At 63.3% G+C, this 110,853-nt stretch carries 114 protein-coding genes, 2 tRNA genes and 1 pseudogene (2 of these 117 cut by a window edge); 69 read left to right on the top strand and 48 right to left on the bottom strand.

Annotated elements, in window-relative coordinates; translation table 11 throughout:
• Positions 1–36, bottom strand: the 5' portion of a protein-coding gene (locus WNZ15_RS14140) for a lipopolysaccharide biosynthesis protein (protein WP_342893625.1). Its footprint begins 1,389 nt before the window's first position; only the first 36 of its 1,425 coding nucleotides appear in the window; it begins with the start codon at positions 34–36; its stop codon lies off the left edge, out of view.
• Between the two features lie 442 nt (positions 37–478).
• The gene (locus WNZ15_RS14135; RefSeq protein WP_342893624.1) at positions 479–880 is read right to left on the bottom strand and encodes a YchJ family metal-binding protein; all 402 of its coding nucleotides are present in this window, start codon (positions 878–880) and stop codon (positions 479–481) included.
• 139 nt (positions 881–1,019) lie between these two features.
• Between WNZ15_RS14135 and WNZ15_RS14130 the strand changes: the two genes are divergently transcribed.
• Positions 1,020–1,991, top strand: a complete 972-nt coding sequence (locus WNZ15_RS14130; RefSeq protein WP_342893623.1) for an endonuclease/exonuclease/phosphatase family protein — start codon at positions 1,020–1,022, stop codon at positions 1,989–1,991.
• Positions 1,992–1,997: 6 nt separating this feature from the next.
• On the opposite strand, the gene WNZ15_RS14125 is transcribed toward WNZ15_RS14130, so the two are convergent.
• Positions 1,998–2,357 carry a c-type cytochrome gene (locus WNZ15_RS14125; protein WP_342893622.1) on the bottom strand — a complete coding sequence of 120 codons (360 nt, stop codon included), beginning with the start codon at positions 2,355–2,357 and terminating at the stop codon, positions 1,998–2,000.
• 213 nt (positions 2,358–2,570) lie between these two features.
• On the opposite strand from WNZ15_RS14125, the gene ggt reads away from it, so the two are divergent.
• Entirely contained in the window at positions 2,571–4,316 is a 1,746-nt protein-coding gene (ggt, locus tag WNZ15_RS14120; protein WP_342893621.1) for a gamma-glutamyltransferase, read from the top strand.
• A gap of 314 nt (positions 4,317–4,630) precedes the next feature.
• Here ggt and WNZ15_RS14115 read toward each other — a convergent pair whose 3' ends face one another.
• The 3 genes and pseudogenes from WNZ15_RS14115 to gntA form a co-directional block, all read right to left on the bottom strand.
• On the bottom strand, positions 4,631–4,939 hold the full coding sequence (locus tag WNZ15_RS14115) for a hypothetical protein (RefSeq protein WP_342893620.1): 309 nt from the start codon (positions 4,937–4,939) through the stop codon (positions 4,631–4,633).
• Position 4,940: 1 nt separating this feature from the next.
• Complete coding sequence (locus tag WNZ15_RS14110; RefSeq protein WP_342893619.1) at positions 4,941–5,042, bottom strand: YqcI/YcgG family protein; 102 nt, start codon at positions 5,040–5,042, stop codon at positions 4,941–4,943.
• Positions 5,043–5,119: 77 nt separating this feature from the next.
• A pseudogene (gene gntA / locus WNZ15_RS14105) lies at positions 5,120–5,605 on the bottom strand (guanitoxin biosynthesis heme-dependent pre-guanitoxin N-hydroxylase GntA); the annotation flags it as partial.
• Between the two features lie 258 nt (positions 5,606–5,863).
• Between gntA and WNZ15_RS14100 the strand changes: the two are divergent.
• Complete coding sequence (locus tag WNZ15_RS14100; RefSeq protein WP_342893618.1) at positions 5,864–6,649, top strand: ThuA domain-containing protein; 786 nt, start codon at positions 5,864–5,866, stop codon at positions 6,647–6,649.
• A 29-nt stretch (positions 6,650–6,678) separates the two neighbouring features.
• The gene (locus tag WNZ15_RS14095; RefSeq protein WP_342893617.1) at positions 6,679–7,746 is read left to right on the top strand and encodes a Gfo/Idh/MocA family oxidoreductase; all 1,068 of its coding nucleotides are present in this window, start codon (positions 6,679–6,681) and stop codon (positions 7,744–7,746) included.
• Between the two features lie 243 nt (positions 7,747–7,989).
• On the opposite strand, the gene WNZ15_RS14090 is transcribed toward WNZ15_RS14095, so the two are convergent.
• On the bottom strand, positions 7,990–8,727 hold the full coding sequence (locus tag WNZ15_RS14090; RefSeq protein WP_342893616.1) for an SDR family oxidoreductase: 738 nt from the start codon (positions 8,725–8,727) through the stop codon (positions 7,990–7,992).
• A 98-nt stretch (positions 8,728–8,825) separates the two neighbouring features.
• On the opposite strand from WNZ15_RS14090, the gene WNZ15_RS14085 reads away from it, so the two are divergent.
• A complete protein-coding gene (locus WNZ15_RS14085; RefSeq protein ID WP_342893821.1) occupies positions 8,826–9,719 on the top strand; it encodes a LysR family transcriptional regulator in 894 nt (297 codons plus the stop codon).
• 90 nt (positions 9,720–9,809) lie between these two features.
• Here WNZ15_RS14085 and WNZ15_RS14080 read toward each other — a convergent pair.
• A tRNA-Gly gene (locus WNZ15_RS14080) sits at positions 9,810–9,884 on the bottom strand.
• A gap of 241 nt (positions 9,885–10,125) precedes the next feature.
• Between WNZ15_RS14080 and WNZ15_RS14075 the strand changes: the two genes are divergently transcribed.
• The 4 genes from WNZ15_RS14075 to WNZ15_RS14060 all read left to right on the top strand — a co-directional run bounded on the left by WNZ15_RS14075 (position 10,126) and on the right by WNZ15_RS14060 (position 12,963).
• Positions 10,126–10,659 (top strand): prolyl-tRNA synthetase associated domain-containing protein, encoded by a 534-nt coding sequence (locus WNZ15_RS14075; protein ID WP_342893615.1) that lies wholly within the window; start codon positions 10,126–10,128, stop codon positions 10,657–10,659.
• Between the two features lie 126 nt (positions 10,660–10,785).
• The gene (gene trxA / locus WNZ15_RS14070) at positions 10,786–11,817 is read left to right on the top strand and encodes a thioredoxin (protein ID WP_342893614.1); all 1,032 of its coding nucleotides are present in this window, start codon (positions 10,786–10,788) and stop codon (positions 11,815–11,817) included.
• Between the two features lie 198 nt (positions 11,818–12,015).
• Positions 12,016–12,690 (top strand): LON peptidase substrate-binding domain-containing protein, encoded by a 675-nt coding sequence (locus WNZ15_RS14065; protein ID WP_342893613.1) that lies wholly within the window; start codon positions 12,016–12,018, stop codon positions 12,688–12,690.
• Between the two features lie 45 nt (positions 12,691–12,735).
• Positions 12,736–12,963 (top strand): Trm112 family protein, encoded by a 228-nt coding sequence (locus tag WNZ15_RS14060; RefSeq protein ID WP_342893612.1) that lies wholly within the window; start codon positions 12,736–12,738, stop codon positions 12,961–12,963.
• Between the two features lie 74 nt (positions 12,964–13,037).
• On the opposite strand, the gene WNZ15_RS14055 is transcribed toward WNZ15_RS14060, so the two are convergent.
• Positions 13,038–13,334, bottom strand: coding sequence for a YggT family protein (locus tag WNZ15_RS14055; RefSeq protein ID WP_342893611.1), 297 nt, complete (start codon positions 13,332–13,334; stop codon positions 13,038–13,040).
• Positions 13,335–13,570: 236 nt separating this feature from the next.
• On the opposite strand from WNZ15_RS14055, the gene WNZ15_RS14050 reads away from it, so the two are divergent.
• A complete protein-coding gene (locus WNZ15_RS14050; RefSeq protein ID WP_342893610.1) occupies positions 13,571–14,392 on the top strand; it encodes a MipA/OmpV family protein in 822 nt (273 codons plus the stop codon).
• A gap of 132 nt (positions 14,393–14,524) precedes the next feature.
• On the opposite strand, the gene WNZ15_RS14045 is transcribed toward WNZ15_RS14050, so the two are convergent.
• The 5 genes from WNZ15_RS14045 to WNZ15_RS14025 all read right to left on the bottom strand — a co-directional run bounded on the left by WNZ15_RS14045 (position 14,525) and on the right by WNZ15_RS14025 (position 19,650).
• Positions 14,525–15,355, bottom strand: a complete 831-nt coding sequence (locus WNZ15_RS14045; RefSeq protein WP_342893609.1) for a pentapeptide repeat-containing protein — start codon at positions 15,353–15,355, stop codon at positions 14,525–14,527.
• A 430-nt stretch (positions 15,356–15,785) separates the two neighbouring features.
• Positions 15,786–16,799, bottom strand: coding sequence for a patatin-like phospholipase family protein (locus WNZ15_RS14040; RefSeq protein ID WP_342893608.1), 1,014 nt, complete (start codon positions 16,797–16,799; stop codon positions 15,786–15,788).
• A gap of 58 nt (positions 16,800–16,857) precedes the next feature.
• Entirely contained in the window at positions 16,858–17,640 is a 783-nt protein-coding gene (locus WNZ15_RS14035) for a 3-hydroxybutyrate dehydrogenase (RefSeq protein WP_342893607.1), read from the bottom strand.
• 158 nt (positions 17,641–17,798) lie between these two features.
• Positions 17,799–18,686 carry a 4-hydroxy-3-methylbut-2-en-1-yl diphosphate synthase gene (locus WNZ15_RS14030; protein ID WP_342893606.1) on the bottom strand — a complete coding sequence of 296 codons (888 nt, stop codon included), beginning with the start codon at positions 18,684–18,686 and terminating at the stop codon, positions 17,799–17,801.
• 178 nt (positions 18,687–18,864) lie between these two features.
• On the bottom strand, positions 18,865–19,650 hold the full coding sequence (locus tag WNZ15_RS14025) for a hypothetical protein (protein WP_342893605.1): 786 nt from the start codon (positions 19,648–19,650) through the stop codon (positions 18,865–18,867).
• 233 nt (positions 19,651–19,883) lie between these two features.
• Here WNZ15_RS14025 and ispG point away from each other — a divergent pair, with 233 nt between their 5' ends.
• From ispG to queF, 7 genes are all read left to right on the top strand, one after another.
• Complete coding sequence (gene ispG / locus WNZ15_RS14020) at positions 19,884–21,143, top strand: flavodoxin-dependent (E)-4-hydroxy-3-methylbut-2-enyl-diphosphate synthase (protein ID WP_342893604.1); 1,260 nt, start codon at positions 19,884–19,886, stop codon at positions 21,141–21,143.
• Between the two features lie 20 nt (positions 21,144–21,163).
• Positions 21,164–22,063 carry a pyridoxal kinase gene (gene pdxY / locus WNZ15_RS14015; RefSeq protein WP_342893603.1) on the top strand — a complete coding sequence of 300 codons (900 nt, stop codon included), beginning with the start codon at positions 21,164–21,166 and terminating at the stop codon, positions 22,061–22,063.
• 2 nt (positions 22,064–22,065) lie between these two features.
• Complete coding sequence (locus WNZ15_RS14010; RefSeq protein ID WP_342893602.1) at positions 22,066–22,803, top strand: DUF429 domain-containing protein; 738 nt, start codon at positions 22,066–22,068, stop codon at positions 22,801–22,803.
• Between the two features lie 147 nt (positions 22,804–22,950).
• Positions 22,951–23,640, top strand: a complete 690-nt coding sequence (gene queC, locus WNZ15_RS14005) for a 7-cyano-7-deazaguanine synthase QueC (protein ID WP_342893601.1) — start codon at positions 22,951–22,953, stop codon at positions 23,638–23,640.
• On the top strand, positions 23,633–24,016 hold the full coding sequence (queD, locus tag WNZ15_RS14000) for a 6-carboxytetrahydropterin synthase QueD (protein WP_342893600.1): 384 nt from the start codon (positions 23,633–23,635) through the stop codon (positions 24,014–24,016). The genes queC and queD overlap by 8 nt, the downstream gene beginning before the upstream one ends.
• Complete coding sequence (gene queE, locus WNZ15_RS13995; RefSeq protein WP_342893599.1) at positions 24,013–24,741, top strand: 7-carboxy-7-deazaguanine synthase QueE; 729 nt, start codon at positions 24,013–24,015, stop codon at positions 24,739–24,741. Before queD ends, queE begins: the two co-directional genes overlap by 4 nt.
• Positions 24,742–24,843: 102 nt before the next feature.
• Positions 24,844–25,311, top strand: a complete 468-nt coding sequence (queF, locus tag WNZ15_RS13990) for a preQ(1) synthase (RefSeq protein ID WP_342893598.1) — start codon at positions 24,844–24,846, stop codon at positions 25,309–25,311.
• Positions 25,312–25,589: 278 nt separating this feature from the next.
• Here queF and WNZ15_RS13985 read toward each other — a convergent pair whose 3' ends face one another.
• Positions 25,590–26,186: a hypothetical protein gene (locus WNZ15_RS13985; RefSeq protein ID WP_342893597.1), complete on the bottom strand. Its 597-nt coding sequence runs from the start codon at positions 26,184–26,186 to the stop codon at positions 25,590–25,592.
• Positions 26,187–26,612: 426 nt separating this feature from the next.
• On the bottom strand, positions 26,613–29,288 hold the full coding sequence (gene acnA, locus WNZ15_RS13980; RefSeq protein WP_342893596.1) for an aconitate hydratase AcnA: 2,676 nt from the start codon (positions 29,286–29,288) through the stop codon (positions 26,613–26,615).
• Between the two features lie 619 nt (positions 29,289–29,907).
• Here acnA and WNZ15_RS13975 point away from each other — a divergent pair.
• The 17 genes from WNZ15_RS13975 (at position 29,908) to WNZ15_RS13895 (ending at position 46,896) form a co-directional block, all read left to right on the top strand.
• On the top strand, positions 29,908–32,700 hold the full coding sequence (locus WNZ15_RS13975) for a bifunctional aconitate hydratase 2/2-methylisocitrate dehydratase (protein ID WP_342893595.1): 2,793 nt from the start codon (positions 29,908–29,910) through the stop codon (positions 32,698–32,700).
• A gap of 158 nt (positions 32,701–32,858) precedes the next feature.
• The gene (locus tag WNZ15_RS13970) at positions 32,859–33,593 is read left to right on the top strand and encodes a DUF4129 domain-containing protein (RefSeq protein WP_342893594.1); all 735 of its coding nucleotides are present in this window, start codon (positions 32,859–32,861) and stop codon (positions 33,591–33,593) included.
• Positions 33,590–34,933, top strand: coding sequence for a hypothetical protein (locus WNZ15_RS13965; RefSeq protein WP_342893593.1), 1,344 nt, complete (start codon positions 33,590–33,592; stop codon positions 34,931–34,933). The genes WNZ15_RS13970 and WNZ15_RS13965 overlap by 4 nt, the downstream gene beginning before the upstream one ends.
• Complete coding sequence (locus tag WNZ15_RS13960; RefSeq protein WP_342893592.1) at positions 34,923–35,879, top strand: MoxR family ATPase; 957 nt, start codon at positions 34,923–34,925, stop codon at positions 35,877–35,879. The genes WNZ15_RS13965 and WNZ15_RS13960 overlap by 11 nt, the downstream gene beginning before the upstream one ends.
• Before the next feature lie 65 nt (positions 35,880–35,944).
• Complete coding sequence (locus WNZ15_RS13955) at positions 35,945–37,222, top strand: DUF58 domain-containing protein (protein WP_342893591.1); 1,278 nt, start codon at positions 35,945–35,947, stop codon at positions 37,220–37,222.
• Entirely contained in the window at positions 37,222–38,220 is a 999-nt protein-coding gene (locus WNZ15_RS13950) for a stage II sporulation protein M (protein WP_342893590.1), read from the top strand. Before WNZ15_RS13955 ends, WNZ15_RS13950 begins: the two co-directional genes overlap by 1 nt.
• Complete coding sequence (locus tag WNZ15_RS13945; protein ID WP_342893589.1) at positions 38,220–39,158, top strand: RDD family protein; 939 nt, start codon at positions 38,220–38,222, stop codon at positions 39,156–39,158. The genes WNZ15_RS13950 and WNZ15_RS13945 overlap by 1 nt, the downstream gene beginning before the upstream one ends.
• Positions 39,159–39,316: 158 nt before the next feature.
• Complete coding sequence (locus tag WNZ15_RS13940) at positions 39,317–40,099, top strand: hypothetical protein (protein WP_342893588.1); 783 nt, start codon at positions 39,317–39,319, stop codon at positions 40,097–40,099.
• A 168-nt stretch (positions 40,100–40,267) separates the two neighbouring features.
• On the top strand, positions 40,268–40,930 hold the full coding sequence (gene ccmA / locus WNZ15_RS13935) for a heme ABC exporter ATP-binding protein CcmA (RefSeq protein WP_342893820.1): 663 nt from the start codon (positions 40,268–40,270) through the stop codon (positions 40,928–40,930).
• A complete protein-coding gene (ccmB, locus tag WNZ15_RS13930) occupies positions 40,927–41,598 on the top strand; it encodes a heme exporter protein CcmB (protein WP_342893587.1) in 672 nt (223 codons plus the stop codon). The genes ccmA and ccmB overlap by 4 nt, the downstream gene beginning before the upstream one ends.
• 78 nt (positions 41,599–41,676) lie before the next feature.
• Positions 41,677–42,444, top strand: coding sequence for a heme ABC transporter permease (locus WNZ15_RS13925; RefSeq protein WP_342893586.1), 768 nt, complete (start codon positions 41,677–41,679; stop codon positions 42,442–42,444).
• A 4-nt stretch (positions 42,445–42,448) separates the two neighbouring features.
• On the top strand, positions 42,449–42,631 hold the full coding sequence (gene ccmD, locus WNZ15_RS13920; protein WP_342893585.1) for a heme exporter protein CcmD: 183 nt from the start codon (positions 42,449–42,451) through the stop codon (positions 42,629–42,631).
• A complete protein-coding gene (locus WNZ15_RS13915) occupies positions 42,628–43,251 on the top strand; it encodes a DsbE family thiol:disulfide interchange protein (RefSeq protein ID WP_342893584.1) in 624 nt (207 codons plus the stop codon). Before ccmD ends, WNZ15_RS13915 begins: the two co-directional genes overlap by 4 nt.
• Positions 43,252–43,396: 145 nt before the next feature.
• On the top strand, positions 43,397–44,170 hold the full coding sequence (locus WNZ15_RS13910; protein ID WP_342893583.1) for a DUF1223 domain-containing protein: 774 nt from the start codon (positions 43,397–43,399) through the stop codon (positions 44,168–44,170).
• A gap of 251 nt (positions 44,171–44,421) precedes the next feature.
• Positions 44,422–45,315 (top strand): cation diffusion facilitator family transporter, encoded by an 894-nt coding sequence (locus WNZ15_RS13905; protein ID WP_342893582.1) that lies wholly within the window; start codon positions 44,422–44,424, stop codon positions 45,313–45,315.
• Positions 45,316–45,362: 47 nt separating this feature from the next.
• Complete coding sequence (locus WNZ15_RS13900; protein ID WP_342893581.1) at positions 45,363–46,190, top strand: ABC transporter permease subunit; 828 nt, start codon at positions 45,363–45,365, stop codon at positions 46,188–46,190.
• A gap of 22 nt (positions 46,191–46,212) precedes the next feature.
• On the top strand, positions 46,213–46,896 hold the full coding sequence (locus tag WNZ15_RS13895; protein ID WP_342893580.1) for an HAD family hydrolase: 684 nt from the start codon (positions 46,213–46,215) through the stop codon (positions 46,894–46,896).
• An 87-nt stretch (positions 46,897–46,983) separates the two neighbouring features.
• On the opposite strand, the gene WNZ15_RS13890 is transcribed toward WNZ15_RS13895, so the two are convergent.
• The 5 genes from WNZ15_RS13890 to WNZ15_RS13870 form a co-directional block, all read right to left on the bottom strand.
• Positions 46,984–48,204, bottom strand: coding sequence for an ammonium transporter (locus WNZ15_RS13890; RefSeq protein WP_342893579.1), 1,221 nt, complete (start codon positions 48,202–48,204; stop codon positions 46,984–46,986).
• A gap of 310 nt (positions 48,205–48,514) precedes the next feature.
• Complete coding sequence (locus tag WNZ15_RS13885) at positions 48,515–49,852, bottom strand: ammonium transporter (RefSeq protein WP_342893578.1); 1,338 nt, start codon at positions 49,850–49,852, stop codon at positions 48,515–48,517.
• A 20-nt stretch (positions 49,853–49,872) separates the two neighbouring features.
• Positions 49,873–50,211: a P-II family nitrogen regulator gene (locus WNZ15_RS13880; RefSeq protein ID WP_342893577.1), complete on the bottom strand. Its 339-nt coding sequence runs from the start codon at positions 50,209–50,211 to the stop codon at positions 49,873–49,875.
• A 439-nt stretch (positions 50,212–50,650) separates the two neighbouring features.
• The gene (locus tag WNZ15_RS13875) at positions 50,651–51,202 is read right to left on the bottom strand and encodes a DUF924 family protein (RefSeq protein WP_342893576.1); all 552 of its coding nucleotides are present in this window, start codon (positions 51,200–51,202) and stop codon (positions 50,651–50,653) included.
• Positions 51,203–51,253: 51 nt separating this feature from the next.
• Positions 51,254–52,066 carry a transporter substrate-binding domain-containing protein gene (locus WNZ15_RS13870; protein ID WP_342893575.1) on the bottom strand — a complete coding sequence of 271 codons (813 nt, stop codon included), beginning with the start codon at positions 52,064–52,066 and terminating at the stop codon, positions 51,254–51,256.
• 265 nt (positions 52,067–52,331) lie between these two features.
• Between WNZ15_RS13870 and WNZ15_RS13865 the strand changes: the two genes are divergently transcribed.
• Entirely contained in the window at positions 52,332–52,562 is a 231-nt protein-coding gene (locus WNZ15_RS13865; RefSeq protein ID WP_342893574.1) for a sulfurtransferase TusA family protein, read from the top strand.
• A gap of 7 nt (positions 52,563–52,569) precedes the next feature.
• Here WNZ15_RS13865 and WNZ15_RS13860 read toward each other — a convergent pair whose 3' ends face one another.
• Complete coding sequence (locus tag WNZ15_RS13860) at positions 52,570–52,869, bottom strand: 4a-hydroxytetrahydrobiopterin dehydratase (protein WP_342893573.1); 300 nt, start codon at positions 52,867–52,869, stop codon at positions 52,570–52,572.
• A 162-nt stretch (positions 52,870–53,031) separates the two neighbouring features.
• Between WNZ15_RS13860 and WNZ15_RS13855 the strand changes: the two genes are divergently transcribed.
• Positions 53,032–53,292: a hypothetical protein gene (locus tag WNZ15_RS13855; protein ID WP_342893572.1), complete on the top strand. Its 261-nt coding sequence runs from the start codon at positions 53,032–53,034 to the stop codon at positions 53,290–53,292.
• Between the two features lie 12 nt (positions 53,293–53,304).
• Here WNZ15_RS13855 and WNZ15_RS13850 read toward each other — a convergent pair whose 3' ends face one another.
• Together WNZ15_RS13850 and WNZ15_RS13845 are read right to left on the bottom strand one after the other, a co-directional pair.
• Positions 53,305–54,162, bottom strand: a complete 858-nt coding sequence (locus WNZ15_RS13850; RefSeq protein ID WP_342893571.1) for a phosphatase PAP2 family protein — start codon at positions 54,160–54,162, stop codon at positions 53,305–53,307.
• A 74-nt stretch (positions 54,163–54,236) separates the two neighbouring features.
• Positions 54,237–55,442, bottom strand: coding sequence for an ATP-binding protein (locus WNZ15_RS13845; protein WP_342893570.1), 1,206 nt, complete (start codon positions 55,440–55,442; stop codon positions 54,237–54,239).
• 343 nt (positions 55,443–55,785) lie between these two features.
• Here WNZ15_RS13845 and WNZ15_RS13840 point away from each other — a divergent pair, with 343 nt between their 5' ends.
• Positions 55,786–56,760 (top strand): AEC family transporter, encoded by a 975-nt coding sequence (locus WNZ15_RS13840; RefSeq protein WP_342893569.1) that lies wholly within the window; start codon positions 55,786–55,788, stop codon positions 56,758–56,760.
• A 12-nt stretch (positions 56,761–56,772) separates the two neighbouring features.
• On the opposite strand, the gene gluQRS is transcribed toward WNZ15_RS13840, so the two are convergent.
• Complete coding sequence (gluQRS, locus tag WNZ15_RS13835; RefSeq protein ID WP_342893568.1) at positions 56,773–57,657, bottom strand: tRNA glutamyl-Q(34) synthetase GluQRS; 885 nt, start codon at positions 57,655–57,657, stop codon at positions 56,773–56,775.
• Positions 57,658–57,774: 117 nt separating this feature from the next.
• On the opposite strand from gluQRS, the gene WNZ15_RS13830 reads away from it, so the two are divergent.
• The gene (locus tag WNZ15_RS13830; protein ID WP_342893567.1) at positions 57,775–58,416 is read left to right on the top strand and encodes a DNA-3-methyladenine glycosylase 2 family protein; all 642 of its coding nucleotides are present in this window, start codon (positions 57,775–57,777) and stop codon (positions 58,414–58,416) included.
• A gap of 40 nt (positions 58,417–58,456) precedes the next feature.
• On the opposite strand, the gene WNZ15_RS13825 is transcribed toward WNZ15_RS13830, so the two are convergent.
• On the bottom strand, positions 58,457–59,230 hold the full coding sequence (locus tag WNZ15_RS13825) for an alpha/beta hydrolase (RefSeq protein ID WP_342893566.1): 774 nt from the start codon (positions 59,228–59,230) through the stop codon (positions 58,457–58,459).
• A gap of 85 nt (positions 59,231–59,315) precedes the next feature.
• On the opposite strand from WNZ15_RS13825, the gene WNZ15_RS13820 reads away from it, so the two are divergent.
• A complete protein-coding gene (locus tag WNZ15_RS13820; protein ID WP_342893565.1) occupies positions 59,316–60,500 on the top strand; it encodes a glycosyltransferase family 4 protein in 1,185 nt (394 codons plus the stop codon).
• A gap of 32 nt (positions 60,501–60,532) precedes the next feature.
• Here the strand turns inward: WNZ15_RS13820 and thpR are convergent, their stop codons facing one another.
• The 3 genes from thpR to WNZ15_RS13805 form a co-directional block, all read right to left on the bottom strand.
• Positions 60,533–61,069, bottom strand: a complete 537-nt coding sequence (gene thpR / locus WNZ15_RS13815; protein WP_342893564.1) for an RNA 2',3'-cyclic phosphodiesterase — start codon at positions 61,067–61,069, stop codon at positions 60,533–60,535.
• 174 nt (positions 61,070–61,243) lie between these two features.
• Complete coding sequence (locus WNZ15_RS13810) at positions 61,244–62,296, bottom strand: NADP(H)-dependent aldo-keto reductase (RefSeq protein WP_342893563.1); 1,053 nt, start codon at positions 62,294–62,296, stop codon at positions 61,244–61,246.
• A 42-nt stretch (positions 62,297–62,338) separates the two neighbouring features.
• On the bottom strand, positions 62,339–62,974 hold the full coding sequence (locus tag WNZ15_RS13805; protein ID WP_342893562.1) for an arylesterase: 636 nt from the start codon (positions 62,972–62,974) through the stop codon (positions 62,339–62,341).
• Between the two features lie 123 nt (positions 62,975–63,097).
• Here WNZ15_RS13805 and WNZ15_RS13800 point away from each other — a divergent pair, with 123 nt between their 5' ends.
• From WNZ15_RS13800 to WNZ15_RS13775, 6 genes are all read left to right on the top strand, one after another.
• The gene (locus WNZ15_RS13800) at positions 63,098–63,808 is read left to right on the top strand and encodes an ABC transporter ATP-binding protein (RefSeq protein WP_342893561.1); all 711 of its coding nucleotides are present in this window, start codon (positions 63,098–63,100) and stop codon (positions 63,806–63,808) included.
• Entirely contained in the window at positions 63,805–66,399 is a 2,595-nt protein-coding gene (locus tag WNZ15_RS13795) for an ABC transporter permease (protein ID WP_342893560.1), read from the top strand. Before WNZ15_RS13800 ends, WNZ15_RS13795 begins: the two co-directional genes overlap by 4 nt.
• Positions 66,400–66,582: 183 nt before the next feature.
• Positions 66,583–67,329: a hypothetical protein gene (locus tag WNZ15_RS13790; RefSeq protein ID WP_342893559.1), complete on the top strand. Its 747-nt coding sequence runs from the start codon at positions 66,583–66,585 to the stop codon at positions 67,327–67,329.
• A 169-nt stretch (positions 67,330–67,498) separates the two neighbouring features.
• Positions 67,499–68,281, top strand: a complete 783-nt coding sequence (locus tag WNZ15_RS13785; RefSeq protein ID WP_342893558.1) for a Bax inhibitor-1/YccA family protein — start codon at positions 67,499–67,501, stop codon at positions 68,279–68,281.
• Between the two features lie 156 nt (positions 68,282–68,437).
• Positions 68,438–70,474, top strand: coding sequence for a S8 family serine peptidase (locus WNZ15_RS13780; protein WP_342893557.1), 2,037 nt, complete (start codon positions 68,438–68,440; stop codon positions 70,472–70,474).
• Positions 70,475–70,583: 109 nt separating this feature from the next.
• A complete protein-coding gene (locus WNZ15_RS13775; RefSeq protein ID WP_342893556.1) occupies positions 70,584–71,237 on the top strand; it encodes a hypothetical protein in 654 nt (217 codons plus the stop codon).
• Between the two features lie 9 nt (positions 71,238–71,246).
• Here WNZ15_RS13775 and WNZ15_RS13770 read toward each other — a convergent pair whose 3' ends face one another.
• Positions 71,247–71,636, bottom strand: coding sequence for a DUF2794 domain-containing protein (locus WNZ15_RS13770; RefSeq protein ID WP_342893555.1), 390 nt, complete (start codon positions 71,634–71,636; stop codon positions 71,247–71,249).
• Positions 71,637–72,095: 459 nt separating this feature from the next.
• On the bottom strand, positions 72,096–73,496 hold the full coding sequence (locus WNZ15_RS13765) for a PLP-dependent aminotransferase family protein (protein WP_342893554.1): 1,401 nt from the start codon (positions 73,494–73,496) through the stop codon (positions 72,096–72,098).
• A 134-nt stretch (positions 73,497–73,630) separates the two neighbouring features.
• Between WNZ15_RS13765 and dctP the strand changes: the two genes are divergently transcribed.
• From dctP to WNZ15_RS13740, 5 genes are all read left to right on the top strand, one after another.
• Positions 73,631–74,659: a TRAP transporter substrate-binding protein DctP gene (gene dctP / locus WNZ15_RS13760; protein WP_342893553.1), complete on the top strand. Its 1,029-nt coding sequence runs from the start codon at positions 73,631–73,633 to the stop codon at positions 74,657–74,659.
• A 93-nt stretch (positions 74,660–74,752) separates the two neighbouring features.
• Positions 74,753–75,259 (top strand): TRAP transporter small permease subunit, encoded by a 507-nt coding sequence (locus tag WNZ15_RS13755; protein ID WP_342893552.1) that lies wholly within the window; start codon positions 74,753–74,755, stop codon positions 75,257–75,259.
• A complete protein-coding gene (locus WNZ15_RS13750; RefSeq protein WP_342893551.1) occupies positions 75,256–76,569 on the top strand; it encodes a TRAP transporter large permease subunit in 1,314 nt (437 codons plus the stop codon). The genes WNZ15_RS13755 and WNZ15_RS13750 overlap by 4 nt, the downstream gene beginning before the upstream one ends.
• A 15-nt stretch (positions 76,570–76,584) precedes the next feature.
• Positions 76,585–77,862: a hydroxymethylglutaryl-CoA reductase, degradative gene (locus WNZ15_RS13745; RefSeq protein ID WP_342893550.1), complete on the top strand. Its 1,278-nt coding sequence runs from the start codon at positions 76,585–76,587 to the stop codon at positions 77,860–77,862.
• 96 nt (positions 77,863–77,958) lie between these two features.
• The gene (locus tag WNZ15_RS13740; protein ID WP_342893549.1) at positions 77,959–78,495 is read left to right on the top strand and encodes a GNAT family N-acetyltransferase; all 537 of its coding nucleotides are present in this window, start codon (positions 77,959–77,961) and stop codon (positions 78,493–78,495) included.
• A 31-nt stretch (positions 78,496–78,526) separates the two neighbouring features.
• On the opposite strand, the gene WNZ15_RS13735 is transcribed toward WNZ15_RS13740, so the two are convergent.
• Positions 78,527–79,135, bottom strand: coding sequence for a hypothetical protein (locus WNZ15_RS13735; RefSeq protein ID WP_342893548.1), 609 nt, complete (start codon positions 79,133–79,135; stop codon positions 78,527–78,529).
• 134 nt (positions 79,136–79,269) lie between these two features.
• Here WNZ15_RS13735 and ppa point away from each other — a divergent pair, with 134 nt between their 5' ends.
• Positions 79,270–79,809: an inorganic diphosphatase gene (gene ppa, locus WNZ15_RS13730; RefSeq protein ID WP_342893547.1), complete on the top strand. Its 540-nt coding sequence runs from the start codon at positions 79,270–79,272 to the stop codon at positions 79,807–79,809.
• A gap of 76 nt (positions 79,810–79,885) precedes the next feature.
• On the opposite strand, the gene WNZ15_RS13725 is transcribed toward ppa, so the two are convergent.
• From WNZ15_RS13725 to WNZ15_RS13705, 5 genes are all read right to left on the bottom strand, one after another.
• Positions 79,886–80,320, bottom strand: a complete 435-nt coding sequence (locus WNZ15_RS13725; RefSeq protein ID WP_342893546.1) for a metallopeptidase family protein — start codon at positions 80,318–80,320, stop codon at positions 79,886–79,888.
• Positions 80,321–80,384: 64 nt separating this feature from the next.
• Positions 80,385–80,639, bottom strand: coding sequence for a hypothetical protein (locus WNZ15_RS13720; RefSeq protein ID WP_342893545.1), 255 nt, complete (start codon positions 80,637–80,639; stop codon positions 80,385–80,387).
• Positions 80,636–81,160, bottom strand: coding sequence for a disulfide bond formation protein B (locus WNZ15_RS13715; RefSeq protein WP_342893544.1), 525 nt, complete (start codon positions 81,158–81,160; stop codon positions 80,636–80,638). The genes WNZ15_RS13720 and WNZ15_RS13715 overlap by 4 nt, the downstream gene beginning before the upstream one ends.
• 14 nt (positions 81,161–81,174) lie before the next feature.
• Positions 81,175–81,753, bottom strand: coding sequence for a YqaA family protein (locus tag WNZ15_RS13710; protein ID WP_342893543.1), 579 nt, complete (start codon positions 81,751–81,753; stop codon positions 81,175–81,177).
• Positions 81,754–82,019: 266 nt separating this feature from the next.
• Positions 82,020–82,104 (bottom strand) — tRNA-Leu (locus tag WNZ15_RS13705).
• 322 nt (positions 82,105–82,426) lie between these two features.
• On the opposite strand from WNZ15_RS13705, the gene WNZ15_RS13700 reads away from it, so the two are divergent.
• A complete protein-coding gene (locus tag WNZ15_RS13700; protein WP_342893542.1) occupies positions 82,427–82,969 on the top strand; it encodes a cupin domain-containing protein in 543 nt (180 codons plus the stop codon).
• Positions 82,970–83,170: 201 nt separating this feature from the next.
• Positions 83,171–84,736 carry a CYTH and CHAD domain-containing protein gene (locus WNZ15_RS13695; protein ID WP_342893541.1) on the top strand — a complete coding sequence of 522 codons (1,566 nt, stop codon included), beginning with the start codon at positions 83,171–83,173 and terminating at the stop codon, positions 84,734–84,736.
• Between the two features lie 21 nt (positions 84,737–84,757).
• On the opposite strand, the gene WNZ15_RS13690 is transcribed toward WNZ15_RS13695, so the two are convergent.
• From WNZ15_RS13690 to WNZ15_RS13680, 3 genes are all read right to left on the bottom strand, one after another.
• Positions 84,758–84,970 (bottom strand): helix-turn-helix transcriptional regulator, encoded by a 213-nt coding sequence (locus tag WNZ15_RS13690; RefSeq protein WP_342893540.1) that lies wholly within the window; start codon positions 84,968–84,970, stop codon positions 84,758–84,760.
• Complete coding sequence (locus tag WNZ15_RS13685; protein WP_342893539.1) at positions 84,970–85,371, bottom strand: hypothetical protein; 402 nt, start codon at positions 85,369–85,371, stop codon at positions 84,970–84,972. Before WNZ15_RS13685 ends, WNZ15_RS13690 begins: the two co-directional genes overlap by 1 nt.
• A gap of 181 nt (positions 85,372–85,552) precedes the next feature.
• Complete coding sequence (locus WNZ15_RS13680; protein ID WP_342893538.1) at positions 85,553–88,171, bottom strand: autotransporter domain-containing protein; 2,619 nt, start codon at positions 88,169–88,171, stop codon at positions 85,553–85,555.
• 458 nt (positions 88,172–88,629) lie between these two features.
• Between WNZ15_RS13680 and WNZ15_RS13675 the strand changes: the two genes are divergently transcribed.
• Positions 88,630–89,058 (top strand): SgcJ/EcaC family oxidoreductase, encoded by a 429-nt coding sequence (locus WNZ15_RS13675; protein ID WP_342893537.1) that lies wholly within the window; start codon positions 88,630–88,632, stop codon positions 89,056–89,058.
• 45 nt (positions 89,059–89,103) lie between these two features.
• Here the strand turns inward: WNZ15_RS13675 and WNZ15_RS13670 are convergent, their stop codons facing one another.
• Positions 89,104–89,667 carry a carboxymuconolactone decarboxylase family protein gene (locus tag WNZ15_RS13670; RefSeq protein ID WP_342893536.1) on the bottom strand — a complete coding sequence of 188 codons (564 nt, stop codon included), beginning with the start codon at positions 89,665–89,667 and terminating at the stop codon, positions 89,104–89,106.
• A gap of 194 nt (positions 89,668–89,861) precedes the next feature.
• On the opposite strand from WNZ15_RS13670, the gene WNZ15_RS13665 reads away from it, so the two are divergent.
• Positions 89,862–90,473, top strand: a complete 612-nt coding sequence (locus WNZ15_RS13665; RefSeq protein ID WP_342893535.1) for a helix-turn-helix domain-containing protein — start codon at positions 89,862–89,864, stop codon at positions 90,471–90,473.
• Between the two features lie 160 nt (positions 90,474–90,633).
• On the opposite strand, the gene WNZ15_RS13660 is transcribed toward WNZ15_RS13665, so the two are convergent.
• Positions 90,634–91,101 (bottom strand): MarR family winged helix-turn-helix transcriptional regulator, encoded by a 468-nt coding sequence (locus tag WNZ15_RS13660; protein WP_342893534.1) that lies wholly within the window; start codon positions 91,099–91,101, stop codon positions 90,634–90,636.
• Positions 91,102–91,178: 77 nt separating this feature from the next.
• Between WNZ15_RS13660 and WNZ15_RS13655 the strand changes: the two genes are divergently transcribed.
• Genes WNZ15_RS13655 through WNZ15_RS13635 form a run of 5 tightly spaced genes read left to right on the top strand, consistent with a single transcriptional unit; the run spans position 91,179 to position 95,429 of the window.
• Positions 91,179–92,201: a YHYH protein gene (locus WNZ15_RS13655; RefSeq protein ID WP_342893533.1), complete on the top strand. Its 1,023-nt coding sequence runs from the start codon at positions 91,179–91,181 to the stop codon at positions 92,199–92,201.
• Between the two features lie 58 nt (positions 92,202–92,259).
• Entirely contained in the window at positions 92,260–92,796 is a 537-nt protein-coding gene (locus WNZ15_RS13650) for a cytochrome b (protein ID WP_342893532.1), read from the top strand.
• A 19-nt stretch (positions 92,797–92,815) separates the two neighbouring features.
• A complete protein-coding gene (locus WNZ15_RS13645; protein WP_342893531.1) occupies positions 92,816–93,031 on the top strand; it encodes a 4Fe-4S dicluster domain-containing protein in 216 nt (71 codons plus the stop codon).
• A gap of 2 nt (positions 93,032–93,033) precedes the next feature.
• Positions 93,034–93,711: a ferric reductase-like transmembrane domain-containing protein gene (locus WNZ15_RS13640; RefSeq protein ID WP_342893530.1), complete on the top strand. Its 678-nt coding sequence runs from the start codon at positions 93,034–93,036 to the stop codon at positions 93,709–93,711.
• Positions 93,708–95,429, top strand: coding sequence for an FAD-binding protein (locus tag WNZ15_RS13635; protein ID WP_342893529.1), 1,722 nt, complete (start codon positions 93,708–93,710; stop codon positions 95,427–95,429). The genes WNZ15_RS13640 and WNZ15_RS13635 overlap by 4 nt, the downstream gene beginning before the upstream one ends.
• 65 nt (positions 95,430–95,494) lie before the next feature.
• Here the strand turns inward: WNZ15_RS13635 and phnF are convergent, their stop codons facing one another.
• A complete protein-coding gene (gene phnF / locus WNZ15_RS13630) occupies positions 95,495–96,235 on the bottom strand; it encodes a phosphonate metabolism transcriptional regulator PhnF (RefSeq protein ID WP_342893528.1) in 741 nt (246 codons plus the stop codon).
• Between the two features lie 131 nt (positions 96,236–96,366).
• Here phnF and phnG point away from each other — a divergent pair, with 131 nt between their 5' ends.
• The 9 genes from phnG (at position 96,367) to phnN (ending at position 103,730) form a co-directional block, all read left to right on the top strand.
• Entirely contained in the window at positions 96,367–96,900 is a 534-nt protein-coding gene (gene phnG / locus WNZ15_RS13625) for a phosphonate C-P lyase system protein PhnG (RefSeq protein WP_342893527.1), read from the top strand.
• Positions 96,900–97,526, top strand: a complete 627-nt coding sequence (phnH, locus tag WNZ15_RS13620; RefSeq protein WP_342893526.1) for a phosphonate C-P lyase system protein PhnH — start codon at positions 96,900–96,902, stop codon at positions 97,524–97,526. Before phnG ends, phnH begins: the two co-directional genes overlap by 1 nt.
• 4 nt (positions 97,527–97,530) lie before the next feature.
• On the top strand, positions 97,531–98,652 hold the full coding sequence (locus tag WNZ15_RS13615) for a carbon-phosphorus lyase complex subunit PhnI (RefSeq protein ID WP_342893525.1): 1,122 nt from the start codon (positions 97,531–97,533) through the stop codon (positions 98,650–98,652).
• Positions 98,649–99,578 (top strand): alpha-D-ribose 1-methylphosphonate 5-phosphate C-P-lyase PhnJ, encoded by a 930-nt coding sequence (locus WNZ15_RS13610; protein WP_342893524.1) that lies wholly within the window; start codon positions 98,649–98,651, stop codon positions 99,576–99,578. The genes WNZ15_RS13615 and WNZ15_RS13610 overlap by 4 nt, the downstream gene beginning before the upstream one ends.
• Positions 99,575–100,363 (top strand): phosphonate C-P lyase system protein PhnK, encoded by a 789-nt coding sequence (gene phnK / locus WNZ15_RS13605; protein WP_342893523.1) that lies wholly within the window; start codon positions 99,575–99,577, stop codon positions 100,361–100,363. Before WNZ15_RS13610 ends, phnK begins: the two co-directional genes overlap by 4 nt.
• A gap of 12 nt (positions 100,364–100,375) precedes the next feature.
• Positions 100,376–101,080, top strand: coding sequence for a phosphonate C-P lyase system protein PhnL (gene phnL / locus WNZ15_RS13600; protein ID WP_342893522.1), 705 nt, complete (start codon positions 100,376–100,378; stop codon positions 101,078–101,080).
• 112 nt (positions 101,081–101,192) lie between these two features.
• Positions 101,193–101,957, top strand: coding sequence for a DUF1045 domain-containing protein (locus WNZ15_RS13595; protein WP_342893521.1), 765 nt, complete (start codon positions 101,193–101,195; stop codon positions 101,955–101,957).
• Positions 101,954–103,099, top strand: a complete 1,146-nt coding sequence (locus tag WNZ15_RS13590) for an alpha-D-ribose 1-methylphosphonate 5-triphosphate diphosphatase (RefSeq protein ID WP_342893520.1) — start codon at positions 101,954–101,956, stop codon at positions 103,097–103,099. Before WNZ15_RS13595 ends, WNZ15_RS13590 begins: the two co-directional genes overlap by 4 nt.
• Before the next feature lie 85 nt (positions 103,100–103,184).
• On the top strand, positions 103,185–103,730 hold the full coding sequence (gene phnN / locus WNZ15_RS13585; RefSeq protein WP_342893519.1) for a phosphonate metabolism protein/1,5-bisphosphokinase (PRPP-forming) PhnN: 546 nt from the start codon (positions 103,185–103,187) through the stop codon (positions 103,728–103,730).
• Positions 103,731–103,949: 219 nt separating this feature from the next.
• Here the strand turns inward: phnN and WNZ15_RS13580 are convergent, their stop codons facing one another.
• The 5 genes from WNZ15_RS13580 to WNZ15_RS13560 all read right to left on the bottom strand — a co-directional run.
• Positions 103,950–104,198, bottom strand: a complete 249-nt coding sequence (locus tag WNZ15_RS13580) for a DUF559 domain-containing protein (RefSeq protein ID WP_342893518.1) — start codon at positions 104,196–104,198, stop codon at positions 103,950–103,952.
• A 34-nt stretch (positions 104,199–104,232) separates the two neighbouring features.
• Entirely contained in the window at positions 104,233–107,133 is a 2,901-nt protein-coding gene (locus tag WNZ15_RS13575; protein ID WP_342893517.1) for an AsmA family protein, read from the bottom strand.
• A gap of 125 nt (positions 107,134–107,258) precedes the next feature.
• Entirely contained in the window at positions 107,259–108,416 is a 1,158-nt protein-coding gene (locus WNZ15_RS13570) for a DUF1513 domain-containing protein (RefSeq protein WP_342893516.1), read from the bottom strand.
• On the bottom strand, positions 108,397–109,470 hold the full coding sequence (locus tag WNZ15_RS13565) for an imelysin family protein (protein WP_342893515.1): 1,074 nt from the start codon (positions 109,468–109,470) through the stop codon (positions 108,397–108,399). Before WNZ15_RS13565 ends, WNZ15_RS13570 begins: the two co-directional genes overlap by 20 nt.
• On the bottom strand, positions 109,470–110,853 hold the 3' portion of the coding sequence (locus WNZ15_RS13560; protein ID WP_342893514.1) for a di-heme oxidoredictase family protein. It continues 146 nt past the right edge of the window; 1,384 of the gene's 1,530 nt are visible here — the last part of the coding sequence; its start codon lies off the right edge, out of view — the gene reads right to left on this strand; the stop codon is at positions 109,470–109,472. The genes WNZ15_RS13565 and WNZ15_RS13560 overlap by 1 nt, the downstream gene beginning before the upstream one ends.

Below are 110,853 nucleotides of genomic sequence, written 5' to 3'. Positions count from 1 at the left end.
AAAATGCTTCGTCCAGGAGATGGCGGTAAAACGCAAGAACCCATCCTTTTCGATTTTACCGTATTTATTACATGAGGCTCTTAATAATCCATGTTGATCAACCGCTTCGGCACACAGCAGAGTCACAGATGTGTGATGACCGGGTTCCCGGATGGACCTCTCCCCGGTCTCACGGCAGGGGATGGCCATCGGGCAAGATTGTGGGGGATAGCCGCTGCAACCAGGCCACAATCCCATCACGGCCCCACCGTTACCGTTGACTCATGATCTGCCGTCTGATTAATTGGAACAAATAGAGAACATGATCCTGATTCGGTCGCCCCGGACCGGACCCGGCTTTTCAGACAGCCGGTAATCAGGATGTTCCATTGCGGACGTCGAGGGTTGCCTCCCCTTCTGTCCGCAGTTTGGTCCGGTCCCTGCTCCGCCGCCAGCTGCAGGGACCGGACATTTTTTCACGCCGGACGCCTCACCCGTGTCATTCCGCCAGCGCTTCGAAGTAATACCAGCGCCCGGACTTCTTGCGGAACCGGCTCTTCTCCCGGTGGGTGCCCAGGCTGCCGCCCGAAAGAAAGCGCGCCTCGAACAGTACCGTTCCCTCGCGATCCTCCGGGCCACCCTTGGCGGTTTCCAGAACACGCAAGCCCGTCCAGTGGTTCTCCGCCGCCCACCGGGCGGTGCCCGCCGCGTCGAAACGCGCCTGGTGCTTCGGCCACAGGGTTTCTTTCAGATAGGGGATATTCTCCCGGACATAGGCCACGTAGCGCGAGCGCATCAGCGTCTCGGCCGTCTTCGGGATATCGGCTCCCGCAAGGAAAGGCCCGCAACAGGCCTCGAAACCCGCGCCACTGCCGCAGGGACATGAATCTGAGCCCGTCAAGTCCGCCTCCGGTCCGTTTGCCGCTGTTTAGCACCTGGTCCACCGCTTCGATAGACCCGTCTCCGGATCTTGCCCTGTTCCGGTCGCGGATCCCATGATCTATGGTTTTGCAGCACAGCCCTTCCACCGGACCCGACACGTGAAAATTGCGACCTTCAACATGGAATCCTTCGGGGCCGACCGACATGATCCGGCCGCGCTGCTGCCGCGTCTGGAGGCGCTCCGGCCGAAGATACTCGAGCTGGAGGCGGACATACTTTGCCTGCAGGAAGTCAACGCGCAAAAACCCGGGGGCGCCGCCTCCCGGCGCTTCCTGGCGCTCGACCTGTTGCTGGAGACCACGCCCTATCTCGGGTACCACCGCGCAACCAGCGCGCGCGCCTCGGGAAAAGGTCCGGGCGACCGGCACAATCTCGTCATCCTGTCCCGGTACCCGATCAGGCACTCGGAAAGCCTGTATCAGACGCACGCCCGGCCACCCCTTTGGCAGCCCATATCCGCCGATCCTCCTTATGAGGGGCCGCAATCAATTGAGTTCGACCGGCCGGTTCTCAGGACGGAAATCGACATCGGCACCGACAGACCGCTCCATCTCTTCGCTGTTCACCTGCGCGCGCCCATCGCCGCCATGATCCCTGGCGGCAAACAGCCGGACCGCAGCTGGAAGTCGATTTCCGCCTGGGCGGAGGGCTATCAGCTGGCCGTGCTCAAGCAGACGGCGCAGGCGTTGGAGATCCGCCTGGCGGTCGAGGCGCTTTTCGACGCGGACGAACAGGCACAGATCGTGCTGGCGGGAGATTTCAATGCCACCGGCGAGACCGGCACGCTGCGGCTGTTGCGGGCGGATCCGGAAGACACCGGTTCACCCGCTCTGGAGCCCCGCCGGCTGTTCCAGCTCGACGCGGCCCTGCCAGCCGAACGGCGCAAGACCGTGATCCACAAGGGCTGGGGACAGACGCTCGACCACATTTTCGCCAGCGCCGCCATGACCGCCAGAACGGTGAATGTCAGGGTGTTCAACTGCGATCTGCCGGACGAGGCACTCGATTCGGGCAACGACGACTATGCCGGCTCCTATCATGCGGCGATGCTGGCCGAATTCGCGTTCTGAACGGGATCAGGGTGCGAGCGATCCGATATAGGCCGACAGATTGGCGATTTCCGTGTTGCCGAGACTCATTCCCGGCATGCTGGGGTGCGGATCGGCAAGGAATGTCGCCAGTTTCTCCTCCGACCAGTCCGGGTTCCGTGCCATGTCATAAAAACTCGGCAGCGACGCGCTGGACGCCTTCGGCTGGTCGTCGGCGACCAGATGGCATGCTGCACACCACCTCAGTGCCAGTGTCTTGCCGGTGGCCGGGTCCCCGGCCAGAGCAGGTCCGCCCGCCACGAGAAAACAGGACAGCATGATGCCGGCCAGGGCGAGTTGTTGCCTCTGGCGGAAATGCCGGTTCAGGTCTGGAAATGCGAGGGTCATGGTATCTCCTTGCGACGATGGCTCCTGTGGGCGGCTCCGCCTTGCAACGAACAGATTGCAGCCTATCGGGCCACGAGACCTTGCGGTGGATCAAACACCGCCGCGCGGAATCAAAACCCGGGCGTGCAACTTCATTGCACTGCGCGCCGGGGACCGGCACACTCCAGGAACAGGCCATGATCTGGCCAGCACGACAGTCAGCCGGAGGGCAACATGAACCCCTTTTCGAAATCCACCCTTGTCGCCGTTTCATTCGGCATCGCCCTCCTTGGCGGATCGGCCGGGCCGCTCGCCGCGCAGGACGCGCCGATCTATTCCCTCAAGGACCGGTTCCAGCCCGTCACCGCGCAAAACGGCATGGTGTCCAGTCAGGAAGCCGTTGCCACCGGCATCGGGGTCGACATCCTCAGGAAGGGCGGCAATGCGGTCGACGCCGCGATCGCGACAGGTTTCGCCCTTGCGGTCACTCTGCCCCGCGCCGGCAATCTGGGCGGCGGCGGCTTCATGATGATCCACATGGCCGACGACGGCGGCACCAGGGCTCTCGACTACCGCGAAAAGGCGCCGGCCGCCGCCTACAGGGACATGTTCCTGGGCGAGGACGGCGAACCGGACAACGACAAGTCCCGCTTTTCCGGCCTTGCCGTCGGCGTTCCGGGCACCGTCGCGGGATTCGCGGCGGCCTTCGAAGAGCACGGCAGCGGCCAACTGACCTGGGCAGAGCTGGTCGCGCCGGCCATAGCGCTGGCCGAGACCGGCATCCAGGTGACACCGGATCTGTCCGCCTCGCTGACGGCGGCGGCACGGCGCCTGCTCAAGGACCCTGCGTCCCGAACCATCTTCTACAAGACCCCGGGCCTGCCTTATCTGCCGGGAGAGACGCTCAGACAGGAAGACCTGGCGGGAACGCTTCGCAAGATCGCCGAACAGGGCGCCGCCGGCTTTTACACCGGCGAGACCGCTCGCAAGATCACCGAAAAGGTTCAGCAGGCCGGCGGTGGCATGACCGTGGAGGATCTCGCGGCTTACCGGCCCGTCTGGCGCAAGCCGGTGACCGGCAGCTACCGGGGCCATGACATCGCCTCCATGCCGCCGCCCTCCTCGGGCGGCGTGCATATCGTCGAGATCCTCAACATCCTGGAGACGTTTCCCTTGCGCGAATTCGGCCCGAATTCCGCCGACGGCATTCATGTCATGGCCGAGGCGATGCGCCGTGCCTATGCGGACCGCGCGAAGTTTCTCGGCGACCCGGACTATGTCGAGGTGCCCGTTGCAGGGCTGACCGCGCGCGACTATGCCATCGCCCTGGCCGACACCATCCGGATGGACACGGCAACACCGTCCGAAGAGGTCGGTCCGGGTACGCCGTTGCCGTATGAAAGCAACGAGACCACCCATTTCTCCGTTGTCGACAAGGACGGCAACGCCGTTTCCAACACCTATACGCTCAACTTTTCCTACGGCGTCGGCCTGACGGCGGAAGGCACCGGCGTTCTGCTCAACAACGAACTGGATGATTTTTCGGCCAAGCCGGGTGTCCCCAACGCCTACGGCCTTGTCGGCGGCACCGCCAACGCGGTCGAGGGCGGCAAACGGCCCCTCTCCTCGATGAGCCCCACGCTCGTCTTCAGGGACGGCAACCTGCTGCTGGCGACCGGTTCGCCCGGCGGCAGCCGGATCATCACAACCACCTTGCAGATCATCCTGAACGTCATCGACCACGGCATGAACATCGCCGAGGCGACCGCGGCTCCGCGCATTCACAACCAGTGGCTGCCCGACGAGATCCGGATCGAGGAAGGACTGTCTCCCGACACCATCAGAATGCTGGAAGAGCGCGGGCACAAGGTGGCGATCAAGAACGCCATGGGATCGACCCAGTCGATCATGTCGGTGAACGGCATTCTCGCCGGCGCGTCCGACCCGCGCAGACCGGGCGCATTGACCGCCGGTTATTGACGCAAAGCGGCCGCATCCGGATGGACGCGGCCGCGGTGTTGGTGCGTGCCTCGACGGCTCAGCCGAGTTTGGCTTCCCGGTCCCAGAACCGCAGCGCGCGGCAGGTTTTGACGAAACAGCCGGCAACCGACCGGCATCTGGGAAAAAACTCTGCGGTTCGGATTTGGTTCCCGGTTCGCGAAGAGAACCCGGCGGCAAAACCGGGAATTCGGGGCGGAAAAAGCACCCTGGCGTTCACGCGGGGCGAGACCCGGGAACGCCCCTGCGCCGGGCAGTTCCGAACGCGGTCCTGATGAACACCGGGCACCGTCGCTTCAGACGCCCGCCACAGGAGTCTCGGCGCCGTCCGGATCAGAACTGCCGGTGTCCCCGGGCACGGCGAGACGCAATCTCGGCCACCATTGCGGCCGGTTCCGCCGGACCCAGTCCCCCATCTTCTCGCACAGGCGCACATTCATCATCCAGGCTTCGGTCGGGCTGTCGGCGGTGGCGTAGAACATGATCTTCTGCGTCGACTGGCCGTATTCCTCGACCGTGACGAGACGGAACTCGTCCGCCATGAGGTGCTTCTCCTCCTTCACGATGTCCTCGAAGACCTCGCGCGGTGGAATGCGATGATACATGTCAGGCGATTTCCTTCATCTCGAACGGGCACTTCCAGTCATTCCCGACCTGGCGGCCGCTGTACTGGCGCGCTTCAGAGCCATCGCCATAATCCGAAAGCATCGGATTGACGGCACGGCAAGCTCCGCGTCGCGCTCGCGAATGATGGTCTTCATCTTGTCGAAACGGCCATCTTCGCGCAGCTTCTCGAACTGCGCGTGCGAGTTGAACACAAGGGCCGGCTTGGAAAACCGGCGCGCAGGCCGCGACGCGTTCGGATGGAGACCAATGACGAAAAACGGTTCGCCGCCGACGCTGAGGGAAAAATGCGGCGAGGCGGGATCCGGGTCGACATCCGCGCTCCAGGCGGCCCCTGCGACCACATCCAGGTTGTGGAGACACTGCAGGCGGTTCCAGAGCATCTTTTCGAAGCCTTCCTCGGCAAGGTCGCCCGGCCCGCCGAAGATCACCACGAACGATCTGACCACGGGGCTGTCCATGTCCAGGCTTTCGCTGAACGCCCGCAAGGCCTGATGGATATCGACGTCCTTGACGGGGGTATCAATCATCCCCGCCTTGAACATCGTAAGAGCGTCCCGCGCCAGTGCCGACTTCGCACCCACACAGGGGAATTCCGCGCTCTTGATAAACTCCTGAAACGATCGGCAATCATCATCGTCCGACATGCTGTTCTCTCCTGCGCTCCTGTTGGCAGCTCAGGTGATAAACGCCGCGTCCCGCCTTCCGGTTCCTGCGATGGTGGCGGAGGGGCGCCATCTGCGCTCCGAAACACGCGATGAGAGCGTGTCTCTCCTCAGTGCCGGAGGATTGTTGGTTTGACAGGGAGAAACGCTGGTGCTAGCGCTAGCCAAAGCGCTTTGAAAAATCATCAAGCGCGCATCACATCATCTTTGGCCGATGCCATGAGAACGGGAGAAACCGCAATGCCGGTCAAAGCAGTCGTCTGGGGCGAGAATGTCCACGAACACCAAAGCAGCATCGTCGCGGCGACCTATCCCGACGGCATGCACACCTGCATCGCCGACGCGTTGAACTCCGATCCGCGGATCAGTGCCACCACCGCGACCCTTCAGGAGCCCGAGCACGGCCTGACGGAAGCAAGGCTCGCCGACACGGACGTGCTGTTGTGGTGGGGCCACGCCGCTCATGGCGAGGTGTCCGACACCGTGGTTGAGCGGGTCTGCGACGCGGTCTGGTCCGGCATGGGCATGATCTTTCTGCATTCGGCCCATTTTTCCAAGCCGTTCAAGCGTCTGATGGGAAGCCCGTGCAATCTCACGTGGCGCGAGGCGGGCGAGCGCGAACGGCTGTGGGTGACCAGCCGCAACCACCCGATCACACAGGGTCTGCCAGACAGTTTCGAACTGGACATGGAAGAAATGTACGGCGAACCCTTCGGTGTGCCGGAGCCGCTGGAAACCGTCTTCATCAGCTGGTTTCAGGGCGGAGAGGTTTTCCGTTCCGGCCTGACCTACAAACGCGGCGCCGGCAGCATCTTCTATTTCCGGCCGGGGCACGAGACCTATGCGACCTACCACGACAGCCATGTGCGCACGGTGCTGAAGAACAGTGTCAGATGGGCCTTCAACCCGATGGCACGGATTGCGGACCCCAATGCCGCTCCGAACGTTCCGGCCGCGGACGCGCCGGAAAAAATCGAGGACCGCGGACCGAAACTGCACGCGGACGGCGACGACGGCTTCCGCTGACACGCGCCGGCATTCAAAGGAATTGACCCGTGACCAATGCCCGAAAGCCGCTTCGGATCCTGATCCTGGGAACCGGCAACATGGCCCGCAGCCACGCGGCCGCGTTCAGCAAGATACCCGGGGTCGAGTTGGTCGCCGGCGTCGACCGGCGCGCCGATGTACTGGAGCGGTTCTGTGCCGGGCACGACATCCCGCTCCGCTTCGAATCACTGGAAGAGGCGCTCGCATGGGGCGGCTTCGATGCCGCCTCGAATGTCACGCCCGATGCGGCGCACCATGCGACCACGCTGGCGCTTCTGGAGGCGGGCAAACACGTCCTTTGTGAAAAACCTCTGGCGACCAACGCGGCGGATGCCGCGGAAATGGCCGATCTTGCCGCCCGCAAAAGCCTCGTCGGCATGGTCAACCTGAGCTACCGCGATGTCGCCGTGCTCCAGAAAGCGGCCGAACTGGTCGCGGCTGGCGCTCTTGGCGCCCTGCGCCATTTCGAGGCTTCTTATCTGCAGAGCTGGCTGACCCAGCCGGCCTGGGGCGACTGGCGATCCGAAAGCCAGTGGCTCTGGCGCCTGTCCACGGCCCACGGGTCCAAGGGTGTGCTCGGCGATGTCGGCATTCACATCCTGGATTTCGTCACCTTTGCCGCGGGCAGCCCCGTGAGCGAACTCTCCTGCCGTCTGAAGACGTTCGACAAGTCCGAGGACGGCCGGATCGGCGACTACACGCTCGACGTCAATGACAGCGCCACCCTGGCCGCCGAACTGGACAACGGTGCGCTCGGCACCATCAGTGCCACGCGCTTTGCCTCCGGCCACCTGAACGACCTGCGCCTCAGGCTCTATGGTGACAAGGGCGGGCTGGAGGTCCTTTTCGAAAAGCAGGTGGGAACCTTGCGCATCTGCCGGGGGCCCGATCTAGAAAGCGCCACCTGGACAGATGTCCCCGTCGACCGGGTGCCGACCGTCTATGAAAGGTTCGTGGCAGCCGTGCGCGACGGCGTGACGGCGGATCCCGACTTCGCGCACGGAGCAAGGCTGCAGGTCGCCCTCGACCTCGCCGAACGTTCTGATGCCGAAGGCGGCCGGTTTCTGAAGGTGTGATTTTGCGGCGGGTTTCGCAAGGAGCTGCAGCGGGACCGGAAGATCCCGCTGCAGAAGTTTAGGTACTTGAAGCGCTGCAGGGCACGGCCGGCCGCCATTTCAAAGACGCCCCTCCGCCCACTGCAGCGCCACCATAGGACACAGCACCCTGCCACTTTGTTCAGGTTGCCGGGCGCGTTTTCATCAATCTTTAGTCGAACTGCGCACACATGCCCCGCTGGCCGGCGTCGTTCCGCGGCCGGGTCAGACAACGCCGCCATTGGCGCGCAGGATCTGTCCGTTGATCCAGCGGCCGTCGGGACCGGTCAGGAACGCCACCGCCGCGGCGATGTCCTCCGGCGTACCCAGTCGGTTGAACGGATTCATCTGCCGGATTCTTTCGACCACCGCCTCGGGTTTGCCGGCCATGAACAGCCCGGTTTCGACAGGGCCGGGCGCGACACAATTGACGGTAATCCCGCGCGATCCCAGTTCCTTCGCCAGGACATGGGTCAAAGCTTCAACGGCGGCCTTGGTGGCGGCGTAGACGCCGTAGCCCGGCTGATAGAGCCCGACGACACTCGAGGACAGGCTGACGATCGCGCCATTGTCCGCGAGACGCGCGGAGGCCGCGCGCAGACCCCGGAACACCCCGCCGATATTCACCGCGCACTGGGCCTCGAAATCCGCATCGGATACGGAGCCGACCGGCCCGTTGTCCATGATGCCGGCATTGTTGACCAGAACATGCACCGGACCGAAGGACGCCTCGCCCGCATCGAACAGGTCCGTCAGGCAATGCGGATCCGCCACATCCCCCTTCACGGCGCATGCTTTGCCGCCGGCGCGTTCGATCGACGCGACCACCTCACCGGCGCTGGTCTCGTCGCGGGCATAATTCACCACGACCGCATGGCCATCCCGCGCGAGGCGAAGCGCGATCGCCGCGCCGATACCCTTGCTGCCACCGGTTACAATCGCTGTTCTGAATATCTGTGTCACACCGGATCTCCTTGTTGATGCCAGCCACGCTACCCGAGCACCTCTTCCGAATAATCAGCCTGTAACCGGAAACATAATTCGGCTATCACGAACAGATGATCGATCGTCTGGAAACAATGCGCCTGTTCGTGCGGGTCGTGGAACGCGGCAGCTTCACAAGAGCCGCCGCCGATCTGAACCTGCCGAGATCCACGGCGACCGAAGCCGTCAAGCGCCTGGAGAAAAACCTGGACACAAGACTGCTGGACCGGACCACGCGGCACGTCGCGCCCACTCCCGACGGGGACGGCTACTACCGGCGCTGCGTGGCCATTCTGGCCGATCTGGAGGAAGCGGAAGGCGCTCTGCGCGGGCATGAACCAACGGGTCTGCTCCGCGTCGACGCGCCGGGGAAGCTGACACGCACCTTCCTGCTGCCGCATCTGTCCGCGTTCCTGGACCGGCACCCGGGGATCACGCTGCAGCTTGGCCAGACCGAACGGCTGGTGGATCTGGTCCGGGAAGGGGTCGATTGTGTCATCCGCGCCGGGGAGCCTGACGACGGCGGAATGATCATGCGCAGGCTGGCGCGCATTCCGGAAATCACCTGCGCCAGCCCGGACTATCTTGCGCGTCACGGAACCCCTGCGACGGTCGCGGATCTCGGCGGTCATCACATGGTGGGCTTCCTGTCATCGCGCACCGGCACCGCCCTGCCGCTGGAATTTCAGGTCGGCGACCGCCTGCAAGACGTGCTGCTGCCCGCGCAGGTGACCGCCAACGATGCCGACACCGTTCACCATCTGGCCCGGGACGGCTTCGGACTGGTCCAGGCCCCAAGATACCGCTTTCGGCAAGACCTGGCGGCCGGGCGTCTTGTGGAAGTTCTTCCCGAGACCCCACCGCCGCCATTGGCGCTTGCCGCGTTCTATCCCCAGAACCGTCAGCTTTCGCCGCGTGTCAGGGTGTTTCTGGAGTGGGCCACCGGCATCTTCAAGGCTGCGGAGATGTGAAAACTCCGGCACCGGCACTTGCAGGAAAGTGATCAGATCGCACCGCAAAAAAACAAAAGCCGCGGAAAACCGCGGCTTTTGTTTGAAATCTGGAGCGGGCGATGGGATTCGAACCCACGACCCCAACCTTGGCAAGGTTGTGCTCTACCCCTGAGCTACGCCCGCATAGCGACCTTGTCCGCGGCGGCTCCGCCCCGGCTTTGGTGGCGCAGTATATGAACCATGCCGAGACGGATTGCAACACCGAACTTGAAGAAATTTTTTTAGCTGTCTCTCTGTGGACCTCGCACGCCGGATGCGGCGAAAAACCGCTTGTTTCCGCCGCTTTATCTCCGTGATTTGCCCTTGTCGCACGCCTGCAATTCGCGCTATTGAGCCCGGCAGAGGAAATTTTTCGGGAAAAACCATGCCGGCGGCACGCGACGACCTTTTGGCCTTTCTGAGCGAACACGGGATCAAGGTCACGACCGTCGACCACGACCCTGTGTTCACGGTCGCCGAATCCGGCGATCTCCATGACCGGATTCCGGGCGGGCACACCAAGAACCTGTTCCTGAAGGACAAGAAGGGGCGCCTGTTCCTGGTCGTCGCCCTGCATGACGCCGAGATCGACCTGAAGAAGATCCATCAGATCATCGGCGCGCAGGGGCGGGTGTCTTTCGGCAATGCGGATCTGCTGCTGGAGGTGCTCGGGGTCGAGCCCGGTTCGGTAACGCCGTTTTCGCTGATCAACGACCGGGAGGCTCACCGGGTCACGCCGGTCTTCGACTCGGCCATGATGGCGCATGCCAGGCTGAATTATCACCCCCTGAAAAACGACGCCACGACCACGATTTCAGCCGATGATCTGCTCACCTTCACCAGAGCCTGCGGCCACGAGGTTGAGGTTCTGGCCGTAAGTGAACAGGCAAAGGCATCTGCACCGTCGCAGCCGGGCTAAAGGCGGGTTGGACATTTGTAATTCCGGTGCGTTGGCGCCATGTTAGAAAACAACACGACCCGTTGAGGGTTTCAACTTTACAGGCCGCCGAGAGCACCAGGCGGCGGCAAAAATCGAGGCGGGCACATGAGCAACGGCAACTACAGCATCGGCGGCCAGGTCGGTGGCGGCTTCGGCACAAGCATGGGCGGAGGCTATGGCGGCCAGGGGACGGGCGGCCAGGGTGCAGGTGGTCAGGGTGCAGGCGGTCAGGGCGGCGGCGGCCAGGGTGGCGGCGGCTCTCCGGACGCGGCACTGGTTTTTGACGTCACCACACCAACCTTCATGAGCGATGTCATCGAGGCGTCGCGGCAGCAGACGGTTCTCGTCGATTTCTGGGCGCCCTGGTGCGGACCGTGCAAGCAGTTGACACCGATCATCGAGGCGATCGTCAAGGCCGCGGGCGGCGCCGTGAAACTTGCCAAGATGAATATCGAGGATCATCCAGAAGTCGCCGGCCAGATGGGCATTCAATCCATCCCCGCCGTGGTCGCCTTTAAGGATGGTCAGCCGGTCGACGCATTCATGGGCGCCCAGTCCGAGAGCGAGGTCCGGGCCTTCATCGAGAAAGTCGCCGGTCCGGCACCGGTCAGCCAGACGGACGCCCTGCTGGGGCAGGCCGAGGAGCAGCTTTCGGCCGGGGACTTCGGCCAGGCCGCCCAGCTCTATGGCGCCGTCATGCAGATGGAGCCGGACAACGTGACGGCGATCGCCGGCCTTGCCCAGTGTTACCTGGGGGCCGATGAGCCGGAGCGCGCGCGCCAGGCACTGGACCTCGTTCCGGAGGAAAAACGCTCCGAAGAGGCCTATACGGCGGCGAACGCGGCCGTCGACCTGGCCGAGCAGGCTGCCGCGCTCGGCGATCTGGCGGAATTCCAGGACCGGATCGCCAAGGACCCTCTTGACCTGCAGGCCCGGTTCGATCTCGCCCTCGGCCTCAACGGCAAGGGCGACAAGACCGGCGCCGTCGACCAACTCATCGAGATCGTCCGCCGCGACCGCGACTGGAACGAGGACGGTGCCCGCAAGCAGCTGCTTCAGTTCTTCGAGGCCTGGGGCTTCAAGGACCCGGCCAGCGCCTATGGCCGCCGCAAGCTTTCCGCCGTCCTGTTTTCTTGACGATCGGAAGCCGTGACACACATTAAGGGCGAGATGAACGCGGACCGGGTCACGGGCTCCCGAACGAGCCGGTGACGTGATGCGGTCGGTGGCGCGAGAGACCATCGGCCGCGCTCCGCAGCCTTGCCCCATGCATCGCATCGCGCAGCATGACGCCGGCAGGCATGCCGCGATAACGACAACAATGAAGGCGCTGAAATGCAGGCCGGAAATGCCATTTACGAGACCATCGCGGATCTGCCGCCAATCCTGTCCGTGTTCCCGTTGCCGGGGGCCCTTCTTCTTCCCAGAACCCAGTTGCCGCTGAACATTTTCGAGCAGCGCTACATCGACATGGTGGACGCGGCACTTGCCGGCAACCGGCTCATCGGCATGGTTCAACCCCTTTCCGGTCAGGCCGGCAACGACGACACGCCGGAACTGGCCAGTGTCGGCTGCGTCGGCCGGCTGACCAGCTTTCAGGAAACCGGAGACGGCCGCTACCTGATCACGTTGCAGGGCATCACAAGGTTCGGCGTCGGCGCCGAAGTCCGGCGCTTCTCGAATTTTCGACAGGTCGAATGCGACTTCGCGGCCTTCGCCCACGATCTGAAATGCGGCGAGGGTGAACACGACGTCGACCGCAACGGCCTGTTGAAGACCCTGCGGGACTATCTCGACGCCAACGATCTGGAAGCAGACTGGCAGAGTGTGTCGGAAGCCGAGACAGAGGTCCTTGTCAACGCCCTGTGCATGATGTGCCCTTACGGACCTGAGGAAAAGCAGGCCCTTCTGGAGGCGCGCGACCTGAAGACACGGGCCGAAACGCTGATCGCGATTACCGAGATGGATCTCGCCAGATCCCAGAATGACGGCGGCACGACCCTGCAGTGAAACCGCAATTTGGCCCTTGCCGCTTCAACCCGAAAGACCGAGCCGATGCCAGAAACGACGCCTGATCCGACACCCGAATCGACAATTGAGCCGGCCGAACGCCCGGTTGACCGGAAGCTCCTGGAACTTCTCGTCTGTCCCGTGACCAAGACGACGCTGGAATATGACGCGGACGCCAGGGAGCTGATTTCCCGCACCGCGAAGCTCGCCTACCCGATCCGCAACGGCATTCCGATCATGCTGCCGGACGAAGCAAGAGCGCTGGAAGACTAGGTCTTTTTCAGCCCGGGAACAGACCGGACCCCAGGGTCCGGTCTGTTCCAAGGCTTTCGCTCACATGAAGCGGCTCAAACGCCTTGGCTCAGGCGCGCGATGAAACTCTGCAGGAACCAGATGATCAGCAACAGGATCACCGGCGAGATGTCGACACCGCCCAGATCAGGCAGGAACCGGCGAATCGGACGCAGGGCCGGTTCGGTCAGGTTGTAGAGAACCCGCCCGATCGTGTTGATCACCTGATTGCTCGAATTGACGATGTTGAAGGCAAAGAGCCACGAGAAGATCGCGCTTGCGATGATCACGAGGGAATAGAGGTAGAGGGCCATGCCCACCACATCCAGAAACGAACCGACTAAAGCGTTCATGTGCCGTCCTACTACGTAGCTGCGAATTTCCCACTCATGTAGCTTCCCGGCAGCAACCCTGCAAGTCGGCAGCCGTTATAAGCCGAATTTCTTCGCCCACCGCCGTACCTGGGCCCTTCCCGGCCCGGTCCAGATGCTAAAATACAACAGTCCCGGAAAAGCTTGATTTCGTAGGGATTAAGTAAACTGGCTCGTGCTATCTTGCCGCCAATGGATCTCCTTCTGGATGGGTTTGCATGTTGAAGTTAATGACGCGCGCTGCGCTCGCACTTGCCCTGGGCAGCTTGTCCGGCACGGCTCTGGCCCCCGGCTCGGCTCTGGCCCAAAGCGGGGACCTGTCCAGCAAGGACGCCAACCGCCAGTTTGTTGTCGATCTGGGCATCGGCGCCATGGTCAAGCCCCGCTACGAGGCCTCCGACAGCTACCTGGTCTATCCGTTTCCGATCATTTCAATCGGCCGCTTTTACCTGCCCGGCCTGGGTCAGGTCATTGACGGTCGCCGCAAGAGCGGCGTGTTCTTCTATCCTGCCTTCAACTTTGTCGGTGAGCGCAAGGCCAGCGACAGCGCGGACCTGTCCGGCACCAGGACGGTCGACTGGGCGTTGGAACTCGGCCTCGGCGGCGGCTTCCGCACCGAACATTTCCGCGCCTTTGCCGAATTGCGCCAGGGCATCAATGGCCACACCGGCCAGGTCGGCCAGCTTGGCATCGACGGCATCGTCTATCCGGCGGAAAAATGGGAAGTCAGCTTCGGTCCGCGCGCGGACTTCGCGAGCGGCGACTACATGGACACCTATTTCGGCGTGACGGCCTCGGAAGCCGCCAACAGCGGCGGCCGGTTGACCCGCTACAATGCGAGCGGCGGGTTCAAGAGCGTCGGACTGTCCACCCGTGCCAGTTACGACTACAATGACGACATCCGGCTGCACATTCAGGGCGGATACGACCGGCTCATCGGCGATGCCGCCGACAGCCCGATTGCGGAAAACGGCAGCAAGGACCAGTTCAGTGTCGGTCTCGGCGTTTCCTATCGGTTCGCGTTCGACCTGTTCAACTGACCGGACACGTCCGCGGGGTCTTCAGGCGGACCCAGGCCCGGCGCCGGACACGGAAAAGCACCCGCCAGTTTCAAAAGGAGGCCCACGGCCTCCTTTTTTGATGTCGAGGCCAACGAACCAACCCTCCGGCTTTCAGTAGGTACACTCGATCAACTCGATGCCGCGCGGCAACTTGGTGGTCTCGTCGCCGCAGGCGCCCAGAATCCGGCTGGGATCGAGATTGTAGGCGCCGGTCAGATCCGCGCCGACCAGACGGGTCCGACGCAGCAGAGCCCCGTTGAAATCGACCTTTGTCAGGTTGGCACCGGTCAGATCGGAGCTGACCAGACGAACGCCCGACATGTCCGCGCCGGAAAAATCCGCGTTATGCGCCTTGATCCGGTCGAGCTTGGCCTGGCGCAGCCGCGCTCCCTGAAAGTTCGCTCCGCTCAGATCGACCCGCTCCAGATTGGCACTGTCCATCTTGGCGTTCTTGAAGGAGGTCTCCGTGGCCACCGAGCGCATCAGGAAGACATTGCGCAAATCAGCCCTGTCGAAGATCGCGCCGGTGACGATGCTGGCGTTCAGGTCCGCGTCCCGAAGGTCGGCGCTCAGGAAATTGGCTTTTGAAAGGTTGGCTTTTTCCAGGTCGACCGAACGCATGCTTGCATCGGTAAAATCGCTGCCGGAAAAATTCGCGCGCTCCGCTTCCGCCCGGCGGAAATCCGCCCCCTTGAAGTTGGCGTTCGTGAGGATCACTTCCTTCAGGTCGGTTTCACGCAGATTGGCGCGATGGAAATTGGCATCCTCCACCTTGAGAAACCGCAATTCCGCGAGACGCAGGTCACAGTCGGGGCAGCCGCCCTGCTGCTTGATCTCCGCTATCCGCACCGCGTCGCTGCCGGCTTGCGCCGCGCCCGCAGCGACGAGCATCACCATCGCTCCGAAACAGCCCGCCAGCACCCGGATCACACTGTCGCTCATCACTTGTCCTTTTGCCTGTCTTGCCAAGACATAGGTCGCCAAAACGGCAGTTTAAGGACCTGAACCTGACAGAAAACTGAAAAAGCACAAATGAAATGGAAAAAGAAGCGCCCCGGCCCGGGAATGAGGAGGGGGGATGAGGGAGGGAAGAAGCGGGCGGGGTCGCAAGTGCCCGCTTCTTCCATCCACTTCAGTCGCTGACGACGCACTACCTGACAATCAGCGTGCCGATAACACCGCAAAAGCCTTGCCAAACAGTTTTCAGGAGAACCACCGCCATATCTTGGCGCATGGCCGCACGCGCACACAAGATACTGATCGCGTTAAGACTTTCTTGCAGTGTCCTGCATTGCAATTTGCAAAGCCGCTTGCAAACACGGCTAACAAGACCTTAACGGAACCGGACCAACCAGGCCGTGTGCGCGTCTTGTCAGGTGATTTCGTCGCGGATCTGAAGAGTCGACCGGTTGCCGACGTCGTCATAGTGGCGGGCAAGCCAGTCCTTCGCGGTCTGGCGGCCGATATCCCGCAGGTTGGTGAGAAAGGCCCACTCCGCATTCAGTTTCGACGACGCCTGCAAGGGTTTCAGTTCGCCCGCGGAGATCCGGTGCATGTGCACCTTCATGTAGTCGTCGCCCGACAATTTGCCGTCCTCGATCAGGCGGGTCACGAATTCGATCGCGCGCAGTTCACGCAGCAGCGTGGAATTGAAGGTGATTTCATTGACCCGGTTGAGAATTTCCCGCGCGGTCTTGGGCACCTCCCGGCGCTCGATCGGATTGATCTGGATCAGCACCACATCCGGAGTGTCGGTCTCGTAAAACAGCGGGTAGAGCGGCGGATTGCCCATGTACCCGCCGTCCCAATAGGGTTCTCCGTCGATTTCGACCGCCTGGAACAGCTGCGGCAGACAGGCCGACGCCATGACCGCGTCCAGCGAGACCTCTTTCTCCCTGAACACGCGAATCTTGCCCGTGTAGACATTGGTCGCCGCGATGAAAAGCTTCACGCCTGAACAGCGATGCACCAGGTCGAAATCGACGAGCCCATCGAGTATATCCCGCAACGGGTTCACATTGAGCGGATTGAACTCGTAGGGCGACGCGAACCGGGACACGACGTCGAAAAACAGATAGCTCGGCGAATGGTCGAGGCTCCACTGACCCAGAATCATGTCGAGTGGCGTGCGCTGGATCGGACTAAGCTGCGCCTGCCGGCTGACCTCGCGCCAGAAGGCTTCAAGCTGCGCGCGCGCACCGTCTTCACCGCCCGCCTCCATGCCGCTGGCCAGGACAACCGCGTTCATGGCGCCCGCGGACGTGCCGGAAATGGCATCGATGGAAAACCGGCTGTCTTCCAGAAACCAGTCCAGAACGCCCCAGGTGAAGGCGCCGTGTGCGCCTCCGCCCTGAAGAGCAAGATTTATTTTCTTGGGTGCGGTCATGACGGGCCTCCCTGCATTTGATCTTGCGGCGTGTGATCTTCAGGCGGACCCCAGACGCTCAGTGCGCGGTCCAGCCACCGTCGATCGGCAGGATGGATCCGGTGATGGATGCCGCCGTGTCGGAGCACAGGAACACCGCATAACCGGCGACCTGCTCGATGGTAACGAACTGCTTGGTCGGCTGCGCCGCCAGCATGACATCGTTCTTGACCTGCTCCTCGGTCATGCCGCGCGCCTTCATCGTGTCGGGAATCTGGGCTTCCACCAGCGGTGTCCAGACATAGCCCGGACAGATGGCATTGACGGTGATGCCCTGCTGGGCGACTTCCAGCGCAACGGTCTTGGTCAATCCGGCGATGCCGTGTTTCGCGGCGACATAAGCGGACTTGAAGGGAGACGCGACCAGGGCATGAGCGGAAGCGGTGTTGATGATCCGGCCCCAGCCCTTTTTCTTCATGCCCGGCAGAGCCGCGCGGGTGCTGTGGAAAGCGGAGGTGAGATTGATCGCGATGATCGCGTCCCATTTTTCGACCGGAAATTCATCGACCGGAGAGACGAACTGGATGCCCGCGTTGTTCACTAGGATGTCGACCGCCCCGAATTCCTTTTCCGTATCCGCGATCATTCCCGCGATCTCATCCCCATGCAGCATGTTGGCGGGCGAATAGAGGCAACGCACACCGAAGTCGCTTTCGATCGCGGCCCGGGTCGCCTCGATTTCCGAAGCATCACCCAGACCGTTGATCACGACATTGGCGCCCTTCTCGGCAAAGGCGCGGGCACACCCCAGTCCTATGCCGGATGTCGACCCGGTCACGACGGCGGTTTTGTTGGCAAGCATTCACGGTCTCCCAAAAACGGAATTCTTCTCGGCTGCAACAATCGGCCAGTTGTCGCCGCACTGCAACATCGGAATGGCGAAAAGTGATCGGGGCAAGGGCCGGCAGGATCGCCACCAGGTGCCGTTACACTCGGAAAATCGCGGGGTGCGACGGCCGGTCAGCGCCGTTTCATGCGGTGGACACCGTCCAGGGCCTTGCGCGCTTTCGCCCGCGCCTCCGTCCGCCTTGAATCGACCTTGGCAAGGTCTTCACGTCTCAGGCCCAGCCGGTCCGCGTAGCGCTCGCGGACGAGCCCGTAAAAGGTCGCGTGCAGGCTGGCGAACACCCAGACCAGAATCAGCATCGTGCCCATCGGAAAAATCGCGGACCGGACCTGCGGCCAGATTGCACTGGCCGGCAGCAGCCCGTCGCCGACGCCGAGCGCCAGCGCCCACATGCCGACAAGAAACGCGGCAAGCAGGCTCATCACCAGCGCGGCGAAGGCCATTGCCCAGCCGAGGCCGGAGGTCGCGCGCCAGCTTTCCTTCAGCGTCAACGGATCGTCGACGGCCGCCGCCGGCAGCACGACAGAGAATTTCTGAACCACCATCAGGGCAATGAAGGGCGCCAGAACCAGCAGCAGCAGACCGACCCCCGCCGTGAGCGCCGCGATGATCCCGGCAATGATGAAAAGCGGGATCAGCGACACCATGCCGATCAGGCTGAGTACGATCTGATTGACGATCACCCGAACCGTTCGCCCGCCGAAGGCAACCGGAAAGTCACGCGCCCCGATCAGGATCCGGCGCACATAGGCAATGGCGATGGAAAAGCCGACCAGCAGGTTGGCAAGCCCGGCCAGCGCCCTGAGCGCGCCCTCATCGGCAGCGGCGACCGGCTCGGTCATGTAGGATACGGTCTTGAAGCCGCTTTCCGGCATCAGCGAGGTGCCGATGGCGAAATTCAGCGCGAGCAGCAGCAGGATATAAGCCCAGCCGGTCCGCAGCAGCGTACCGATATTGTGCTGCGCCAGTGAAAGCGACCGTTCCAGAACGGTGATGAACATGGCCTGCCCCGGTTTTCAGCTGTCAGTTTTCAGGTGTCGGTTTTCAGGTGCCGGCAGGATACCGATTTTGGGCAGGCATGCCAGCACGGCCTGCAATCGGACTGCGGCTGGCGGAGCGGGACTGTGGCTCGGCGTTTCCGGCGCGCGCAGCTACAGGCCGAAGCCCCGTTCGGGACTGTCACGACGGCGTTTCGCCGGGACGCTCGATGGCAATCCGGTAACCGGCCGTGATCACCGACAGGCCCAGCACGGTCACCAGGATCTGCAGGAGGACATGCAGGATCATGACCTGGATCTGGACAACCATCAGCGGCAACCCCGCCACCGCCAGCGACAACACGTATTCAATCGCCAGACCGGCGAGCGAAAACGGCAATGACAGCAGGATCACCGCCCAGAGCATGCGCCAGCCGAGGCCGGCACCCAACCGGTGCGCTTCCCTGAAATCGATCGGCCGTTCGACGGCCGCCGCCGGCAGAACCAGGTTCAGGCGCATCAGGTGGGGCAGAACCAGAAACAGGACAACCGGGACGATCAGAAGCATGGACAGGGTGTCCGGCAGAAAGACCCCCAGCACCATCAGGAGGAGGAGCACCGGCACCAGCGCGGCCGCGCCGATCAGGATCAGCAGGATCATGGTCCACAGAAAGCGCATCTCCAGCGCGCCGAACCGCGCGAAAATGGCAGAGGCCTGTTCACCCAGCAGCGCGAACCGGTGCCACGCCACCGCGATTGAGGTGGCAGCAAGAATGGCGACCACGAAATTGACCATGACCAGCAGCACGGTGACCGCCGAAGGCTCCTCCGCGTTCCCGGCACTTGCCGCGCCCGTGTCGCCGACACTCCCGAAAATGACCAGGGAAAGAAGCAATTGGACGGCAAACCAGGTGCCGCAGACCTTGAACACCATTTCCATATTCCGGAAGACGAGCGAAACCGAATCCGCCAGCAAACGCTTGAACATATTGTGCCCCCTGAAATTCCCGCAAAGGCCGACCCGGCGGCTGCGCTGCAACTACCTAGCCGCTTGCGGCCATCAGCGCAAACTTCGCCACGCACGGGGTGAAAAACAGCCCGGGCGCCGCAGCGCCATTGCCCTTTTTTGCCGCAGCGCATAATCATGCGCTGGAAATCCGGCCCCGGATCGCACATCTAGGGGGTGGTCTCCCAACGTCCCGAGTTCTTTTGGTGTCCGTCATGATCGATGATTTCGCAAAACCCCTGCCGCGCCGCGCATCCGTCGGTGTCATGGTCGGCAACGTGATGGTCGGCGGCGAAGCACCGGTCGTGGTTCAGTCCATGACCAACACGGACACGGCCGATGCGGACGCAACCGTCGCCCAGGTCGCTGCGCTGGCGCGCGCGGGTTCGGAAATCGTGCGCATCACCGTCGACCGGGCCGAAGCCGCAGCTCAGGTCGCCCGCATCAAGGAACGGCTGGAGCGCATTGGCGTGAACGTGCCGCTGGTCGGCGATTTCCACTATATCGGCCACAAGCTTCTGACCGACTATCCAGACTGCGCGGCAGCCCTCGACAAGTACCGCATCAATCCGGGAAATGTCGGCTTCAAGGCCAAGCGCGACACCCAGTTTTCGCAGATCATCGAAATTGCGATGAAACACGACAAACCGGTCAGGATCGGCGTCAACTGGGGCTCGCTCGACCAGGAACTGCTGACCAGGCTGATGGACGAAAACGCGGCAAGCGCCAAACCGGTTTCCGCGGCCGCCGTCATGCGGGAGGCCATCATCCAGTCCGGACTGCTGTCCGCGGAACGCGCGGAAAAGCTCGGCATGGGCCGGGACAAGATCATCCTGTCGGCCAAGGTCAGCCAGGTGCAGGACCTGATCGCCGTTTATGCCGATCTCGCCCGCCGCTGCGACTACGCGCTGCATCTGGGCCTGACGGAAGCCGGCATGGGCACCAAGGGCATCGTGTCCTCCGCCGCCTCCATGGGGATCCTGCTGCAGCAGGGCATCGGCGACACCATCCGCGTGTCGCTGACCCCGGAGCCGGGCGGCGACCGCACCCGCGAGGTCCAGGTCGCACAGGAACTCCTCCAGGTGATGGGCTTTCGCGCCTTCGTGCCGATTGTCGCGGCCTGCCCGGGCTGCGGCCGCACCACCTCCACCACCTTTCAGGAACTCGCCCAGGACATTCAGAACCACATCCGCGTGTCCATGCCCGCATGGCGCGAACAGTATCCGGGCGTGGAAAACCTGAATGTCGCGGTGATGGGCTGCATCGTCAACGGACCGGGCGAATCCAAACAGGCCGACATCGGCATCTCGCTGCCGGGCACCGGGGAAACCCCGTCGGCACCGGTCTTCGTCGACGGCGAGAAGGTCACGACCCTGCGCGGGCAGGATATCGCCGACGAGTTCAAGCAGATGGTTCTGAACTACATTGAAAATCGCTTCGGCGCGGCCAAACCCTCCTCTTCCGACGCCGCCTGATCCTTCGGAAAGTTACCAAGATGATGCAGCCGCCGGGTGTTCCCGAGCCACAGAAAAAGCCGATCCTCGTGATCACCTCCCAGGTGGTGCGCGGTGGCATCAGCGGCCGCGGCCTGACCTTCGCGCTGGAACGGCTCGGCCACGATGTCTGGTTTCTGCCGACCATCCTGCTGCCCTGGCATCCGGGTCAGGGCAAGGGCACCCGGATCGTTCCCCCGGCCCCTGATTTCCAGGCCATCACCGAAGATCTCGCCGCCTCGCCAAAGCTGGCCGGCATCGGCGCGGTCATGACCGGCTATCTTGGCGAGGCAGGACAGTCGAAGGCCATCGCTGCGCTGGTGGAGGCGGTCAAGGCCGCGAACCCCGGCGCTCCCTATCTCTGTGACCCGGTGATGGGCGACCACCTCGGTGACGACGGCTCCCTCTATGTGCCGGAAGCGACCGCCCAGGCGATCCGCGACGATCTGGTTCCCCTGGCCGACATCGTCACACCCAATGCCTTCGAACTCGGCTGGCTGACCGGCCGCGACGTCGGCAGCGAGACGCAGGCGCTGGCCGCCGCGCGAAGCCTGGGCAACGAACGTGTCCTGGTGACCTCATCCCCGGCGTTGCGCCGCAATGCCATTGCCAATGTTCTGGCCGGCCCGCGCGGTGCCGTTGCCGCCGAACATGCGGCGATTGCCAACCCGCCGCACGGAACAGGGGATCTGATAGCTGGCCTGTTCCTGACCAATCTGATGGCGGGCCTTGGCGACGAGGACGCGCTCAAGCGCGCTTCCGCGTCCGTCTTCGAACTGATCGCGCGCAGCGTCCGCAAGGGCGCGGACGAATTGCTCTTTGCCGAGGAACAGCAATCCGTGGTCAAGGCGATGGCGCTGGTCACGTCGCGCTGGGTGCTGGAATCCACGGCTCGGGCCTGACTATGCCTGACGGAGGGGACATCCTCGTTGCAGGTGTCGACGGCTGCAAGGCCGGCTGGGTCGCGGTGCTGCGCAACCTGAACGATCCGGCCGACCTCACGCTTCATCTTTTCCCGGACGTCGCCGGCCTGCTGGCTTTCGAGCCGCAAATCGACATCATCGCCGTGGACATGCCGATCGGTCTGCCCGAGCACATCGGCCCCACAGGCCGCGGTCCGGAGAAGGCCGCCCGCAAGCATCTTGGAATGCGGCAATCCTCCGTCTTCGCGGTGCCTTCGCGCGCCGCCGTCCACGAAGAAGACTATTTGCAGGCCTGCGCCACCGCGCTGAAGACCTCGGAACCGCCGAAAAAAGTCTCCAAACAGTGCTTTTATCTGTTCCCGAAGATCCGGGAGATCGACGCGCTGATGACACCGGAGCTTGAGGCCCGCGTGTTCGAGGTTCACCCGGAACTCGCCTTCTGGCGCCTCAACGGCGAACGGGAAATGAGCCTGCCCAAGAAGATCAAGAGCCGCGCCAACCCGGAAGGGCTGAACCAGCGCCGCGATCTGCTGGTGGCAAAAGGTCTTTCGAAAACATTCCTGGATCAGCCTCCGCCGCGCGGCTGCGGCCGCGACGATCTGCTCGACGCGGCGGCCAACAGCCTGATCGCGGAACGGATTTTCCGGGGCCAGGCCGAGGCGTTTCCGAACGGATATCAGCGCGACGAGCGCGGTCTCCGGATGGCCATCTGGGCTTGATTGAACAGGAATTCCTCACCCTCCCTTCCCTTTTCGCCAGAAGCTGCTAGAAGGCGCGCCGTTCCCTCGAAGGGAACCACCGGTCGCAGCCTACCCGGTGAAGAGCGTCGCAACGGGCGCTTGCAGCGAAAACAAGGGACCACATCGTTGAAAACACTTGTCATCTGTTCCGGCGGAATGGATTCCGTCACCCTTGCGCACAAGATTGCGCGCGAGCACACGCTCATCGGCCTGATCTCCTTCGACTATGGCCAGCGGCATAAAAAGGAACTGGCCTACGCCAGGGCCTGCGCCGACGAGCTTGGCACCGAACATATCCTGATCGACATGTCCGATATCGGCCGCCGGCTTTCCGGCTCGGCGCTGACCGATGAGCTGGATGTGCCGGACGGGCATTATGCCGAAGACACCATGAAGATCACCGTTGTGCCGAACCGCAACGCGATCATGCTGAGTATTGCCTTCGGCATCGCCAGCGCACGCGGCGCGGACGCGGTGGCAACCGCCGTTCATGGCGGCGACCATTTCATCTATCCCGACTGCCGCCCGGCCTTCACGGAAAGTTTCGAGGCAATGCAGCGCCATGCGCTGGAAGGCCTGGGCGAGATCAGGCTCTTCACGCCCTATGTGCACAGCTCCAAGGCGGCCATCGCGGCGGAAGGTCTGAAACTCGGCATCGACTACCGAAACACCTGGTCCTGCTACAAGGGCGGCGAGGTGCATTGCGGGCGCTGCGGCACCTGCGTGGAACGGCGCGAAGCCTTTCACCTGGCCGGCGGCATCGATCCGACGATCTATGCCGACACTGAATTCTGGAAGGCGGCCTGCCATGTTTAGGATCACAAAGGAATTCCACTTCTCCGCCAGTCACCAGTTGAAGGGGCTCGGCGAGGATCACCCCTGCGCGCGCCTGCATGGCCACAATTACGTGGTCGAGATCGAACTGATGGCGGAGCAGCTTGATGCCACAGGTTTCGTGCGCGATTACCGCGAGCTTTCCGAGTTCAAGCGCTTCATCGATGACACGCTCGACCACCGGCACCTCAACGACGTGCTCGGCGACGACTGCGTCACCGCCGAAACCATGGCGCGGTTCTTCTACAACTGGTGCCGCCAGCGCTGGCCGGAAACCTCCGCCGTCAGGGTGAAGGAAACCCCGAAGACCTGCGCCGAGTTCCGCCCCTTCGCAACTCCAGGAGTGCGTGCGGCATGACAAGCGACCAGATCCGCGTCAACGAGATATTCGGACCGACCATCCAGGGAGAGGGCGCCCTGATCGGTCAGCCGACGGTGTTCGTGCGCACCGGCGGCTGCGATTACCGCTGCAGCTGGTGCGACACGCCCCATGCCGTCGACAGCGCCTACCGGGATGAATGGTGCCCGATGACGCCGGCGGCGATCCTGATGCAGGTGGAACTCCTCTCCGGCGGCCATCCGCTGACGGTTTCCCTGTCCGGCGGCAACCCGGCCATTCAGCCGCTTGGGCCCCTGATCGAACTCGGCCGCAAGGAAGGCTATCGCTTCGCGCTGGAAACCCAGGGCAGCATCGCCAGGGACTGGTTCGCCTGGCTCGACTTCCTGACCCTCAGCCCCAAGCCGCCCTCAAGCGGCATGGTGACCGACTGGCAGAAGCTTGCCGAATGCGTCGAAGCAGCCGGGCCGGACACGCAAACGGTCCTGAAGGTCGTCATCTTCGATGAAGCCGATTATGTCTTCGCCCGCGACGTTGCCGGCCGGTATCCGGACCTGGGCCTCTACCTGCAGCCGGGCAACCACACGCCGCCCGCGGCCGAAGAACATGTCAGCGCCATCGACATGGCCGGCATCATGGACCGCATGCGCTGGCTGGTCGGCAAGGTTACTGCCGATCAGTGGTATACGGCAACCGTCCTGCCTCAGCTTCACACGCTGATCTGGGGCAACTTGCGGGGGGTCTGAAGGGCTTTCCACGCATGAGCATCGTGCCGCAATTTTCTCCTCATCCCGGGGAAGCGTAATCGCGCTGTCTCGAAGGATGAGGTCGTGACAAAAGAGAAATCCATGTCAGACAAAACCATCTATGAAAACCTGACCCAGCTTGGCACCGCCACCGCACTGCCCGACGGTCCGGACACGGCGGTGCTGGAAAAGGTGCCGAACCCGCAGGCCGGCACGCTTTACATGGTCCGTTTCGCCGCTCCGGAATTCACCTCGCTCTGCCCGATCACCGGCGCGCCGGATTTCGCCCATCTGGTGATCGACTATGTGCCGAAGGACTATCTGGTGGAGAGCAAGTCGCTGAAGCTGTTTTTGGGGTCTTTTCGCAATCATGGTGCCTTCCACGAGGACTGCACGGTCTCCATCGCAAGGCGTCTTGTGGACCTGCTTGAGCCCGAGTGGCTGAGGATCGGCGGCTATTGGTACCCGCGTGGCGGCATCCCGATAGACGTCTTCTATCAGACCGGCCCGGCCCCGGAAGGCGTCTGGATCCCCGAGCAGGGCGTCGCGCCGTATCGCGGCAGGGGGTGAGGGGCGGGACGGCAAAGCCGGCAAAAAGCGGACGATTTCGCTTTTTGAAAGTCGACCGCCCGGAACCATGGCGAAGGGCCGCAAGGAGACACAAGACACCCCTCCTCCCTACGGCCGCCCCCGACTTGATCGGGGACCCGGGTCACGGTGCTGCGGGTACGGTCCGCCGCCAACGCGCAGAGCCGTGCCGCCAGGGACATTCCCAAAGCCCTCCTGCTCTGGAAACGAATGGATCCCCGATCAAGTCGGGGAAGACCACTTCTTGAGAGACTCTCCCCTCACTCCGGTGCCGGCAGTGTCAGCCCGGGGGCCTTTTCGATGACCTGCGTGGTCGTCATTTCGAAACTCGGCGCCGTGGTGTCGTAGACCGCCTTGACGATGAAGCCATCCCCGCGCCGGACCCAGTAGGTGTAGCGGTTCTCCGTGACCATGCCCTGGCTGACGGTGATATCGGCCGCCACCACGTCCACGGTCTCGCCGCCCAGGTCCTCCTCGCCGCAAGCGGCGCTGCGAATGGTTTCGGCATTGGTCAGCTTGTCGGCACGCGCCTTGTCCGCATTCTGGCCGGTTTCCATCTCGCGCACCTTCTGCCAGGTCTTGCCCTCGTCCCCGGATTGATAAAGCACGTTGTTATAGCCGAGCACCCAGGGACCGGCCGGGGAAGTCGGCACGGTCATGTAGTGATCCTGGCTGACATGGAGGAATTCGTTGGTCGAGGGCGGCGCCCCCTTGAAGGCGGTCGTGGCAATCGTTTTGGTCGGCATGCCCTGGTCGAGCTGCAGGTAAAGTTCGGTGAACTTGTCCTGGCACGGATCCGCCAATGCGGCCTGGCCGGTTACGCCCAGAAAGAGCGTAGCTGCTAATATCTGTCTCATGAATCCTCCCGAACAAATGCACACTGAAAATCGCCGATCAGCATGGAACATCGTTTTCAGGGCGCTGACAATCCTTGCCCCGACTTCCGGACAGGACAGACGTCTTGACTTGTCAGCAAAACGGGCCTCGAAGGGTCACCAGCTTGATGACCAACTCTCGGATGGTCATTCCGGACAAGTGCAGCGACGCTGCGCGCTGATCCGGAACCCAGAACGTCAGCGCGAGCGAAGGCGAGCACCAGAGCAAGTCAAGCATTTGAAATTATTATTAAAGACGCACCTACGGCGCGAAGGACGCGCTGGTTTCCGGCTCTGGCCATGCAGCTGCGCTGCAGACCGGCCGGAATGACTCAGGTGAGTTTGTCAGCGGTCTGACGGGCCCCGAAGGGCCCGCTGTAATCTTCAGCTGTCTGATCCTCTGACCGATCAGCTCGTCACCAGGTTCCTGAGCACGTAGTGCAGAATGCCGCCGGCCTTGATGTATTCCAGCTCGTCCAGCGTATCGACACGGCAAAGGCACTCGATGGTCTTGGTTGTGCCGTCCTCGTAGGTGACTTCGACATCCATCATCTGGCGCGGCTTGATGTCGGCGATGCCCAGGATGGTCACCCGTTCCTTGCCGGTGATCCCGTGCGACTGCCAGCTCTCGCCGTCCTTGAATGTCAGCGGGATGACGCCCATGCCGACCAGGTTGGAACGGTGGATGCGTTCGAAGGACTGGGCAATGACAGCGCGCACACCGAGGAGATTGGTGCCCTTGGCGGCCCAGTCGCGGGAAGACCCGGTGCCGTATTCCTTGCCGGCGAAGACCACCAGCGGAACACCGGCTTCCTTGTATTCCATGCAGGCGTCGTAGATCCACTTCTGCTCGCCGTCCTTCATGGTGACGCCGCCCTCGACACCCGGAACCATCTGGTTCTTGATGCGGATGTTGGCGAAGGTGCCACGCATCATGACCTGGTGGTTGCCGCGGCGCGCGCCATAGGAGTTGAAGTCCTTCTGGGCGACCTGGTGTTCCGCCAGATAGGTGCCGGCGGGGCTGTCGGCCTTGATGTTGCCGGCCGGAGAAATGTGATCGGTGGTGATACTGTCCAGGAACAGGCCCATGACGGCGGCATTGTTGATGTCCTGAAGCGGCTTGGGCTCCATGGTCATGCCTTCGAAGTAAGGCGGGTTCTGGACATAGGTCGAGGCAGCCGGCCAGCCATAGGTCATGCCGCCTTCCACCTTGATTGCCTGCCAGTGCTCGTCGCCCTTGAAGACGTCGCCGTAACGCTCGCGGAACATCTCCTCGTTGATAGAGGACCGGATCAGGTCGGTGATCTCGGCCGTGGTCGGCCACAGGTCCTTCAGATAGACCGGATTGCCGTCCTGGTCGTTACCGAGGGAATCCTCGGTGATATTGACGTTCAGGTTGCCCGCGATCGCATAGGCGACGACCAGCGGCGGCGAGGCCAGGTAGTTGGCGCGCACATCCGGGTTCACCCGGCCCTCGAAGTTGCGGTTGCCGGACAGCACCGAGCAGGCGATCAGGTCGTTGTCGTTGATCGCCGCGGAAATCGCCGGATCCAGCGGACCGGAATTGCCGATGCAGGTGGTGCAGCCGTAACCCGCCAGCGTGAAGCCCAGCGCGTCCAGATCGTCCTGAACGCCCGCCTTTTTCAGATAGTCGGTCACCACCTGGGACCCCGGCGCCAGCGAGGTTTTCACCCATGGCTTGACCTTGAGACCCTTTTTCAGGGCGTTGCGGGCAACCAGGCCCGCGCCGATCAGCACAGACGGGTTGGACGTGTTGGTGCAGGAGGTGATCGCTGCGATGACCACATCGCCATTGCCCAGATCATAGTCCTTGCCATCGACGGCAACTCGCTTGGACAGCGCGTCCGCCTTCTTGAACTCCTCCGCCATGGTCGTGGCGAAGCCGGCCGCGGCGTCGGCAAGGTTGATGCGGTCCTGCGGGCGTTTCGGGCCGGAGATGGCCGGAACGACGGTGGAGATGTCGAGTTCCAGCGTGTCGGTGAACACCGGCTCCTCGCCGCCTGCACGGAACATGCCCTGTGCCCTGGAATATTCTTCCACGAGCGCAACGCGGTCCTCGTCGCGGCCGGTGGCATGCAGGTATTTCAGCGTGTCGGCATCGACCGGGAAGAAGCCGCAGGTGGCGCCGTATTCCGGCGCCATGTTCGCAATGGTCGCCGTGTCTTCCAGGCTGAGGTTGTCAAGGCCGGGACCATAGAATTCGACGAACTTGCCGACAACGCCCTTCTGGCGCAGCATCTCCACGACGCGCAGCACCAGGTCGGTCGCGGTGATGCCCTCGTTCAGCTTGCCGGTCAGCTTGAAGCCGATGACTTCCGGGATCAGCATGGAGATCGGCTGGCCGAGCATGGCGGCTTCCGCCTCGATGCCGCCGACGCCCCAGCCCAGCACCGCCAAGGCGTTGACCATGGTCGTGTGGCTGTCCGTGCCGACCAGCGTGTCCGGATAGGCGACGGTTTCGCCGTCCTCTTCCTTCGTCCAGACGGTCTGGGCGAGATATTCCAGGTTCACCTGGTGGCAGATACCGGTTCCCGGTGGAACGGCGCGGAAATTGTTGAAGGCGGACTGGCCCCAGCGCAGGAACTCGTAGCGTTCCTTGTTGCGCACGTATTCCAGTTCCACGTTTTTGCGGAAGGCGTCCTGGGTACCGAAATAGTCGATCATCACCGAGTGGTCGATGACGAGATCGACCGGCACCAGCGGATTGACCTTCTCCGGATCGCCGCCAAGCTTGACGGCGGCGTCGCGCATGGCGGCCAGATCGACAACCGCCGGGACACCGGTGAAATCCTGCATCAGCACACGGGCGGGGCGATAGGAGATCTCGTGAGAGGATTTGCGGGTCTTCAGCCATTCCGCGCAGGCGACGATGTCTTCCCGGGTGACCGTGCGTCCGTCTTCGAAGCGCAGCAGGTTCTCCAGAACGACCTTCAGCGAGAACGGCAGTCTGGACACGCCTTCCAGACCGTTCTTTTCGGCTTCCGGTATAGAGAAGTAGGTATAGGTCTTGCCGCCGGCGGTCAGCGTTTTCTTGCACTTGAAGCTATCGAGGGACTGGGTCACAACGCGCGATCTCCTAATGTGTCCGCAGGTCCGGGCCGCGTCCGATCCGGTGCCTGGCGTAATCTCTCATAACTCCGGACGCTCTTTGGAAACGCAGTGTCATCCGAAGCAGTTCCGCGGGGATACGATAGAGAGCCTCTCCCTCAGTCGCCGCCGCAAGTCGATGCGCCGCCCCTATAGCAATCTTTGCCCCCCTTCACCAGACATCACCTTGCCGCACCTCGTCCTTGAACCGGTTGGCCTACGGTGGTTTGAAAGGGGCCGTCAGGCTGTCGAGGCGACTGCGACCGCTGATGCCGCAATCGGATCAGGTCCTGCATTCAAAGCTCAGAAAATTATTGCATACCATTGTATACTCAATTAAGACCACGCTCAACCAGCTTGACAACCGGCTCGTCGGACCGACAGTGGCCGGCAGCCGGGCTTCAGCCGTTTCTGGTGGTTCGAGTTTGGCAGGCGGGACCCGGTTTCGACCGGTCTCCGGTTCAAAAGTCAAATTCAGGAATGCCACCAGTCATAAATAAATAACGAGTGGTTTTGGAGATTCAAACATTTGCAATCGGTGTCGCGTACAAAGATGCAAATGCTTGACTCAAACCATCAGGACGCCGGGATCACCATGAGCTTGTACACAGACTACCTGAATGAGATCGACACGCGCAAAGGCCAGGGCCTGCATCCCAAGCCCATCGAAGACGGCGCACTCGTCAAGGAGATCGTCAACCAGATCAAGGATCCGGGGCACGAACACAGGCAAGAATCCCTCAAGTTCTTCATCTACAATACCTTGCCCGGCACGACGAGCGCGGCCGGTGAAAAGGCGAAGTTCCTGAAAGAAATCATTCTCGGCACGTCGGTCGTTGGGGAAATCTCGAAATCCTTCGCCTTCGAGCTCCTGTCACACATGAAAGGCGGTCCCTCGGTCGAGGTTCTGCTCGATCTGGCCCTCGGCGACGACCAGTCCGTCGCCAGGGACGCAGCCGAAGTCCTCAAGACCCAGGTCTTCCTCTATGAGGCGGACACCGACCGGCTGAAGCTTGCCTTGGAGGCAGGCAACGAGATCGCCAGGGACATTCTCGAAAGCTACGCACAGGCGGAGTTCTTCACCAAACTTCCCGAACTCGACGAGGAAATCAAGGTCGTCACCTATATCGCCGGCGAAGGTGATATCTCCACCGACCTGCTGTCTCCCGGAAACCAGGCCCATTCGCGCTCCGACAGGGAGTTGCATGGCAAGTGCATGATTACCGAGGCGGCGCAAAAGGAAATCGAGGCGCTGAAACTGCAGCATCAGGACAAGCGCGTCATGCTGATCGCCGAGAAAGGCACCATGGGCGTGGGCTCCTCCCGGATGTCCGGTGTCAACAACGTCGCGCTGTGGACAGGCAAGCAGGCCAGCCCCTATGTGCCCTTTGTCAACTTTGCCCCGGTAGTTGCCGGCACGAATGGCATTTCCCCCATATTCCTGACGACCGTCGGCGTGACCGGCGGCATCGGCATCGACCTGAAGAACTGGGTCAAGAAACTGGGCGACGACGGCAAGCCGATCCTGAACAACGACGGCAACCCCGTTCTCGAGCAGAAATACTCTGTCGAGACAGGCACGGTCCTCACGATCAATACGAAGACCCGGAAGCTCTACAACGAAGCCGGCGATGAAGAGCTTGTCGATATCTCGTCGTCGCTGAACCCCCAAAAGGTCGAATTCATGAAGGCCGGGGGCTCCTATGCCATTGTCTTCGGCAAGAAGCTGCAGAGCTTCGCGGCCGAAACCCTCGGCATCGATTTGCCGCCGGTGTTCGCGCCGTCCAAGGAAGTGTCTCACGAAGGCCAGGGTCTGACCGCCGTCGAGAAGATCTTCAACGCGAATGCCGTCGGCGTGAGCAAGGGCACCGTCCTCCACGCGGGTTCGGATGTCCGGGTCAAGGTGAACATTGTCGGCTCCCAGGACACCACCGGTCTGATGACCTCGCAGGAACTGGAATCCATGGCCGCGACGGTGATTTCCCCCACCGTCGACGGCGCGTATCAGTCCGGCTGCCACACAGCCTCCGTCTGGGATCTGAAGGCGCAGGCCAACATCCCCAAGCTCATGAAATTCATGAACCGGTTCGGTCTGATCACGGCAAGAGATCCGAAGGATGTCTACCATCCGATGACGGATGTGATCCACAAGGTCCTGAACGACATCACGGTCGATGACTGGGCCATCATCATCGGCGGCGATTCTCACACCCGCATGTCCAAGGGTGTGGCTTTCGGAGCGGATTCCGGCACCGTTGCCCTGGCTCTGGCGACCGGGGAGGCCACGATGCCGATCCCGGAATCGGTGAAAGTGACCTTCAAGGGCTCCATGAAGGACTACATGGATTTCCGTGACGTGGTCCATGCGACCCAGTCCCAGATGCTCAAGCAGTTCGGCGACAACGTCTTCCAGGGGCGCATCATCGAGGTCCATATCGGCACCCTGCTCGCCGACCAGGCGTTCACCTTCACGGACTGGACGGCCGAAATGAAGGCCAAGGCATCCATCTGCATTTCCAACGACGACACCCTGATCGGCTCGCTCGAAATCGCCAAGAGCCGCATTCAGATCATGATCGACAAGGGAATGGACAACGACACCAAGGTTCTCCAGGGACTGATCGACATTGCCGACAAGCGGATCGGAGAAATCCGGTCCGGCGAAAAGCCGGCACTGACGCCGGACGACAACGCCAGCTACTTCGCCGAGGTTGTCGTGGATCTCGACCAGATCGACGAACCCATGATCGCCGATCCGGATGTGAACAACGCGGATATCTCCAAGAGATACACCCACGACACGATCCGGCCGGTATCCTACTACCGGGGCGAAAAGAAGGTTGACCTCGGATTTGTCGGGTCCTGCATGGTTCACAAGGGCGACATGAAGATCGTCGCCCAGATGCTGAAAAATCTCGAGAAGACCAACAGCAAGGTCGAGTTCAAGGCGCCGCTGGTGGTCGCAGCCCCGACCTACAACATCATCGACGAACTCAAGGAAGAAGGCGACTGGAGTATTCTCCAGAAGTATTCCGGGTTCGAGTTCGACGACACCGCACCGAAGAACACCGCCCGTACCGACTACGAAAACATCCTCTACCTCGAGCGCCCCGGCTGCAATCTGTGCATGGGCAACCAGGAAAAAGCCGCGAAGGGTGACACGGTTCTGGCGACGTCCACACGTCTGTTCAAGGGCCGCGTCGTTGAGGACTCCGCAGAGAAAAAGGGCGAATCCCTGCTCGCCTCGACGCCCGTCGTGGTGCTTTCCGCAGTCCTTGGCAGAACACCGAGCATCGAAGAGTACAAGGCTGCCGTGGAAGGGATCGATCTGACCAAGTTCGCTCCGCCGCTGCAAAAACCGGCCGCCGCCAGATCGGTTCATTTCTAGGAGAACGGACCCCTGCCAGCCGCCGCTCCCGGCCAGCCGTCAAAATCAGGCGGACGGCCCGGGGTGGCGGCTGTCTGTTGCGCCGGTTCGGACAAGCACGCTGGAGCGTGTCGTATCAAATGGTTCCATATTGATGCGACACACTCTAGAAAACTCTCATGCGCCGTTTTCTGGTAGGTCTCGCCCCGCTGATCCTGATTGCTTCCCTGGTTCCGGCCAGGGCGCAGGAAGCCGTGCGCACGCCAATTGAGATCGGTGCCTCGGGAGACGCCTATCTGAAGGCACTGCGGTTCCGCCGCATCGACACCGATGTGACCTATTTCGATCCGGCCGGCCCCGCGCCGGATCTGAAAACCCGGCAGCAGCCCGGCGCAGGCACCGGACAAACTTCGGACGATGGGTCCTTGAGTGTTCGCGAAGAAGCATCGGACACCGCCCGCTGGATCGTCGGCCTGGTCACCGCCGCGATCCTCGCGGCAATCGCCTATGGGGTGTATCGCTTCGGCGGCGGCATGACCGTTTCGCTCGGGCGGGAGGCGCGCAACGTGGTCAGGGATCGGCCGGGCCGCCGGACCGAGGCACCGGACTGGGCAGAGAAAACCGGCACGCTCGAGGACATCCTGCACATGAAGGACCGGCGGCAGGCGCTGGTGCTGCTGATGCGCAAGGTGCTGGCGGCGACCGTGGCCGCAAACGGCATCCTGATGCAACGCAGCTGGACCGCCCGCGACGCCCTGCGCCATCTGCCCCCGGGCCAGCGGTATCTGGACCAACTGCGCGACCTGGTCCTGGCAAGCGAACGCGTGCACTTCGGCGGACGCGACGTGACGGAACAGGAGTTCCGGGCCCATGTCGACCAGTGCCGGCCCCTTCTGGGGACGGGACCCGCATGAGCGAGACCGCAACCGGCCCCGACGCGCGCGGACCGCGCCTGGAAATGATCATCATCGGCCTGATCTGCCTGGTCGTGCTGTCAGCCGGCTGGTACGTGCTGTCTCAGCAGCAGCAATCCCTGCGCCGCTCCCCGGCCGGTTTTGACGGCCTGCAGGTGTGGCTGGCCGCCAATGGTGTCAGCGCCCAGAATTTCACCGGCGGCTGGCTGATGGACCAGACGGCGGTCGGCCTTCTGCTGATCCCGCTCCACGACACCAGGCTCGACGTGGCGCGGCCCCGGCCGGTGACGACGGAGGAACTGCTGCGGCAGCAGGACGAATACGACCTCCTCACCCCGGTCATTACGTCCAAGGCCCGAAGAGTGCCCGCCCTTGTGGTCCTGCCGAAATGGCGCAGCGGCATGCGCCTGACCGGCCTTGCCCATCCTGTCCTCAATGTCGAGACCGAACGGCTGGAAGACATTCTGGAAAAGCTGACCGGCGGCACCGACATCGCGGCTGTTTCCGCCGACAGCCCGTTCACCGATTTCAGCTACCGGTCGCCCGAAGGCGAAGATCTCACGGCCCGGATTTACGCCGCGCAGATGTTCACGAATGCCGATTGCAGGCCGGTCATCGGGCAAGGGGCGGCCATGCTTCTGGCCGATTGTCCCCTGGCCACCGATGCCGGCCCGGACAACCAGGCAGGCAGCCGGACGGAAAACCGCATTCTGGTGCTCGCCGATCCGGATCTCCTGAACAATCACGGTCTGCGTCTGGGCGACAATGCGCAGATTGCGCTTGATGTCCTGGGCTCAAGGGCGGGAGACCGCAACATCGTCATCGACTACAGCCGTGACATCTGGCTGCGGGATCCCGTCAGCGAGCCGGCGCGCGAACGGACCTGGGACGATCTCGCCCGCTTTTTCGGCCCGCCATTCGTGACACTATGGGCCGGCGCCGCTCTGGTTCTGGCACTGTTTCTGTGGCGCGCCGCCTTGCGCAACGGACCCGTCCGGCCCGAAGGGTCCGGCCCGGGCGCCGGCAAGATGCTCGCCGTCAGCGCCCGCGCCCGGCTCATGCGGCTGTCCGGCCAGGACGGCGCCCTGATCCGTGAATATGCCACGGCGCGCCTGGCCGCCACGGCCGCAAGCCTGTTCGGACCGGCTTACGCGCGCCACTATTCCGGCGAGGAAGCCTTTCTCGCCTATGCCGCCCGGCGGCATCCGGAAGAGACCCTCCGGCTGCGGGCCGTTCTGGCTGCCATCCGCGCGCTTCCCGCCCGGCTTCCGGCAGCCGAGGCCATTCACCAGATCGACCAATTGGAACAGGTTTTGGAGCAAATAAGCCATGACGCTTGACGCCCTGCGCGCACGCACGGACGCACTGAGGGCCGAAATCGGCCGGACGGTGCTTGGCCAGGAGGAGGTCGTCGATCTCATGCTGGTCGCCCTCTTCGCCCGTGGCCACGTGTTGCTGGAAGGCCCGCCGGGCACCGCCAAGACGCTGTTGGCGCGCAGTTTCGCGGCCGCGCTGGCACTCGACTTCGGCCGCATCCAGTTCACACCGGACCTGATGCCGGGAGACGTGCTCGGCACCTCGATCTTCGATTTCCGGACCAATGCCTTCGTTCTGACCAAGGGGCCCGTCTTCTCGCAGGTCCTTCTTGCCGACGAGATCAACCGTGCGCCCCCCAAGACCCAGGCCGCACTGCTGCAGGCCATGAGCGAGCGCAAGGTCAGCATCGACGGCGCCGATCATTCGCTTGGCAGCGATTTCCTCGTGATCGCAACCCAGAACCCGATCGAGCAACAGGGCACCTATCCCTTGCCCGAGGCCCAGCTTGACCGGTTCCTGTTCAAGCTGGTGATCGATTTTCCGCCCGAAGACATTGAGATGGCAATCCTCAGGCAGCATGCCGCGGAGCCGCTGGAAGCCGGGCTGGAAACGGAAAGCCTTTCCAAGGTGCTGGATGCCGCGGCCCTGGCGGACACCCGGGGCATCATCGACGACATCATCCTCAAGGACGACATTCTCGCCTATATCCTGCGGCTGATCCGGGCGACCCGGGAAAGCTCCGAAATCGCCTTTGGCGCCTCGACCCGCGCCGCCGACGCGCTGGCGGGCGCCGCGCGGGCAACCGCGGCGCTCAACGGCCGTGATTATGCCATCCCCGACGACGTCAAGCGGCTGTTCGTCCCCGCCCTGCGCCACCGCATCGTTCTCGGCCCGGCGGCGGAGATAGAGGGCCGCAGTCCGGAACAGGTTCTGGAAAACATTCTCAATCAGATCGAGGCGCCCCGCTGATCCGGCCATCCAAACGACTGCTCGTACTCGGGCCGGCCGCACTGGCCCTGTCGCTGGTCGCGGTCGTGGCCGGCGATGCGCTGCGCCAGCTCGGCTGGCTGCCGTGGATTGTCCTCGCGCTCCTTCTGGCCGTTGACCTTGTCCTATCCTTCCGGCGCCCCAATGCTCTGGATTTCGACGCCCCGGCGGAAATTTTCGTGGGCGAAACCGGCACCCTGCGCCTTGAGATCGAAGCAGCACCCCCTGGCCTCGGCGCCAGACTGGAGTGGCCGGAAGGACTGGACAACGGACCAGACAACGCGCCAGAAAACGGGCCAGGCAACGGGTCGGCGGGAGATGCGCCCATCGCCTTCGTGCCGGGTCCCGCCGGCACCGCCATTGCCACGGTCTCCTGCCGGGCCGTGCGCCGGGGCCTCTGGCGTTTCGAACACCTCTGGCTGTGCTGGCCCTCCCGGCTCGGGCTGCTGGAATTCGTGCCGCGTCTCGCTCTGGGCGCGGAAATCCGGGTCGTTCCGAATATCCGCCTGGTCCAGTCCGGGCAGATCACCACCACCGTGACGTCAACGCTCTATGGTGTGAAGGAAAACCGTGCCATCGGCGAGGGTTCGGAGTTCCAGCAACTGCGTGACTTCGTTGCGGGCATGGACATCAAGACAATCGACTGGAAACGGTCCGCCCGCAGACGCGCGCTGGTCGCCAAGGAACTGCGCGCGGAACGCAACCACCATGTGATCATCGCGCTCGACAACGGCTATCTGATGCGCGAGGAGATCGCCGGGCTGCCCAAGATCGACCATGCGGTCACCGCGGCACTTGCCACCGCATGGGCGGCATCGATCGGCGGCGATCTGGTCGGGCATTACTCCTATGACGTGCGCCCGCGCACCTTTTCCGCACCCGCGCCCGGCCGCACCGCCTTTTCCCGCCTGCGCAGCTGGACCGCGGAACTCTCCTATGTCAGCCGCGAGACCAACCACACGCTCGCGCTGACCGAACTGAACGCGCGCACGCCCAAACGTAGCCTGATCATCATCTTCACGGATTTTGTCGACACCACCTCCGCCGAACTCCTGATCGAGAACATCGGAATTTTGTCGAAGCGCCATCTCGTGATCTTCGTCGCCATCCGCGATCCGGACCTTGAAACGCTTGTCGAGGCTGCACCGGACGATCTTGACGGCGCGGCCGCGCTGGTCGCCGCCAACCAGTCGATCAACGAGCGCCGGCTCGTGTTCGAGCGGCTCGGCCGGATGGGCGTCACGATCGTCGACGCCAGGCCGAACGCGATCACGGCGCGCCTCATCTCGACCTATCTCGAGATCAAGGCACGGGAGCTGATCTGATGAACGGTGACGACCTCATCCGCTCGGCACGGTTTCGCAAGGAGCGCGAGGCGGACTGGCGGCGGCTGGAACATCTCGTCACGGCCGCGGAGACCAGAGGCCTGCAACACATGACTTTCGCGGAAACGCGGGATCTGGCGTCCCTCTACCGGCAGGCCACCACCTCGCTCGCCATCGCACGGGAAATCTCTCTCGACAAGGCGCTTCTGGGTTACCTGGAAGCCCTTACGGCCCGCGCCTACCTGTGTGTCTATGCCCCGCAGCAAAGGCTTGGCGGTGTCATCGCACGGTTCTTCACCAGGAGCGCGCCGCAGGCAATGCGCCGGAGCTGGCTCTACATCCTCCTGGGCTTCCTGTGCATGGGACTTGGAGCGTTGGCCGGATACCTGCTCTACTTCGAGAACAACGACTGGTTCTACGTTTTCATGCCCTCGGAAATGGCGGGGGGACGGGGCCCCGACGCGACCACCGATTCCCTGCGTTCGATTCTCTACGGTCACGAGACCGGAACGAGCGGTCTCGGGGCTTTCGCGACCTTTCTGTTTTCGCACAACACGAGGATCGCGATATTCGTGTTCGGCCTGGGTGTGTTCGCATGCGCGCCAGCTGCCCTTCTGACCTTCTACAACGGGCTCAGCCTTGGCGCTTTTGTCGCCCTGCACGTGGACCGGGGCCTTGGCCCGGACCTCGCCGGCTGGCTGTCCGTTCACGGCGTCACCGAGCTGTCGGCCATCTGCATCGCCTGTGGCGGCGGACTGCAACTCGGCACGGCATTGCTGTTTCCGGGCAACCGGACACGGGCGGATGCCTTGCGATACGCGGGCCGGGATGCCGTCAAGCTGGCGCTGGTCGCCGCGCTCATGCTTCTGGTCGCCGCGATCCTGGAGGGCTTCCCCCGCCAGCTCGTCGAGGAGACCGATGCGCGGCTCGCGATCGGCTGGGGGATCGGCGTGCTGTGGCTCTTGTGGTTTGTGCTGGCCGGACGGGAGCGCTCCTGATGCTGCGCCGCTGGAAGGAACGCCGCCGGGCCTTGCCGTCCCCGAACATTCTGATGCCGCCGGAAGGCGTTGCCCTGACCCTGCCCGTCGCGGGTCTGGGCGTGCGCTTCACCGCCCAGATCACCGACATCGTCATCACCACCGTCGCCGCGGTCTGCCTGCTGATCCTGCTCCTGGTTCTGGACATCTCGGATCCGCAGACCATGTTCGCCGTCGGCGCCCTGCTGTTCTTCCTGATCCGCGTGCCCTATTACATCTGCGCCGAGCTCGCCTGGAACGGCCAGACGCTCGGCAAGCGGCTGATGAAGATCAAGGTTGTTTCCCACGATGGTGGCCCGCTCACCGCGCACGCCCTGGTGCTGCGCAACCTGATGAAGGAAGCGGAAATCTTCCTGCCCGCGACCCTTCTGCTGACACTGGATGCGGCCACGCCACTGGAATCGGTCGCTGCACTGGCCTGGGTGTCGATAGCGTTGTGCGTTCCGCTGTTCAATCGGCACCGCCGCCGGTTGGGCGACATGATGGCAGGCACCCATGTGATTCACCTGCCCGTGCCGGTGCTCTTGAAGGATCTTGCCAGCGATGCACCGCTGCCGGCGGCCGGCAGGAAAAAGTTCGTTTTCCTGGCCCACCAGCTCGACCATTACGGCGCCTTCGAACTGCAGACACTTGAAACGCTGCTACGCAACCAGAGTGCACGGCCGGCATCCGGAGCCGCCGATGGAAAATCGGCGACCGTCGCCGTCATCGTCGAGAAGATCCGCAGGAAAATCGGCTACGCCGACCCGGTACCACCGCAGGACCGGCTGCGTTTCCTCAACGCCTTCTACAACGCCCAGCGCCAGCATCTCGAACAACGGCAACTGTTCGGCGACCGGCGCGAAAACAAGCATTATGCCCAGGACAAGGAGGAGAGCCCCGATCCCGCGGACCCGTGACCGGAGCAGAGGCCGCACGCAGGAAAAATCCTGCGCTTGAGGCTGTTGCCGGTTGGACATATGGTGAGAACACAAAAAATTCCGCCTCTGCGGACACTTGAAATTTGGAATTCAAATTCGCTTTTTGACTTTATTTTGAATGACATGGAGCATATCCAATGACAGACGCAACCACCCAACAACCCAAAGCCGCGCTCGGCGTCGGCTCGATCATCAGCGAAAGCTTTTCGATCCTCTTCGGAAATTTCATCAAGGTCGTCATCATCGGTTTTGTACCGACCCTGATCGGCTTGCTGATCTCCGGCGTCCTGTCCGGATTCGGCGTCGCCCTAGGGGTGGAAACACAGACATTCGACAGCCCGGGCGAGGGGATCGCCATGGTTGTGTCTTTCATAATCAACATGGTGGTCTATTCCGTCACCACCGCCCTTCTGGTTCAGCTCGCCTATGATGCGAAACTGGCGCGGCCAGTTCAGATCGGCCGATATGTCGGCCCGGCCTTGAGCGCCGTCGTCCCGCTCGCGGTCATTTCGATCGTCGTGACCATCCTGGTCGGTATCGGCATGATGCTGCTGATCGTTCCGGGCCTGTGGATCTATGCGGTGTTTTCGGTCATCGCTCCTGCAATCGTCATCGAGCGGGCGGGATTCGGTGGCATGGGCCGCAGCCGGGCGCTCACCAAGGAATACCGCTGGCCGATCCTCGGCGCCCTCATCCTGGCGCTGATCTGCGCCATGCTCATCAACATTGTCGCCATGTTCATCGTTGGCCTGATCGCGATCACCGGCACCGCCGGCATGGTCATTGCGGTGCTCCTGTTTGCCGCCATCTCGACCATCGGCGTCGGCTTCCTGAGCATCATCGTTGCCCTGATTTACGCCCGCCTGCGCGAGATCAAGGAAGGCGTCAGCGTCGACCAGATCGCCTCCGTCTTCGACTGACCGGCAACCGGAGCGCGGTGCCCTGCGGCCGCGCTCCGCTTCATCGTCCCCCTTTTCAAATGCCTCTCATATGCCTCGGGCACGTTTGAGCTTCGGGATTTTTCCTTGCTTCCGAACGGCCCGGCCCACTAACAAGACAGGAAATCCCACTCCGCCGGAGCAAATGCCCTGAAGCTGATAGCCGAAAACCTGACCATCGACCGCGGCGGACGCCGGGTGTTCCAGGATATCTCGTTTCACCTTGAGAGCGGCAGTGCCCTGGTCGTGACCGGCGCCAACGGCATCGGCAAGTCGTCCCTGCTGAGGACCCTGGCCGGTCTTGTACCCCTTGCAGGCGGAACCTTGCGGCTTGATGGCGGCGAAGAGGACAGGGCCACATTCGAGCACGCCCATTATTTCGGACACCAGAACGCGGTCAAGCCGTCCCTGTCGGTGCTCGAAAACCTCGAATTCTGGATGAGTTTCACCAACGCCGTCCAAACCCCGGATTACGAGGGCGCCGAGATCCTCCCCCGCCAGGCGCTCGACACCCTGGGCATCGCGCACACCTGCGATCTGCCCGCGGGCTTCCTGTCCGCCGGACAGACCCGCCGCCTTGCGATGGCGCGCCTGCTGGTCACCGCACGCCCGGTCTGGCTGATGGACGAACCGACCTCGGCGCTGGACACGGCCTCGGAGAAACAGCTTCTCGGCCTCATGAACGCGCATCTCGCCTCCGGAGGCATGATCATCACGGCAACCCATACAGATCTGGCCCTCACCTCGAAGCAGACACTGAACCTGCAGGCCTCGGACGCGGCCACGCAGACGATCGGGGATGCGTTTTCATGAGCTCCTGGGCACTGACTCTCTTCAAGCGCGACCTGCGCCTGTCCGTCCGCGTCGGCGGCAGCGCAATGGTCGGCGTGCTGTTCTTCCTGGCCGTCGTCACCGTCATTCCCTTCGGTGTCGGCCCGGATCTCAACCTCCTGTCGCGCATCGGCCCCGCGATCCTCTGGATCGGTGCCCTGTTAGCGACGCTGCTGGGGCTCGACCGACTGTTTCAGGCCGACCGGGACGATGGCACGCTGGATCTCATGCTGATGGCGGGCCGGCCGCTGGAGCTGGTCGTCCTGATCAAGTGCCTCGCCCATTGGGTTGCGACAGGGTTGCCGCTCGTCATCGCGGCACCGATGCTGGCGATCTTTCTCAATCTCGAACCGGCTGCGATGGGCGCCGTCACCGTGACGCTGCTGGCGGGCACACCGGCCCTCACGCTGATCGGCGCCATCGGCGCTTCGCTGACCGTATCCCTGCGCCGGGGCGGGCTTCTGCTGGCCGTGCTGGTGGTGCCGCTGGCGATCCCGGTGCTGATCTTCGGCGTCAGCGCAGCCGATGCCGCGATTCACGATCCGGTGCCGTTCCTGACACCCTTCCTGATCCTGTGCGCGCTCTCGCTGATCGCCGCCGTCATCGGGCCGGTCGCTTCGGCCGCCGCGCTCCGATTCGCGGCCGACTGACAAAATAGGCACCCGCCAAGCGGGCCTGCGGCAGTCTTGTCCATTGAAGCGGGCAACGCACTAGATTAGAACGGTTCCATGAGTATCTGGGACTATGCAAATCCGACGCGTTTCCTGAGACTGGTCCAGGTGGTCCTGCCATGGCTCACCGGCCTGTGCGTCATCGCGTTCGCCGCCGGTCTCTACATGAGCTTCTTCGTGGCCCCGGAAGACTATCAGCAGGGCGACACGGTGCGGATCATGTATATCCATGTGCCCGCCGCCTGGCTTGCCATGATGTGCTACTCCATCATGGCCCTGTCCTCGCTCGGCACGCTGGTCTGGAAACACCCGCTGGCGGACGTTTCGGCCAAATGCGCGGCCCCGATCGGCGCCGCCTTCACCTTCATGGCCCTGGTCACCGGTTCGCTCTGGGGCAAACCCATGTGGGGCACCTACTGGGTCTGGGACGCCCGGCTGACTTCCGTGCTCGTGCTGCTGATCATGTATCTCGGTCTGATGACCCTCTGGCGCACCATGGAAGATCCGATCCGGGCCGGCAAGGCCGCCGCGATCCTGACCCTTGTGGGGGCCCTGAACCTGCCGATCATCAAGTTCTCCGTGGACTGGTGGAACACGCTGCATCAGCCGGCCAGCGTCATGCGCGCCGGCGGGCCGACCATTCATCCCGACATCCTGTGGCCGCTGCTCGTCATGGCCATCGCCTTCACGCTGCTGTTTTTCGTGCTGCATCTCATGGCCATGCGCAACGAAATCCTGCGGCGCCGGGTGCGTTCCCTGCGCCTGCGCGCGGCCGGTGCGGCGCAGCCCGGAACGGTGGCGAACGCCACCCAGCCAGCGGAGTAAAGTCATGGATCTCGGACCCCATGCCGGCTTCATCCTCGCCTCCTACGGCCTGTGCCTTGCGACCGTGCTCGGCCTGATCGCCTGGGTGCGCATCGACAAGGTTCTTCAGGAGCGGGCCCTGAAGGACCTCGCGGCAAGGGGCATATCCCGCGCCCGTCCCCAAACCAAGGAACACACCGCATCATGACAGCTCCGCAGACCGGTGCCGGCTCGGATGGAGGCGAGGAGCCTCGCGCCGGGAGACGCGGTTTTCCGGTCCTCGTCCTGTTGCCGCTTGTCGTTTTCGCGGCCCTTGCGGGACTGTTCCTGTTTCAGCTCATGCTCGGCGGCAATCCTCAGGATATTCCGTCCGCGCTGATCGACAAACCCGCGCCCGATGTCGCCCTGCCGCCCGTCGAGGGCCTGACCGCCGATGGCTCCCAGGTTCCCGGTTTCTCCGGAGCCGATCTCGCCGGCAAGGTCTCGGTCGTCAACGTGTTCGCCTCCTGGTGCGTTCCCTGCCGGCAGGAGCATCCCCTGCTTGAGGATCTTGCCCGGGTCGGCGGCGTCCAGTTGATCGGCATCAACTACAAGGACAAGCCGGAAAACGCCCGGCGGTTTCTCGGCAGCCTGGGAAACCCCTATGACCGGATCGGCGCGGATGCGGCCGGACGGACAGCGATCGACTGGGGGGTCTACGGGGTCCCGGAAACCTTCATCGTCGATGCGAAAGGCATGATCCGTTTCAAATATATCGGCCCGCTCAATCCTGGATCCTATCGGGACACCTTCCTGCCGGAACTGAAAAAGGTGCTGGCTGAGAACTGAACCGGTGGCGGCCGGGACGTCTCCCTCATCCGCAATTCTCACATTCCCGCGATTTAGCCCTCCGGCACGGACGGTCACCGGCTCGTGACTCGCGATTGACTGATTGATTGCCTATTTTGAAAGCAATCGGAATAGGAAAAAGCCAATGGTGCGAATGTTGTCCCGGAAAGCCGCGCGTGCTTGCCGAACAGGGCTGGTCGTCTTTGCCGCAATAGCCGCGATCGCGACCCCCTGGGAGGAAGCGCGCGCGCAACCGGAAAAGGTCATCGAGCTGTTCACCAGCCAGGGCTGTTCGTCCTGTCCACCGGCCGACCGGCTCGCGGAGCGGCTTGTTTCAGAGGACAAGTCGGTCCTGACGGTCCTCATGCCCGTCGATTACTGGGACTATCTCGGCTGGAAGGACACACTTGCAAGTCCGGTCCATTCGCAGCGCCAGCGTGCCTATGCGGCCCGGCGCGGCGATCGCTCGGTCTACACCCCGCAAATGGTGATCAACGGCGACGAGCACGTGGTCGGCAGCCGGGAAAGCGACGTCCTTGCGGCACTGGCGCGTGCACAGCCCTTTACCGCCACGGTCGACCTGAATATTTCCGACATGGTGGTGCAGGCGACCGTCGACGGCACCCTGCCCGAAGGCAGAAAGATGGCGACCATCTATTTCCTGCGCATCTCGGAGGAAGCCATGGTCGATATCGGCCGCGGCGAGAACGCGGGTCGCAAGATCCGCTATGTCAACGTGGTGCAGAACCTGCAGCCGATCGGAATGTGGTCCGGCGGTGAGGAAACATTCCGCATGCCGAAATCGAAGCTGATGCTGAAAGGCGACGCCCGCTGCGCGATCCTCGTGCAGGTGGAAGATCAGGACGGACCCGGCGCCATCGTCGGCGCGGCCGTGATGGACTGGCGCGGCGGTTTCTGACTGGCGCCGGGTGTGTGACCGAAAGTCAATTCAACCGGGAAAAGAGCGATCCATCCCGTTGAACAGGTTGTCAGCCGCGAAAAAACTGCTACCCCTTGCCCCGCCAGGCCCGATACACGGACTGTCTGCCCCCCCGGGGTCAGGCGTGAACCGTCTTTCAGGGCCGGCGGTGTCCGCTGCTTTCCACACACCCGTCCGGAAGGCTGATCGACAAGGCTGATCGACAATTCCTGTCGACCCGGGGGACTGGCATGAACCTACGTCGAAGGCTTCAGATTGCATTCCTGAGCATTGTTGTCGGCCTCGTGGTGCTCGCACTGAAAACCGCTGCCTACCTGCTGACGGACTCGATCGCCCTTTACTCGGATGCGCTCGAAACCACGGTCAACATCGCGTCCGCGTTCGCCACGCTCGCCGCCGTCTGGTTCGCCGCGAAACCCGCGGACAGCAATCACCCTTACGGACATGACAAGGCCGAGTATTTCGCCGCGGTTCTGATCGGCGTCATGATCGTGCTCGCGGCCCTGACGATCTTCCGCGCGGCCTGGATCGGCTTCACCCAGGGCGACAGTCCTCACTTTTCTCCCATGGGCATCGGGTTGAACATCGTTGCGGCCATGATCAACGGCGCCTGGGCGAATTATCTGATCCACTACGGCAGATCCGCGCGATCTCCCGCGCTTGTCGCTGACGGCAAGCATCTCGTGACGGACGTCATCAGTTCGGTCGGCGTGCTGGCCGGCGTTGTTCTGGTGATGCTGACCGGCTGGAAGGTGCTGGATTCGGTGCTGGCGGTTCTGGTCGGCCTGACCGTCCTGTGGTCCGGCTGGGGCCTTGTGAAGGAATCGGTCGGCGGTCTCATGGACGAGGCCGCTTCCGGTGAAGTGCTCGACAAGATCCGACTGCTGATATCCGAACATGGCCAGGGGGCGCTCGAGGCCCATGATCTCAGAACCAGGACAGCCGGCAGATCCACCTTCATCGACTTTCATCTGGTGGTTCCCGGAGACATGGCCGTCGAAGCCGCCCACGACATCTGCGACCGCATCGAGGCGGCGATCGCGGAAGACGTGCCGGGTGCGCGCGTCACCATTCATGTCGAACCGGAACACAAGGCCAAGCATTCCGGCATTGTCGTGTTATGAAGGCCGCCGTCCGGACGATCAGCCACCGAATTCAGGATACCCCGCAGATGGCCTTGAGAACACGATGGCAGGCCCGTCTGATCGACCATGGCATTCTTGCCTGCGGCACGGTTTTCATGGTGCTGCCGCTCTATTCGCTGTTCGCCGCAACCACCCACGGCGCCGGTGAACGGCTGCGCCCGCGCCTGGACCTCGGCAGCGCCGCCCTTGACAACTACCAGGCTCTGCTGACAACCAGCGCCGGGTTCTCCGGCGACATCACGGTGGTGTCGATGGTGTGGAATTCCTTCCTGCTCGGGGCCGGCTTTGCCGGGTTGAAGGTCGCGCTGTCGCTCCTGACCGCCTTCGCCCTGATCTACTTCAGGGTCCGCTTCGCATCCCTGATCTTTTCACTGCTGCTGCTGACGTTGATGCTGCCGCTGGAAGCCCGGTTTCTGGCGACCTATGCCGTTGTCGCGGAACTGGATCTCGTGAACACGCGCACGGGCCTCATCCTGCCGCTTGCCGCCTCCGGTCTCGGCACCCTGTTTTTCCGCCAGTTTCTGCTGACCGTACCGGACGCGCTGCTGGAATCGGCCCGTCTGGACGGCGCGGGACCCTTGAAGTTCTTCAAGGACATCCTGCTGCCGCTCAGCCTGCCGACCGCGGCCGCGCTGTTCCTCGTCCTGTTCGTCAATGGCTGGAACCAGTACCTGTGGCCGGTCATGGTCACGTCGGATGAAAACACCTACACCCTGGTCAGGGGCATGCAGTATCTGGGCACCAGCAGCCTGCGGGGAGCGATGCTCGCGATCTTCGCGGTCCTGCCTCCGGCCCTGCTTGTCATCTTGTTTCAAAGACAGGTTGTTAAAGGACTGTATGACGGCTCGCACTAGAGTTCCATCAACGAGGGCACACATGACATTCGAGGCGATCCTGTTTGACTGCGACGGCGTTCTGGTCGATTCGGAAAAGATCTATGTCGATGTGGAGCGGGAATATCTGGCCCGTATCGGTCTCCACTACGAGCTGGACACCTACATGCAGCGGTTCCAGGGCCTCGGCAGCACGGATTACTGGGCCGCTCTCGACCGGGACCTCCAGGCTCTCGGCAAGGGCCCCCTGCCGGCGACCTTCAGCACGGAGCTGGACGCGGCCACCATGGAACGCATCAACCGGGAACTGTCCGAAATCGGCGGCATCAAGCAGCTGCTGGACGCCCACAAGGGGCCGCGTGCGGTCGCCTCGTCCTCCCGCCTGCACCGCCTGATCCACAAGCTCCGGCACACGGGTCTGTTTGCCTATTTCGATCCGCATATCTATTCCGGCGAACAGGTTGAAAACGGCAAGCCGGCACCGGACCTGTTCCTGTTCGCGGCAGCCAGACTCGGCGTGGCCCCCGCGCGAACACTGGTCATTGAAGACAGCGCCAATGGCGTCAAGGCGGGGCTGGCGGCAGGCATGTCGGTCTGGGGTTTCGTCGGCGGCGGCCACAGCCATGACGGTCATGCGGAGCAACTGAGCGCTGCCGGCGCCCATCGTGTTGTCGACAGCCATGACAACCTGGCGGCCCTGCTGCGCGACGGCAGCCCCGTGGCCTGAAGCGCGCACAACGCCTGGCCGGTTCCCGCCCCCCGGTCATGAGCCGGGACCGCCGCAACAACGGCCGTCCCGGCTCCGTCTGAAATCCTACCGACCCAGATCATGCTCCGGATTGGCGCTGATCTTGTGGATCGCCAGGTCCGCGCCCAGATGCTCCTCTTCCGGGGTCAGCCGCAGGCCCATGGTCGTCTTCAGGAGCCCGTAGACCGCGAAGCCCGCGGCGCTTGCGTAGAGAATGCCCAGCGCGGTGCCGATCAATTGCGACATCGGCGACACGCCACCAAGACCGCCGAAGGCTTCAAGGCCAAAGAAACCGGCCGCGATCCCGCCCCAGGCCCCGCAGATGCCGTGCAATGGCCAGACACCGAGCACATCGTCGATTTTCAGCCTGTTCTGACAGTAGCCGAAGCCGATAACGAACACCGCTCCGGCAACCCCGCCGACAACGAGACTGCCGACCGGATGCATGACGTCGGACCCGGCACACACGGCGACCAGACCCGCAAGCGCACCATTGTGAACGAAACCCGGATCGTTCCTGCCGACAAGAAGCGCAACCAGGATCCCGCCGGCCATGGCCATCAGCGAATTGATCGCGACAAGACCCGATGCGCCTTCCAGCGACCCGGCGGTCATCACGTTGAAGCCGAACCAGCCGACGCACAGCATCCACGACCCCATGGCAAGCCAGGGCAGCGAAGATGGCGGAATGCCGACCGGATTTCCGTTGCGGTCGTAGCGGCCGATGCGGGCGCCCAGAAGCAGGACGGCCGCAAGGGCGATCCAGCCGCCGACGGCATGGACCACCACCGAACCGGCGAAGTCGTGGAACGGTGCGCCGAAACTCGTTTCAAGCCAGCTCTGGAAACCGAAATTGCCGTTCCACATGAGACCTTCGAAAAGAGGATAGACAATGCCCACGAGCGCGACCGTCGCAAGGCACTGCGGCCAGAATTTCATCCGCTCGGCGATGCCGCCGGAGATAATTGCCGGAATGGCGGCGGCAAACGTGGTCAGAAAGAAGAACTTCACCAGCGTCAGGCCCTGAAGCTCGAACCCGTCCCCGCCGCCGGACAGGGCTGCCGCGTTGACGAGAAAGGTCGTGCCATAGGCAACGGCATAGCCGACAAAGAAATAGGTCACCGTCGACAGGGCGAAGTCGACAAGGATCTTCACCAGCGCGTTGACCTGATTTTTCTGCCGCACCGTGCCGACTTCGAGAAAAGCGAAGCCGCCATGCATGGCGAACACGAGTATAGCCCCGACGAGAACGAAAAAGACGTCCCCTCCAACTCCGGTATCATTCATTTCTGACCCCCCGATAGGCAAATTGCCATTTGCTTGTGCGTTTTGAACCGCTACCTATACAAACAGCATGCCAATCAGGCAGAAGATTAAAAAATACGCAGAAATCCGCCAATTATCTGGGCGGCGACAGAACCTCACTCGCACACAGCCCTCGGAAACCTGCCCACTCCGTGCTCATAAGTTTATTATTTAGGCAGAACTGACTTGCCCGCCCGGACATAAAAAAGAGCCCGGGGCGAACCCCGGGCTTTCCAAGTTTGCGGTCTGAGCCAATAGACCGCCTGGGAGATTTTTATCGCAGTGTCTCGTTTCAGAGACGCTGGGAACCGGTTCCGAATTCCGGGTAGGCTTCCACGCCGACCTCGACCTTGTCGAGACCGAGAGCTTCTTCCTCTTCCGAGACCCGGATACCCATGGTGACCTTCAGGATCATCCAGACGATGGCCGAGGCAACCAGCGTGAACACGCCATAGGCCACGATACCGACGATCTGGGTGCCCCAGGATGCATCGCTGTTGGACAGCGGCACGATCAGGGTGCCCCAGATACCTGCGAGCAGGTGAACCGGGATGGCGCCGACCACGTCGTCGATTTTCAGCTTGTCCAGAAGCGGCACGGTGAAGACCACGATCACACCACCGATGGCACCGATGAACACGGCCTGCCAGACACTCGGAGCCAGCGGCTCGGCGGTGATGGACACCAGACCGGCCAGGGCACCATTGAGGGCCATGGTCACGTCGACCTTCTTGTAGAGCACCTGGGTCAGGATCACCGCAGCGACAACACCGGCCGCAGCAGCCATGTTGGTGTTGGCGAAGATCCGCGAGATGTCGGAGACGTCACCGATGGTGCCCATGGCGAGCTGGGACGCACCGTTGAAGCCGAACCAGCCGAGCCACAGGATGAACGTACCGAGAGTTGCCAGCGGCATGGAGGAACCCGGGAACGGATGAACCGAACCGTCCGCGCCGTATTTGCCTTTACGCGCACCGAGGATGATGGCACCGGCAAGAGCGGCCCAGCCACCGACGGAGTGCACCAGCGTCGACCCGGCGAAGTCGGAGAAGCCCATTTCGGAGAGCCAGCCGGCACCCCACTGCCACGAACCGGCGATCGGATAGATGAAGCCGGTCAGAACGACCGTGAAGATCAGGAACGGCCACAGCTTGATGCGCTCGGCCAGCGTGCCGGAGACGATCGACGCCGTGGTTGCGCAGAACACCATCTGGAAGAACCAGTCGGAAGCCGTGGAATAGCCGGTGTCGAGGGCATCGCCGCCGACCGCGTCGAAGGAATACGGACCGAAGGAGCCCATATAGCCACCGTCAACGCCGGTATACATCAGGCTGTAACCGGTGATCCAGAACATCAGACCCGCGATGGAATACAGCGAGATGTTCTTCAGGCACTGCATCGACACGTTCTTGGAGCGGACAAGGCCGGCTTCCAGCATGGCAAAGCCGGCGGCCATCCACATGACCAGGAAGCCACCGATCAGGAACAGCAGCGTATTGAGAATATAGGCGACCTCGGGGGACACGGCCGGAACGACTACGGCGACCTCGGTGTCCTGGGCAAGCACCGGCAATGCCGAGAGACTCAGCAAGGCCAGCGACGTCGCGCCCTTAGCGACAAGTTTTTTCATGATACGTTTCCTTACCTAAATCAAAGAGCTTCGGCGTCGGTTTCGCCGGTACGGATGCGCACGACCTGATCGATCGAATAAACGAAGATCTTGCCGTCTCCGATCTGACCGGTCTTGGCGGCGCCCGAGATCACTTCGACGACCTTGTCGACGGAGGCGGCGTCCACGGCGACCTCAATCTTCAGCTTCGGCAGGAAGCTGACGGCGTATTCGGTGCCGCGATAGATTTCGGTATGCCCCTTCTGTCGGCCATAGCCCTTCACTTCTGTCACCGTCAGCCCCTGGATGCCGATGCCCGTCAGGGCATCACGCACTTCGTCGAGCTTGAACGGCTTGATGATGGCCATCACGATTTTCATTGCTCGTTCCATTCCCCTTGCTTGTGCCCCTTCCCGTCGAAGAAGCTCGGCCTACCACCCCGGAAATCGCGCCTGATTGCGTCCCCCTCTGGAAGGATCCCTTCAGGTCTTCGGCTTGACCACGCGTCGTGGCTCCGGGCCGGTTTCGCCCCTTTCCTATCAAGGACCGTGCCAACTCGATATTTCTTCTGGAGAAGTCGCGGAAACATGCGGATTCAAGGCCTGGATCTGACCGCATCCTGATCCAGGACACTCGGAAGCTGATGGCTTTTCAGGCAAAAATTCAGCTCAAAAAATAGTCATCAATCGCAGAGGTGATTAAAAAATATGCAAAACTTCAACAGCCGAATGGGGCGCTTAAAAATACGGCAATTGCGGAGAGCCATGCGCCGGAAAGCCCGGGAACCCGACGGCCAGGGACAGTCTCAGGAACCGGATGTCAGGCGGAGAAGCCGCCGCTTTCCAGAAAGGCGGCTTCCTCCGGCGTGGTCTGCCGACCGAGGACGGCGTTGCGGTGAGGAAAGCGGCCGAACCGGCGGATCACATCCATGTGGATCAGGGCATAGTGATAGAGGTTGGTGTCACCGAGCACACGGCACAGATCCACGGATCTTTCCTGATGCGCCATGTTTTCGGAATGCTCGAAGGGCAGGTAGAAAAATCCCCGGGCATCCTTCGGAAAGGCCCGGTCAAATCCCTGCGCCAGGGCGTCCTCGGCGGTCGCGACAGCCTTGCCGTCGGCCTTGAACGCCTCCGGCGTACCGCGGTAGACGTTGCGTGGCATCTGATCCAGCAGCAGCAGAAGCGCCAGCGCGCCATCCGCCGTCTTTGCCCAGTGGTCCAGGTCGCCGGCCCGGGCCGCCTCGATCGCCGGCAAAAACCGGTCCTTGCAGGCGGTGTCGAACGCACTGTCACTGGCGAACCACTTCTTCGCCCCCGCGTTCCACCAGAAATCGAGGACGTCCAGAGGGGAGCCTGTGTTTTTGTTCATCGAATCCTGGTCCTGTTCAGCAAAACGCAGCCGTAAATAAGACGGCTGCCGCTAGTTTTCCACTGTCCAGGCACCGCACGCAAGCGCCTGCCAGTTGCTCCGATGCGAAAGAATCTGGGCATCCAGAAACCCCTCGTCCTTCAAGACGGCCATTTCCGCTCTGAATGCATCAACCAGATCCGGGTCCGTCCCCTTGCTGAACACTGCCCAGAGGGGCTTGGCGAGTTCTTCGACAAAAATCACCGGTTTGAGCCGGCTGCCGTCATACCCCTGTTTGCAGGCGCTCGCCTCGGCCAGGAACCCGGTCAGCGGCAGGAGATCGATCCGGCCGAGATACAGCATCTCAATGCCCTGATGGTAGTCGGTGATCGGCACGATTTTGCCCGTGCCCTCAAAGCCGAGCTTTTTGAGATAGGCAAACAGGTTGCCGCCGTCCTGCACGCCCACCCTCACGTCCAGATCAAGCAGATCCTCGATCCGGTCGACCTTGATTTCAGGGCTGCTCTCAAGCTGGTACAAATACTGGCCATAGGGTGAGACTTCACCGAGCCAGAAAAACTTCTGCTCGCGCTCGGCCGTGCGCGACAGCGAGAACAACAGCACGTTCGGCACGGTTTCCGCCGTCAGCATCGCGCGCTTCCAGGGCAGGAACTCGAACGCCTCGATTCGAACGGGAACGGACCGGCTGACCTTCTCGGCCACTGCAAGCATATAGGCCGTGACATATCCGTCCGGCTTGCCCTGGTTGCTCCATTGAAGGGGGGCGAAATTCTGGGTGACGATTGTCACTTCGGCCGGCTCCGCCCTTGCCGGATGGCCAGGCCAAAGCAGGATGGAAAGCGCCAGCAAAATGAGTCCCTGCAATCCCGCCTTCATCTGCCCCCCCGGGTCATGCCCAGAAATGTTGACGACGCCCGTCTGGTGGAACGACCGGTGGCTGACATCGCCGGCTTCGGCGAACAGGCCTTGCGGCGCGTCCGGAACCCGTGCCTGAACTTTCCGCCCTGCGGATTGTCAAATCTAGTTAAAACAACCTAGTCGCGAACCCCTAATCATCTATGAACGCCTGTCGGTCCATGCCGGAAAGCACTATGATACCCCAACGACGTCATCCCATGGAGAAAGTTGATTGACCACGGCCACGACGCTGGACCTCAAAGGTCTGAAATGCCCGCTCCCTGTTCTCAAGACCCGCAAGGCCTTGACCCGGCTGAATCCGGGCGACCGACTCGAGGTACTCACCACCGACCCGATGGCCGAAATCGACATTCCCCATTTCTGCAGTGAAAACGGCCATACCCTGCTGGAAGCCGTGCGGGTCGATGACGGCCATCGCTTTCTGCTCGCCAAGGCCGCCTGACCCGGGATCAGATGAATCGTCCGGCAAGCCGGTCGATTTCTGAGGCCATTTCCAGATCGAGCCGGCTCAGTCCGCCGGCATCATGGGTCGACAGCGTGATGTCGACACTGCGGTAGACGTTCGACCATTCCGGATGATGGTTCATCTTTTCGGCCACCAGCGCCACCTGCGTCATGAAGGCGAACGCGTCCCGGAAGTCCCGGAACCGGAACGACCTCGATATGGCGTCCCGCCCCTCGCATGTGTGCCAGTCCGGCAAGCCGCACAGGCCCGCGGCCCGGTCTTCCGGTTTCAGTCGCTCCGCCATTTGATCCTCCCTGAGGCTGTCAGCCTACCTTATACCACCATATGTGACAGGAACCTGCCGACAACCGGACAACAGCACCCGGCTTGATCTCCGGCTTCATAAATCCGTCTCACAGCCTGCTGTATTGGTGGCTGTCCCGTGCAAACTCCCGTGGCATGAAACATGAAAGTTTTCTGGTGGTTCCTTGCTGCGGTCCTTATCGTGGCCGGACTGGCGACCGTGTGGTTGCCCATTCCAACCGGCGTTCCACTGCTGGCGCTGGGTCTGGTCGTCATCGTCGGCACGAGCCGCGGCGCGGCGCGCATGCTCCGCAGCCGCCGCCGCAAGACCCGGCAACTGAACCATGCGATCACCTGGGTGGAAGACAGGTCCCCGCTTCGTTTCGCCCGGATCCTGAAACGCACCCGTCCGCGCAAGAAATAGCCGCGCGCCTGTTCAGCTGGTCGAAAAAATACGGGCCACGGCCCGGAGCGACTGCCTGATTCTCGCCAGAAGCCGCCGGACCAGCCGCTGCGCACCGCGTCCGCGCTTGGTGAACCATTCATCGAGCTGGCGGTCTGTCGTCAGCGGCGGGTCCTTCACGAAGAGCAGGTGGTGAATTGCCAGAACAAGCAGCAGGGTCAGCCCCCAGGACAGCAGCGTGTCGGACAGAAAATGTCCGCCGAAGGCGACCCGATTGACGGACAGGACAAGTCCGAGAGGGATCAGGAACGCCAGAGCTGCCTTGCGCCAGGTCGCGGGCAGCAGCAAGGCCGTGGCAACCAGCCACATGGCCGCAGACCCCTCTCCGGAAACGAAAGAACAGTTGCTGTCGCAATGATCGGTCATTTTCCAGACCGGCTGAAACGGCAGGTCACCGCCGAATTCTTCCACGGATCGCGGCCTGGGGCGCCCCCAGTTGTCCTTCAGGACCGCGTTTACCAGAACGCCCGGCCCGAGAATCAGCGTGGACAGCAGAAAGACCGGCTGGCGCAAGGGCATCAGGGGCGGACGGCCCGGCACGAGCAGTTTAAGCAGCAGGATACCGACACAGGCAACGGCAATCACCCGCACGAGAAACGGCCCCAGGTGCCGGACTTCACGCAGGAACGGCACGTCCTGCGCCGCGAATCCGTCCGGACCGAAATAAAACAGGGCGCTCGCCTTCAGGTCGATGCCCGGAAAGATCAGAAAGATCAGCGAGACGACACAGACATACACGGCCACGACGATGATCGGGTGGCGGGCGCACCAGTCCAGGATCTTGCGGCTGGTGGTGTTCGCAGATGTCAGTCGGGCTCGGGTCGGCTTCATGGCGGCTGTTTAGCGCATCCGGCCGGTCCATCCAATCCTTTCCTGCGGAACGACAGCCGGCCGGCGCCGGTGCCTCAGGGCGTAGCGGGCGCGCGCGACGTCTGCTTCAGGCTGCGTGCCTGCTCCATTGCCTCATAAAGGGCCGCCGCTGACAGGGGTTTTGTCAACGTGTCCTGGAAACCGGCCTGTTTCAGGCTTTCGTCGCCGACGGATTCCAGCGCGGCGGTGACCGCGACAAGCGGCAACTCCTGCTCCGTCCGCAAGGCCCGGAGTTTTTCCGCGGTCTCAACGCCGCTCATGCCGGGCATGTGCAGATCCAGCAGCGCTGCGTCATAGGCCCCGTTGCGCACCATCTCGATCGCTTCCTCTCCGGACCGGGCAATGTCCGTGGTGATGCCGAAGGATTCAAGCAACGCGGACAGAAGCTTGCGGTTGGTCTCGTTGTCGTCGACCACAAGCGCGTGAAAGGGCAACAGGCCGTTACCCGCGTTCTGCCGCCCGCGAACCGCGCCGCCGGGTCCGCCCTCGGCCCCGTTGGCCGACATGTCCCCGCCCGGTATCGAGCCGGCGCCATCCGGCGCGACGGGGATCTCCACGTTGAAACGGCAGCCGCCGGTTTCGGCGCGCTCCAGGAAAATCCGGCCGTTCATGTCCTGCACCAGTTGCTCGGCGCCCCACAGCCCCAGCCCCGTCCCCGGCCCCGTCTCGCGGCCATGGCGGCCACGCACGAACGGCCTGAACAACCGCGCGCCCTCTTCCGGGTCGATACCCGGCCCGCTGTCGGAAACGGTCAGGCTGACCCGGGCCGGGCTCCTGGTCTCGGCGTCCGCGCCCTGTTCAAGCGCTGTCAGCGACACGCGAACACCGCCTTCCGCCGTGTACTTGACCGCGTTGTCCAAGAGGGTCGTCAGCACACGCCGCAGGGGCGCGGTCTTGTTGGTCCGGGTGTCCGCGGCACGCGCGTCGACCACGACATCAAGCGACAGTCCCTTGGCCGCCGCAGCGACCTGAAACAGGCTTGCAACCTCGGTGACGACATCCGCCACCCTGGTTTCCCGGCCCGTGACGGCCGTTCCCGGTCCCGCTTCCGCGACCAGGTCCCCGGTCATCCGCGTCAGCGCGTCGATGGAGCGGATCAGGATCGAGAGTTGCTCGGTCTGCGTGCTGTTGAGCGGGCCCGTGCCGATCAGTTCGGCGGTCAGCCGCATGGCCGCGAGCGGTGTTCTCAGGTCGTGGGCCAGCAACGCCAGTTTGACACTGTCTTCGTCCTGATCTGTCATTCGGCCCAGGCTCCTTCGCGCGGGTTGGACATCGACAGGGCTTGCCAGATGGATGTCAAAAAGCCAAGTTGACCAGCAATATCAAAGAGTGTTGATCATGATCCACCTGATGGCCCATGTTCGTCTGCCGGCGAGGCCTATCGCGTCGCGCCGCCTGGTTGACCGGGCGCGCGGAGCACCGAAGCCCGACGGTCGGATGAGTCATGATCGACGCTCTTGAGTTACAACGTGCTTACCCTGATGACTGGCCGCTGTCCATCCGGTTGCATTCAAGCTGACCTGAACCACCGGCCTCGTGTCCCGAACCTGCAATATGTGAATCAGCCAGAGGCCGAAGCTCGCCATGCTTGGACAAACCCTTTCCATTGTCGCCCCGGTCTTCATTCTGATCGGCATCGGCTATGCCCTGGCGCAATTTCGGGTTCTCAAACAAGATGCCAGCGAGGCCCTCGGACAATTTGTCTTTGTCGTCGCCATTCCGGTCCTGCTATTCCGCACGTTGATCGGTGCCGATCTCAGCTCGGGCGTGCCGCTGGCCCTGTGGGCGAGTTATTTCCTCGGGGTCGGAATTGCCTGGGTGCTTGGCGCCCTGATCATCCGCAAGGGCTTCGGCCGCGATGCCCGCGCCGGCGCGATCGGCGGCATCTCGGCGGCTTTCGCAAATGGCATCATGGTCGGGCTGCCGCTCATCTCTGCCGTCTACGGTGAAGCCGGACTGGTCCCCCTGCTTCTGATCATTTCGATCCATCTGGCGGTCATGACCATTCTGATGGCCGTTGCCATGGAACGCGCCGCCGCGATCGACAGCGGCACCACAAAACCGCCGCTCGGACAATTGCTCCTGGGCATCGCCAGGAAACTGGCCACCAATCCGCTCATCCTGGCCATTGTCATTTCATTCCTCTGGCGCCTGACCGGCCTCGAAATACCAGAAATCGGCATGGACGTTCTGAACCGCATCGCCGCGACGGCCCTGCCCCTGGCGCTGCTGTCCCTCGGCATGAGTCTGGTGCAATACGGCATGCGCGGCAACGTGATACCGGGCTTCCTGCTCGCCACGGTGAAGATCCTTGTGATGCCTGTCGTCGTGTTTGTCGCCGGGGCCTTCGTGTTCCAGCTGCCGCCGCTGTGGACCGCCGTCGCAACCCTGACGGCAAGCTGCCCGACCGGCGCCAACGCCTATATCTTCGCCAACCGCTATGGCACCGGCCATGCCATGTCGGCCAATGCGATCACCGTGACGACCCTGAGCGCCATCCTGACCACGAGCCTGTGGATCTGGTTCCTGGACATGTGGTTCGGGCCGGGTCTGAGCTGAACAGACCCCGGCTCAAAGACCGATGCGCCTGCGCAGCATCGCATGGGTCATGCCCGCCGCGCGCAGCGCCTTCAGGCTGGTATCCCCGTTCGACTTCGACAATTTGCGGCCGTCCGTGTCCAAGACGAGCCGGTGGTGCCTGTAGACCGGCTGCGGCAGGCCGAGAAGGTCCTGAAGCACCCGGTGAACGCTGGTGGCGTGATAAAGGTCCTGCCCGCGCAGCACATCGGTGACACCCTGGCGGGCGTCATCGACAACCACCGACAGGTGATAGCTGGTCGGTGTGTCCTTGCGCGCCAGCACCACGTCCCCCCAGGCCGCCGGGTCGGCTTCGACCGAGACCGGCGGTTCGAACAGGCCGCCGCCCTCAGCGCCCGCTTCCTGCCAGCTCGGCCGCGCGCCGATCCGCTCAAGCGCGCCCTTCATGTCGAGCCGCAGGGCGAACGGAGCGTCACTCACGGCCCTCTGGCGCAGTTCCGCATCGCACAGGACCGCCGCATCCCCCGGATAGAGCGGCGCGCCGTCCGGATCGCGCGGCCAGGCTTCGCCGGCCGCCTCCTGCTCCGACACGAACCCTTTGATCTCCGCGCGTGTCAGATAGGCTGGATAGACCAGGCCCGTATCCTGCAGGCGTTCCAGCGCCGCGCGATAGAACGCAAAACAGTCCGACTGGCGGACGACCGGCCGCTCCCATTGCAGCCCGAGCCAGGCCAGGTCCTCGAACATGTCCCGCTCCAGCTCCGGGGTGCACCGGGTCCGGTCGATATCCTCCACCCGCACGAGCAGTCTGCCGTTGAGCGCGACAGCCGCGCGGGCATTGAGCAAGGCCGACAGCGCATGGCCGAGATGCAGATGCCCGTTGGGAGAGGGCGCGAAGCGGAAAACGTTTTTTGACATGCTGCCGGGTTGACGCGGAAGGGTGGAACTTACAAGACCTTCCTATCACTCCGGCGCCTGCACGCAAGTGACCACCGCCGCGCTTTTGCATTCGCCTCGAACCCCGGGTCCGGCCAGATGAAACCGATCGTGACAGAAGACGACATCCGGGCTGGATTGGCGACGCTGATCTCGGCGGATACGCGCCTGGCCAGGATTGCCGATCTGGCCGGCCCGCTGCCCTTGCGACGCCGCGCCGCAAATTTCGAGGGTCTCGCCCAGATCGTCGCCGGACAGCAGGTCTCGGTCGCCAGCGCGTCCGCCATTTTCGGCCGGCTGCAGACACTGGTCACGCCCCTCACCGCCGAACAGTTGTTTGGCTTTTCCGATGAAGACCTCGCCGGTGCCGGACTGTCCCGGCCCAAGATCCGGACCCTGCGCGCGGTGTCCGCCGCCTGTCTCGACGGGCTGGATCTGGCCGGGCTGGCCGAAGCACCGGCGGACGAAGCGCATGCGCGCCTGTGCGCGATCAAGGGCATCGGCCGCTGGAGCGCGGATATCTTCCTGCTGTTCTGCGCCGGCCACCCGGACATCTTCCCGAGCGGCGACCTGGCCTTGCAGATCGCCGTCGGCGATGCCCTCGGACTTGCAGACAGGCCACCGGTGAAAGACCTCGATACCATCGCCGCCGACTGGGCCCCGCACCGGGCAATTGCCGCACGCTTGTTCTGGGCCTGGTACCGGGTCCTCAAACAGGGCCGCGAGACAATGCCGGTCTAGCGATTGATGAGAGCTTCGCTTCGGGCCGCGCGCCGGCTGGCTATGGTTCCACCATCTCGGCGACCGCTCTTAGCAGAAGATCGATATCCTGCGGCCGGGACAGGCGGTGGTCGCCGTCGGGCACCAAAGTAAAGCTGACATCGTCCTGCGGCAGCACCTCGACCAGACGCCGCGCATGGGCAGCCGGAACATCCGGGTCTCGCGCGCCCTGCAGGATCGTGACCGGGCAGCCCGGGTGCAACACCTTGCCCAGCAGGAGATGCCTGCGACCGTCCTCGATCAGCTTTCGGGTGATGACGTAAGGGTCTGCGTCATAGGCGGATGGCTGTGCCCAGCGCCCCTCCGTGAGGATGGTCCGGCGAATGTCGTCATCGAACCGCTGCTTCCACATCAGTTGTTCGGTGAAATCGACCGCCGGCGCGATCAGCACAAGACCCTTGATGCGTCCGGTTTCGACCCGGCCAAGCGCCAGCAGAATCGCAATCCAGCCGCCCATGGACGAACCGACCAGTATGGTGCCGCCGGAACAGCACCGGTCGAACACGGCCTCCGCCTCTTCCAGCCAGTCGGAAACGCAGGCGCTCTCGAAATCGCCTCCGGACAGGCCATGGCCGGAATAATCGAAGCGGACCAGTTCGCGGCCCTTTCGGGCCGCGAAACCCGCGAGTGCTTCGGCTTTTGTCCCGGACATGTCCGACTTGAAGCCGGACAACCACATCAGGCCGGGCGCCTGGCCTGAGGCCTTTCGCACCGCGATCCGGCGTGCCCCGGCTTTTTTTCCGACATTGATGAATTGCGGTTCGCCCGTCTCCATACTATGGCTCTCGTTCCGGTCGTCTGATCTGAACATGCCGTTTGACACAGACGCCACGTCTTGAAAAGTTTTCCGGAGGTCCGAATTGCGACAATTGCCCCCCGCGGCCACGATCCTGCAAGTGATCCCGGATCTGAATTCCGGCGGCGCGGAGCGGACATGCCTCGATGTCGCGCGCGCAGTGGTCGAGGCCGGCGGCACGGCTCTTGTCGTCAGTCAGGGCGGCCAACTGGTTCCGGAACTGACCGCTTCCGGCGCCGAGCACATCCTGCTTCCGGTCAAGTCGAAAAATCCGCTCACGATCTGGAAAAACGTGTCGCGGCTTGCCGATCTGGTGAAGGAGAGGAACATCAGCCTCCTCCACGCCAGAAGTCGGGCGCCCGCCTGGTCGGCCCTCTGGGCCGCACGAAAGACCGGAATTCCTTTCGTCACCACCTATCACGGCACCTACAATCAATCGAACGCGCTGAAGGCCAGGTACAATTCGGTGATGGCGCGCGGTGATGCGGTGATCGCCAATTCGCACTTCATTGCCCGGCTTGTGTCGGCCAGACACCCCTTCGCCGAAGGCCGAATCTCGGTGATCCAGCGCGGGTCCGACCTCAATGGTCTGGAGCCGGACAATGTCAGCGCGCTCCGCCAGCAGGCCTTGAAGGACCAGTGGGGGATCCCGGCGGGACACCCGATTATCCTGAACATGGCGCGGCTCACCTCCTGGAAGGGGCAGAGGGTGGTCATCGAGGCGATGGCGCGCTTGCCGGACACCGGCGGCGACGAGCCGATCGCGATCCTCGCCGGTGACCCGCAGGGACGCGAGAGTTATGTCGCCGAGCTCAAGAAACTGATTGCCGACAACGCGTTGCACGACCGGGTGCGGCTGGTCGGGCATTGCGCGGACGTTCCGGCGGCGCTTGCACTGGCGGATCTCGCGGTTGTCGCCTCGACAGAGCCGGAAGCGTTCGGGAGGGCCGCGGTCGAGGCCCAGGCCGCATCGGTTCCCGTCATCGTCTCGGATCTCGGCGCGGTGCCCGAAACCGTGCTGGCCCCGCCCGAGGTCGCCGAAGAAGAACGGACGGGCTGGCGTGTTCCGCCCGGCGATCCGGCCGCGCTTGCCGAGGCCATCGCGATGGCGCTGCGCCTGCAGCCGGAGAACCGGACACATCTGACCGACCGGGCACTGGCCCATGTCCGGCAGAATTTTTCCGTTGAAACCATGTGCGCGAAGACGCTGGACGTCTATGCCGGACTTCTCGAGCCGACGTCCGGCTGAGCCGGGCAGCGCCTTTTATCCTTCGGGCCCACTCAGGCCGCCAGCGGATAGGCCTCTTCCACCAGGTAGGGGCCGCCGCCCACGCTGGCTTTCGCGGAAAACAGCACGAAGCGTCCTGCAATGAAGGGAGGTGCCTGGAAGTTACCGCGCTCGCTCAGCCATTTGGCGACATCCTCGTTGGTCGAACTCTTGCAGCGCGCGACCGTGACATGGGGAATGTATTTGCGGCGCTCGGGCGGCAGATGCAGGCGCTGAAGGATCCGTTCCTGCTCGGCCTGCAACTCGGCAAGCTGCGCCGACGGCTCGACACGCGCCCAGACCGCATGCGGCTTGCCGTTGCCGAAGGAACCCAGCCCGTTCAGCCGGATCTCGATCGGGTCACGGCGGATCCGGTCCAGCGCCGCGACCACCTCGTCGGCGGTGCGGTCGTCGATGTCGCCGATGAAGCGCAGGGTGAGGTGATAGTTTTCCGGATCGATCCAGCGGGTGCCCCGGAGACCTCCCTTTAGCATCGAAAGCATAAGGGCCGTCTTTGACGGAATCTCAAGGCCTGTAAATAGGCGCGGCATGGGTGTTCCCTCCGCTGTAGCTGATGAAACCCATGAGGAATCAACTTCATGAAATTCGCAAGACAAAAAATTAAGTTTTTGGGATTCCTTCAGAAATTGCTCTCGCGGCCCGGCCGGTGCCGGCCCCGGACCTCCGGGTTCCGGCCTCGCTGGCAAGTGTGATTCTTCCCGGCTCTAGGGAGCCGGGTTACCGAACTCCTGATGCAGGGCATCAATCTTTTCCAGGACGTCGCTGCTCAGGGTCAGGTCGGCGGCGCCGATATCCGTCTCCAGCTGGTCGATCCGGGTCGCGCCCAGGATCACCGAGGTCACGAACGAACGCGACAGGGCGAAGGCAATGGACATTTGTGACGGATCGAGTCCCGCGTCCTTCGCCAGATCCAGATAGGCATCGACCGCCTCGATCGTGCGCGGATGTTCATAGCGCTGCAGACGGTCGAACAGGGTCTTGCGCGCGCCCGCCGGCAAGGCGCCGTTGCGGTATTTCCCGGTCAGATAGCCTTGTGCCAGCACCGAATAGGCCAGCAGGCCCACGTCCTCGCGCCGCGCGACTTCCGCAAGGCCGGTCTCGAAGGTCCTGTTGACGAGCGAATAGGCATTCTGGATCGAAGCCACGCGCGGCACGTCATGACCTTCGGATCCGGTGACGAAGCGCATGGTCCCCCAGGCGCTTTCGTTGGACACTCCGATGTGGCGCACCTTTCCCGCCTTGACCAGATCGGACAGGACTTCGAGCGTCGACTGAATGCTGTTTTCTTCCTCGGCGGGCGCCACATCCACCCAGCGCGTCGGGTTCGACCCGAAACCGGAAACGGTCCGGTCCGGCCAATGGATCTGGTAGAGGTCGATATAGTCCGTCTGCAGGTTCTTCAGACTGCGGTCGACCGCGAATTCGATCTGGGCACGGGTCAGCCGGCCTTTCTCGCCATTTTCCCGGAACCAGTCCATGTCCGTCCGGCCGACCGTCTTGGTCGCCATGATCACCTTGTGCCGGTTGCCGGTCTTCTTGAACCAGGATCCGATGATCCGCTCGGTGCGCCCCTGGGTCTCTTTTCTGGGCGGTATCGGATAGAGTTCGGCGGCATCGAAGAAATTGATGCCTTTTTCGAGCGCAAGATCCATCTGCGCATGACCCTCGGCTTCCGAATTCTGTTCACCGTAGGTCATGGTTCCGAGACAAAGAGCACTCACCTGCACATCCGTGCGGCCAAGACGGCGCTGTTCCATCAGGCAATCCTTCATATTTTGAATTGGGGCATCCCGGAAAATTCACTCTCGGGACGAACGTGACCTGTCCAAAAGCGCTTCCACTTTCGGCAGAATGTTTTCGACGATGACTTCGACCCCTTTTGCATTGGGGTGCATGCCGTCGGCGAGATTGAGGTCCGGATCGAGCGCGACCCCTTCCAGAAAGAAAGGATAGAGCAGGGCATCATGGGCCCTGGCCACCTCTGCATAGATCCCATCGAACCTCTGGGCATAGTCAGGACCGAGGTTGCGCGGCGCAATCATGCCGGCCAGAAGGACCTCGACACCGCGCGCGCGCAAAAGCCGGGTAATCTCGTCGATATTCGCCCGCGTGATCTCCGGCGAGATGCCCCTGAGCGCGTCATTGGCGCCCAGTTCCACAATGACCGCGTCGGTATCCGTCCCGACCGACCAGTCCAGCCGCGACAGTCCGCCCGAGGAGGTGTCGCCGGATACACTCGCGTTGACGACCTCCACCGCGTGCCCGCCTGCCTCCAGGGCTTTTTGAAGTTGTCCGGAGAACCCGTCTCCCGCGGGCAGCTGATACCCTGCGGCGAGACTGTCGCCAAGCACGACCAGCTTGAAATCTTCGGCGTGAGCCGCGCTTGCGAGCAAAACGACAATCGAAACGATGAGAGGGGCAAGAAACCGATTCACGCGAACTCTCTTTCAGGACTGGAAGACACGGGACATCAGGCCCATATGGTCGCGAGGAGTCCACTTGTCGAGGGCATGCAACCGTCAGGAAGACGATCGCACGTCCGTTGTAAAGGCCTGACAATGAAAAAATCGATCGCGATCGCCCTCGAAGATGTCCATCTGACCCTCGGCGACGGCGCCGGCCGGGTGCATATCCTGAAGGGGATCGATCTCGAGATCGAGCAGGGCACATCCGTCGGGCTTGTCGGCCCCTCCGGGTCCGGCAAATCGACCTTGCTGATGGTCATGGCTGGCCTGGAACGGGCCGACACGGGTTCCGTGACGGTCGCCGGAACCGGTCTTGGACCGCTTTCGGAGGACCAGCTGGCCCGGTTTCGCGGCCGCAATGTCGGTATCATCTTCCAGTCTTTTCACCTGGTTCCGAACATGACCGCCCTCGAGAATGTTGCCGTCCCGCTTGAACTTGCAGGCGATGGCGACGCCTTCGACAAGGCCAGGGCGGAACTGGAGGCGGTCGGGCTCGGCCACAGGCTCTCCCACTATCCCGCCCAGCTTTCGGGCGGCGAACAGCAGCGCGTCGCCGTGGCACGCGCGCTCGTCGTCGAACCGGAAATCCTGATCGCTGACGAGCCGACCGGCAACCTGGACGATTCGACCGGAGCGCAGATCGTGGACATGATGTTTGCCGCGCAGAAAGCGCGCGGCACCACGCTCGTTCTGGTGACCCACGATCCGAATCTCGCAGCCAAATGCGGACGCATGATCCGCGTCCGCTCCGGGGAAATCGAGGAAGCCGTCGCGACCGCCGCCCCCCATGAGGTCCAGGCATGAGCGGCTTTGTGCCGGGATCGGCCTCACGCGGCCACCAGACATTTCCTCTGGCCGCCAGATTTGCCTTGCGGGAGCTGCGCGGCGGCCTCAAGGGATTCTACATCTTCATTGCCTGTATCGCTCTCGGCGTGGCGGCCATTGCCGGCGTCACCTCCGTGTCGCGCGCCCTGACCGAGGGTATCTCGCGCGAAGGCCAGGCGATTCTCGGCGGCGACCTCGCCTTCCGCCTCATTCACAGGCAAGCCGCGCCCGATCAGCTCGCCTACCTGGAGGACCTCGGAGACATCTCCCGGGTGGCCACCATGCGGGCCATGGCGCGTCTGCCCGAGAATGCGGATCGCGAAGGCAATCAGGCGCTCGTCGAACTGAAAGCCGTTGATGCTGCCTATCCGCTTTATGGCGCCGTCGCATTGGCGGGCGGCCGCTCACTGGACGAAGCGCTGGCCCAGACCGACGGGATCTGGGGAGCGGTCGCCGACCCAGCGCTGCTGGCGCGGCTGGATCTTGCCGTCGGCGACACAGTGTCTCTGGGTCGTGGCACGGTCCGGATCACCGATGTGATCGCCAGCGAACCGGACAAGCTCGCGGGCGGCATGGAATTCGGCCCGCGTCTCATGGTCTCCGACGCGGCGCTGCCCGGCACCGATCTTGTGCAACCCGGAAGCCTCGTCCGCTGGCATTACCGGGTCCGCCTCAACCCGTCGCCCGGTCTGGAAGCGCTGGAGGGCATTGTCGAGGACGCCAGATCAGCCCGTCCGGACGCCGGCTGGCGGGTCCGCTCGCGCGCCAATGCCTCCCCGGGCCTTCAGCGCAGCATTGACCGTTTCGCCCAGTTTCTGACCCTGGTCGGCCTGACCGCGCTGGTCGTCGGCGGCGTCGGCGTCGCCAATGCCATCCGGGCCTATCTGGAAACCAAGCGCGAGGTCATCGCCAGCTTCAAATGCATGGGCGCCACCGGCGGTTTCGTCTTCAGGATCTATCTGGTGCAGATGATTGTCCTTGCGCTGATCGGCATTGCCGCCGGCCTCGTCATCGGAGCGTTGATCCCGTTTGCGGCGGCAGCCGCGCTGGACGGCGTGCTGCCGGTCGCCATGGCCGCGAATATCTACCCGACCGAACTGGGCCTGGGTCTGACCTACGGCCTTCTGACGGCCCTGGCCTTCGCGCTCTGGCCGCTCGGCCGGGCCCATGACGTGCCGCCAACAGCCCTGTTCCGGGACATCGTCACCGGAGGCGCGAAACTGCCGCGCAAGCGCTATCTGCTGGCAACCGCCGTGACAGTTGCCCTGCTCGCCGTGATCGCCGTGACCCTGGCCCACGACAAGCGCATGGCCGGGATCTATCTGGCCGCTGCCGCGGGCGCATTCGTGCTGCTGGTGCTGGTGGCCCGGGTCATCATGCATGTTGCCAGGCGCCTGCCGTCGATGCGCTCGACCGAACTCAGGCTGGCCATTGCCAACATTCACCGGCCCGGCGCATTGACGCCTTCCGTGGTGCTGTCGCTCGGCCTCGGGTTGACGCTGCTGGTGGCGCTTGCGCTGATCGACGGCAACCTGCGCCGGGAGCTCACCGCCACCATTGCCGACAAGGCGCCGAGTTTCTTCTTCGTCGACATCCAGAGCCAGGAGCGCGATGCTTTCGAGGCCCTTCTTGCCGCCGAAGCACCGAAGGCGAACCTGCAGAGCGTGCCGATGCTGCGTGGCCGGATCGTCAGCCTGAACGGAATCGCCTCCGAGGACTTCGTGCCGGCCCGCGACGGCTCCGGATGGGTCCTGCGCGGCGACCGCGGCATCACCTACGACGCCACCTTGCCGGAAAATTCCAAGCTGGTGGAGGGGGCCTGGTGGCCGGAGGACTATGACGGCGTGCCGCTGGTCTCCTTCGACGCGGAAGCGGCAACCGATCTCGGGCTGAAAATCGGCGACCAGGTCTCGGTCAATGTGCTCGGCCGCGACATCACCGCGGAAATCGCCAATCTGCGCGATGTGGAATGGCAATCGCTCGCGATCAATTTTGTCATGGTGTTCTCCCCGAACACCTTCGCGGGCGCCCCGCACGCCCATCTGATGACCCTTGGCTGGGAAGACGACGTGCCTGTCAAGCAGGAGCTCGCGCTCCTGAAGACCGTCTCAAACGCCTATCCTACAGTGACCGCCGTCAGGGTCAGGGACGCGATTTCCCAGGTCAACGACCTGGTCGCGCAGCTTGCCTGGGCAATCCGGGGGGCCAGCTCGATCACGCTGGTCGCCAGCGTGCTCGTGCTCGCCGGTGCCCTGGCCGCCGGTCACCGAAGCCGGATCTACGACGCGGTCATCCTGAAAACCCTGGGAGCGACCCGGGCACGCCTGATTATCGCCTATGCGCTGGAATACGCCATTCTGGGGCTGACCACGGCGGTCTTCGCCCTGTTCGCCGGCGGTCTCGCCGCCTGGTATGTGATCACCCGGATCATGGACGGCAGTTTCGTGCTGATGCCGCTGACGGCAGCGGGCGCGGCGCTGATCGCGCTGGTGCTGACCGTCGGCTTCGGCCTGATCGGCACCTGGCGCATTCTGGGTGAAAAACCGGCACCGGTGCTGCGAAACTTGTAAAAAAGCGTCAGCCAGCGACGAGTCCGGCCCGGCTGACGGAACCTTGCGGGAAAATGCAATCCGCTCGCGGCGGACTTAAGCCTGGCGCAACTTGCATGCGGTTTCATTCTTGGTTATCCGGTTATTGTCAGGGTAGGAAGTTCAAGGGGCCGCGCAATGTTTGAAATTTTTTACGGAAGCCGATTGAAAGTCATATTGAAAGCCGCCGTGCTCGCAGCAGTCGTGAGCGTGCCGGTTGCGACAACGGCAACTGCCGAAAGCCCGTTCCACACGGGTGTCTGGCAGCTTGACACTCCGGAAGGTTCGCGTGGCCTGGTGGTCAGCGACTGGCTGGTCTTCGAGGATGGCCTGCCCAAGCGCTGGCTTTATCGCCGTGCCGGCACCAATGATGCCAATCAGTTCGACTTCTTCACCCGCACCATCGGCGACAGCGGCTACACGCCGGTCGGCATAAGGGTCTATCGCACCGGCGAAAACTCGATGAAATACACACTTGCGCCAAAAGGCGGCGAGCCGGTCGAGGTCACCGCGGAACGCCTGTCCATCCCGAACTTCACCAATTCCTGCCTCTCCGTCGAGAAGAAGGGCAAGCGCTTCTTCGGCAATTGGGCCGGCACCTCCGGATCCAAGCTGAAGAAACTGAATGTCCGGAAGAACCGGATCACCATCGACGGCGAAGCCCGCAATACCACGATCGAGGAAGTGCGCGTCGGCCGCATGGGCATCATGGAGGACGGCAAACCTGTCGCTTTTCTGACCGATGCAGGCGGCGACTATGCGGTTCTGCAGTGGTTCAAGCCGGGTGTGACCGTCGAGCAGATGCGCGACAAGGACAAGGAAATCCTGGATTTCGCGTCCGAGGAGATCGTCCGCAATCCGGGCGGCACCTGCGACCGGCAGATCGCATCGCGCCTCAAGGCCATGAAATAATCGCCCATTTGCGATCATATTGGCATAAGATGCCGTCAAAAGCGGAAAGATAACGAATTTTTCAGAATTTCCGTCTTGAGCTTGCAACAGCAATTTCCCATATGTTGAGGGAGTTGTGCTGCCTGTGACAACACGGGCACACGTCGAATAAAAGGGGAATACCACGACCATGTCGACCTTTGACCGTCAATCCCAAGGCACTTATGCGGGTGCCGGCACACGCGCCGAGGCCGGCATCGATCAGGGCCTGCGCGCCTACATGCTGGGCGTCTACAACCATATGGCCATCGGCCTCGCGCTGACAGGCTTTCTTGCGCTGGCGACCTCGATGCTGGCCACCACAACCGATCCGAGCCTGGCCGTCGCCAGCCTGGGCAACGGCAAGATGCTGACCCAGCTTGGCGCGACGCTCTATGGCAGCCCGCTGAAATGGCTCGTCATGCTGGCACCGCTCGGCATGGTGATGTGGCTGTCCTTCCGGATCCAGTCCATGAGCGCGAGCTCGGCCCGGATCATGTTCCTGGTCTATTCGGCCGTCATGGGGATTTCCCTGTCGTCGATCTTCCTCGTCTACACGGGCGGATCGATCGCACGCGTCTTCTTCATCACGGCGGCGTCCTTCGGTGCCCTGAGCCTGTTCGGCTACACCACCAAGAAGGACCTGTCCGGCTGGGGCTCCTTCCTGTTCATGGGCCTGATCGGCATCGTCCTCGCCTCGATCGTGAACATCTTCATGGCATCGTCCGCCCTGCAGTTCGCGATCTCCGTGATCGGCGTTCTGGTGTTCGCCGGCCTGACGGCCTACGACACCCAGCAGATCAAGGAAATGTACTATGAAGGCGACAGCGCCGAGGTAGCCACCAAGAAGTCCGTGATGGGCGCCCTGCGGCTCTACCTCGACTTCATCAACATGTTCCTGATGCTGCTGCAGCTGTTCGGCAACCGCGAGTAATCCGGCAGTTCCGGACCATGCGAGACATTGGACATGCGAGACATTGGAAAGGCCCGGCATTCGCCGGGCCTTTTTTTGCCTGCCCGCAAAGGGCTGCTTTGACTGAAAGCACAATTTCCGGTTAGCATCGCGAATTGTCAATTTTACGGTCCCCCCATGCGCCATACCAAGTTCCGCCCGGCAGCCATCCTGCCAGCAATTGTCTGCCTTTTGCCCGGGTCCGGTCTCGCGGATGAATTTTCCAATCAGTATGGCCTCGGGCTGATCGGCGCCCAGGCGGCCTTCCAGGCCGGCTACACCGGCAAGAACGCAAGTGTCGGCATTGTCGATACCGGCATAACGCCGGACCATACCGATCTGTCTCCCAACCTGAGCGGTTATTCCCTGGACGGATACACCCAGGATCCCGTCACCGACGATCCGAACGGCCACGGCACCCACGTCTCCGGCATTATCGGTGCGGCCTCCAACGGCACCGGCATGATGGGTGTGGCTCCGGACGCGAAGCTGACCGCCCTCACCATCTTCGACGAGGACGGCAGCGCGGACGACGATGAGCTGGAGGTCGTCGTTCCTCGGGTTTACAGCTACGGCCTCGACAACGGCATCGAGTTCTTCAACAACTCCTGGGGAGGCGACGTCGTCGACCCGGAAGACGACGAGGACATTGCCGAGGGCCGTGCCTACATCCGCGAAAACATGCCGAACCAGCTGGGCGCCTTCCGGGATGCGGCCAACCGCGGCGCGGTCCTTGTCTGGGCCACGGGAAACGACGGGGACACCAATCCGGGCCTGGAAGCGCAACTGCCGCTCTATTTCTCCGAACTGACGTCAAGCTGGCTCGCCGTGACCGCAGTCGGCCGCGACGGCAAGATCACCGACTATGCGAACTGGTGCGGCGTGGCCGCGAACTGGTGCATGGCCGCGCCTGGCGGCGGTGACGACGAAGACGAAGACGGGATCTATTCCACAGCCACCGACGGCGGCTACGTCCGGTATTCCGGAACCTCCATGGCCGCGCCCCATGTCACCGGTGCCCTCGCCCTGGCCCGGGAGATGTACCCGAATGCCTCGGCGGCCGAACTCGCCGAACTTGTGCTGCAGACCTCAACCGATATCGGCGCCAGCGGAATAGACGGGGTCTATGGCTGGGGCCTCTTGAATGTCGGCAATCTTGTGGCCACGAAACAGGCCACGACAGCCGCTTTTCCGGCCCAGGCCGTCTGGGCCCGGATGGACATTCTCAACCAGCTCATCGCCGTGACCCGGCGCGGCCAGGATCTGGCGGGATCCGGTGCCGGCAACAGCGTCATGGTCTCCACACATGGCGGGAACAAGGGGCAGGCGTCCGGCAGGAGGATCGTCATTCAGCCGATCATGACCGCCAGCCGGCTTTCGGGAGACGGGTCCGGCAGCGACGCCGAGTCGTGGTCGGGAGGCGTCTTCGGCAGCATGGAACTGCTGCGAACCGACACCACGACGTTTGGGACCGGTCTCGGTTTCACCGGCTCCAGGATCAAGTCGGGCAGCGACCGCGCCGATGTCACGGGATATCACCTGACGGTTTTCGGCACTTACGACGACGACCGTTATTTCGCGGATGCGGCCGCCGGCTTCAGCGTGTTCCGCACCAATCAGACGCGCAAGGACATTTCAGGCACGGGCGGCACGGTCCTCGGTGGGTCCGGCCTTACCGCCAGCAGTGAAAGCACCGACCTCGGCGGCTGGCTGGCCATGCGCGCCGGGTCCAGCTTCGACACGCGCGCCGGAGCGCTCCGGCCCTATCTGCATGGCCGCGTCGTGCATCAATGGATGGGCGCCTACGACGAGAGCGGTGCCGGCGTGTTCGACCTCTCCGCCCCGGCCGGCAATTTCACCGAAACAACGATCGGCCCGGGGCTCAACATGCGCCCGCGTGCCGCCGACCTCGCCTTCGCCACGGTTCACGCCCAATTCGACATCGCCTATGCCCGCGCCATCGGTCCGGACCAGTACAGCCGCGAAGTCCGGCTGCTCGGCTCTGACCTGACGGGCACGACCGCCGAGATCGGCCGGAACATCGCCTTCGTCGGAGCCGGCATGGAGTTTGATTTCAAGGAGTCCGGGCTGAAGAGCTCGATCGGCTATTCCGGAGCCTTTCGCGAAAACGCCGACAGCCACCTGGTCAACCTCAAGCTGTCGTTGAAGTTCTGAGCGCGGCCGGCAACCCCTGGCGGTTCACACATTCCCCCGCTCGGCTTCGATCACGCCTTCGGGGGCGACAGACGGTCAGCCTCCTTGATTTGAAAGCGCTCCGGAGCCGATGAGCGACACGCAGAAACCAGTCCGGGACATTACCACCCTGACGGCGCGGGTCCAGGAAGGAGCCCGGCACCGGGACAGTGTCTTCGTTGCCGTCAGCGGCTTCGCGGGGGCAGGAAAAACCACCCTGTGCCGGTCGTTGATGCAGGCGCTTGCAGGCAAGGCGTGCCATTTCGAGTGCGACCGGTTTTCCAGCCTCGGCTTCAAGGACCGCGAAAGGCGCATCGCGGAGCAGACCGGCGACGGCGGCAGGGCAGGCACCGCGGAAAACCCTCAGCACTGGTACGACTGGAACGAGATTGAAAAAGCGCTGAGCGCGCTGCGCAGGGAAAGGCGTCTGGAATTCAACCGTGCCTGGAACCCCGATTCCGGAGAACTCGACGCCTGTTACACGCTGGACCTCGGGGACAGCCGGCCGGCCGTCGTTCTGTGCGACGGCATCTTCCTGTTGCATGAGGCCGTCAGAAGCTGGTTCGACGCAACGATTTTCGTCGACTGCCCGGAACCGCTCAGGCGCGCCCGCGGCCTGCGCCGCACGCAGGACCCGGACCGGCGAGACTACATGAACCGACTGGAGCGGATCCATTGCGAGCCCTACTTCCGGGAATTCTCGCCATCCGCCAACATCGTCTACAATCCGTCCGGCACCGCATGAAACCCAGCCCTAGGCGGGGACGACACGAAGGTGTTTCTTTTTCTCGAGCACCTTGAGAACCTGGCCGAGGTCGTGGCCCCGCTTCAGGATCACGCCGCCGGTGGCAACGACCGAATAGGCCCCCTGGCGCCGGGCCAGTTTCGGATCCTTCTCGATCCGGTAAAGCGGCATTTCGGAGGACCTGCGGAACACCGAGAAAACCGCCCGGTCCTTCAGAAGGTCGATCGCATAGTCGCGCCATTCGCCGTCGGCCACCATGAGGCCGTAGAGCCTCAGGATCGTATTGAGTTCACGCCGGTCGAAGGCGACCACAGGTTTGGAAGGGGGAGCCGGCTGGGCCTGCGGCATCGGGATGGATCCCGTGCCGCGCTTGAACGCGCTGTCATCGGCTTCGCTCATTCCGCCTCCATTCCGTTTGCGGTTTCGCAGCGGTGAGGGAATCGCGCCGGGCACGGCCTGTCACCTGGCTGTCATCTTGCGTTGCCTTGGGGTCGGATGGCAAGTCCGCAAAGCCGCGAAGGCCTCTTCAGGCCGCAATGCCGGTAATTTTACGAGGGAATTTCCGGAGGAAAACGTACAAAAACGACGTTACGGCACTTTGCCCAGAAAGAAAGAAGAAATTTCCTTGTTTTTGCCTCATTCCAGCCCTTGGCGAGCCATTTTGACCACCCATATTCAGATCATACCCTGATGGGTAGGACAAGCGGAAGCTGCGGAATGCATTAGCCCCCCAGCCCCCCGGAGTTTTCGCCGGTCCACCAGATTTAACTGAGTCAAACATCAGGGCAACTGAAGGGCCGGCGACAAGCCGGCCCTTTTCATTTGACGGCCTCCGTCAGGGCGCCCGCCCCGATCCCGTCATCTCGCCCTTTTCAGGAAATCGTCGAGAAATCCGAGGAACCTCGGGTCTGTGCCATAGGCCGCGTTGACCCGCATGGCCGCCCGCCGGCGGGTTTTGCGGTTCGGATAGAAAACCGAGCCCGGCGAAATGAAGATGCTCGCCCGGCTGGCTTCCGCGCACAATTCCTGTTCGTCGATCTCGCCGGGAAATTCGGCCCACAGATAAAATCCCGGTACGGAACTCTCCATCAGGGAAAGCCCCAGGGCTTCCAGACTGCCGAAAGCCGCCTTGTAGGCCTCCTCGACCCGCCCCCTGAGACGCCTGAGGTGACGCAGGTAATGCCCCGCCTGGATGAGATTGAAGACAAACCGTTCAACATGCTCGGACGAATTGACCTGCGTGATCATCTTGATGTCCGCCAGGCGCCGGATGATCTCCGGCGAGCCGGCCACATAGCCGCATCTCAGACTTGCCGACAACGTCTTTGAAAAGCTGCCCAGATAAAGAACCCGGCTCAACTCGTTGAGCGCGGCAAGCCGCGGCAGCGTCGACGGCAGGATGTCGGACAGGGCATCGTTTTCCACCAGCAGAATGCCCCAGCGTTCGGCCAGTTGCATCAGCCCGAACGACCGTGACGGCGACAGCGAACCCCCGGTCGGATTGTGGCCGTGCGACTGGGTGAAGAACATCTTCGGCCGATGGACCGCGAGTTTCGCCGCGAGATCGTCCAGGTCCGGGCCATCCCTGTCCCGCCGGATGCCGACGATATTGAGCTTCGCGAACGTGAGCTTGGAAAACAGCGGATAATAGCCCGGTTCGTCGACGAAGACCGTGTCTCCCGGCTCGGTCAGGTGACGGATGATCAGGTCCAGCCCGTGGTTGACGCCGTTGGTCAGAAGCAGGCCGTCCGGCTGCACCGGGATCGAGCGCTCGAGCAACTGTATCCTCAGACGGTCGCGCAACGGACCGAACCCCCAGAAACTGCCGTAACCGAACTGGATTTCTTCCGGATAGGGAACCTTGGCAACCGCAAAATGCCGCCTGAGTTCGGAGCCTTCCATCCAGAAGGGCGGGGGGCGGCCGTCCCCCGGGCGCACCTCGTAATGCTTTTCCAGTTGTTCACGCAGCAGGGAAATACCGTCGACGGCGGCGGCAACATGAGGTGCCGACGGGGCCGGTGTGTCCGGCCTGACCTGGGAGATGTAATAGCCCGATCCGGGCCGCGCTTCGAGCAGACCGCGCGCCACCAGCCGGTCGTAAGCCTCCGCCATGGTGTTTTTCGAGACGCCGTGTGCGCGGGCGCCGTGACGAACGGAGGGCAGCCGCTCAAAGGCCTTGTAGGCACCCGCCTCCAGCATCAGCGTCACCTTTTCCACAATCTCGTCGACGCGCGTGAGACGCCGTTTGCCGTCGCTCATAGGGTTGTCCCCCCGTTTTCACTGGGACAGTGACTTGAATTTTCCACCCAACCGTCCCTTGATTGTCCCACTACTTTTCATGACAGTTTGCGCCATTAGTCAAGAAAGCAAATGTCTGAACGGGAGGAAAAACAATGGCAGTAAACAGACGCGGGCTCCTTGCGGGTCTTGTCATGGGTGGGGTTGCACTGGCCGCACCGGTCGCGGCACAGGCTCAGGATGCCGTGGAATGGCGCATGCAGGCGCTTTGGGACGCGGGCACCACACCGTATGAATACGAAAAGAAATTCGTCGAGCGCGTCAGCGAACTGACGGACGGCAAATTCGACATCAAGCTGTTTTCCGCCGGACAGCTTGTCCCGGCCAACCAGGCTTTCGACGCCGTGCGCGCCGGTGCCTTCGAGATGATGAAGACCTTCGACGGCTACGAAGCCGGCAAGATCCCGGCCTTCGCCTTCACGTCTACGGTCCCCTTCGGCTTCCCCGATTCCGACCAGTATGAAGCCTGGTTCTATGAACTCGGCGGACTGGACCTCGCCCGCGAAGCCTATGCCAAGGCCGGTCTCTTCTACATCGCGCCGTCGGTCTATGGCGAAGAACCCATCCACTCCACGGTCAGGATGGAAACCATCGCGGACATGGCCGGCAAGAAAGGCCGTTTCGTCGGACTGGCCTCCGCCGTCATGGGAGACATGGACGTCGCCGTCACGCCCATGGCGACCGGTGAGGTCTACACGGCGCTTGAAAAAGGCCTGATCGATTTTGCCGACCGGGGCGATCTGACAGCCAACTACGAGGCCGGTCTGGCCGAGGTTGCCAAGTTCATCATCCTGCCCGGCGTGCACCAGCCGACCACCGCGACCAGCTATGTCGCCAATCAGGCAGCCTATGCGGCGCTTCCGGACGCCTACAAGGCGGCCCTCGCCGTTGCGGCACGGGAAGTGTCCGGCGCGCTGCGCCAGCACATCCTGGTCCAGAACGTCGAAGTTCTTGAGAAGTATCAGGACGAGGGCGTCGAGATCATCACCCTCGATCCGGCGGACGTGGCCGCCAATCGCCAGAAGGCCGTGGAAGCCTGGAAAAAGGCGACCAAGGACGACGACCTGGCAACCCGCGTCCTCAACAGCCAGGTTGACTTCATGACGTCTCTGGGTCTGCTCTAGGATCTCGTTCGATCTTCCTCCCGCCGGCTGGCGGCCGGTGCTTCGGCACCGGCCGCCAGCTGTGTGCCCCAGCCTTCCCGCGGTCACGATGTCATGAATTCGATCTGCTCCCTCGTCACCGGCCTCAACCGGGTCCTTTTCCTTGTGGCCGCCGCACTCATCTTCGCCGTGGTGCCGATGCTGCTCTTCGAGGTTGTCGCCCGCTATGCCTTTGACGCCCCGACGGTCTGGGCGATGGAGGCAAGCACGCTTGTCTTCGGCCCCCATTTCATGCTGGCCGGTCCGTACCTGCTGCATCTGAAGGGCCATGTGGCCGTCGACATATTCAGTGACAAGTTGCACGGACGAGCGAAAGCTGTCTCGGACGTGTTCACCTATCTTGTCGTCGCCGTATTTGCCGGTGTGTTCGCGGTGGTCAGCTGGCCGCTGGCGATCAATGCCTACGGCATGGGCGAAACCAGCTTTTCCGCCTGGAACCCGCCGATCTGGTGGCTGAAATTCATTGTGCCATTCGCCTTCGCGATGCTGTTCGCCCAGGCCGTCGTGGAAATCCTTCGCACGGTTTTTCCCGCTGAAAACACCATCGGAGCGGACGCATGAGCTCCGAATTCGTTCTTTTCATCATGTTCTCCGGCCTGATCGGCCTGCTGCTGACGGGCGTGCCGCTTGCCTTCACGCTCGGCGCGCTGGCCCTCGTCTTCACATTGCTGCTGTGGGGCCCGGCCGCCCTGACCGTGACCGTCCTCAATCTCTATTCCACCATGACGTCGGAATCACTGCTCGCGATCCCGCTCTACGTCATGATGGCAAGCACCCTGCAGAGATCCGGCGTCATCGAAAGTCTTTACCGGGCGATGGAACTGTGGTCGCGGCGCCTGCCGGGCGGACTGGCTGTGGGCACCATCGTCATCTGCACCATTATCGCTGCCATGACCGGCATCGTCGGCGCCGCCGTGGCCGCCATGGGCATGCTTGCCCTGCCCTCGATGCTCAAGCGCAACTACAGTCCGGAACTCGCCATCGGCACGATCTGCGCCGGCGGAACCCTCGGCATCCTCATTCCCCCGTCCGTGATCACCATTGTCTACGCGGTCACGGCCCAGGCCTCCATCGGCCAGATGTTCATCGCCGGCGTCGTGCCCGGACTGCTGCTGGCGTCCCTTTATATCGGCTACATCGTCCTGCGCGCGGCCCTCAACCCCGCCGTCGCGCCACGGCCGGACGACAGCGAAGCCGCCACCTGGGACGAACGCATCGCCGCGCTGAAATCGCTAGTGCTGCCCCTCATCATCATCGTCGGCGTTCTCGGCACCATCTACATGGGCATCGCCACACCGACCGAGGCCGCAGCGGTCGGCGTGTTCCTCGCGTTCCTGTCCGCGCTGGTCGAGCGCCGTCTCGGTTGGGAACTCGTGTCCGGGGTGGCTCTGGACGTGGTCAAGGTCACGGCGATGATCCTCTGGATCACGATCGGCGCCCGGGCGTTCGTGGCGATCTTCACCGGCACCGGCGGTGCCGATTTCCTGCTGACCTTCATCCAGACCCTCGACGCCAGCCCCTGGGTCGTGCTGATGGTGATGCTGGGCATGCTGTTTCTTCTGGGCATGTTCCTCGACGAGATCGGCATCATTCTCTTGTGCGTTCCGGTGTTTCTGCCGGTGATCGACTTCCTGGACTTCGACCGGCTCTGGTTCGGCGTCCTGTTCCTGGTCTCCGCACAGATGGCCTACATCTCGCCCCCCTTCGGCTACACGCTTTTCTACATGAAGGGAGTGCTGCCCTCCGGAATCGGCATGGGCACCGTCTACCGTGCCATTGTTCCCTTCATCCTCCTCCAGGCCCTGGGCATCCTGATCTGCGCACTGTTCCCGCAGATCGTGCTCTGGCTTCCCAATTCCATGATCAACTGAACCGCAGGACATCCGATGAGCGACGTCACCTCGTCCCGAATTGAAGGCTTTCACAAAATGTCTCCGGAGGCCCGGCTGCAGGCCGTGGCCCGGCAGGCCGGACTGGACAATGAAGCCGTCGCCGGCCTCGCCGATGCGGCCTCCGGACAGATCGACCTGGCCGACCGTCTGATCGAGAACGCCATCTCCAGCATGGCCATCCCGGTCGGCATCGCCACCAACATCACCGTGGACGGACGGGACGTTCTGGTGCCGATGGCAACCGAGGAATCCTCGGTCATCGCGGCGGTCTGCAATTCCGCCAAGCGCTGCCGCTCCACCGGCGGCTTCCGCACCTCGACCAGCGGCCCGGTGATGGCCGCGCAGATCCAGCTTCTGGGCGCCGACGATCCGGAAAACGTCCGCATGAAGGTGCTGGAGCGTATCGGGGACATCCGGACGATCTGCGATGCCACCGATCCGCTTCTGGTGAAATTCGGCGGTGGCTTCCGCGATCTCGACATCCGCGTCATCGGCACACCGGAAGGGCCGATGACCGTGGTGCACATCATTGTCGACACCCGGGACGCCATGGGCGCCAATGCGGTCAACAGCATGGCCGAGGCACTGGCCCCGAAACTGGAGGAATGGACCGGCGCCCGCAGCCTGTTGCGCATCCTGACCAATCTGGCCGACCGCCGCCTGGCCCGCGTACGCGCGGTCTGGCCGGTTGACGAGATCGGCGGAGACCGGGTGCGCGACGACATGCTGTCGGCGTATCATTTCGCCGATAGCGACCCCTACCGCGCGGCCACCCACAACAAGGGCATCATGAACGGCATCAGCGCCGTCGTGCTGGCGACGGGCAACGACACCCGCGCGATCGAAGCCGGAGCCCATGCCTTCACCGTCCGGGACGGCCGCTACCGCTCCATGACCCGCTGGGAGAAGGATGGCGACGGCAACCTCGTCGGCATTCTGGAGATGCCGATGGCGGTCGGTCTCATCGGCGGCGCCACGAAAATCCATCCGACGGCACAGGCCAACCTGAAGATCCTCGGTGTGACCACCGCCGACGAACTGGCCCGCATCATCGTCTCGGTCGGCCTCGCCCAGAATTTCGGCGCCATGCGCGCTCTGGCGACAACCGGCATTCAGAAGGGCCACATGGCCCTGCACGCCCAGAACGTGGCCATGATGGTCGGCGCCGCCGGCCCGGAAATCGACAGGGTCGCGGAAGAACTCAAGGCGCGCGGCATGGTCCGCCAGGACGTCGCCGAGGAGATCCTTGCGCGCCTGCGCGCGGACGGCTGACCCGCCCGTTCTCGCCAGATTTCCGGAGACACGTCCGGCCGCGCGCCGTTTTCCGGCGACAGCCTCAAGATTGCCCCTTTTTCATTCGGGCTCTTGATGTATCCTTTTTTGACGATGACCACGGACCTGATCGATCTCCGCGCGGCCCGGACCGCGGATTGCGATGCCCTTGCCGGCATTCACAGCGAAGCCTGGCTGGGTGCCTATCGGGGTGTTCTGCACGGCGTCGACCTGCAGAAAATGGTATCGCGCCGGGGCACGGACTGGTGGCACGGCGCGCTCGCCCGCGGCGTCGACATCCGGATCCTCACCATCGCCGACGTGCCCGCCGGCTATGCCACCAGCGGTCCCTGCCGGCTCGCCGACACCGGCATGGAAGGCGAGATCTACGAGCTGTACCTGAAACCGGAATATCAGGGCCTGGGCTTCGGCCGCACCCTGTTCGACCATGTCCGGGCCTCCCTTGCCAGCAGGAACATGTCCGGCCTCGCCGTCCAGGTGCTCAGCGACAACCAGCCCGCCCGCGCCTTCTACAAGGCCGTCGGCGGCCGGCTGTCGGCGAAATCCTGGTACCGGCCCGGCGGCCGCCGGCTGGAACTGTCGATCTACACCTGGCCAGCGAAGCCCGCCTGATCAGACAGGTTCCTATCAATTGCGGTTGGTATCACCACTGGAGAATGCCGGGTTGTCCCAGGATCCGCGGCGGCTCGGCACAGTCGAACGTGCCTGCCAGCGTATCGGCGGCCTGACGTGCCATGACATTGGCATTGCTGTTGGCCTGGGCATCGACCCGCGCGATCTGGCAGGTGCCGCCACCGGGTTTCAACTGGGTCACGATCAGGACGCTGCCGGTGCTGGCGCCGTCGTCCAGGCTCGGGAACCAGCGCAGGATCGTGGCAACCGGCGTTCCGCCGTCAAGGCGCCACTCGAGGGTCTCGTTGACGGTGTTGAAATTCGGCAATGTCTGCCCGGCCGCCGGTTCGTCCGCGGCGAACGGGCCGAAGGAGATGAACATGCGCAGGTCGCCCTCGGCGACGTAAACCGCCTGCCCCTGGTACCCGGGGCACTCCCAGGCGCCGCCGAAGGTGCCTTCCTCGGAAGCGGTTTCGATCTGGGCGCAGGCCTCAAGCCGGATCTTGGTGTAGGCGCTGTCCGCGCCTGCCGCGCGGGCTTGCGGCAGGGATCCCGCCAGCGCCAGAATGAACAGCATCAGCATGAAGGGAACCGTTGCCGGCGGAAAAACCCGTTTCAGACCACATGTCAGCCGTGTCATGATTGCACCTCCACACCAGGTTCAGCGATCGGATCAAGCCACGTTAATCAATTAGGTGCAATGCAAAATTAAAGGCTTGAACTTCCCCGGCGGGATTGCGATAGACGCAGCAGCGATCAACAGGAGTTTTCCCGATGCGTATCGACGCCGTGCCGATTGGCAAGAACCCGCCCGAAGACATCAACGTCATCATCGAGGTGTCTGTCGGCGGCGAACCCATCAAATACGAGATGGATAAGGAAGCCGGTGCGATGTATGTCGACCGTTTCCTCTATACCCCGATGCGCTATCCGGGCAACTACGGTTTCGTTCCGCACACCCTGTGCGGCGACGGCGACCCGATTGACGTTGTCGTGGTCAACCAGCGCCCGATCGTCCCCGGCGCGATCATGAGCTGCCGCCCGATCGGCGTGCTCCTGATGGAAGACGAATCCGGCCAGGACGAGAAGATCATCGCCGTTCCGTCCCACAAGCTGTCCAAGCGCTACGACGACATCAACGACATCAGCGACCTCCCGGACATCACCATGGCCCAGGTGAAGCATTTCTTTGAGCATTACAAGGATCTGGAACCGGGCAAATGGGTCAAGATCACCGGGATCGAAGGCGTGGAAACCGCCAAGAGGCTGATCACGGAATCGATCGACCGCGCACAAGCGGAAGCCGCGGAGTAAAGCTCCCCTGCGAGAGTCGCTCCTGAGATCGACAACGCGCCCTGTTGCGGGAGGGACACGCCCTCCCCGCAGGCCATCACCTGTCGGCGGCGGCCTCGATGCGTTCCATGTCCTGGTCCGACAGGCCGAAATGATGGCCGATTTCGTGAATGAGGACATGGGCGACCACATCGCCCAGCGATTCGTCCATGGCTGCCCAATAGTCCAGGATCGGCCGGCGGAACAGCCAGATCCGGTTGGGCATCTGGCCTGAGATCCGGGTCTCCTCGCCCTCGCTCAGGCCTTCGCCCTCGAACAGGCCGAGAAGGTCGTGCGGGTCGTCGATGGCAAGCGCATCCAGAACGTCGTCGGGCGCATAGTCGGCCAGGCTGATCTGCAAGTGACCGCAGCGCAGCAAAAGATCGTCCGGAAGCCCGGCCAGGACTTCACTGGCCATGGCCTCGAAATCTTCCAGTTCGGGTGCCTTGCGTTCGGTCCAGCCACTTCGGCTGACCGGCCGGACGGATGCCATATGGGGTCCCCTGACGCTTCTTCAATTGCCTGTCTGACCGGCCGATCCCACCGGGGATCGCCGCCTACAGGTAGGTGACGATAAGGTAGATCACCAGTCCGATTGCGAATATCACGCCAAGGCTCCGGCCGATGCGTGTTCCAAGAACCTCGATCCGGTCGTCCTCGTCCTTGTCCCCGGCGCTCAGATGGCTCCGGGCCCGGTCGGCCATGCGCACGAAGGTCGAGCCGGCGATGGTCTCGCTTTCGGCCTCGACCCTGTCGAGCGCGTGGAGCGCGTCCCGGCGCTGCTTGTCCTTTGGATGTTCAGGCGTGCTCATGCCTCCACACTGGCCTTGTTGCCGCTCCGTTTCAACAGCAAAGCCGCCAGGAGCGCGAGCACGGCAAGGCCCGCGGAGGCAACCGCGTTCCAGCCGGCGAACGACAGACCCATCAGCCGCCAGCTTGCCTCCGTGCAACTGACGATACGGGTCGCCTGCAGGGTCTTGAGCATGTCGGCCGCCGAACTGGGCGCCGCGCTGCCGCCGCCACAGTCGTTCGGCCCGTCCCAGAGCGCCCATTCGGCGCCCGCCTGGTAGATGCCCAGACCAGACCCATAGGCGAACACCGCCGCGACCAGCAGCAGCGCGAGCACGGCCAGGCCGGTCCGGCCCCGAACCATCAGCAAAAGCGCCAAGGCGGCCAGCGGCAGTCCGGCATAATAGGGGATGCGCTGTTCGAGGCAGAGCTTGCACGGCACGAAGCCGCCGATCAGCTGAAAGCCCCAGGCCGTCGCGATCGCCGCCAGTCCGCCAAGCAGCAGCAGCCCGGTCGCATAACGTGCCATGGTTTCAGATTTCATGATGCCCTCGTCGATCACAGGAACTTCAGCGCGGCGAAGCCGCCGACCAGCAACACCACGAACAGCGTGAACATGAGACCGAGACGCTTTTCGATGAAATCGCGGATGGGCGGGCCGAACAGGTAAAGCAGGCCGGAAACCGCGAAGAACCGGATCCCGCGCGACACGATGCTGGCCGCGATGAACACCGGCAGGCTCAGCCCGAGCGCACCGGAGGCAATCGTGATCACCTTGTAGGGAAACGGCGTCAGTCCCGCGATGAAGACGAACCACCAGCCGTACTGGTGATAGATCTCCTTGAACTCCTCGACGAAGCCCATCTTGCCGTAGAAGGTCAGGATCGGCACGGCCACCTGCTCGAACAGGAACATGCCGATCAGGTATCCAAGGATACCGCCCAGGACCGAGGTCACGGTGCACAGCAGCGCATACCACCAAGCCCTGTCGCGCCGGGCGATCACCATCGGGATCAGCAGGATGTCCGGCGGCAGCGGAAATACCGAGCTTTCGACAAAGGACACCGACCCCAGCGCGACAGGCGCACGCGGTCCGGCGGCAAGGGACAGGGTCCAGTCATAAAGGCGTCTGATCATGCCGCTTCCCATAGCGGGTCAGGCGGGAAATGTCATCCGGGGAAATGGACACGTTCGCGGGAATTCCATCGCCTGCGCGACCAACGGGGCGGCAATACAAGAAAAGCCGCGTCAAATAGCCGGCAGGAAGTAACGCGAGGAGAACCGCGCTCAAGTAGGATGATAGGCCGGTGGTGCAAGGATGCCCCGCGCTCAAGTAGCCGGCAGGCGGTAGCGCAAGGAAAGCCGCGCTCAGGTAGCCCGAAGGGCGGTAGCGCAGGGAAAAATGGTGCCCCCCGCCGGAATCGAACCGGCACTTCCGAAGAAACGGGATTTTGAATCCCGCGCGTCTACCAATTCCGCCAGAGGGGCCCGGAGAGGGTGCCTATCATGGCGTCCGGCGGGATGCAAGCGGTTCGGGGCGGGTCCGGGCAGGCGACCGGGACGGGGTGCCCGAAGGCGTCCGCACGGGGTGCTGCGCGGGCCCTGCGCGGGCAACCAACCGGGGCGGATCGCAGACGGCCGCTGGAGCAGAGAAACCGCGAATTTTAAGATCTGTATTTACCGCCGGTTCACCGTAACTTTAACAATCGGCCGACTTCGGCCCCGGTTGGCCCCGCGCGTCCCCCGCGCTTAAGACTGTTTCAACCGCGTGCCCGCAAGGATGTTTCCCGACTGGAGGACGGGAGAAAACATGCCACAGGTCAAAAAGTCGAATTTTCCGGGATCGGACCTTGCCGGGCGCATCGCGCCGGAGGGGCTGGCCTCGAAACTGGGGTTCCAGTCAAATGCCGAGGCAACCGTGCGAACCGGAGCCGAGGTGTTCACCCTGGACCGGATGCCCGTGAGCGACCTGGCGCCGGCGCCGATCCGGCCGGAATGGATCCTGGAAGGCTCCCCCCGGGCGATGTGCAGGCAGCTGTCCGGACTGAGCGACCGCCGCGGCGACGTCTGCCACTGGTCGTGCACCGCCGGCCGGTTCCGCTGGCATTACGCCATGGACGAAGCGGTGATGTTCCTGGAAGGCCGGGTCGAGATCACCGATCACAACGGCAACACCTATGTCGGCGAACCGGGCGTCAACCTGTTCTTTCCCGCCGGCACCGTGGCCGAATGGCACGTGCCGGTCTACATCCGGAAAATTGCCTTCAATCACAACCCGGTGCCGCGTTATTTTCGCCTCGCCGCCCGCATTGCCGACAAGACCCGCACCGTGATTTCCCGGCTGCGGAAGTAGCGGCTTTGGCGGGCGCCATCGCCTCCCGAAAAGCGCCGGTTCGTGCTACCGGACAGGTGAGACCTGCGCCGCACGGAAATCCAGGATAACCTTGAAGGTGCGAACAGGTCAGGCACAATCGCGATTGTTTAGACAGCGAACAAAAGCGCAAATTGTGCGCTTTTTCTGGACAAGCGGATCGGGGTTGGCTAACAATCCGGAATGAGCAAATCAGGACGTGAAATCGAGCTCAAGCTCGAACTGGAACCGACAGCCCAGGACGCGATCAGGCGCGGCGGCACCGTCGAAGGGTTCGCCGCCGGCAAGGCGGTGACCAAAACCCTGCAGTCCATCTATTTCGACACGCCTGACCAGGCACTGCGCAAGGCCAAGATCTCCCTGAGGGTGCGCAAGGCCGGCCGCAGCTGGGTGCAGACCGTCAAGCTGGGAACCGGCGTGATGGGCGGCCTGTCGACGCCGGTCGAGGCGGAACACCCGGTTTCCGGCCGCGCGCTCGATTTCTCCGTGATCGAGGACCCGTCGGTGCGCGACACGCTGACCGCGACCATCGGCGAGGCGCCCCTGGCCGAGTGTTTCGAGACGGTGATGAAGCGGACGACCCGGCAATTGTCCCGCGACAGCGACGGCGCGCGGATCGAACTCGCCTTCGACACCGGCAACATCCTGGCGGGCGCGGGAACCCAGCCGCTCACCGAGCTGGAAATGGAACTGAAATCCGGTCCGAGTCTGGCTCTGTATGAGGCAGCCCGGGCGGTGCTTGGTGATGTCCCCTTCCGGTATTCGCCGTTCAGTAAGGCAGAGCGCGGTTACCGCTTTGCAGAGGGCAGCACCCCGGAAGAACGCACGCCCTGCTTCGCCGAGGCCGTCTCGTTCACGCACGGCGCCTCGACGGAGGTCGCCTTCCGCGATGTGCTGCGGTCCTGCCTGACCCAGATATCCGAAAACCGGCTGGTGGTTCTGGCTTCCGAAGACCCGGAAGGCCCGCACCAGTTGCGCGTCGGCCTGCGCCGGCTGCGCAGTGCGTTCCGGCTGTTCCGGCCGATCCTCAATCCGGCGACCACGCAGCCGCTGGACGCGATGGCCCGCATCATCGCCACCGAGGCCGGTGCCTTGCGGGATATGGATGTGCTGATCGATGAAATCGTCGTTCCGCTGATCGAAAAGGCGCCGGACAGCCTGTCCTTCGACGCCTTGCTGACGGATCTGAACGCGGCGCGCGGGAAGGACACCCGTGGCACGCTGACCGATCATCTGAAATCGGCGGAGGTCAACGCCTTCCTGCTGGATCTGGCCGCCTTCACCGAGGGCCGGGGCTGGCTCGATCCGGAAAATCTCGGCCAGACCGCGCTTCTGGCGCAACCGATCGAGAAGTATGCCGGCCATGCCCTCGCCAGACAGTGGAAAAAGGTGCTGAAATACGGCAAGCGCATCGAGGGCCTGTCCGTCCCCGAACGCCATGAAATGCGCAAGGCGATGAAGAAGATGCGCTACGGCATCGAGTTCTTCGGCAGCCTCTATCCGGCCGACGGTGTGAAACCGTTCCTGAAGCGCATGAAGAAGCTGCAGGACATTTTCGGCTATCTCAACGACGTCGCAATGGCCGAGACCCTGCCGGAAAAATACACCGCCACCGGACCCCAGTCCGAAACGGCGCGGCTGGCGATCGGCTTCGTCATCGGCTGGCACGAGGCCCAGTGCCAGGCCAAGTGGCAGCATGCCAAAGGCTACTGGGACGCCACCAGGAAAACGCCGAAGTTCTGGACCTAGGGCATTTCACCCGGCCCTTGATCAAGGCCCGGGCGGGAGGTCGTCATCGCATTCGAAGATGTCCTCGATCGCCATTTCGAACAGGCGGGCAATCCTGAAGGCCAGCGGCAGAGACGGATCGTACCGTCCGGCTTCTATGGCGTTGATTGTCTGGCGGGATACGTTCAGCTTGTCGCCCAGCACCGATTGGGACCATTTGCGTTGGGCGCGCAGAATCTTCAGCCTGTTGCGCATCAAAAGACGCCGCCGTCCCGCTTGGTGATCACCAGGGCCGCCGCGCCGTAACTCAGCCAGAAGGTCGGCACCAGCCAGAAGACATCAAGAGCCGGTGCACCAGCCAGGTTCTCCAGCGTTCCCCATACCGACGCCATCACCATCAGGCAGACCAGGCCGAACAGGACCGCCTTGATCTGAATTGTGCGCAGAAATTCGTCGATTTCGGTGATGAACCGCCAATGCGCCCAGAACGTGCACAGGATCGCGATGATCGGCAAAGCAGCCAGCACATAAAGACCCATTGCAGGCAAGTCGGCGTGATCGCGTGCCCATACCACCCCGATCGTGGCGGCCATGTAGCCGATCATGGATGGAACGAAAATCATGAAATAACGGCGTGTGGCCTGTTGGTGGGTCATCGTGGTCTCCGGCAAAAATGTAAAGTTAACTTTACATAGTCGTCGGCAGACAGATATGTCAAGGGACCTTTCCATTCGATCGAGACCCCGCCCAGGGTCCAAGGCCGGTCTTTCAGTTCCGGCTCCTGGAACAGCTTACCGGACGTGCGCTGCAGCGCCGGATCCACCTGTGCATCCCGCGTCAGAACCGCGCGGAAAGCCTTGCGTTGAAGCCGTGGTCACTGGCGGTCGCACCGAGTTCGCCGTTGTAGCCGGCGCTGACGGTCACGCCTTCGCCAAGGCCGAAGGTCAGACCCGCCTCGAGCAGGGCTGTGTCCCGGTCCAGAGGCGTGCCGGAAATATCGAAAGCATTTCCGCCGGCAAAGCGCATCGTCGAGACTGCATCCAGATCGCCGAGGGCATGGCGCCAGCCGACGCTGCCGGACACCGTGGCGCTGAACGCACCGTTGGTCGCGATCTGCCGCTCCAGCCGCGCACCCAGGGTGGTAACCCCAAGGGTTTGCGATGTGGAGCCAACGGTGAGGGCCGACGCACCGCCTGTTTCAGTGAAACCGTCGCTGTGCTGGTAGATGAGGGCCGCCCCCGCGAAGGGTTCGATACGGGCGAACGGCGTGTCGAGCATATAGCCGACCTCGCCGAACACCTGCGCAGTGGACGCCGCATAGTCGGCAGTCAAGGTGTTGCTCAGTCCGCCCACGGTGACATTGCGCGTCGTCGAGACATCGTGCCAGGCATAGCCCGCGCCCAGATGCAGGCCGAGCGCGCCAAAGCGTTGGCCGCCATAAGCGCCCAGATGATAGCTGTCGGCATCCCCGGACGAGGCCCGGGAATCGACATCGAAGCTGGCCTTGCCGTAACCGGCCAGTATTCCCGCGCGCCAGCCGTCGAAGACGTCCGCGTCAAGACCGAGGAAGAAACCGCCACTGGTATGGTCCATCTGCGCCTTGCCATCGCCGCCACGGGTCTCGCCCCAGCCGCCATAGGCCTGCCCCCAGGCTGTGACGCCCACGGAATTGCCTGGCGCCTCGCCGGCCCCGTTGAACGCGATCATCGGCACATCGCCTGCCGCCGGCCCGCCGAAAGCACCTCGGATGCGGTTGTTGACGGCATCGCGGCCAAAGCGGCTCTGCTGAACCAGCAGCGTGTTGGTGGAGGCATGGACCTCGCCGGACAGGGTGTCGAAGGCTGCCCGCGCAGCCGCGCCGCTGAGCGCCACGACCTCATCATAGACCGCGTTGCCGCTGCCGAGACTTTCGACGGCCGAGGCGGTGGCGGTCTGGTTTCCCGTAACCGCTGCGGAGGTAAAGGCCGACGAATTGCGCGTCAGCGTCAGGGTGACGCTGGTCGCCCCATATCCGAGCGCGGCATCAAGGAACGCGAAATCTTCGCTGACGGAGCCGAACGTGCCGTTCACCGCGGTGTCGGCGGTCAGGATCGTGTAGGTGGTCGAGGTGTCGTAGGTCGACCCGTCGTCCGTTCCGTTTTCAGCGCTCACGGAGACCTTGGCGCCACTGTCGATGGTCACCGTGCCTGTCGCGGCCAGCTTGTCGGCATTACCGTCCTTGTCGACTTCGACCGCGTAGGTGGAGCCGGAGACGAAGTTGACGTTCCCCGCCACATTGAGGGTACCGATGGAATTGCCGGGCGCGACGGTGGCGCCGGAGGACAGCGTGAAACCGCTCACCGTGCCCGTACCGCCGATGGTGCCGCCGCTGGCAACCGTGATCGCGCTGGTGAAGGTGCTGTTGAAGGCAAGGGTGCCGCCGGAGATTGTCGTTGTTCCGGTGAAGCCGGACAGGTCACCGCCGAGCTTTGTCGTGCCGGCTTCGTTGACAAGAGTGCCGCTGCCGGTGATGTCGGCATCGAAGGCATAGTCTGTGCCGGTGTGATTGAACACGATCTTGCCGGTGCCGCTGCCGAAGGCCACGGTGTCGGCGTTGACCGTTCCGGCCGCAGCCGCCGTGCTGCCCGAGGCCGCGCCGATGTTCAGCGTGCCGGTTGACCCGGTGTTTTTTGCAATATTCAGCGTGCCGCTGCCCGCGTTAACGGTTATTTTGCCGCCGTCGGCGAGCGTCAGGGTTCCGGTTCCATCACTGCCCACAATGGCGCCGTTGGCCGCCTGGATCAGGGAGCCCTGACCCGTGACGGTCGCGGTGCCGGTCGAGCCGGTCAACCACCCGATATCCACGTCGTCACCGACAAACTTGCCGCCATCGGAAACCGTCAGCGTGCCTGTGCCGGCATTGCCGACATTGACACCCGTCGTGGAGACAAATTGCGACCCCGCTCCGGTCACGGTCAACGTACCATTGGCAGCGCTGGTGTCGCCAATCTGCAGGAGCGTGCCCGTGGCCTTTCCGCCATCGGAAATCGTCAGTGTGCCCGTGCCGGAACCGCCAATGGAAAGACCGGCGTCGTTGGTCCAGTCCGATCCGGACCCGTCCACCGTGACCGTTCCCACGGAACCGGCCTGGCTGCCGATGATCCCGCCTGAACTCGTGACCTTGCCGCCGGCAGAAACCGCAACCGACCCGGTGCCGGTATCGCCAATGGTAATCGTCCCGGAATTGTCCCACGGGCTGCCCAGCGTCCCCGGGGCGCCCGCTCCGCTGCCGATCACCGTCTCGCTCGAGCCGTCGATGGTATCGACAGTGGCCAGAGCAGGCGCTATTGCGCCAGGCGCCAGAACGGGCACCAGAACAAGGCTCCCTGTCAGGGCCGTTGCCAGCAGCAACCCGGAGCGGCAATGCCGCAATGTGGCGGGAGAATTCTGCGAAAAATGGGTCCGGGACGAGAGCATCGGGTCCTGTCTGCGTTCGAATATCGGCTTCTAAGCCCTTGTTTCTGTTATCGAGCGCAACGCGAGGCCACACCTAATACATGTGAATCGCAGACTAGGGTCCGAATACGGGTCCCGCTATCCGATTCCTGCAAAAGTATGGCGCCCCTGTAGTTTTCAACAATAAATTCGCGTTTCGGTATCGCCAGGTGTCCGCACCAACAACCGGCCATCTTGTCCGCCATCGGTCCAGCCGTCGAAATTCGCGGTCCGGTCACTTCGGTGCGCAGGCCCGCTCCACGCAGGCGAGCCTGCGTGATGGCCGGCGTGATCGCTGGCCTGATCTCTGGCCTGATCTCTGGCATGTCATCGAAAAAACGGGCTAGTCTGCGAAAATCGTTTGCGAAATCTTTTTCGAATTGCCGCCCTGACGAAATTGCCTGCCGGACAGGCCATGTGAATTGGAGAGCGTTGTGCCGATGTTCCGTTTCTTTCTGACTGCCTTGATTGTCCTGGCGGTTTCCGGCCCGGTACAGGCCCAGGAAACCCCTCTCCAGAAAAGAATGAAGGCCTTCATTGAGGCCTATAACGCCAGGGATGCCGAGGCCGTATCAGGTTTCTACACCGAAAAAGGCGCGCTTCTGCCACCTCGGGGCAAGGCTCTCTTCGGGCGCCCGCCCATTGCAGCGCACTATGCCAATGCGTTTTCAAATGGTGTCACGGACCTCAAGTACCGCATTCTGGAAATCGACCAGACCAGCGCGGATACGGCCATCGAGATTGGAGAGACTAAGGTCGCCTTCAACGCGCAGACCATCATCGGCCGGTCCATGCATGTCTGGAAGAATGTCAACGGCGAATGGTTCCTGCACAGGGACATGTACCATGTCCTTGCCATGACCAAATGAAGCCGGCTTCGGGGCGGCTTCCCGCCGCCCCGGAACATCTGGCCGTCAGGCGGCCTTGTCGGCGCGTTCCCAGGCGAATTTCCGGAAAGGCGCATCCACAGGCGTGTCGGCGATGTGGTTGGTGTAGTTGGACATGACCTTCTGGCTGTAGCCGAGAATCACTTCCAGGATGTTGCGCCTGGTGTACCCGGCATCGAGGAACGCTTGCACGTCCGCGTCGGACAGGTTACCACGTTGGCGCACCAGTTTCAGGGTGAAATCACGCAGCGCTTCCAGGCGCGGCGTCGGCAGCGCCGTTTCGTTGCGCAGCGCATCGGTGATGGCATCGTCCACGTTCATGCTCTTGGCGATGCCCGTATGCGCGGGAACGCAGTAATGGCATGCGTTCTCCACGTTCACGGTCTGCCAGACCACTGTCTGTTCGTCCTTGTCGAAGCTGGAATTCGCGAACAGCTCATGCACGCGCTGAAAGGCTTCCAGCAGGCCCGGCGCCTCGGCCATCACGGCGTGAAGCCCTGGCACCATGCCGAAGGCGGCCTTGGATTTTGCCAGCAGCGGCTGCGAATCTTCCGGAGCGTTGGTCTCGTCGTAAAGCGTGAAGTCGGTCATCTCTGTTCATCCTTTGAGGGTGTTCGGGCGGGAGGAACCCGTGAATTTGTCGGGCGGCAGGCCGGGCTTGCGATCAGCAGATAAGCTCGTTTGAGTGATTGCTCAATAGATTGTTTGAGCAATCACTCAAATGTGAGTGCGCCCCACATTTGCGAGACGAGACATTCCGGCAGAAAGGCCCTATTTTTTGACCCATGAAACGAGCTCAACCCTATGACCGCGAAAAAGCGCTGGACGCGGCCCAGGACCTGTTCTGGCGCAAGGGCTATCACGCCACCTCCCTGAAGGATCTGGAGGCCGCGCTGGCCATGAAGCCAGGCAGCATCTATGCCGCATTCAAAAGCAAGGAAGCTCTCTTTCTGGCGGGTCTGGAGCGGTATTTTCTGACCAGCCGCCAGTCCGTCAGGGACCAGATGGCCGTAGCGGACACCGTTCTGGGCGGTCTGGCGGATCACCTGCGGAGCCATGGCGCGATGGCGGGCGGGCCACCTGACAACCGTGCCTGCATGATCGTCAAGACCCTTCTGGACACCACAGCCGAAGACGGCGCAGTCTCCGCCTGGGCCCACACCTACTTCGAGGACATGCGGTCCGAATTCGCCGGCTTCTTCCGCAAGGCCCGGGAGAACGGCGAACTCCCTCCCGGCGCCGACCCCGACCGCCTCGCCCGCCGCTATCAGGCCAATATCACCGCCCTCAGGGTGGAAGCACACCTGGGCGGCGATCCCGCCGCCCTGACGGACCTTGCCGACAGCATGGCGCGGGATGTGGAGGAGCTGCGAAACAGCGGCGGAACCAGCCGGTAGTGACCGGGCCCGCTCCGGCAGCCCGGGATCGCGCCCGCCCCCAGAACCACAGGATGGGTCAGGTTCTTCTGGCGGCATGAGGGGCAGCACGCGAAGGGCTCCCGGAAACAACAGAGCAGCGCAGCCGGGAAGACGGTCTGAACCGGTCGATGGACGGCGCTCAATCCGGTTTGCTTGCGCCAGGGCGCGGGGTGCGGCTCCCCGGGATCGTACCGCCCAGCCGGTCGCGCAACCGGCGGGAAAATTCGAAGAAAGGCACCGCATCCTCTCCAAGTATCTCCCGGAGAATTTCATCGACCTCCGACCAGGCCTCGCCGATCCCGGCAAGGAGAGTTCGCCCCTTTTCGGTCAATTCCAGCACGTTTTGCCGGCGCGATGCCGGGTCGATCGTACGCGTGATGTATCCGGCGGCCAGAAGCCGGTCCGTCATCGTGCTCATGCTCGCGGAAGTGACCCCGAACGCCGTCGCAAGTTCGGCCTGCGAAATGGCCCCGGTCCTGCCCATCGCCTCGAGGATGCGGGCCTGACGGGGCTGGATGCCGAGCGGTGCCAGTTTCCGGCGCAACTCCGTCTCGACGAGGTCTGCGCTGTGAAGGAGACCGTGGAACTGACATTGATCATCTTGCATGCTAACAGTTAATATACTATATGTTTAATGGCAACAAGATGCCTGCATTGCATTCTGGACAAATCGAGGGACCAGCCATGTTCGCGAAGCCGGTAACGTTTCTGGTACCGGCCTTGCTCGCCGGAACCCTCCTGGCGGCAAGCCCGGCGTCTGCGCAGACGGCCGACGCGCACCTTGCCCGCATCGGCGGTTTTTTCGAGACCGCGGATGTCGTGAAGGGTCCCGATCCGGTCGAATGCACCTTGTCAGGCGGCACGCAGACGACCTGCTTTTCCATCACGGTGCGCCCGAACCCGCTGGACCGCACGCCGGGACCATGGTGCCCCTCGAACATCTCGGACGGCGCCGATGCGGGCGGCATCTGGTTCCTCGACGGCGAGACCGTGGACGTGGACGGCGCCTTCATCGCCAGCCTCGCCGAGACCTATGGCGACACCCGCTGGCAGCTTTTCGACGCCGACACGGGCGCGGTGCGGTTCACCGGCACGCTGGAAGCCTGCCAGGCGGCCGCACGCCCCGATGTCGACCCGGCGTATCAGAATTACTGCGTTCAATGCCTGCCGGAATACATGCCCGAAGACGCGACGATCACCTATGTGATTCCGCTGGAGCCGGTTCCCGCCGAACGACCGGCCCCCACGAACCGGACCGGTTCGGGCGTTGCCTTCAACGGCGTCCGACTTGACGGGCCGGCCCCGTTGGATGCGATCCTGGGCGCGCACACGATCGCGCCCTTCGACGATTGCGGCGGACATGTGAACCCGCATGTCGGCTATCACTACCATGCCGTGACGGACTGCCTTTCCGGCGTGGAGACGACGCTCGGCCCGCTCGAAAGCGATGCCGTGAAAGCGCATGGCGGCCAGATCGGCATCGCGATGGACGGCCACGCTGTTTTCCCGCATTTGCTTGCCGACGGCCATGCCCCCGAAGGGCTCGATGCATGTCACGGGCATGAAGCCGAAGGCTTGCCATACCACTATCACGCCGGCTCAGCCGGTTCGAACCAGATTCTCGGCTGCCTGGCGGCTCAATCCGGTTGCGTTCTCATTGAAGGGGAGACGGTCTGCGACGCAAGCCGTCGTCCTCCGCACCCCTGATTGAACAGGCCTGCTGAACCGCATTCATCCTGGAAGAACTCATAAGGAGCCGTTTTTCATGAACGCCTTGTCCGACCGTCCCGACCGCTACGGTCTCGTAAGCCGAACGTTCCACTGGGGCATGGCCGCCCTGTTTGCGGTACAATTCCTGTCGGCCGCCGCACATTGGGCCTTGCCTCGTGAAAATGCGCTGCGGGAGACGCTCTGGGGCTCCCACTCGGCGCTGGGAACGACCCTTTTCCTGCTGGTCCTGCTGCGTGGATTGTGGGGATTGGCAAATATTCCGCAGCGGCCACCCCATTCGGGTGCGGCGGGACAGGCGGCGCTCCTTGGGCATGTGGCGATCTATCTTCTCATGGTGCTCGTCCCGGCAGTCAGGCTTCTCGCCGCCGCGGGCGGCACCCGGGGGTTCAGCTATCTCGGCATTCCGGTTTTCCCGGCACGCGAAACCGCAATCGCCTGGATGCAGGCCCCGGCGGAATGGCATGGGGAACTGGGCTGGATCCTCGCGCTTGTAGTGCTCGGTCACATAGCCATGGCAACCGTCTGGCATCGCCTGATCCAGCGCGACAATGTCCTGCAACGCATGACGTGACGGAGACTGGACCAGACAAATGACCATCAAAAGCATCACGGGCTGCATCGGCTGCGAAGAATGTGTGAAATCCTGCCCCTGCGACGTGATCCGGATTGATCCCGACAGCGGCAAGGCTGTGATCGCATATCCGGCCGACTGCCAGATCTGCCATCTGTGCCGCATGTATTGCCCGGTGGATGCCATCGAGATGGCGCCGGAAAAGTCCATTCCCGTTGTTGTGCCATGGGGATAGACATGAAATTCACGGCGCGAAGGACCGCGATCGTTGCCGGGCTGGCCATCTTCCTTGGGTTGCCGCTGCTCTTCTACGCCCTCGGAGAGGCGCCGCGACGAACCGTCCTGAAAGAAGCATTCTCGATCCTGACGCTGTTGGCGTTTTCAATGATGCTCGGCCAGTTCTTTCTGGCACGCAGCAACGAGACCCTGCTCAGCCTGTTCAAGCCGCCGCAGATCCAGAAGGTTCACAAATACATCGCCTATTCCGCGGTCACGGTGATCCTGCTGCATCCCGTGCTGATCGTCCTGCCCCGCGCTTTCGAAGGCGGGGTGACGCCCTGGAACGCCTTCGTCACGATGGTCACCTCCTTCGACAACCTCGGGATCTTGCTCGGAATTGCCGGGTGGGTCCTGCTTCTGGTGCTGGTGGTGACCGCCTGGTTCCGTACCCCGCTGATCAAGCGGTTCACCCACCGCTATCGCGGCTGGCGGTATTTCCATGGCGGGCTTGCGGTGGCATTCACGTCCATTGCGCTCTGGCATGCGATCGACCTGGGCCGCCACACCGATATCGCCCTGTCCACGTTCTATGTCTCGCTGACGCTGACCGGCTTCGCATTGCTGGCAAGACTTTACCTGCGCGCACACCCGAACAAGCCACGCACGCCCCCTGTTTCCGAAGGAGCCGCATCATGACCGCACAAGATCATACCACCGGCCCGACCCGCCGCGCATTCCTTGCGCTCTCGGGTGCAACAGCGGGACTGGCCTCTCTCGGCATGGAAGCCTGGGCGGAAAACCGTGTCGAAATCGACGCGGACGCCATGGGCAACAGCGATCTTTCCACGGAGGTCCTTGTGATCGGCGGTGGCATGGCCGGGCTGTTCGCGGCGGTCAAGGCGCATGACGCGGGCGCCGCCACCATGATCGTTTCGAAGGGGCGGCTGGGATCCTCGGGCCTGACGCCGTTCGGCAAGGGCTTCTTCGTGTTCGATCCCGGGGCCGAAACGGGCACCATCGACGATTTCGTCGCGACGGTTTCGCGCTCGGCGCTCGGCACAAACAATCCGGTCTACACCCGCCAGGTGGCCGAGCATTCCCTCGACCGCGCGCGCGAATTGCGCGACTGGGGTTTCTTCGACCAGACGCTGGCCAACCGCCCGTTCATGCGGCCGATCGATGAGCGTGGCATCCCGCTGATGGAACGGGTGGTCATCACCCATCTCATCAAGGAAGACGGACGGATCGCGGGGGCGGCGGGTTTCCGGCTGGACGCTGCGGAAACCGTCACCATCCGGGCCAGGTCGGTGATCCTGTGCACCGGGGCCGGCGGCTTCAAGCCCAGTGGCTTTCCGGTCTGCGACCTGACCCACGACGGCACGGTGATGGCCTACGAAATAGGCGCCAGGGTTACCGGCAAGGAATGGAACGACGGCCATTCCACCCGCAGTGTCAACCCGGCCGCCTGCTTTGATACCTGGGGCGACATGTTCGAACGGGTGCCGTCAACCAACGGCGTCGAGGTGCACCACGACCTGGGCGTGGACATCAACTACCGCGCCTATGTGACCGGCAACCCGGTCGAAGGCGGCCCGGGCGCGCCGCAGCCGACGGACGAGATCGCGGGCGGGCCTTATGTTCCGCAGGAGTTTCTGCGCATCGGCCAGCCTGATGGTGGCGGCGCCCCCGGCAAGGGCGGCGCGCCCGGCGGGCCGCCTCCCGGGTTTTCCGCAGGGTCGAATGTCGGCGGCGCCTCGGCGGGCATGGCGATCCACAAGTCCGAAGGGCTGGTGCCGGTTGACGACCGCTGCGCCTCGAACATTCCGGGCCTGTACGCCGCCGGGGATGCGCTCGGCAGTCATATGGCAGGGGGGATCTATACCCAGGTCGGCTCGTCGCTTGCCGGCTCCGCCGTTCAGGGGGCCATCGCGGGGGAAGCGGCGGCGGACTATGCGCGGTCTGTGGACGCCCCCTCGATCCCGCAAGCGCGCATTGCCGGCATCCGGAATGACATCCTTGCTCCCTTGCGGCGCGAGGCGGGCTATGGCCCGGCCTGGGTCACCCAGACGCTGCAGGGGATCATGATCCCGAACTTCGTGCTCTACATCAAGAAGGGATCGATGATGCAGGCGGCACTGGCCTATGTCGAGGAATTGCGCGACCATCACGCACCGATGCTGCGGGCAGCCGACATGCACGAGTTGCGGCTGGCGCACGAGACCCGCAACATGATCCTGAGCGCCGAGATGAAGCTGCGCGCCTCGCTGATGCGCACGGAAAGCCGGTGCAGCCACTACCGGCTGGATTATCCCGAGCCTGACGATGAAAACTGGCGCGCCTGGATCAACATCCACAAGGGTGCCGACGGTTCGATGCGGCTTGAAAAACAGCCCTTCGACAGCTGGCACTCATAATCTGAGGGAAGCCACGGCTCTCAGGCGCTGATGTTGCACGCGCGGGACGAATGGGACGGGCGCCCTCACCCCGCCTCGTTCACCACAAGCTGCATCCGGTCCGCGGCCACGCGCGCCCGTGTGTACTGGATCGGCCTGCCGGACATGTCGAGGTTGACGCTTTCCATGATCATCACGGGCTGGCCGAGCGACAGGCCCAGCTGGCGGGCGTCATTGGCTTCGACCAGTTCGGCTGTGATGCGGGTTTCCTTGCGCCGGTAGTCGGTGATCCCGGCCCGTTCAAGGGCCTTCGTGATGGAGCCGCTGTCGGCGTAGTCCGCAACGAAATTCGGCACACGCGCGTCCTCGAACCAGCTTGTGCCAATGATCATCGGCACGCTGTCCGCAACGCGCAGGGTCTCCACCCGCAGGAGCGCGGTGCCGAGCGGCACATCGAGCCGGTTGGCCAGCAGCGCGTCGGCCTCCTCGGTCGCGGAGCCGATGAGGCGGCCGTCCGGCGCCCGGTCCTGGCCCGAAACGATTTCCGAAAACCGAGTCCTTGGTCCGATCGGATAGCTGAGCGGCGCCGAGGCGACGAACGTGCCGCGGCCCTGGTCGGCGCGCAGGATGCCTTCACTGGTCAGGGCGGCTATGGCACGGCGGACCGTGTGGCGGTTGACGCCGAACCGGGCGGCCAGCTCGGATTCAGGCGGCAGCCGGCTGCCTTTCTCGAAGGCACCGCTGACGATCTCCGCCTTGAGCGATTCCATGATCTGGCGCCAGACGGCAATGCCGGCGCCGCGGTCGAGTGTGCTGTTGATCGTCATGCGCCCGTCATCAAATTTCGGTACCAAAGAGTCAATCGGAATATTTGTATAGACAAATAGACAAATTAATCCTAGACAAGAGGCACTTCCGAACGCCTCCGAAGAACCGCCCAAACCAAAAAGCGCGCTTCATGAACCATTCTCAAGATACCAACGCCGATGAACCGGCCACGGGACGTGCCCAGGCGCAGGACCCGGTCGGGACATCGAACGACGCGCGCGGCGATGCGTCCGCCGCACGCCAGTCGGCAATGGCGACCCTTGCGGCCGCACCGCCCGAAACGATCGCCGAGAAATACGGCACGCTGTCTCCCCCGGCTTTCGAACTGGTACGCCAGCCCGAAACCGGCCTGGTGATGGTGCGCGGCCGCATGGGCGGCACCGGCAGTCCGTTCAATCTCGGCGAGGTCACCGTCACCCGCTGCGTCGTGCGCCTCGACACCGGCGAGACCGGCAGCGCCTACAGCCTCGGCCGCAACAAGCAGAAGGCTATGCACACGGCGGTGATCGACGCGCTCTGGCAGCGCCCCGAGACCCGGCAAACCATCGAGAACGAGATCATCGCCCCGCTCGCCGCCGCACAGGCCGCCGCGAAGACCACGGTCCGGGAAGAAACCGAGGCAACCAAGGTCAATTTCTTCACCATGGTCCGGGGAGACACCTGATGACGATCGCTTCCGAGACAAACCAGACACCGCTGGCCGCCGGGTTTCCGGATCCGGTCCACGATGCGCAGGGCTGCTTCCGTGCGCTGATGGACGCCATGGCCCGGCCCGGCACCCGCCGGAAGATCGAAACCGGTCCCCTGAACCCGCCGGCCCCTCTGACGCCGGTCGCCGCCGCCATCGCCCTCACCCTGTTCGACTACGACACGCCGGTCTGGCTCGACCGGCCGCTGATGACGTCGGACGCGGTCAAGACCTTCCTGCGCTTTCACACCGGCGCGCCGATCGTGTCGGAACCCGTGGACGCCGCCTTCGCGCTGGTCAGCGCGCCGGTTGCCATGATCCCGCTGGCTGCCTTCAACCAGGGCTCGGCGGAATATCCGGACCGGTCGACGACGGTGATCCTCACCGGACAGGATTTCGCAAACCCGGCACAGGTCACCCTCAGGGGTCCCGGCATCAAGGACACCGTCTCCTTCGCCACCGGGCCGGTGCCGCCGGTCTTCTGGGACCAGGTGACCGCCAATGCCCGTCAATTCCCGCGCGGGATCGACCTTGTCTTCGCCGGCCGGTCTGAAGCCGCCGCGCTGCCCCGGTCCACCCGGATCACGCTTCAGGAGATGTGACCCCATGTATGTTGCCGTCAAGGGTGGCGAAAAGGCCATCCGCAACGCCCACAAGCTCACCGCGAAGCGCCGCAGGGGCGACACGTCCGTCCCGGCGCTGACCCTGGAGCAGATCGCGCAGCAGCTCGCTCATTCCGTTGCCCGGGTGATGGGGGAAGGCTCGCTCTACGACGAGACGCTGGCCGCCCTGGCGATCAAGCAGGCACGCGGTGACCTGATCGAGGCCGCCTTCCTGATGCGCGCCTACCGCACCACCCTGCCGCGCTTCGGCTACAGCACTCCGGTCGACACGGGCGCCATGCTGGTCGAGCGGCGTGTCTCGGCCACCTACAAGGACCTTCCGGGCGGACAGGTTCTGGGCCCCACCTTCGACTACAGCCACCGGCTGCTGGACTTCGCGCTCGCCGCCGAGGACGACGGCATGGCACCGGAAGTGGAAGCCGCCGAGCCGCAGGAAACCGCCATGCCGCGCGTGACCGACCTGCTTGGCGACGAGGGCCTGATGGAACCGGACCCGGTCACCGACGAGGACACCCCCGTCGGGGACCTGACCCGCGAGCCGCTGGCCTTTCCCGCCGACCGGGACCTGCGTCTGCAGAACCTGGCCCGGGGCGACGAGGGCTTTCTTCTGGCGCTGGCCTATTCCACCCAGCGCGGCTACGGCCGCACGCATCCTTTCGCCGGCGAAATCCGCTATGGCGAGGTCGAGGTGGAATTCTTCGCAGAGGAGCTCGGCTTTGCCGTGAAGCTCGGCACCATCAAGGTGACCGAGTGCCAGATGGTCAACCAGTTCAAGGGCTCGGCCAGCACCGCGCCGACCTTCACGCGCGGCTACGGCCTCGTCTTCGGCCAGGTCGAACGCAAGGCCATGTCGATGGCCATGGTCGACCGGTCGATGCGCTGGCAGGAACTGGGCGAGGAGCCGGTCGCGCCGGCCCAGGACGTCGAGTTCGTGCTGTCCCATTCCGACAACATCCAGGCGACCGGCTTCGTCGAACACCTGAAACTGCCCCACTATGTCGACTTCCAGGCCGAACTCGGACTGGTCCGCCAGATGCGGTCCGAATGGTTCGAAAAACGCCGGCAGGAAGAAAACGACGACGCTGACCGGGAGGCCGCGGAATGAACGACACGGCTCAGATATTCGAACAGGGCGAATACAATTTCGCCTATCTGGACGAACAGACCAAACGCATGATCCGCAGGGCGATCCTCAAGGGCATTGCCATCCCCGGCTATCAGGTGCCGTTCGCCTCGCGCGAAATGCCGATGCCCTATGGCTGGGGCACCGGCGGCGTCCAGGTGACCGCGGCGATCCTGGGCCAGGCCGATTGCCTGAAGATGATCGACCAGGGGTCCGACGACACCACCAACGCGGTCTCCCTGCGCGGTTTCTTCGAAAAGACGGCCGGGATCCGCACAACCTTCGAGACGTCGGAAGCGACGATCATCCAGACCCGGCACCGCATTCCGGAAAAGCCGCTCACCGAGGACCAGGTGCTGGTGTTTCAGGTGCCGATCCCCGAACCCTTGCGCTTTCTGGAGCCGCGCGAAACGGAAACCCGCAAGATGCACGCGCTGGAGGACTACGGCCTCATGCATGTGAAACTCTACGAGGACATCGCCAAAAACGGCCACATCGCCACCACCTACGCCTATCCGGTCAAGGTCAACGACCGCTACGTGATGGACCCCTCGCCGACACCGAAATTCGACAATCCGAAGATCGACCGGATGGCCGCGCTTCAGCTCTATGGCGCCGGCCGCGAGAAGCGCATCTATGCCGTTCCGCCCTATACCAAAGTCAAGAGCCTCGACTTCGAGGATTATCCCTTCGAGATCCAGACCTTCGACAAGCCCTGCGGGTTGTGCGGTGCGGAGAATGTCTATCTGGACGAGGTCATCCTCGATGACCGGGGCGGCCGCATGTTCGTCTGTTCAGACAGCGACTATTGCGAGGAACGGCGCGCCGACGGCCATCTCGGCCCGATGGCGGCGGATCCCACCATGGCCGGAATTAGCGGCCACAAGCCGGAGGAGACCGCGCAATGAGCGTCACCCATCCCGAAGACCCGCTGCTGCAGGTCCACAAGGTCACCCGCTATTACGGTGACCGCGTCGGCTGCCTGGATGTTTCGTTCGACCTGTGGCCCGGTGAAGTTCTGGCCATCGTCGGTGAAAGCGGTTCCGGCAAGACCACGCTGCTCAACTGCCTGTCCACGCGCCTTGCCCCGACGGCCGGCGCCATCGAATACCGCATGCGCGACGGCTCCATGCGCAACCTCTACCAGTTGACCGAGGCCGAACGCCGCCTTCTGATGCGCACCGACTGGGGCTTCGTCCATCAGAACGCCGCTGACGGGTTGCGCATGAATGTCTCCGCCGGCGCCAATGTCGGCGAGCGGCTGATGGCCGTCGGCCAGCGCCACTACGGCAACATCCGTTCAACGGCGGACGACTGGCTCGGCCGGGTGGAAATCGAAAGCGACCGCATCGACGACGATCCGCGGTCGTTCTCGGGCGGCATGCGCCAGCGCCTGCAGATCGCTCGCAATCTGGTCACCGCGCCGAGACTCGTCTTCATGGACGAGCCAACCGGCGGGCTGGATGTCTCGGTGCAGGCCCGGCTTCTGGACCTGCTGCGCCGTCTGGTCGCCGATCTGGGTCTGTCCGTGGTGATCGTCACCCACGACCTTGCCGTCGCCCGGTTGCTGTCCCACCGGATCATGGTGATGCGCCATGGCAACGTCATCGAGACCGGCCTGACCGACCAGGTTCTGGACGACCCGCGCGAGCCCTACACCCAGTTGCTCGTCTCTTCCATTCTCCAGGTGTAAAGGAGGCGTTCGATGCCTGTGCGCTTGTATCTCAACAATGTCGGCAAGTCCTTCACCATGCATCTGCAGGGCGGCACCGTCATTCCCGTGGTTCAGAATGTCGAATTCTCCGTTGATGCCGGCGAATGCGTGGTCCTGGGCGGCCCGTCCGGTGCCGGCAAGAGCTCGATCCTGAAGATGATCTACGGCAACTACCGCTGCGACGAGGGCCAGATCCTGGTCACCGTCGGTGACGGGATCGTCAATGTGGCCGGCGCCGAGCCGCGCCGGGTCCTCACCCTGCGTGAAGATACCATCGGCTATGTCAGCCAGTTCCTGCGCACCATCCCGCGTGTTTCGGCGGAGGACGTTGTGGCCGAACCGCTGATCGCGCAGGGAACGGATGAAACCGAGGGCCGCGACACTGCCCGCGCCCTGCTGTCCCGGCTCAATGTGCCCGAGCGCCTGTGGACCCTGCCGCCGGCGACCTTCTCCGGCGGCGAGCAGCAGCGGGTCAACATCGCCCGTGGTTTCATCGCCCATTATCCGGTCCTCCTGCTGGACGAACCGACCGCGTCCCTGGATGCCGCCAACCGGGCGGTGGTCGTGCGGCTGGTGGAGGAAAAAAAGGCCAGGGGCGTCGCCATGGTCGGCATCCTGCACGATCAGGATGTCCGCGAGCAGATCGCCGACCGGATCATCGACGTCACCGGCTTCAGCGCCGAGGCCGCCGCTTGACCGAAATGACGAGGAAAGCCTTGCAGGCGGGTGGAAACTGTCACAGAACGGTCACCACCCGCCGTTAGGCCGTCTTTCCGGCCTCTCCCGTGAACCGAATGCGAATCCGACCATGCGCTACGCCCTCTATTTTGCCGCCGATGCACACGACCCGCTGATGCAGCTCGGCAATGCCTGGCTCGGCCGCGACCCGTTCACGGGCGAGGCTCTGCCGCAGCCGGCCGTCGCCGGGCTGACGGCGGACAGGGTCCGGGACCTGACGACGGACCCGCGCCGCTACGGGTTTCACGGCACGCTGAAGGCCCCGTTTTCCCTGCGCGGCGACCAGACCGAAGCAGCCCTGCTGCAGGCCTGCGAGCAGTTTGCCGACGAAATCGCGCCCTTCGACATAACGGGCCTCGGCGTCAATCGGCTCGGACGGTTTCTCGCCCTGACACCGGAGCGGGAAGAGCCCGGCCTCAGAGCTTTTGCTGGGCTCTGTGTGCGCCGCTTCGAACCGTTCCGGGCACCGCTTTTGGACGCCGATCTGGAGCGCCGCCGCAACAGCGGTCTGACGGAACGGCAGGACCGGCACCTGACCCGGTGGGGCTATCCCTACATCTTCGAGGAGTTCCGCTTCCACATGACACTCTCCAGCAAGCTGGAGAACGAAGCGGACATGCGCTGTCTGGCCGAAACGGCCGAAGGCTACTTCGCCGACGTCACCGGCCGCCCGCGTGCCTGCAGCCATTTTGCACTGTATACAGAGGCGGAGCGCGGCGCGCCGTTCCAGGTGCACACGGTCTTTTCGCTCAGTGGCTGCGTGTCTCCACTGGACGCCGCAATCGCCCCCCATTCCCCGGCCCCCGATCACCCCACAAACGAGGAACCTGCATGAGCGCGACGCCCCAAGTCTTCAAGAATGCCACCCTCATCCTCGCCGACGAGGTGATTGACGGGTCGCTGACGGTCGGCGAAACCGGCCGGATCTCCGGAACCGGCTCACCGACCGGGGTCGCGGGACATGACTGCGAGGGCGATTATCTGCTGCCGGGCCTTGTCGAACTGCACACCGATCATCTGGAAACCCATTACGCCCCGCGGCCGAAAGTCCGCTGGAACCCGGTGTCCGCGGTGCAGGCCCATGACGCACAGATCGCCTGTTCCGGCATCACCACCGTATTCGACGCGCTCCGGGTCGGCATGGATGAGGACGCGGATCTGCGCTACCCGGACATGCGCAAGCTGGCCGATGCCATCGAGACAGGCCAGCGCGAAAACCGCCTGCGCGCCGACCATTTCATCCACCTGCGCTGCGAAGTCTCCGCGCCGGACGTTCTGGAGGCCTTCGAGGTATTCAAGGACGACGACAGCATCCGGCTGATATCGCTGATGGATCACACGCCCGGCCAGCGCCAGTTTGTCTCGCTCGACGCTTACAAGATCTATTATCAGGGCAAGAAGGGCTTTTCCGACGCCGAAATGGAGGTCTTCATCCGCAGGCGCCAGGAACGCGCCAGCGGTCTGGCCCCGGACAACCGGAAGAAACTGTCCGACATCGCCCAGGCACGCGGCATCGCCATTGCCAGCCACGACGACGCCACCCGCGAACATGTCGACGAGGCAATCGGCCTGCACACCAGGATCGCGGAATTTCCGACCACCGTGGAAGCGGCGAAAGCCTCCCATGACGCCGGCATGGCCGTCCTGATGGGCGCGCCGAACGTGGTGCGCGGCGGCTCCCATTCCGGCAATGTTTCCGCGAAGGAACTCGCCGAAGCCGGCGTGCTTGACGTGCTTTCCTCCGATTATGTACCGATTTCCCTGCTGCAGGCCGCCTTCCAGCTCGCCGCGGACATCGAAACGATTTCCCTGCCCGAGGCCGTCAGGACAGTGACCTCCACTCCGGCGGCCGCGATCGGACTCGCCGACCGGGGCGCGCTGCAACCGGGTCTGCGCGCCGATCTCATCCAGGTGAAGATGGTCGGCGGCATCCCGATTGTGCGCGGCGTCTGGCGCGAGGGTCGACGGGTTGCCTGACGCAGCGGCGGATGCGGCCGGAAAGCTCAGTCCCGAAAAACTGGGGCCCAAAAGACAGGGGCCCAAAAGACTGGGGCCCGGACGCATGATTCTCGTCGTCGGACCAAGCGGCGCGGGCAAGGACACGCTGATGGACGCCCTGAAGCAGCGGCTCGACACCCGGGACGACGTGGTCTTTGCACGGCGGGCGATCACCCGTGAGGCGGATGCCGACGCAGAGGATCACGACACTCTGAGCCGCGCCGATTTCGACCGGATGACTGCTGCCGGAGAAGTCGCGCTGGCCTGGGAAGCCCACGGCCTCGGCTACGTCATCCCGCCGGCCTATGACGACTTCATCCGCACCGGCGGCACCGTCATCGCCAACGGCTCCCGGCGTGTGCTGAAACGCGCGGAAGAAAAATACCAGACCGCCGTCACCCTGCTGATCACAGCACCCGTTGAAATCCTCGCCGAACGCCTTGCGGCCCGCGGCCGGGAAACCCGGGACGACATAGAACGCCGCCTGAAACGGGCCGATCTGGAACCCGACCGGGTTGCCAACCTGGTCCGCATCGAGAACACCGGCACCGTGGAAAGCGCCGTCAACGAGATGATCTCGGCACTGGGGTTTCATACCAGGGAGCGATGATCTCGCTGCCGGGCAACCCGGAGTTCCGGTTCCAGGCTGCGCCCCTCACCCGGCGCCTGCGCGCCGACCTCTCCCCATGGGAGAGGTTACGCGTGCGGGTGACACATCCATGCCATTCTGACCAGCCTGCTCTTGTCTCAAGCAGAACAAACTGGAAGAAATTTCTCCCTGCAGGGTTCCCTCTCCCATGGGGAGAGGGTCAGGGTGAGGGGAGTAGACTCAACCGGAAACCAGGGAAGCTTGTCTTGCGCAACATTTTCGAAGCTCAAGATGGGCGACGATGTCATCCAGCTCGACAACCAACTTTGCATCCAAGCAAACAAAATCAACGATATACCTGTCGATCCAGACCTGCCGCCGGAATTTCCAGCCTCCAAGCTGCCTGTTCCGAAGAAAGTGCCAAACCCGTTTTTCGGCATCCGTCGACTGCCGCCGCAACGATCTTGGTATGCTGGACTTTTGTGGCACCGCCGGACCTCACCGTCGTACGGGGGGCCGGCCCTCAGTTTTTCTTCTTCTTGTTCCCGAACACGTTTCCGAGCAGGCCCTGCGGCAGGCCGAAGCCCTCCTCGACGGCCTTGAGGACTTCCTTGTCGTCGACCTTGCCCTCGATGACCTTCTGGACGTCGATCTGGGTGCGGCCCCCGGTGGCCTTCTCGATGACCTTGTTGGCCTGATCGACCAGCTCCTTGGACGGCGCCTTCTTGCCGTTGAGGATCGAGATCAGCTCGCCGCCGGTCTGTTCCAGCATCTTGTAGGCCGCTTCCGGGTTTTCCAGAATGCCCTTGATGTCCGGATAGATGCGCGGGTCGTTCCAGTTGCCCTCGATCACGATCGGCACGCCCAGTCCGGCGAGTTTCTTGTCCGCGCCCTTGCGCCGCGGCTGCGGTGCCTGACCTTCCAGGGTCGGCACGATTTTCGGCTCCACCCGCCACGAAAGGCTCTGTTCCGGCATGTTTGTCGTGCCCTTGCCGCTCATGCGCACCAGCGGTCCGACCATCGACAGATCGCTGGTGGTCGCGACGCCGTTCCGGATCTGGAAACTGGCACTGAGCGTGCTGAAGTCGGTCTTGGAGGACGTATTGGCCTGCCAGCCGAGCAAGGTCTCCACGGAGAGCCCGCGGACCATCTTGGGCACGTTGATGCCACGGATGGCGCCATCCGCGAAATTGTAGTCCGCCGTGCCGTTCAGCCCCTGGACCAGCGCCTGCTCGCTGCCGCCTTTCGATTTCACATCGAGATTGATGGCGGCCTTGCCCTCGATCCAGCTGAAATCCGCCGCGTCGCGCAGCAAGGGATAGGCGCTGAGCTTCGCCATCGAGAATGTCGCGGCCACTTCGGGAACCGCTGCAGCCCCGTTCAGCGTCACCGTACCGGTACCGGTACCGCCGTAAAGGGCCACCTTTTCCAGGTTCGCCGTCAGCACACCGTTGCTGATTGTGGTGGAGAGCGCGCTCTCGTCGATCTTGATCTTGTCCCAGCGGATTTCGCGGGTGGTGAGCCTGAAATCCGCGTTGACCGCCTTCAGGCCCGAAAAATCGATCGGCACCGTACTCCAGCCGGAACCGCCGCCACTCTTGCTGCCGCCGCTTCCGGCATTGTTCCCGCCGGATCCCGAGGATCCGGAGGCCCTGGTGGCGCCAGGCGCCGTTCCGGAGCCGCCCAGATAGGGATCGAGCACCAGTTCGCGCAGGTCGAGCCGGGCCGTGACCGAGGGAATGTCGCCGAGCACGATCCGGCCATTGGCTTCGCCCGAAGTATCGTCGAGCGTGAACCGGGTTTCCTCGAAGGAGACTGTTTCACCGCTGATCCCGAAGATCCCGGACGCCTTGAACCGCTTGAGGCCACCGCCCGCGCCGAGCGGCTGGCCCATCCAGGCCATCAGACCGCGCAGGTCCGCCGTTTCCAGACTGACGGCCCCATCGACCGCTCCGCTCCGGGACGCCTGACCGTTGAAACCGGCACTCAGCCTGTTGCCCTTGACGGTCACGGAGACCGGAGCGGCTTGCCCCGCAAGCAGTTTCGCCGTTGCCGCTTCGCCCGTCAGGCTGAAGGCTTCCCCGCGCCAGGCGAGCGACCCGCTCATGGCGATCGGGTTTTCCAGACCCTGCAAATTCAGGTCCAGCGCCAGATTGGTCAACCGGTCCGCTTCCGGGTCGCCGCCGACCGCCGAGGCCAGTCCAAGCCCGCCGATTTCGCCATCGGCAATGCTGACGGAACCATTGATGTCGAGACCGGCAAAGAGCTCATCGCCCGTAAGGCCAACGGTTTCAAAGGCCACATCCGCGCTCAGCTTGCCGCTTGCGGGCTGCTGCTGGCCGGCCAGCAGCAGCAGGTCGGCGATCGAGCCGTCCTTCAGCACGAGGCGGCCGGAGATTTCCGGCACCAGTCCGGAGAGATCCGCGTCGGCCGCGCCACCCACCGAAAGCTGCCCGAGATCCAGCGTCAGATCCGAAACGGAAACCGCCGTTTCGGACCCCGTGATCCCCGCATTCAGCGCGAAGGCGCCGGGATCCGTCTCCAGCGTCTGCCCGGCGAGCCCGGCCAATGCCTTGAGCGACGGGCCGGCGGCTTCCAGCGCAAGATCGGCCCGGACCGGTGCAAGGCCTGCCTGTCCGGCGACCTTCACGACATTTTCCCCCGACGACACGGTCAGATCGAGCGGCACCTGTTCACCCGCCGTCAGCCCGAGCGGGTTCGACAGGGATCCGGCAACCCCCAGCGCGATGTCCTGGAGCGTGAAACTGCTGTCCAGTGTCACCTCGCCGGTCAGGTCCGGCGCGTTCAAAGTCATGTCGAGATTGCTGATCCTGACCGGGTCAACCGAGGTCTGGTCCTTGTAGGTCAGCGTCCCGCCGGTGATGCTCAGCCGATCGACCCCGATGCTTTTCAGATAGCCTTCGGAGGATGTCGCCGACGATCCACCATCGGACGAGGCCTCTTGCGCGGATCCCGTTTGCGCAGGTTGCGCGGGTGCCGCATCCGAGCGTCCGGCGCCGGTCTCCGAATTCAGGTCCCGGCGCGGCTCCCAGCTGGTGGTGCCATTGGGGCCGACTTCGAGATAGATATCCGGCTGGTCCAGGGAAATACCGGTTACCTGGATGTTTCCGGACATCAGGCCGGTCCAGGCCAGCCCGAACTCGACACGCTCGGCCCGGGCAAATTCGATCCCGTCAGCTCCGGCCTCGCCGGCAACGCCGACCTTCTCCGCCACCAGAGAGAAACCGGGGAACAGCGACAGCGACACCGGGCCATCCAGGCGCACGCGCCATCCCAGGCGCGAGTCCACCTGATCGACCACCTGGCGCTTGATTTCGTCCTTGGGCAGGAACAATGGCACCACCAGAACAATGGTCACCAACAGAAACAGCAGACTGCCCAGTCCGATCAAAAGCCGACGCATTTACAATCTCCCCGTCGCGATTCGGCCCCAATGTAGACCAATCGAGGCGAAACGTCCCGAGATACAATGCCGGGCGATCGTGACGAAAACAGGAACGATCCGGTTCTTTCCAGACGCGCTGCGTGTCAGGACAGGGAAAACAGGTGATTGTCCCAGGAAATCCCCGGCGGCCGGGCGAGAACTTCCGCGCCGCCGTCCGGTTCGCTCACCAGTGACAGGGCACCGTTTCCGTCGGAAATCAGGAAGCTGCCCTGATCGATGGGCGCGACCCCGCAACCGTCCGGAATCGTCTGAGCGCCGATAAAATCACCGGTCGCCGCATTCCAGAAAAGGGTCTGCCCGCCGCGCGGAGCCGAAGTTGCGATGATCTCCCCGGAGGCATTTGCCGTCACCGAGCCGATATAGTTCCGCAGCCCGGCGGCCACAGGTGAGGGGATTTCCCGCAGGTCCGGAGCCTTGTCGCGGGAAAACACGCCGACCAGCGGTGGCGTTTCGCTTTCGGCCCCTTCGAACTGACCGCCGACCCATGCCCGGCCCTGCGCATCCAGCGCCATGTGGCGCAGGGACAGCTGATGCAATACCGGATCCAGCGTGTGTTCCGCAAGGAGATCCCCCGTCAAGCTGTCCAGAAAGACCACCGACGGCGCCATCGTGTCGAGGTTGAGCTTTTCACGCGGCTTTTCCGGATGTGTACGGATGCCGCCATTGGCAACGACCAGCGTCCGGCCGTCCGGCGCGAGCATCAGGTCATGCGGGCCAATGCCGCCGGTGCCGAATTCGCCCAGCCGCCGGATATCGCGCCCGCTCGTGTCATAGACGCCAATGACACCGCGAGCGGCGTCGAAATCGTTTTCCACCGCGTAGAGCAGGCGGCCATCACCGGAGAAACAGCCGTGTCCATAGAAATGCCGACCCGGTTCGGCACTCAGCAATCGGGGTTCGGCGGCCTCGAACGGGCTAATGATAAGCGCGAAGGTTCCCGGCCGGCGCGCAAAGGCGACCAGGCGGCGCCTGTCCGGTGCGACCGCGATCCCGTGGCCCCTTCCCGGCAGCGAAACCCGGGCAAGGATCTGCCCGAACCCGTCGACAATGCCGATGCCGTAGTCCCCGTTTTCCTGCCGGTAGGCACTGGCGAACAGCGGCATGCCTTCATCTGCTTCACGGCCTGACAGGCTTTCCGCCAGCGGCGATGCAGCGAACACGGGTCCCGCCGCCAGACCGCCCAGGGCGGCGAGAAACCCGCGCCGCGACAGCGCGCGCAAATCAGTCGCCGTCGAGCGCATTGAAGCCTCCGGCAAGATCCAGCGCCCCGGCCAGTTCGAGCGCGATGGTGTCCCGCAGGGACTGCAGCGTGATCGCCAGAACCTTGACCCGGGCATAGCTGTCCCCCTCCCCGAACGTCTGCCGCAGTGGCGGCGTCAGGTCTTCCAGGATCGACCGGGCATTGCCGAATTCGTACGAAATCGAATCGAAGATCCAGGCGAACTCTTCCGGGGTCAGCGCCTCGAGGTTGAAGCTGCCCAGGGTCTCCTGAAGGCCCGTCAGCTCCCCGGACAGGAACACAATGCTGTTGGCGGAGCGGGAGAACGGAAACCGGTGCGGCTTGGCGCCCTCCTGCGAGGACCCCAGCGCAGGCAGAAGATCCTGATCTCGCGCAATGATAAGCCCGGTCACAACGGTATTGAACATGCTCTCCAGCGCTTCCCTTGAGGTACGAAATCGGTCGTTGTCCGGCCCGGCGGACAGCAGCACGGTGCTGTAGCCGTCGGGGTCTGCCCAGTCATCGGCCAGCTCTTCTGCGATCTTCGCGACATTGACGGCAATCGCCAGTGCATAGCCGCAGGTGAACGCCTTGTCGGCCGCATCCCGGCCGAGCACCACCTCGGAGGATTTGCTGAAGGCAATCAGCTCAAGCGCGGTCAGTCCCTGAACGGCCACGCTCTTGTCCGCAAGGCGCGCGGCGGACAGCACGCCGGTGTCCTTGCCGGCGCGGATCTTGCGCAGCTGGCGCTGGGTGATACCGCGCGGATCGGGCATGAAGGCAAGCCGGCTGACACGGTCGTTGTCGATCAGCGGTCCGAAGCGCAGAAAATGAACGCCCGAAAATGCCAGAACGGTATCGGAAAAAGCCGACCTGAACCCGTCGGCCGCCGCCCGGCCGGTTTCCTGACACACCGTCTCGACCGCGCCGGGAAGTGCGGCAGCGGCTTCCGAAAAGCGCGTTGTGGCCGGACGGATGTAGCCTGAGACCAGACCGTCGAGTTGCGGGTTGAACTCGGTGGCCTTCGCCGGAAGAACGCAGAAGATCGCCATTGCGGCCAGTACCAGTCGACGCATCACAAGGACTCCAGGAAACGGATAAGGGAGCGGCGGTCCGCGGGCGTCAGCGCAACCACCGCATCGCGTGCGGGCTTCGCTTCGCCATCATGCCACAAGATCGCCTCCAGCAGGTTCCGCGCCCGCCCGTCATGCAGGAAGCGGGTGTGTTTGTTGACCGCCTCTGTCAGGCCGATGCCCCAGAGCGGCGGTGTCCGCCATTCCAGGCCCGAGGCATCGCCCACCGGACGGTGGTCGGCAAGACCCTCGCCCATGTCATGCAGCAGGAAATCGGAATACGGCCAGATCAGCTGAAACCGGTGCGCCGGGTTGTCCGCCGCCCGGCTGGTGACGAACTTCGGCTGGTGGCAGGCCGGACAGCCGGCCCGGTAGAAGACTTCCTTGCCTTCCAGAACCTGCGGATCGTCGACGTCCCGACGCGCCGGCACAGCCAGGTTTTCCGAATAGAATGTCACCAGCTCCATCACGGGATCGGGCGCTTCCGACACGCCCAGATGCGCCTGTTCGCCATGCGGCAATGCCCGGCAGGCGTGCTGCCCCCCGGTGCAATCACCGAAATTGTCCGGCCTGTCCGGTGAACTGATGCCGATATCACCTGAAAAAGCGTCTGCGGTTTGTGCCCGGATCGTCGGGTTCGAGGCTTTCCAGCCGAACCGGCCGATCGTGAGATCCCCGGTGTTCGGATCGCGCACCCGGCTGAGCTTTCCCGAGATCCCGTCCCCATCCAGATCGTCCGGATCCGCCAGGGCTGCAAGGTCCCCCGGATGAATGGCCTGAACGAGGCCGAGACCGATCATCGGCGGGGCCACGCGCGGAGAGATCATCGTCTCGTCATGCATCGCGCCATAGCCGAGATCGCGGATGCGATAGCCCGGTTTCTGCAGGACGGCGGTTTCGCCACCGGCCAGCGGCACCACGATCTCCTCAAATTCAATGTCGAAACGCCCTTCTCCCGCCAGACCCGGCACCGCGAAGTGCTGAAACTGCCCGCCGTAGACAGGTTCGGGAACGGACAGGATCCTTCTGTCGGCAAGCGCCTGGCGGTGGTCATCGGTCTGCGGTGGGATCGACAGGCGGAGAAACAGGGACACGGCCTCGTCGCCCGGGCGCGGCGGCCGGCCGCGGCCGTCCTTCAGGTGGCAGCCCTGGCAGGATCTGGCATTGTACAGCGGACCGAGCCCGTCCGAGGCCTGCGTCGAGGACGGCGAGGACGCCCAGAGTTTCTTGAACAGGCCGTTGCCGACCTTGAAACTGTGCTGTTCCTCGAATGTCAGATTGGCATTGGACCGCGAGAAGGCATCCCTATCCGGTCGCTTGCGCGACGTGCCCGCGCCACCCTGCATCGGTTCGAACAGTTCGGATTGCCCGAAATCGACCGGCGGA

It is taken from the genome of Roseibium sp. AS2, assembly GCF_038900065.1.
Classification (GTDB): domain Bacteria; phylum Pseudomonadota; class Alphaproteobacteria; order Rhizobiales; family Stappiaceae; genus Roseibium.
The sequence above is the reverse complement of the archived record's forward strand: the minus strand, read 5'-3'. Positions and strand labels throughout refer to the sequence as shown.

What these genes read in the sequence shown, in the direction of transcription:
- WNZ15_RS13810 (WP_342893563.1), bottom strand. Translation starts at nt 62,296, where the DNA reads ATGGAACAGCGCCGTCTTGGCCGCACGGATGTGCAGGTGAGTGCTCTT.
- phnF (WP_342893528.1), bottom strand. Translation starts at nt 96,235, where the DNA reads ATGACGATCAACAGCACACTCGACCGCGGCGCCGGCATTGCCGTCTGG.
- WNZ15_RS13880 (WP_342893577.1), bottom strand. Translation starts at nt 50,211, where the DNA reads ATGAAAATCGTGATGGCCATCATCAAGCCGTTCAAGCTCGACGAAGTG.
- phnL (WP_342893522.1), top strand. Translation starts at nt 100,376, where the DNA reads ATGCCTGTGCGCTTGTATCTCAACAATGTCGGCAAGTCCTTCACCATG.
- WNZ15_RS13590 (WP_342893520.1), top strand. Translation starts at nt 101,954, where the DNA reads ATGAGCGCGACGCCCCAAGTCTTCAAGAATGCCACCCTCATCCTCGCC.
- queF (WP_342893598.1), top strand. Translation starts at nt 24,844, where the DNA reads ATGTCAGACAAAACCATCTATGAAAACCTGACCCAGCTTGGCACCGCC.
- WNZ15_RS13975 (WP_342893595.1), top strand. Translation starts at nt 29,908, where the DNA reads ATGAGCTTGTACACAGACTACCTGAATGAGATCGACACGCGCAAAGGC.
- phnG (WP_342893527.1), top strand. Translation starts at nt 96,367, where the DNA reads ATGAACCATTCTCAAGATACCAACGCCGATGAACCGGCCACGGGACGT.
- WNZ15_RS13615 (WP_342893525.1), top strand. Translation starts at nt 97,531, where the DNA reads ATGTATGTTGCCGTCAAGGGTGGCGAAAAGGCCATCCGCAACGCCCAC.
- WNZ15_RS14075 (WP_342893615.1), top strand. Translation starts at nt 10,126, where the DNA reads ATGCCGGCGGCACGCGACGACCTTTTGGCCTTTCTGAGCGAACACGGG.
- WNZ15_RS13640 (WP_342893530.1), top strand. Translation starts at nt 93,034, where the DNA reads ATGAAATTCACGGCGCGAAGGACCGCGATCGTTGCCGGGCTGGCCATC.
- WNZ15_RS14050 (WP_342893610.1), top strand. Translation starts at nt 13,571, where the DNA reads ATGTTGAAGTTAATGACGCGCGCTGCGCTCGCACTTGCCCTGGGCAGC.
- dctP (WP_342893553.1), top strand. Translation starts at nt 73,631, where the DNA reads ATGGCAGTAAACAGACGCGGGCTCCTTGCGGGTCTTGTCATGGGTGGG.
- WNZ15_RS13755 (WP_342893552.1), top strand. Translation starts at nt 74,753, where the DNA reads ATGAATTCGATCTGCTCCCTCGTCACCGGCCTCAACCGGGTCCTTTTC.
- WNZ15_RS13780 (WP_342893557.1), top strand. Translation starts at nt 68,438, where the DNA reads ATGCGCCATACCAAGTTCCGCCCGGCAGCCATCCTGCCAGCAATTGTC.
- WNZ15_RS13985 (WP_342893597.1), bottom strand. Translation starts at nt 26,186, where the DNA reads ATGAGACAGATATTAGCAGCTACGCTCTTTCTGGGCGTAACCGGCCAG.
- WNZ15_RS13830 (WP_342893567.1), top strand. Translation starts at nt 57,775, where the DNA reads ATGAAACCGATCGTGACAGAAGACGACATCCGGGCTGGATTGGCGACG.
- WNZ15_RS13750 (WP_342893551.1), top strand. Translation starts at nt 75,256, where the DNA reads ATGAGCTCCGAATTCGTTCTTTTCATCATGTTCTCCGGCCTGATCGGC.
- WNZ15_RS13825 (WP_342893566.1), bottom strand. Translation starts at nt 59,230, where the DNA reads ATGGAGACGGGCGAACCGCAATTCATCAATGTCGGAAAAAAAGCCGGG.
- WNZ15_RS13565 (WP_342893515.1), bottom strand. Translation starts at nt 109,470, where the DNA reads ATGCGTCGACTGGTACTGGCCGCAATGGCGATCTTCTGCGTTCTTCCG.
- WNZ15_RS13635 (WP_342893529.1), top strand. Translation starts at nt 93,708, where the DNA reads ATGACCGCACAAGATCATACCACCGGCCCGACCCGCCGCGCATTCCTT.
- WNZ15_RS13715 (WP_342893544.1), bottom strand. Translation starts at nt 81,160, where the DNA reads ATGAAATCTGAAACCATGGCACGTTATGCGACCGGGCTGCTGCTGCTT.
- WNZ15_RS13850 (WP_342893571.1), bottom strand. Translation starts at nt 54,162, where the DNA reads ATGAAGCCGACCCGAGCCCGACTGACATCTGCGAACACCACCAGCCGC.
- WNZ15_RS13860 (WP_342893573.1), bottom strand. Translation starts at nt 52,869, where the DNA reads ATGGCGGAGCGACTGAAACCGGAAGACCGGGCCGCGGGCCTGTGCGGC.
- WNZ15_RS14010 (WP_342893602.1), top strand. Translation starts at nt 22,066, where the DNA reads ATGCCTGACGGAGGGGACATCCTCGTTGCAGGTGTCGACGGCTGCAAG.
- WNZ15_RS13900 (WP_342893581.1), top strand. Translation starts at nt 45,363, where the DNA reads ATGGCCTTGAGAACACGATGGCAGGCCCGTCTGATCGACCATGGCATT.
- WNZ15_RS13700 (WP_342893542.1), top strand. Translation starts at nt 82,427, where the DNA reads ATGCCACAGGTCAAAAAGTCGAATTTTCCGGGATCGGACCTTGCCGGG.
- WNZ15_RS13795 (WP_342893560.1), top strand. Translation starts at nt 63,805, where the DNA reads ATGAGCGGCTTTGTGCCGGGATCGGCCTCACGCGGCCACCAGACATTT.
- trxA (WP_342893614.1), top strand. Translation starts at nt 10,786, where the DNA reads ATGAGCAACGGCAACTACAGCATCGGCGGCCAGGTCGGTGGCGGCTTC.
- WNZ15_RS13685 (WP_342893539.1), bottom strand. Translation starts at nt 85,371, where the DNA reads ATGACCCACCAACAGGCCACACGCCGTTATTTCATGATTTTCGTTCCA.
- pdxY (WP_342893603.1), top strand. Translation starts at nt 21,164, where the DNA reads ATGATGCAGCCGCCGGGTGTTCCCGAGCCACAGAAAAAGCCGATCCTC.
- WNZ15_RS13645 (WP_342893531.1), top strand. Translation starts at nt 92,816, where the DNA reads ATGACCATCAAAAGCATCACGGGCTGCATCGGCTGCGAAGAATGTGTG.
- WNZ15_RS13785 (WP_342893558.1), top strand. Translation starts at nt 67,499, where the DNA reads ATGTCGACCTTTGACCGTCAATCCCAAGGCACTTATGCGGGTGCCGGC.
- WNZ15_RS13875 (WP_342893576.1), bottom strand. Translation starts at nt 51,202, where the DNA reads ATGAACAAAAACACAGGCTCCCCTCTGGACGTCCTCGATTTCTGGTGG.
- WNZ15_RS13655 (WP_342893533.1), top strand. Translation starts at nt 91,179, where the DNA reads ATGTTCGCGAAGCCGGTAACGTTTCTGGTACCGGCCTTGCTCGCCGGA.
- WNZ15_RS13960 (WP_342893592.1), top strand. Translation starts at nt 34,923, where the DNA reads ATGACGCTTGACGCCCTGCGCGCACGCACGGACGCACTGAGGGCCGAA.
- phnN (WP_342893519.1), top strand. Translation starts at nt 103,185, where the DNA reads ATGATTCTCGTCGTCGGACCAAGCGGCGCGGGCAAGGACACGCTGATG.
- phnH (WP_342893526.1), top strand. Translation starts at nt 96,900, where the DNA reads ATGACGATCGCTTCCGAGACAAACCAGACACCGCTGGCCGCCGGGTTT.
- WNZ15_RS13840 (WP_342893569.1), top strand. Translation starts at nt 55,786, where the DNA reads ATGCTTGGACAAACCCTTTCCATTGTCGCCCCGGTCTTCATTCTGATC.
- ccmD (WP_342893585.1), top strand. Translation starts at nt 42,449, where the DNA reads ATGGATCTCGGACCCCATGCCGGCTTCATCCTCGCCTCCTACGGCCTG.
- WNZ15_RS13710 (WP_342893543.1), bottom strand. Translation starts at nt 81,753, where the DNA reads ATGATCAGACGCCTTTATGACTGGACCCTGTCCCTTGCCGCCGGACCG.
- queE (WP_342893599.1), top strand. Translation starts at nt 24,013, where the DNA reads ATGACAAGCGACCAGATCCGCGTCAACGAGATATTCGGACCGACCATC.
- ppa (WP_342893547.1), top strand. Translation starts at nt 79,270, where the DNA reads ATGCGTATCGACGCCGTGCCGATTGGCAAGAACCCGCCCGAAGACATC.
- WNZ15_RS13570 (WP_342893516.1), bottom strand. Translation starts at nt 108,416, where the DNA reads ATGCGCTCGACGGCGACTGATTTGCGCGCGCTGTCGCGGCGCGGGTTT.
- WNZ15_RS13845 (WP_342893570.1), bottom strand. Translation starts at nt 55,442, where the DNA reads ATGACAGATCAGGACGAAGACAGTGTCAAACTGGCGTTGCTGGCCCAC.
- WNZ15_RS13855 (WP_342893572.1), top strand. Translation starts at nt 53,032, where the DNA reads ATGAAAGTTTTCTGGTGGTTCCTTGCTGCGGTCCTTATCGTGGCCGGA.
- WNZ15_RS13765 (WP_342893554.1), bottom strand. Translation starts at nt 73,496, where the DNA reads ATGAGCGACGGCAAACGGCGTCTCACGCGCGTCGACGAGATTGTGGAA.
- WNZ15_RS13910 (WP_342893583.1), top strand. Translation starts at nt 43,397, where the DNA reads ATGGTGCGAATGTTGTCCCGGAAAGCCGCGCGTGCTTGCCGAACAGGG.
- WNZ15_RS13965 (WP_342893593.1), top strand. Translation starts at nt 33,590, where the DNA reads ATGAGCGAGACCGCAACCGGCCCCGACGCGCGCGGACCGCGCCTGGAA.
- WNZ15_RS13950 (WP_342893590.1), top strand. Translation starts at nt 37,222, where the DNA reads ATGAACGGTGACGACCTCATCCGCTCGGCACGGTTTCGCAAGGAGCGC.
- WNZ15_RS13890 (WP_342893579.1), bottom strand. Translation starts at nt 48,204, where the DNA reads ATGAATGATACCGGAGTTGGAGGGGACGTCTTTTTCGTTCTCGTCGGG.
- WNZ15_RS13735 (WP_342893548.1), bottom strand. Translation starts at nt 79,135, where the DNA reads ATGACACGGCTGACATGTGGTCTGAAACGGGTTTTTCCGCCGGCAACG.
- ispG (WP_342893604.1), top strand. Translation starts at nt 19,884, where the DNA reads ATGATCGATGATTTCGCAAAACCCCTGCCGCGCCGCGCATCCGTCGGT.
- WNZ15_RS14060 (WP_342893612.1), top strand. Translation starts at nt 12,736, where the DNA reads ATGCCAGAAACGACGCCTGATCCGACACCCGAATCGACAATTGAGCCG.
- WNZ15_RS13695 (WP_342893541.1), top strand. Translation starts at nt 83,171, where the DNA reads ATGAGCAAATCAGGACGTGAAATCGAGCTCAAGCTCGAACTGGAACCG.
- WNZ15_RS13970 (WP_342893594.1), top strand. Translation starts at nt 32,859, where the DNA reads ATGCGCCGTTTTCTGGTAGGTCTCGCCCCGCTGATCCTGATTGCTTCC.
- WNZ15_RS13905 (WP_342893582.1), top strand. Translation starts at nt 44,422, where the DNA reads ATGAACCTACGTCGAAGGCTTCAGATTGCATTCCTGAGCATTGTTGTC.
- gluQRS (WP_342893568.1), bottom strand. Translation starts at nt 57,657, where the DNA reads ATGTCAAAAAACGTTTTCCGCTTCGCGCCCTCTCCCAACGGGCATCTG.
- WNZ15_RS14100 (WP_342893618.1), top strand. Translation starts at nt 5,864, where the DNA reads ATGCCGGTCAAAGCAGTCGTCTGGGGCGAGAATGTCCACGAACACCAA.
- WNZ15_RS14035 (WP_342893607.1), bottom strand. Translation starts at nt 17,640, where the DNA reads ATGCTTGCCAACAAAACCGCCGTCGTGACCGGGTCGACATCCGGCATA.
- WNZ15_RS13770 (WP_342893555.1), bottom strand. Translation starts at nt 71,636, where the DNA reads ATGAGCGAAGCCGATGACAGCGCGTTCAAGCGCGGCACGGGATCCATC.
- WNZ15_RS13945 (WP_342893589.1), top strand. Translation starts at nt 38,220, where the DNA reads ATGCTGCGCCGCTGGAAGGAACGCCGCCGGGCCTTGCCGTCCCCGAAC.
- WNZ15_RS13665 (WP_342893535.1), top strand. Translation starts at nt 89,862, where the DNA reads ATGAAACGAGCTCAACCCTATGACCGCGAAAAAGCGCTGGACGCGGCC.
- WNZ15_RS13925 (WP_342893586.1), top strand. Translation starts at nt 41,677, where the DNA reads ATGAGTATCTGGGACTATGCAAATCCGACGCGTTTCCTGAGACTGGTC.
- ggt (WP_342893621.1), top strand. Translation starts at nt 2,571, where the DNA reads ATGAACCCCTTTTCGAAATCCACCCTTGTCGCCGTTTCATTCGGCATC.
- WNZ15_RS13895 (WP_342893580.1), top strand. Translation starts at nt 46,213, where the DNA reads ATGACATTCGAGGCGATCCTGTTTGACTGCGACGGCGTTCTGGTCGAT.
- WNZ15_RS13720 (WP_342893545.1), bottom strand. Translation starts at nt 80,639, where the DNA reads ATGAGCACGCCTGAACATCCAAAGGACAAGCAGCGCCGGGACGCGCTC.
- WNZ15_RS13740 (WP_342893549.1), top strand. Translation starts at nt 77,959, where the DNA reads ATGTATCCTTTTTTGACGATGACCACGGACCTGATCGATCTCCGCGCG.
- WNZ15_RS13650 (WP_342893532.1), top strand. Translation starts at nt 92,260, where the DNA reads ATGAACGCCTTGTCCGACCGTCCCGACCGCTACGGTCTCGTAAGCCGA.
- WNZ15_RS13595 (WP_342893521.1), top strand. Translation starts at nt 101,193, where the DNA reads ATGCGCTACGCCCTCTATTTTGCCGCCGATGCACACGACCCGCTGATG.
- WNZ15_RS13775 (WP_342893556.1), top strand. Translation starts at nt 70,584, where the DNA reads ATGAGCGACACGCAGAAACCAGTCCGGGACATTACCACCCTGACGGCG.
- WNZ15_RS14025 (WP_342893605.1), bottom strand. Translation starts at nt 19,650, where the DNA reads ATGTTCAAGCGTTTGCTGGCGGATTCGGTTTCGCTCGTCTTCCGGAAT.
- ccmB (WP_342893587.1), top strand. Translation starts at nt 40,927, where the DNA reads ATGAGCTCCTGGGCACTGACTCTCTTCAAGCGCGACCTGCGCCTGTCC.
- thpR (WP_342893564.1), bottom strand. Translation starts at nt 61,069, where the DNA reads ATGCCGCGCCTATTTACAGGCCTTGAGATTCCGTCAAAGACGGCCCTT.
- WNZ15_RS13680 (WP_342893538.1), bottom strand. Translation starts at nt 88,171, where the DNA reads ATGCTCTCGTCCCGGACCCATTTTTCGCAGAATTCTCCCGCCACATTG.
- WNZ15_RS14065 (WP_342893613.1), top strand. Translation starts at nt 12,016, where the DNA reads ATGCAGGCCGGAAATGCCATTTACGAGACCATCGCGGATCTGCCGCCA.
- WNZ15_RS14115 (WP_342893620.1), bottom strand. Translation starts at nt 4,939, where the DNA reads ATGTATCATCGCATTCCACCGCGCGAGGTCTTCGAGGACATCGTGAAG.
- WNZ15_RS13885 (WP_342893578.1), bottom strand. Translation starts at nt 49,852, where the DNA reads ATGAAAAAACTTGTCGCTAAGGGCGCGACGTCGCTGGCCTTGCTGAGT.
- WNZ15_RS14110 (WP_342893619.1), bottom strand. Translation starts at nt 5,042, where the DNA reads ATGCTTTCGGATTATGGCGATGGCTCTGAAGCGCGCCAGTACAGCGGC.
- WNZ15_RS13725 (WP_342893546.1), bottom strand. Translation starts at nt 80,320, where the DNA reads ATGGCATCCGTCCGGCCGGTCAGCCGAAGTGGCTGGACCGAACGCAAG.
- phnK (WP_342893523.1), top strand. Translation starts at nt 99,575, where the DNA reads ATGAGCGTCACCCATCCCGAAGACCCGCTGCTGCAGGTCCACAAGGTC.
- WNZ15_RS13610 (WP_342893524.1), top strand. Translation starts at nt 98,649, where the DNA reads ATGAACGACACGGCTCAGATATTCGAACAGGGCGAATACAATTTCGCC.
- WNZ15_RS14030 (WP_342893606.1), bottom strand. Translation starts at nt 18,686, where the DNA reads ATGTTCATCACCGTTCTGGAACGGTCGCTTTCACTGGCGCAGCACAAT.
- WNZ15_RS13745 (WP_342893550.1), top strand. Translation starts at nt 76,585, where the DNA reads ATGAGCGACGTCACCTCGTCCCGAATTGAAGGCTTTCACAAAATGTCT.
- WNZ15_RS13940 (WP_342893588.1), top strand. Translation starts at nt 39,317, where the DNA reads ATGACAGACGCAACCACCCAACAACCCAAAGCCGCGCTCGGCGTCGGC.
- WNZ15_RS13660 (WP_342893534.1), bottom strand. Translation starts at nt 91,101, where the DNA reads ATGCAAGATGATCAATGTCAGTTCCACGGTCTCCTTCACAGCGCAGAC.
- WNZ15_RS13575 (WP_342893517.1), bottom strand. Translation starts at nt 107,133, where the DNA reads ATGCGTCGGCTTTTGATCGGACTGGGCAGTCTGCTGTTTCTGTTGGTG.
- WNZ15_RS14055 (WP_342893611.1), bottom strand. Translation starts at nt 13,334, where the DNA reads ATGAACGCTTTAGTCGGTTCGTTTCTGGATGTGGTGGGCATGGCCCTC.
- WNZ15_RS13670 (WP_342893536.1), bottom strand. Translation starts at nt 89,667, where the DNA reads ATGACCGACTTCACGCTTTACGACGAGACCAACGCTCCGGAAGATTCG.
- queD (WP_342893600.1), top strand. Translation starts at nt 23,633, where the DNA reads ATGTTTAGGATCACAAAGGAATTCCACTTCTCCGCCAGTCACCAGTTG.
- WNZ15_RS13690 (WP_342893540.1), bottom strand. Translation starts at nt 84,970, where the DNA reads ATGCGCAACAGGCTGAAGATTCTGCGCGCCCAACGCAAATGGTCCCAA.
- WNZ15_RS14125 (WP_342893622.1), bottom strand. Translation starts at nt 2,357, where the DNA reads ATGACCCTCGCATTTCCAGACCTGAACCGGCATTTCCGCCAGAGGCAA.
- WNZ15_RS14045 (WP_342893609.1), bottom strand. Translation starts at nt 15,355, where the DNA reads ATGAGCGACAGTGTGATCCGGGTGCTGGCGGGCTGTTTCGGAGCGATG.
- WNZ15_RS13915 (WP_342893584.1), top strand. Translation starts at nt 42,628, where the DNA reads ATGACAGCTCCGCAGACCGGTGCCGGCTCGGATGGAGGCGAGGAGCCT.
- WNZ15_RS14040 (WP_342893608.1), bottom strand. Translation starts at nt 16,799, where the DNA reads ATGACCGCACCCAAGAAAATAAATCTTGCTCTTCAGGGCGGAGGCGCA.
- WNZ15_RS13675 (WP_342893537.1), top strand. Translation starts at nt 88,630, where the DNA reads ATGTTCCGTTTCTTTCTGACTGCCTTGATTGTCCTGGCGGTTTCCGGC.
- WNZ15_RS13800 (WP_342893561.1), top strand. Translation starts at nt 63,098, where the DNA reads ATGAAAAAATCGATCGCGATCGCCCTCGAAGATGTCCATCTGACCCTC.